Consider the following 115,343-nt stretch of genomic DNA (forward strand, 5'->3'; position numbering starts at 1 on the left):
CACCGAAAGCATGCTTATCAATTAAACTACACGAGGGCTATCCACATATGTCGCCATTTTCTATCAATAAAGAAGGAAGCTCCTCCTGACGTGGAATTCCTCATCAGTAAAGAGCTTCTTCCAATCCGACCTGGACGCAAAGACCCTCGCAAAGTCAAAGTCCAAACCGCTATAAGCTTTCTGTACAGAGTAGCTTAACAAACTAATTATACTATCATTTCGGCAGATGGACATCTGCCTATTTTCTATGCCCTGAAGGTTTAAAAACCATCAAAAAAAGAGAACTGATTACCTTATTCAGGTTCTCAGTTCTCTATTTCTTTTTGTTGTCATCTTATCTTAATGACATTGCCTTATGGGCCCGGCTGTTTTCTTTTAGAGCGGCTGTTTTCTTGTAGGCCTGGCTGTTTTCATGGAATGGGGCAGTGTGCGCATAAGCGATATGTACGAGTCGGACTGAAATGGTGTTTTTTGCACTCAGGCCGACAATTCTATTGGTTTTGCTATCATAATTGATAAAAAATCGCTTTAAGCCTGTGGTATTATGATTTATGAAGTGATTTTTGACGCTGTTTACGATATTGCGTTAATAATGTAAGAGAAAGTTCGGCTTGGATATACATAAAAGTTGTTTTGGGCCGATACCGAGGAAATATGGGATATGATAGATGTGTTTGGAACACTGGGACCAAGTTGCAGAGATGAGCAAGTGCTATCTTCGATGTTTGCAGAAGGAATGACAGGCATCAGAATCAATTTATCGCATGTCATGCTTAAGGACTGCCTTGTGGACTTAAATAAGGTTAAAAGAGCTGCAGCAAAAAGCGGGATTGTTCCCAAAATCCTGATAGATATGCAGGGGCCTGAACTTAGGATCGGGAAGCTGGATGCGCCATTAAGCCTCAATGATGGCGATGAGCTTGTACTTGAGCCTACAGTTCCGGACAAAACGGACACGCATCCAGGCGCTAAGGCAGTAACACTTGATAAAAGAATCCTTGAAGCCCTTGAAGTTACTGATGAAATCCTTCTTGATGACGGAAAGATCGCAGCTATGATAACAGAGATTAGCGCTGATAGATGCATTGCCAAAGCCCGAATCACCAGAGGCGGAATTCTAAATAGCAAAAAGAGCATAGCAATAGTTGGTAAGTCCGTTGACATGCCAGCGCTGACAGACAAAGATATCGAGAACATCGAACTTGCGTGCAAGTCAGGTATCTACGGAGTGATGCAGCCCTTCGTAAGAAGCGCAGACGACCTTAAGATACTGCGAAGCGTCCTTGATGATAACGGCGGAAAAGACATTAAGATCTATGCCAAGATTGAGAATACCAAAGGTGTAGATAACCTCGAGAGCTTTTTTGAAGTAGCCGACGAGATAATCATAGCAAGGGGAGACCTTGGAAATGCTGTTCCGCTTTGGACCCTTCCGGGATTTCAGAAGGACATAGCAGCAAGATGCAGTAAAGCGCACAAGCCTTTCATGGTTGTGACTCAGATGCTCTCATCTATGGAGCACAGCAAGGTTCCGACCAGAGCAGAAGTGAGTGATATCTACAACGCAGTACTGGACGGAGCAGCATCTGTCATGGTGACCGGAGAAACTGCAGTGGGCGAGTATCCGACAGACGTTATCAGATACATGAGAAAGACTGTGGAAGCGGCAGAAGCCGGCAGCAAACAGTGATCACAATTATATAATTAAAAAAATAAGTGAATGTGTATTGACATATGCATTCACTTGTTTTATATTCAACATATGAACAATTATTCATATGTTTAAATGAAACGAAAGGAAATCGATATGTCAATCAGTGATGTAGAACATTGCGATGTAGTGCACAAGCACGCAGATGTGGTGCTGAAGGTCCACAGAGAGATGCCCGATGATGACAAGCTTTATGATCTGGCAGAACTGTTCAAGGTCTTCGGCGACTCCACAAGGATTCGTATTCTCTTTGCCTTGTTTGAAGAAGAGATGTGCGTATGCGATATAGCTGAGAGCCTTAATATGACCCAGTCGGCCATATCCCATCAGCTCAAGATCCTTAAGCAGAGCAAGCTCGTCGGAAACAGAAGAGAAGGCAAACAGATAATATATTTTCTGGCAGATGACCATGTAAGGACCATCATAGACCAGGGTATCAATCATATTGAAGAGTAAATAATGAGCTCTAAGAGGGCAGAAAGGTGGATATTATGAAGAAAACATTTAAGTGTGAGGTAGATTGTGCAAACTGTGCAGCCAAGATGGAGGATGCAGTTAAGAAGATCGAGGGCGTTGTAAGCGCAAGGGTTAATTTCATGACTCAGAAGTTTACATTAGAGGCTGCTGATGACGTTTTTGACAAGGTATTTGATGCTGCTGTTAAGGCATGCAAAAAGGTTGAGCCGGATTGCGAGATCGAGGCTTGATCAATCGTTCCAGAAAGGATGTGATGAGTAATTATGACCAAGAAACAAAAAAAGACCCGTAACAGAATACTGATAGTACTCGCCATGTTCGTGATCCTTTTGGTACTGGATAAACTCGGTATCATGGATCCTCTTCCATGGTTCGTCAAGCTGATAATCTATCTCGTTCCCTATGGAATCATCGGCTACGATGTAGTGAGAAAGGCTATTATCAATATCAGCCACGGACAGGTATTTGACGAGAACTTCCTGATGATGATAGCTACCTTCGGTGCATTCGGAATCGGAGAGTACTCCGAGGCGCTGGCAGTAATGCTCTTTTACCAGGTGGGTGAGCTCTTCCAGAGCTACGCTGTAGGTAAGTCAAGACAGTCCATTACAGACCTCATGAGCATTGCTCCTGAGTATGCAAATATAGTTAATGAGGACGGCTCAACAACTGAGGTAGATCCTGAGGAAGTCAGTGTTGGAGACATTATCCTGGTAAGAGCAGGAGAGAAGATCCCGGTAGACGGAACCGTTGTAGAGGGAGAGTCCTTCCTTGATACGGCAGCTCTTACAGGTGAGTCAGTTCCCAGAAGGGCAGCAGAAGGCGACGCTGTAATAAGCGGATGCGTAAACGGCGAGGGAATCCTTAAGGTAAGAGTAGATAAGGCCTACGAGGATTCAACCGTTGCGAGGATCCTTGACCTTGTTGAGAATGCCAGCAACAAGAAGTCCAGAATGGAGAACTTCATCACAAGGTTTGCAAGATATTACACTCCTGTTGTTACCATCGGAGCAGTACTTCTTGCAGTGATCCCTCCGATCATCGGACAGCTCCCTCTTTCTGACAGTATCAGAAGAGCGTGCATTTTCCTTATTGTTTCATGTCCCTGTGCTCTTGTTATCGCAGTTCCTCTTGGGTTCTTCGGAGGAATCGGAGCATCCTCCAAGAAGGGTGTCCTTGTTAAGGGCAGCAACTTCCTTGAGGCGGCATCCAAGGTTGACACAGTTGTATTTGATAAGACAGGAACCATCACAAAGGGCGAGTTTAAGGTATCTGAGATAGTTCCTTCAACTTCCGGTGATATATCAGAAGATCAGCTTCTGTCCCTGGCAGCTTACGGCGAGATGTATTCAAATCATCCCATCGCAAGATCAATCCTTTCCTGCTACATGGAGAGAAACGACGGCAATAAGCCTGACAGCTCATACATAGATGAGTCCCAGACCAAGGAGATCGCAGGCAATGGTATCAGGACCGTGCTTGATGGAAAAGAGCTTTTGGTGGGCAATGATAAGCTCATCAAAGTTCCGGCTTCCATAGGTCTTTTGGATGAGGCAGCAGGCACAGTCGTATACGTATCTTACGACGGTGTCTATGCCGGAAGCATCGTGATTGCCGATGCTATAAAGGAAGGGGTAAAAGAGGGAATCGCAGCCCTGTACGACCTTGGAGTTAAGAGGGCAGTCATGCTCACCGGCGATAATGAAGCTATAGCAAGACATGTAGCTGATCAGGTTGGCATAAATGATGTCAAGGCAGGACTTCTTCCTGCAGACAAGGTCAGTGCAGTTGAAAAAATGCTCTCAAAAGGCGATAATGGTAACAGGCTTGCGTTTGTAGGCGATGGAATCAACGACGCTCCTGTACTTATGAGAGCAGACGTTGGAATCGCCATGGGATCCATGGGATCTGATGCTGCCATAGAGGCAGCAGACATAGTCATCATGGATGATGATATCAGCAAGATCTCTGCTGTTATGAAGATCGCGCGCAAGACCATAAGGATTGTAAAAGAAAACATAGTCTTTGCACTGGCGGTTAAGCTGATAATCCTAATCCTGGGAGCACTTGGTCTTACAACCATGTGGCTTGCAGTATTCGGAGATGTCGGAGTAGCAGTAATAGCAATACTTAACTCTATGAGGGCGCTTAAGGACTGACTTTTACAAAATGAATCCTTCATGGAGGTAAACATAAATGCCAAGAGCAGAACTTTACGTTGGAGAGCTTCTTATGAAGATGGTCGCCAGGCAGACCGGCGAGATCAGCAAGGTGGATTTTAATCCACAGAAGAAAGCATTTTCAAGCTTCTCCTGCCCTGATGAACAGTTTTTGGAGAGAACTTCTCCGGAAGCTCAGGGCGTAAGCTCTGCTTTTTTTACTGACCTGATCAGGGACCTTCAGGCGGACAGGGAGTGCAGGATGCACAAGTTTATGGCCCTCCGTCATGGCAAGGTCATTGCTGAGTGTGCTTTTGAACCCTTTGATATGGATATGTGGCACGTTACTTATTCCATGTGTAAGTCAATCACTGGAATGGCCATAGGCATACTTATGGGCGATGGCAAGCTCACCCTCGACGACAGGCTCAGCGATATATTCAGCCCAAGACTTGGGCCTTTCAGCATCTTCAGAAAGACCATGACAGTCAGAAACCTTCTCAATATGTCTTCAGGCGTTGACTTTAACGAGATAGGAGCTATCAGCGGCAATGACTGGCGAAAAGGCTTTTTGGATGCGTCTTTTAAATTCGATCCCGGAACGAAATTTGAATACAACAGCATGAACACTTACATGCTCTCTGCCATAGTCACTGAGATCACGGGACAGTCCCTCTTTGACTTCTGTAAAGAGAGATTATTTAACCCCATGGGCATCAAGAGAGTCTTTTGGGAGAGCTGTCCACAGAGCATCACCAAGGGTGGCTGGGGAGCCTTCATGCGAATTGAGGATATGGCTAAGCTTGGCCAACTCTACCTACAGAAAGGTGTATGGAACGGGCAGCAGCTTATCCCTGAGGAGTGGGTAATCGAGTCCACTACCAAGCAGATAGAGACAGGTAGAGAAGATAACCCTTATTACGGCTACCAGCTCTGGATCAATGATGACAGAGAAGGCTGCTTTGCCTATAACGGCATGATGGGCCAGAATGTCTTTGTCTATCCCGATATTGATATGGTCATAGTGACCAATGCAGGTAACAGCGATGTCTTCCAGACCAGTAGTATGGCCATCAAGATCCGTGACAGGATGAAGAATGTCATAGAGGTGTCTGATACGCCCCTTCCTGAAGATTTCAGGTCGCTGACGGAGCTAAAGGCAATCTGCAAGTCCGTGAGCGGGAGAACAGCAGATTTCCCGGTTATCAGTTCAGGAGGCTGGAAGAACAGAACCGTGCGCATGACCACAGGCTCTCCCAGAAACAGGAGCATAAGCTTTTCGGGTAAAAGAACTGACTTCAAATCTGCAGTAAACTCCTATAATATCAGGAATGAGAATCAGCTGATCCTTACATGGCTTAAAAAGCTCGACGGCAAGATTTACGACCTTGAGACCACGGGAATAGGCTTTATGCCGGTGATGATGCAGATAGTGCACAACAATTTCACTGATGGCATGAAGAAGATCGGATTCAGGTTAACAGAGGATAACGCTTTTTACATAGACATCTATGAAGGAGAGGTTATTTACAAGCTTCGCTGCGGCTTTGGAGGCAAAAGATATACCAGTGACATCAACATTCACTGCGAGAACTACAAGGTCTCACTGGATTCGGTATGCACCAGGGATGAGTACAACAGGCTGACCATCAGAAATGAAGTGTATTTTTTGGAGGAGGCCAGCAAGCGAACATTTAATATCTACTTTGAGGATGATGCGGTAGATCGGGTGGACAGAAAGTCTACCTTCATCTATCCGGCAGTTCCCGGCAGAATTGAGATAAGGATGCAGGAATCGCCCGGTGCAGACATGCTCCATGACACGCTAAAGAACTTCTCCATTGAAGGCACAGGCTTTGAGAGCGCCATTATTTCAAGATTTGTAAAGGGCGGTATGAAGGAAGCTGTAATTCATGCAGTGAACAACACCATTGAACCAGTCATAAAGGGAAGGCTCTTTAACCCAGACTTTCCACCATATCTGGAAGAAGCTGTAAATGCTGATACAGTGGATGAGACAGAAGAAACAGATGAGCCAGAAACAGCAGAATTTGCAGATGAAGACACAGATGTTATATCATTAGATGAAACCAACAGAAAGGGGTAATGATTATGGGAAATGCAGTATATGAAAAACTACTTAAATGCAAAGAGGCAGTAAGAAAGGTGACTGATTTTGAGCCTGATGTAGCACTGGTTTTGGGCTCAGGCCTTGGCGGATTTGCAGAGAATATCAAGATAGAGACAGAGATTTCATACAGTGATATACCGGGATTTCCGGTATCAACAGTTCCTGGACATGCAGGAAAGTTCATTTTCGGATACCTTGGAGATAAGAAGATTGTATGCATGAAGGGAAGAATCCACTTTTACGAGGGCTATAATATCAGCGATGTAGTTCTTCCCGCAAGGCTTATGAAGATGCTGGGAGCTAAGATTCTTTTCCTTACAAACGCAGCAGGCGGACTTGGCGAAGGCTTTGGCGCAGGTGATCTTATGCTTATCACAGATCACATCTCAGTCTTTGCACCAAATCCTCTTATCGGACCAAATCTCGATGAGCTCGGACCAAGATTCCCCGATATGTCCAATGTCTACAAGAAAGACCTTCAAGACGTGATAAGAGCCGTTGCAAAAGAGAACGGGATCGATCTCAAAGAAGGCGTGTACTGCCAGTGCACAGGTCCTTCATTTGAGTCACCTGCAGAGATCAAGATGCTGGCTAAGCTCGGCGTTTCAGCAGTTGGTATGAGCACAGTAAACGAGGCGATCGCAGCAAACCACATGGGTATGCGCATTTGCGGAGTTTCCTGCATTTCAAATCTGGCAGCAGGCATTTCAGGTGAGCCTCTTTCACATGAGGAAGTTCAGGAGGCTGCAGATAAGGCAGCACCTCTTTTCACCAAGCTTGTATCTGAGTCCATCAAGAGGTTTGAAGTATGAGAACAAGATTCTATAACGCAAGAATTTTGACAATGGAGCCGGGAAAAGAGATCTTTATCGGCGAAGTCTGGGTAAACGGCGATACTATACAGTTCGTTGGAACAGAAGAAGAGGCACTTAGCTACTGCGAGGAGCACAAGGACTCAATACTTATATGGGACAGAGAGATTGACTGCAAAAAGAATCTCCTTATGCCCGGCTTTAAGAATGCACACACACACTCAGCCATGACTTTGATGAGATCCAAGGCTGATGATCTTCCGCTTTCAGACTGGCTTAACACGCAGATATTCCCCATAGAAGCCAAGATGACGGCAGAAGATATTTATCATCTGTCCAAGATTGCAATCATGGAGTATCTGACCAGCGGAATCACAGCTGTTTTTGAGATGTATCTGACACCATATTCTGTGGCAGATGCTTTCAGAGACTGCGGAATGCGCTGCGTTCAGACCAGCTGTGTCAATAACTTCAGTCAGTCAGTGGAGATGCTCGAGGGGTATTACAACGACCTTAACGGAAGGGATGAATACAACTCGTTTATCCTTGGCCTTCATGCTGAATATACCTGTTCAAAAGAGCTTCTGGAGAAGACAGCAGAGCTGGTTCACAAATACAAAGCTCCTTTCTGGGCACATATTCAGGAGACAGAGTCCGAGACAAAAGAGTGCATCGAGAGATACGGTATGACTCCCATTAAATTCTTTGATTCTCTGGGACTGTTTGATTACGGCGGAGGCGGATATCACGTTGTATGGACCAATGACGAGGATATGGAGATCATGAAGAAGAGAGGTCTTTATGCTGTGACCAATCCGGGCTCCAACACCAAGCTGGCCAGTGGAATTGCGCCTATTTCCAAATACCTTGAAAAGGGTATTCCTGTAGCTATAGGAACAGACGGTCCTGCCAGCAACAACTGCCTTGATATGTTCAGAGAGATGTTCTTAACAACAGGACTTGCCAAGCTTAAAAACATGGATGCTTCCAGCGTTGACGCATCCGAAGTCCTTAAGATGGCAACTGTTAACGGTTCTCACGCTATGGGACTTAATGATTGCGACTATCTTGCAGAGGGTAAGAAGGCTGATATCATCATGCTTGATCTTTACCAGCCCAACATGCAGCCCATCAACAATATCGTCAAGAATATTGTTTACAGCGGAAGTAAGTCAAACGTTAAGCTTACAATGATCGGCGGTATCATCCGCTATGAAAACGGAAACTTCAACATTGGCGCAGAGCCTGCAGACATCTACGCCAAGGCTGAAGAAATCGGAAAGAGGTTATACAGCTGATATGGAAGGATACATGATAATATTCCTGGTGGTTTGCTTTATAGTCATTGCATTTGTGCTGGGGCTTAGGGATAAGTACAATGCCAGGAAATACCTGCTTGGAAAGCTAATAAAGAATTACGGAAATCCCCCTGCCAGGCAGTATAAGGCAGATGACCTTGACCACGTCACAGGATATTTTAAGAATCATCCGGAAGATGCGCAGATTGACGATATCACCTGGAATGATCTTGGAATGGACGGGGTTTATAAGAGGCTTAATTACTGCCTTTCCGCTGCGGGAGAGGAGTATCTTTACTATCTCTTAAGATCCCCGAGACAGGAGGACGACTTTAAGTCCTTTGAAGATCAGGTTACTTTCCTTCAGGAGAATGATGAGGACAGAAGAAAGATACAGACTATCTTCTGGGAGACTGGCAATAACAGCAGATACTCGATATATGATTACATCGACTATCTGGAAAACATATCAGGTACCGGCAATACCAGGCACTTTGTTATGATTGCTCTTATCCTTGCAGCAATCGGCTTTTGCTTTGTAAACTTTGCGCTGGGATTTATAGCACTTGCTATTCTGATGCTGGTACAGATTGTATCATATTTTAGAATAAAGAGTGATATAACTCCTTACCTTGTAACTTACGGATATGTCATGAGGGTGATCAAATCCATTGATAAGTTTTCAGGGATAAGGGCTGAGGTTTTCTCAGAGGATATCAGGGAACTTAACGCTATCTCAAAGGAGTTTTCTTCCTTCAGGGCCGGTTCCTCCATTCTTCTTACATCAGCACAGACGAATTCCAGCGGAAATCCGGTTGATCTTCTCCTGGACTACATCCGTATGGTGACTCATATAGATCTGATCAAGTTCAATCAGATGTACAAGCAGCTCATGGCAAAGAGGGACAGGCTTGATAAGATCCTCGAGATCACAGGAAGAATAGAGGCGGAAGTATCCGTTGCCTGCTTTAGGGCTTCTTTTGAAAACGGATATTCTATTCCTGAATTTACAGGTGACTCTTACGTGGCAAAAGACCTGATCCATCCCCTTATAGATGGGGCAGTTGCCAACACCATAGAGGCAAAGGCAGGAGTTCTTTTAACCGGTTCAAATGCATCCGGCAAGTCCACATTCCTTAAGACCTGTGCCATAAACACTATTCTTGCTCAGTCAATCCATACGGTGCTTGGTACCAGGTACGCGGCTCCGTTTTACAGGATTTATTCATCCATGGCACTTAAGGATGATATCTCCATGGGAGAGAGTTATTACATCGTTGAGATCAAGTCAATTAAGAGGATAGTCGATAAATCCAAGACTCCCGGCAACAAGGTTCTGTGCTTTGTGGATGAGGTCCTTCGCGGAACCAATACTGTCGAGAGAATCGCAGCTTCAACGCAGATTCTTAAGAGCCTTGCGGAGAATGGAGTTCAGTGCTTTGCTGCGACTCACGATATCGAGCTGACAGCTCTTTTAAAAGACATCTATGAGATATATCACTTTGAGGGTGATGTGACGGATAATGACGTCAAATTTGACTATAAGCTCAAAGAAGGCCCGGCTACAACCAGAAACGCCATCATGCTTCTTAAGGTTTTGGGCTATGATGAAAACATCGTAGAAAATGCGCAGAAGATGGCGGATGGATTCCTTGAGTTTGGAAGCTGGGAGCAGAGCACTTGTTGAGGTATTTTCGAAACTAGTGCGAGCCCTGGGTGAACACTTGACGAGGTATTTTCGAGTCTAGTGAGAATCCCTGACATAAACAGAGGTGAACAATGAAAGTAAGTATTTATTCTGACGGATCTGCCAGGGGAAACCCCGACGGACCCGGAGGTTACGGCGTAGTTTTGCGCTATATAGACCCCAAGGGTGAAGTACATGAAAAAGAGATAAGCGCCGGATATGACAAGACCACCAACAACCGAATGGAGCTGATGGGCGCTATCGTGGGGCTTGAGAGCCTTAACAGGCCCTGTGAAGTAGAGATGTATTCAGACTCAAAGTACGTAATCAGCGGCTTTAACGAAGGCTGGTTAAAGAGCTGGGTCAAAAACGGCTGGAAAACAGCAGGGAAAAAGCCTGTTAAGAACGTAGAGCTCTGGCAGAGACTTTTAAAGGCTGTAGAGCCACACAAGGTAAGATGGAACTGGGTAAAGGGACACAACGGACATCCCGAGAATGAAAGGTGCGATACGCTGGCTACTACAGCAGCTGATCAGGATCCGGAGTTTCTTTTACACGACGATGGAGCAGGACTATATTAACTTATTATTAAAAACAGCTTTCTGTTATTTCGTAAACTGCATCAAAAGTGATATACTGAATAAGGACACTTTTCACTTGGTATACGACCTGTTTGTATACCGCTACGCATAAGAATCGGGGGCAATATGAGCGACAAAAAGAGACTTGTGACACGAAGTGATTTTGATGGTTTGGTTTGTGCGATGATCTTAAGGGAGTGTGACCTGATAGAGGATATCAAGTTTGTACACCCCAAGGATGTTCAGGACGGCAAGATTGAGCTTTCGGGTAACGATATCACAACCAATCTGCCTTATGATTCAAGAGTTTTTATGTGCTTTGACCACCATGAGTCTGAGCTTATCAGAAACGCATCCATGAAGGATAACGACAACTGGTTCATAGAAGGCCAGGCTAAGTCAGCAGCCAGGGTGGTTTACAATTATTACAAGAAAGCAGGATATGCACTTGACAGAATATCCGATGAGATCATGACTGCAGTGGATAAGGGTGATTCTGCAGACTTTACGGAAGATGAGATCCTAAATCCCAAGGACTGGGTTCTTATGAACTTCCTTATGGATGCAAGGACAGGTCTTGGAAGATTCCATGACTTCAGGATTTCCAACTATGACCTTATGATGGAGCTCATCAGCTACTGTGTAAATCATGATATCAAGGATGTTTTGGAGCTTCCTGATGTCAAGGAGAGAGTAGACCTTTACAATGAGCAGTCAGAGCTCTTTAAACAGCAGCTAAAAGAGATTTCCCACATGGAGGGAAAGGTTGTTGTGGTAGATCAGAAGGCAGCAGGCGATGTGATCTATGCCGGAAACAGGTTTATGATCTATGCTCTGTATCCTGAGGCAGAAATTTCAGTTCATGTAGCCTGGGGCTTTAAAAAACAGAACACAGCTGTTATGATAGGTAAGTCTATTATCAATAAGGCATCGAACTTCAACATCGGAGATCTTTGTCTTGAGTATGGCGGAGGCGGACATGCAAATGCCGGAACCTGCCAGATAGACAATGACAAGATAGACCAGGTACTGCCGGAGATTATTAAGAAAATTAACGCATGATGAGTAACGAGAATAAAAAAGCTTTAATAGCTATGAGTGGCGGCGTGGATTCTTCCGTAGCCGCTGCTCTTATGTTAAAAAAAGGGTTTGATTGCATGGGATGTACCATGCGCCTTTATGAGAACGATATGATAGGCGAGGACCTTTTTGGAACCTGTTGCAGCTTAAAGGACACCCAGGATGCAAGGGCAGTCTGCGATAAGCTCGGTATAGAGTACAACATATACCACTATGAGGCAGAGTTTACCAAGAATGTCATCGAACCCTTTGTGTGCAGTTATGAGAGGGGCGAGACACCAAACCCATGTATAAGGTGCAATAAGTACCTTAAGTTCGACATCCTCTATGAAAAGGCTAAGGCCCTTGGATACGACAACATCGTAACAGGGCATTACGCAAGGATTGAGGAGAGGGACGGACATTTTTATCTGCTGAAGGCAGTAGATCCAAAAAAGGATCAGAGCTACGTTTTATATGACCTTACAGAAGAGCAGCTCTCACACACGTACTTTCCACTCGGGGAGATGACCAAGGATGAGGCCAGAGAAATTGCTGCCGGGTACGGTTTTGTAAACAAGGATAAAAAAGACTCTCAGGACATCTGCTTTGTTCCTGACGGCGATTATGCAGCCATGATCAAGAGATACAGGAATAAAGAATATCCAAAGGGCGATTTTATCGACCTTCAGGGAAACGTTCTGGGAACTCATGAAGGAATCATAAATTACACCATAGGTCAAAGAAGAGGTCTTGGAATTCCTGCGGACAGAAGGCTTTACGTAAAGCGCCTTGATACTGAGAACAATCGCGTCATCCTTGCAGACGATGAGGATCTGTTCGACAAAGAAGTAATGGTAAGGGAATTTAACTGGATAACAGGGGATGCACCAAGTGAGCCCATAAGATGCCAGGCCAAGATCCGTTACAGACATAAAGAGCAGCCGGCAACGGCAACTATCTTTGCAGATGGAAAGGCAAGGATAGTCTTTGATGAGCCGCAACGAGCCATAACACCGGGACAGAGTGCAGTTTTGTACGATGGGGAGATTGTCCTTGGCGGCGGAATTATAGTCTGAGAGAACCTGACTTCATTAAGGAGGATTATGAAAAAGGATAATGTAGTTTTAATCGGTATGCCAACATCTGGCAAGAGTACCATGGGAGTAATCCTTGCCAAGATCCTTGGCTACAGATTTCTGGATGCGGATATTGTGATCCAGGAAAAAGAGGGCAAAAAGCTCTCAAAGATCATTGAAGAAGAGGGAGTGGACGGTTTTATTGAGATTGAAAACAGGATAAATGCCGGGATCGAGACAGAGAAGACCGTTATTGCCACCGGAGGAAGCGTGGTTTACGGAAAAGAAGCTATGGACCACTACAAGAACATCGGCAAGGTGGTCTATCTGAAGGTTGATATGGATACTCTTACAAAGCGCCTGCACAATGCAAAACAGAGGGGCGTTGTCATGAGAGAGGGTCAGTCCCTTGTATCCCTCTACAATGAGCGAAGCGCTCTGTATGAGAAGTATGCTGATATCACCATCGAGGAAAAAGATTTTACGATGGAAGAAGTCATCGATATCACCCTAGAAGCTCTAAAAGCTCTTCCTTTGTAAGGCTTGGAGCACTAAGTGAACCTGTATTAAGGAGCTGGTCAGCCAGCTCTTTTTTCTTGTTCTGAAGTTCGATTATTCTCTCTTCAATGGTATCTTTCATGATGAGCCTGTAGACGGTCACTACATTCTTTTGCCCTATTCTGTGAGCTCTGTCGGTGGCCTGGTTCTCTACAGCAACATTCCACCAATGGTCGTAATGAAGCACAATATCGGCAGCAGTCAGGTTAAGACCTGTTCCGCCGGCCTTTAATGATATGCAAAATACTGAGGTGTCATCCTCCTGGAAAGCATCTACCAGTTTTATCCTGTCTTCCTTCTTGGTAGAGCCCGTAAGGAGATAGTGGGATATGCCTTCTTTTTTGAACAGCGCAACAAGTCTCTCAAGCATAGAAGTGAACTGAGAGAAGAGCAGTACCTTGTGTCCGCTCTCGGCGGCGCTCTTTATCATCTCTACGCAGAGCTCTGCCTTTGCAGAACCTCCGTCATAATGATCGTAGATAAGACCGGGATCGCAGCATAACTGGCGGAGTCTCGTAAGTTCCGATAAGATCATGATCCTGTCATTTTTGATCTCTGTATCGCTCTTTGTGGAAATCATCATCTTGACCTGCTGAAGGTGAGCCTTGTAGAGCTCCTGCTGACCCTTGGTCATCTGGGTCACGATGTTTTCTTCAAGCTTATCCGGAAGGTCCGTAAGGACATCCTTTTTAAGACGCCTTAGAACAAAAGGCGCGATCATCTTTTTAAGACGCAGCATTGCACCTTCGTCTCCCTCAGCGATTGCGGGGATCTCAAGGATTTCTTTAAATGCCTTGTAGCTAAAAAGATATCCCGGCATACAGAAATCAAATATGCTCCAGAGTTCGCTGAGTCTGTTCTCAATCGGAGTTCCTGTAAGCGCTGCCTTGAAAGAGGCACTTACTGACTTTACAGCTCTTGCAACCTGGGTTGTGGGATTTTTAATGAACTGTGCCTCATCTATTATCATGCACTCAAAGGACAAGTACTTGTACAGCTCAATATCCCTGCGCAGCAGGTCGTAGGAGGTTATTAAAATCTCTGTTTCTTCTTCATCAATTTCAGATGTTACCCTGACTCTGTCGGGCTTTATGCCAACAGCCAGCTCACACTTCAGTTCCGGAGTGAACTTTTTTATCTCGTGCTGCCAGTTGTAGACCAGGGAAGCAGGGCACACAATAAGAGAGCAGCCAAGCTTTTTGCCTGCCTTTTTGGCTTCTTCTTTTAAGGACAGAAGAAGAGTAAGTACCTGGAGCGTCTTTCCAAGACCCATGTCATCTGCCAATATTCCGCCAAAGCAGTTGTCCTTAAGCGTTCTTAGCCACTTATAGCCTTTCTTCTGATAGTCGCGTAGAACATTCTCAAGTTCCTCGGGCACTTCATAATCAGAACTTCCGGGATCCCTGAAGGAGCTGATCAGGTTTTTGAAGGTACCTGCCCTTGATAGCTTAGTGAATTCGTAGTCCGATGATTTCTCAGACAGTTCATTAAGGAAAAGAGCTCTGTACATGGGCACGGAGGCATGACCTTCCAAAATGCTTTTGGAGGTAAGACCAAGACCGTCCTTTACGGAATACATAAGCTCCATGTCCTCACTGGTGAGCTTTAGGATATCTCCGTTTTTGAGGCGGTAGTACTTTCTCCTTCTGTCATATCTGCTAAGGATGTCATCAAGTTCTTTTAGCGTAAGGTCCTCAGGTACCATGGTGAGCTCAAGAAGGTCTGAAACGACAGATACGCCAAGACTTATTCTGGGAGCCTTTCTGATGTTGATGGACTTAATGTTATCTGAGAGATATACATCTCCGAGCCTGTCCAGTTCAGCGAGATCGTCGGATATAAAAGTATAAAGATTATCCTCATCTCCGGGCTTGGGAGATAGTACCAGTTCATTTTTACTTTCGTCTATGGAATCAAAAAATCTTCCTACAGCCTTGATTATCTGGCTCTCCTGCAATAGATTTCGCTTGATATCTTCATCTGTCTTATCTGCATTTTCAAAGACGTTTACCGTTGTTTCCGAGGGCTCGCCTTCCCTGTAGAGGGCTTTGATCTCACAGGTTATTTTATTCTCATCAGGCATGTCGATGTAGAGCCTGAACTTTGGCATGTCGGGAGCATATTTGGCTGGAGAAAAGCCTCCGTAATTTACATTGAAGTACTGTTCTATAACAGGGAAAAGACCTGTCGAAAACAGCGTCAGATCCTTGTTTGATACAAACAGTTCATTCCCTGTTCTTCTTGCTGACAAAAACTTTAGGAAGGGCAGCACAGGCTCTGAAACTTCACTGTCCACTACGTGTAGCTTGTGGCGTCTTTCAAAATAAATGTTTGAGTGGCCCTCAAACATGGTAAATCTGCTGGCTTCAAAGGTTATTCCGTTTTTGTCTGTCTCGATGTTGAGGTCAATGGGCGGAAATACGCGAACGATCTCAAGGAGTCTTTCATCGCTGTATTTTGCCCTGAAGTCAGAGTTTAAGAAGTATACTTCATCCAGTATCTCAAAAAGCTCATCGATCTCATGACCAAAGAGCTCAATCTGTTTACCTCTTCCCTTGGCGTAGGTATAGGAAATTGTGGATGTGGAGCCCGAAGGAATGAGGTTATCCTTGAGCTGCCTCTCTCTGAAATAGGAGATAAGAAAACGGATGATCTTTCTTGATTTTTCCGTGAAGGCCGACAAGTCATGGGTAAATTCCAGGTGTTTTCCATAACTGACGGTATCGCCGTTGTGGATGGCACTAAGGAGCGCCAGGATGTCTTTTAGCACATACTTGTAGCCTGTATCGCCGGAGATGATGTTAAAGCTAAGCTCAAGCTTATCCTTTGTAAGGACCACGTGAGGTTCAAGCTCAACAAAAGATCCCTTCTTGTACAAAAGAGGAGATCTTATTTCCGGTGAGTAGGCCTTTAAGAGGTTCTTTGTCTCAAAGGAGGTATAGTGGAAACTCTCCTTGGCATCAGAAACAAAGCGCCTCCCGGAGCCCGATATAAAGCTGTTTCTTAAGTTGTCGTCATTGTTATTTTGCATTATTCAGATACTTGTCCAAAGTGGTGAGTACATCGGTGAAATACTGCTTGCGTGTAATTTCGTCTGCGTTGAAGATCTCATGCCTCGACTTTTCATAGTGGTGAAAAACGGCGGCGGGTACATTTTCTTTAAAAGCCTCGTAGCCGGCCGGATCGATGAGATGATCGCAACCTGCAGTCATTACGGTTAGCGGAATTTTAATTTTACCTGCATTCTTAATTGCCTTTCTCGATGCCTTCATGCTGGCAACGGCCCAGCCAAAGGAAGCTCCGCAGGTCTGATAGTGCTCATCGGCTCTTCGCATTGAGAGCTGGAATTCAAACCTTGGGGCAGAGATGGCGCTGCTGTTTGTAACTGTTACTGTAGGATCAAAGTGCTTCTGATTAGGCGCAAGCTTTTTGCTCTTACCTGTAAGCTTTGCATAGAGCCCTATAAGAGTAACCAGAATCGCCGGATAGTCTGCTCCCTTCATCTTCATCATGGGAGAGCTGAGGATAGCTGCCTTAAAAGTTTCGGGATGTTCTTCAAGGTAAAGTGCTCCTGTGCATCCGCCCATGGAATGAGCGATCAAAAAGAGCGGAAGATCACCCAAATTGGGCTCTACCACAGCTTTTATAAAGTGATGCAGGTCTTTTACATAGGTTTCATAACTATCGATATATATGACGTCCGGCTCGGGGCACTTGCCCTCTGAATAGCCATGTCCTCGCTGTTCCATGAAAAAGACCTTGTAGCCTGCCCTGTAAAGATACCAGAGATATTCTCTGTACTTTTCGATAAATTCTGCCATTCCGTGAACAACAACGATGCAGGCCTTAGGGTTATCAGGTGTTATGGTAAAATACCGAAGCCTTGTGCCATCAAAGCTCTCGTGGGTACCTGAGACTGCCTCTTTATCAAACCATGCTTTATTTTCATTTTCCATTGCAGAAAGGAAGTCATCCTCTCCGAGAAACTTTATGTCTGTCATTTGTTTGTTCCCTTAGTGAGTGTATTTGCCGGGTTCCACAGTTTGTCATAAGAAATGCCGGTTACTTTTTCGCAGATTTTCTTTTCCATACCGTTTGCTTCTGTATCTATCTGGCCTTTGCGTCTTGCAATCTCTGTCTGGACTACCTTAAACTCTTTTCCTGTAAGAGGGAAGATGTAGCCGACAATAATGAGAAGAGCCATGAGGATCACAGGAACAAATACAAAGATATATACGATGCCCCTTTGGGTCTCGAGGCTCTGTCTTATCTTGTTGTTGGCAAGATAGGAGTCATAGCCTACAGCTGCAAGCAGAAAGCCTATGGTTGCGTTTGACAGACCGGCTGATATCTTTCTTGCAAAGGTTGCCATTCCTGAAACTATGCCGGGTCTTCTGATGGAAGTGATAAGCTCATCGACATCAGCCATGTCAGCCATGATCGAGAAGATACTGGTCAGAGTTGCAGCGTTACCAAGTCCTATGATAGCTGTGAGTATAAGAATCGGAACAAGGGATGCACCTTCCTTGGAAACGAATAAAAGACCAAGTGTTGCGAAAAGCCTCATAGGTGCACCGATAAGGATAGTGGTTCTCTTGGAGGTCACGTTCATCACAGGGCCCCAGATCAGCATTCCAATCAGCTGAGATGCTAAAAGAGTAGCCATAAGAGCTATAAAACATCCGTTATTGTAACCGTTTAAAACGTCGTCACAGTAAATGAGTGCCATTCCTGAAACGATGTCCATACCACACTGTCCGAAGAGATATATGCCGATAAAGAGCCTGAAGGATCTGCTCTTGAATACGCTTATAGCCTGAGGAAAGCTCTCAACAATGCTGGACTTAACAGGTGGCTTTGGATGTTCCCAGGTTCCTGCAAAGGTCACCATGGATGTTGCGAAGAACAGGAATCCGAACAAAAGCGCACAGGTTAAGTACTGTGCCGGATTAGTGTTGTCTTTTATGATGAAGGTCGGAACAAGGCCACAGACAGCGGAACCTATTGTGGACCAGATCATGCGGACATTTGAGAACTTTGCCCTTATGGTATAGTCATCGATCATATCCGGAAGAAGTCCGTTATATGGAACCGATATGATGGTAAAACCAGTGGAGAAAAGGCAGTACATAAACAGATAGAATGCGTACATGGCGCCTGCCGACTTAGTGGGAATTGTGACCCACATCACAACGAAGGTGAGAGCTGATATTATTCCGCCCACCAGAATATAGAATCTCTTTGGACCAAATCTTGACACCGTTCTGTCGGTGATGTTGCCCATGATAGGATCGGTTATGGCATCCCAGATCTTTCCCACAAGTGGGATGGTACCTGCAAGTGCAGCCGGCATACCCAGTGCCTTGATAAGAAAGGCTGTGAAGAAGGTGTTGATGATGACAAATGCACCTCCGCTGTAGAACTCAGCCATACCGTAGAGATTACGACTTAGTAGAGAATAGTTTTCTTTTTTACCCATAATTTGACCCCCTGAAAACAATACATTTTATCCTTATATTTTATCACAAATTATTTATTAAATCTTCTTTACAGTGCCCTGGCGTTGGGGTAGAATAATAACGCACGCTACTAAATTAGATAGTCTGAAATTCATAAGTAGCGTTCTTATCAGGAGGAGATTTATGTCTAGAAAAGCTACCATTACGCAAAAAGAAATAGTGAATGCTGCGTTTAAAATAACCAAGAAAGAGGGCTTTGAGTCAATTACTTCCAGAAAACTTGCTGCTGCAACAGGTTGCTCTACACAGCCTATCTTCAGAGTCTATGAGACCATGGACGAGCTTAAGAAGGACGTTTATGCCAAGACAGCTGAGTTCTATTCCGAGTACTATTCAGAGTTTGCCAAGAACCATGAGGTTCCTTTTGTTGACCTCGGCCTTGCATATATCGGCTTTGCCCAGAAGTATCCACATCTCTTCAAGCTCCTTTTCGTATCAGGCCAGACACCTGACGGCAAGAGCATGTACGATCTTGTAAACGGAACTGATGAGAACGTGGTAAAAGAGATAAACAGAGCCACAGCAGCCGGTGCAAAGAATGCACAGCAGCTCTTTATGCAGATGTGGATATTCATCCACGGTGCAGGATGCATGGCAGTTACAGGAGATTATGACCTCGATGAGGCTACCAGCGTAAACATGCTTGAATCAGTATACAGATCATTTGCACAATAACAGGGCTGTAGGTTTTTGAGGGGTTATGAAGTTCGAAGCAGACGTAGATGTAATTACCAGAATAAATGAATGCTACTCCAGGATGAGCAAGGGCAAAAAGAACATTGCCAGCTATATCTGTGATCACTACGAGCAGGCTGTATTCATGACAGCTGCTGAACTCGGCAAGATCGTAGGGATGAGTGAATCTACCGTTGTAAGATTTGCCATGAGTCTCGGATATGAAGGATATCCCGAGTTTCAGAAGGCGCTTGCTTCCTGGGTGGGAGATAAGTTCGGATCCGTAGAGAAGGTAGGCAGGAGATTTGGCAAGAGTAGTGAAGGCGAGATTCTCCAGGCAATCCTTACATCTGATATTTCAAATATTCAGCACACCATAAATAATATTGATGTTGCTGCCTTTAAGACAGCGGTTGATATTATTCTCAAGGCCAGAACGGTCTATATTGTAGGCCTTCGCAGCTGCGAGCCTCTTGCTGATTTTCTTCACTTCTATCTGAATATGATAAGAGGAAACAACGTTCTGATCAGGACCACCAGCGTCAGTGAGATGTTTGAGCAGATGATCAGGATCGGAGACAGAGACTGCATCATAGGGATCAGCTTCCCGAGATATTCCATGAGAACACTTAAGTGCATGGAGTTTGCCAATGACAGAAACGCCAAGGTCATCACCATTACCGATTCTGTCCACTCACCCATGAACCTGTACTCATCCTGTAATATACTGGCGAAGAGTGAGATGGCTTCAATCGTTGATTCTCTTGTCGCGCCTCTCAGTGTAATAAACGCACTGGTTGTAGCTCTTTGCATGAGAAGACCCAATGAGGTTCAGGCTGACCTTAAGATGCTGGAAGAGACCTGGAACAATTATCAGGTATATCTCAATGACGAGATAGACTTTGCTTCTGACGATCTGGGGATGCACCTGGTAAATACTCCCCTTGGTCGCAAGGATAAGGAATAATATGAAAAAAATAGCAGTGATCGGCTGCGGAGCAGCCGGTATGATGGCGGCGCTAGCTGCTGCGGAGAGCGGCGGAAGCGTCACTATTTTTGAGAAAAATGAAAAGCCCGGAAAAAAGATCTACATAACCGGTAAGGGAAGGTGCAATGTCACCAACGCCTGCGATGTCACAGACTTTTTTGACAATGTCAGAAGAAATCCCAGATTTTTGTACAGCGCAGTCTATAGCTATGATAACAGGGCTGTTATGGACTTTTTTGAGGAAAACGGATGTCATTTGAAGGTGGAGAGAGGTGACAGGGTATTTCCTGTTTCCGATCATTCATCGGATATCATAAGGACTTTATTTAATGCCGTTAAGAAAGCCGGCGTAAGTGTTAAACTTGAAGTTGAGGTGTTCTCCGTAGAAGCTGAGCAAGGCGCTGTAAAGGCAATAACCTACAGCAAAAAGGATGAGCCCATAACAAGAGAAGAGTTTGACAGCGTGATCGTATGTACAGGTGGCCTTTCCTATCCATCAACAGGCTCTACCGGCGACGGATACAGATTTGCCAAAGATCTTGGACACACAGTGGTTCCCACAAGACCATCACTGGTTCCCTTTGAAGTTGAGGAAGACTGGTGCACGGATCTACAGGGTCTCTCTCTTAAAAATGTGGGCCTTAAACTCTTTTTGGAGGATCCTTCAAAAGACAAAGCACCTGCCAAGAAGGTTAAGCCCGTATATGACGGCTTCGGAGAGATGCTCTTTACACATTTCGGTATAAGTGGTCCGCTGGTTCTGACATCGAGCTGCTTCTACGAGAAGGACAAAAAAGGAAGATTTCTTTTGGACCTCAAGCCCGCACTTGATGAAGCTCAGCTTGATAAGCGAATCCTTAGGGACTTCGATGATGCTCCTAACAGACAGTTTAAAAATGCGCTGGGAGGTCTTTTCCCTTCAAAGCTGATACCTGTGATGATCAGACTCTCCGGAATTGATCCGGAAAAGCCTGTAAACAGCATCACCAGAGAGGAGAGGCTCTCCTTTGGAAAACTCATCAAGAACCTTCCGATGACGATTAAGAAGACAAGGGACTTTAATGAGGCTATAATTACAAGAGGTGGTGTAAGTGTAAAAGAAGTTGATCCTTCCACCATGGAATCCAAGCTGGTTTCGGGACTTTTCTTTGCCGGAGAAGTTCTTGATGTAGATACCGTGACGGGAGGCTTTAACCTTCAGGTTGCCTGGTCCACGGGACATCTTGCGGGAATCAGTGCAGTAAATTAAATTCAGGAGATTAAGTACAATGAGCAGAAGTATAGCAATAGACGGACCTGCCGGAGCAGGAAAGAGCACCATTGCCAAGAAGGTTGCCAAGGAACTTGGTTTTATCTATGTGGATACCGGTGCAATGTACAGAGCAATGGCCCTGTATATGATAAATAACGGAATTGATGCAAGTGAGTCCGAGAAGATAAGCGCCACATGCCAAAGCGCAGATATAACCATCAAATATGAGAATGGAATCCAGGTGGTTTATCTTAACGGAGAGAATGTAAACTCTCTTATAAGAACAGAGGCAGTAGGCAACATGGCTTCAGCCAGCAGCGTAAACGGCGATGTAAGGAAAAAGCTCGTTGAGCTTCAGCAAAAGCTTGCTAAGACCACTGACGTTGTTATGGACGGAAGAGATATCGGAACCGTGGTTCTTCCCGGGGCAGATCTTAAGATTTATCTCACAGCAAGCTCTAAGGTAAGAGCTGAGCGCAGATACAAAGAGCTCACAGAAAAGGGCGTAAGCTGTGACTTTGATGCTATCGAGAAGGACATTATCGACAGAGATTACCGCGACATGCACAGGGAGATATCTCCGCTTAAACAGGCTGAAGATGCGGTGCTTTTGGATTCATCCGAGATGACTATTGACGAGGTTAAGGACAGGATACTTGAGCTGTACCATATAGCTGTGGGGTGATGATATGGAAGTAATCGTAGCCGAACATGCAGGTTTTTGCTTTGGAGTTACCAAGGCGGTGGAAACCGTATACGAGCAGATTGGAAAAGAAAATTCGAATATTTATACATACGGTCCGATTATTCACAATGAGACCGTTGTAAGCGACCTTGAGAAAAAGGGCGTTAAGGTAATAGAGAGCGTGGATGAGCTTGAAGGCATAGGCAGTGGCACGGTTGTTATACGTTCCCACGGAGTCACCAAAGAAGTTCATCAAAAGCTTGAGCAGTCGGGACTTAATGTAATTGATGCCACCTGCCCCTTTGTTAAGAGGATCCACAGGATCGTGGAGGAAGAGAGCAAAAAGGGAAAGAGCATCATAGTTGTGGGGAGCGAGAGCCATCCGGAAGTAGAGGGAATTGTAAGCTACGCCACCGGCCCTGTGTACGTTATAGACTCCCCGGAAAAGGCCATGGAATTTGAAGGTGACAAAAAACTCGAGTACACAGTCGTGTCCCAGACTACCTTTAACAAAAACAAATTTCAAGAAACCATTGAAATCTTTAAAAATGTTGGTTACAATATTAATATTGTGAATACAATATGCAATGCCACTGACGAAAGGCAGACAGAAGCTGAGGAAATTGCATCAAGAGCTGACGTCATGATCGTCATAGGAGGCACACACAGTTCCAATTCAAGGAAACTGTACGAGATTTGTGCAAATAAATGCACAAATACATATTTTATTCAGACTTTAGATGATCTTCATCTGGAGATACCCAGATCGGCCAAGCTGATTGGGATTACCGCCGGGGCTTCAACCCCAAAGAACATTATTGAGGAGGTTCAGAAACATGTCAGAACAAACTTTTGAACAGATGCTTAACGAATCGTTCAAAACAATTCACACAGGGGAGGTTGTAGAGGGAACTGTTATTGACGTTAAGCCTGACGAGATAATCCTTAACATTGGTTACAAGTCCGACGGTGTTTTAACAAAGAGCGAATACTCTAACGACAACAGTATTGACCTTACAACAGCCGTTAAGGTTGGCGACACAATGGACGTTAAGGTCCTTAAGACCAACGATGCAGACGGCCAGGTTATTCTTTCATACAAGAGACTTGCCCTTGACAGAGGCAACAAGAGAATTGAGGAAGCATTCAACAACAAGGAAGTTCTTACAGCTAAGGTTGTACAGGTACTTGAGGGTGGACTTACAGTAGTAGTTGATGAAGTTAGAATCTTCATCCCTGCAAGCCTTGTATCAGACAGCTATGAGAAAGATCTTTCCAAGTATCAGGATCAGGAGATCCAGTTCGTTGTAACCGAGTACAATCCTAAGAGAAGAAGATACATCGGTAACAGAAGAATGCTCGTAACAGCTGAGAAGGCAGAAGCAGCTAAGAAGCTCTTCGATACAATCCAGGCCGGCGACATCGTTGACGGTGTAGTTAAGAACGTTACAGACTTTGGTGCATTCATTGATCTCGGCGGAGCAGATGGTCTTCTCCACATCTCAGAGATGAGCTGGGGCCGTGTTGAGTCTCCTAAGAAGGCATTCAAGATCGGCGATACAGTTAAGGTTCTTGTTAAGTCAATCGACGGAAGCAAGATCGCTCTTTCAAGAAAGTTCGATAATGAGAACCCTTGGAAGGATGCTACTGAGAAGTATGCAGTTGGAAACATCGTAAAGGGTAAGGTTGCCAGAATGACAGACTTCGGTGCATTCGTAGAGCTTGAGCCCGGTATCGACGCACTCCTTCATGTATCTCAGATTGCAAAAGAGCACGTTGAGAAGCCTGCAGATGTCCTTAAGGTAGGCCAGGAAGTAGAAGCTAAGATCGTAGACTTCAACGAAGCAGACAAGAAGATCAGCCTTTCAATCAAGGCTATGTTCGCTCCTGAGAAGGAAGAGGAAGCTCCTGCTGAGGAAGAGGGCGATGTAGTATCAGTTGACATCGACAAGGTTATTGCAGAGCAGAACGAAGAGAACTGATCATACTGAAATTATTAAGGAGTGGAATATTATTCCACTCCTTATTTTTATGCAAAAATTGACGAAATTTTATTTATACTTATTTAATTTTACATACAATTCGAACTAATATAAAATTGAAGTAGTGACAACTACTAAATTTTGTTTAGGAGGGTATTGAGCTTTATGGCAGCTGATTACGAGTGGTTCAAGAAAAATGTTTACGATCTGACCAAGATTGACTTAAACGCTTACAAAGAGAAGCAGATGAAGAGAAGAATTGATACTCTGATCGGTAAGTATGAAGTTAACGGTTATGAAGGATTTTTTAATCTGATCAAGAAAGATAGAGAAGCCCTGGATTCCTTTGTTACATATCTGACCATCAATGTATCTGAGTTCTTCAGAAACAAAGAGCAGTGGGAGCTTATGGACAAAGAAATGGTTCCCGAGCTTATGAAGAAGTTCGGCAAGAACTTAAAGATCTGGAGTGCAGCATGCTCAACAGGTGATGAGCCTTATACCATCGTTATGATGCTCTCTAAGCACTTGCCACTTAACCAGATCAACGTATATGCAACTGATCTTGATGCAGTAGTACTTGCCAAGGCTAAGGCAGCTATCTACGACAAGAAGGAAATTGCGGGAGTTCCTGAGGAGTTTAAAAAGAAATACTTCACAGAGACACCCGATGGCAAGATGAAGGTTTCAAGTGAGATCACATCAAGGGTTACCTTTAAACAGGCTGATCTTCTCCGCGATCCTTATCCAAAGGATTGCCACCTGATCGTTTGCAGAAACGTTCTTATCTACTTCACTGAGGAAGCTAAGGACGATATTTTCAGAAAGTACTTTGCAAACCTTAAGCCCGGAGGAATTCTCTTTATAGGAAGTACCGAGCAGATCGTTAACTATAAGGATATCGGATTTGTCAGAAAGAACTCCTTCTACTACGAAAAGCCCATGACATAAGTTTAGAAAACATGATACTTAGACACCTCTTTTGACACAAAGAGGTGTCTTTTTTGTGGTATCATAGATACGTAGGGGATTTAGAAAGTGGGAGAGTATATGAAGAAAACCAGTGAAATAATTGAGGGAATAAGTAGTGATGCTCTTGAGATGCTGCCTGAAATTGTAGGATGCAGCAAAGAGGGCATTCTTTTTATTGACATTGAGACAACAGGTCTTTCACCAAGAAATTCGGACCTTTATATGATAGGTACCGGTTTTTGGGAGAACGGAAAGTGGGTAATAAGGCAGTTCTTTGGCGAGAATGCACGGGAGGAAGAAAAGGTCTTATCAGAGTTTTCGGACTTCTCAAGGTCTTTTACCAAAGTAGTGCACTTCAATGGTGACAGATTTGATATTCCGTTCCTACAGAGTAAGTACGAGGAGCATAAGCTGACAGACCCATTTGGCCGACTTGAGTCCTTTGATCTGTACAAATGGGTAAAGCCTTATAAAAAACAGCTCGGACTTCCTGATTGCAAGCAAAAGACAATTGAGAGGTTCCTTAAGATCGACAGAGAGGATGAGTACGACGGAGGAAAGCTCATCGCCGTATACAAGGATTACGAGGAGAGCAAGAGTTCTGAACTCTTGCAGCTCCTTCTTCTTCATAATTTTGAAGACGTAAAGGGAATGATGAGGATGGCACCCATCCTTCTCTATGGCAGGTTCTTCAAGATGTTCGATAATCTTCCCAAGGTATCGGTAAGGACCGACGAGGAGATAAATGAGCAGGACTACATAACCGAGGAGCTTCCTGTAAAGGCTGTTAAGGTCCAGGCCAATAAGTATAAAGACCTGGACAGAACGGAAAAGATGGAAGTGTTTATGAAGCTTGTGCTTCCGATTGAACTTCCGACATCCATTTCAGGAAATGTAGACGGATGCTTTTTTAAGACATCGGGAAGAGAAGCGACCTTAAGAGTTCCGCTTTATGAGATGGAGCTTAAGTACTTCTATTCGAATTACAAGGATTACTATTATCTGCCACAGGAGGACATGGCGATCCATAAGAGTCTTGCGACCTTTGTTGACAAGGATTTCAGGGAAAAGGCAAAGCCTGAAAACTGCTACACCAAAAAACAGGGACAGTATCTTATGGAGTGGGATCTTGTCTTTGCACCGTTCTTTAAAAGGGATTATGAGGACAAGAGTTTCTTCTTTGACCTGAATGAAAACATGAAGAAGAGCAGGTTTGCGATGAGTCTTTACGCATGCCATGTAATTGCTTATATATTGGGCATTTATTGACAAAAGAATAACTAAAAAAGTTGAGATTAATCATAATTTTTTAGACAAAAGCGAGTATAATAAATAAGTGTATATCATCTCAAATTCTTTGAGATAAGATTTCTAAAATCGGAGGAAGGTAGGAAATGGCAAGAGGTACTTTTACGGGGGGAATCCACCCTTATGAAGGTAAAGAGCTTTCTAAGGACAAACCCATCAAATCAGTAATGCCAAAAGGGGATCTGGTGTATCCTGTATCCCAGCACATTGGCGCACCTGCTAAGCCCGTTGTTGCTGTTGGCGACCATGTTCTTACAGGTCAGATGATTGCCGAGGCCGGTGGTTTTGTTTCTGCACCGATCTTTGCAACCGTATCCGGAACTGTTAAGGCAATTGAACCAAGAAGACTGGCAACCGGTGCTATGTGCAACAGTATCATCGTGGAGAACGATGGTAAGTATGAAGAAGTGGAGTTTAAGCCGGCAAAGCCCTATGAGGAGATGACTCCTCAGGACAAGATCGATGCTGTGAGAGCAGCAGGCGTTGTCGGAATGGGAGGCGCAGGATTCCCAACTGCTGTCAAATTTGCTCCAAAAGAGCCGGACAAGATCGACTATGTCATCGCTAACTGCTCAGAGTGTGAGCCTTATCTTACATCTGACTACAGAAGGATGATCGAGGAGCCCGAGCTTCTTTTAGAGGGTCTTAAGATTGCTGTAAGTATCTTCCCTAATGCAAGAGGTATTCTTGCAATTGAGGATAACAAGCCCGATGCAATCGCCAAATTCAAAGAATTAACTAAAGATGAGGATAAGATAAGCGTAAAAGCTGTTAAGACCAAGTACCCTGAAGGTGCTGAGCGTATGCTTATTTATGCCTGCACAGGAAGAGAGATCAATTCTTCGATGCTTCCCGCTGATGCCGGATGTATCGTTGATAACGTTGATACTCTCTGCGCTGTATGCAGAGCGGTTAAAGAGGGCAGACCTCTCATGGAGAGGATTGTAACCATCACAGGTGATGCTGTTGCAGAGCCCCAGAACTATAAAGTAAGGATTGGAACCAACTATCGCGAACTCTTAGAGGACGCAGGCGGCTTTAAGACTGAGCCTGCCAAGATCATCTCCGGTGGTCCCATGATGGGATTTGCCATCTTTGATCTTGATGTTCCTACCACCAAGACAGCTTCAGCGCTGACCTGCCTTACCAAGGATGAGGTCGCAGCAATGGAGCCTTCAGCATGTATCAACTGCGCGCGCTGCGTAGAAGTATGTCCTGAGCGTCTTGTTCCCAAGAATCTTGCGGATGCGGTAGAACATAACAATGAGAAGGCGTTCCTTGATATGTACGGAATGGAATGCTGCGAGTGCGGATGCTGCTCATATATCTGTCCTGCAAGACGTCAGCTTACTCAGCTGATCAAGGGTATGAGAAAAATCCAGCTCGGCAAGAGAAAGAAGTAAGGGGGACATTTGAATGAGCGATTTAAGAAGAGTGTCATCCAATCCGCATGTTAGAAGTAAGACAACCACATCCAATATCATGATGTGGGTAGTTATAGCACTTCTTCCTACTACCGGCTTTGGTATTTACAACTTCGGACTGAATGCACTTATTATCATTTTGTTATCTGTTGGATCCGCAGTGCTTGCGGAATTCCTATATGAGAAAGCGCTGAAAAAGCCCATCACTATCGGGGACTTTTCAGCTGTTGTAACAGGTCTTTTGCTGGGCCTTAATCTTCCGTCCACTGTGCCGTGGTGGATCCCGATCCTTGGAAGTGCTTTTGCCATCATTATGGTTAAGCAGATATTCGGCGGACTTGGACAGAACTTCATGAACCCGGCTCTTGGCGGAAGGTGTTTCCTTGTTATATCCTTCCCTGCAATAATGACCAACTTCATCACAGATACATACACAGGAGCAACACCTCTTCAGAACCTTAAGAACGGTGTTGAGCCCGTTGTTATGGATATGATCATCGGTAAGACAGCAGGAACCATCGGCGAGACATCAATGCTCTGCATCGTGATCGGTGCCATGATCCTCTTTGCAGTCGGTGTCATTGATTATGTGATTCCATTTACCTATATCATTACATTTTCACTGTTCGTAGTTCTCTTTGGCGGATATGGCTTTAACTTTTCATATCTGGCTGCACACCTTGCAGGTGGCGGTCTTATGCTCGGTGCATTCTTCATGGCAACCGACTATGTAACATGCCCTATCACTCCCAAGGGAAAGGTTATCTACGGTGTGATCTTAGGACTTCTTACAGGTATATTCCGTATACTCGGAGCTAACGCAGAGGGCGTTTCCTTTGCGATCGTTATCTCTAACCTCTTAGTTCCGCTTATTGAGAAGTACACAATTCCGAGAGCCTTCGGTATTAAGAAAACAGCAAAGAAGGAGGCGAAAAAAGCATGAATGATACAAAATCAATGATCAAAAATGCGCTTATCCTTTTTGCTATCACATTAGTTGCCGGCGTTCTTCTTGGCCTTGTATATCAGGTTACAAAAGACCCTATCGCTTACCAGGAGAAGCTTGCACAGGATAAGGCTAATCAGTCGGTATTTGCTTCTGCACAGACCTTTGAGGATGTAGCTCTTGATGAAGCTGCAGCAGCACAGGTTGCAACAGACTTTGCAGGAGTAACAATCGAGAGTGTAAAAGAGGCTAAGGACGCTTCCGGAAACGGTATTGGATATGTTATCCAGGTTAAGTCCAAGGGCTATGGTGATTTCATCACCTATACAGTTGGTATCACAAATGAGTCCTCTATAAACGGTATCTCTATTATCAAGATTGCTGAGACACCCGGACTTGGAATGAATGCTGAGAAAGTTCTTGTTCCACAGTTTGTAGACAAGGCAGCAAGTGCTCTTACAGTTGCCAAGAATGGTCAGGTAACTGATGCAAATTCGCAGATTGAGGCTATCTCAGGTGCCACAATTACATCAAGAGCTGTTACAAATGGTGTAAATGCGGCAGTTTCATATTTTGAAAATGTATTGAAAGGAGGACAGTGATAAGCATGGAAGCAAAAAAGGCGCTTTAGGCTTTAAACAGAACACTCCTGCCGAGAGATTTTTTAACGGACTTGTTGTTGAGAACCCTACACTGGTCCTTATGATTGGTATGTGTCCCACACTGGCTGTTACATCATCAGCCATAAACGGTATTGGTATGGGACTTGCAACTACTTTTGTACTTGCACTCAGTAACGCGGTTATTTCAGCACTTAGGAAGACAATTCCTTCAACAGTCAGAATTCCTTCCTTCATCGTTGTTATAGCTTCCTTCGTAACACTGGTTGAGCTTCTTATGAAAGCTTATGTTCCTGCTCTTAATGCAGCGCTTGGAGTTTATATTCCTCTTATCGTTGTTAACTGTATCATCTTTGGAAGAGCGGAAGCATACGCCAGCAAGAACGGTATTATTCCTGCATTCTTCGATGGGATCGGTATGGGTATCGGATTTACCTGTGCCATCACCTGTATCGGTCTTGTCAGAGAGTTCATCGGTGCCGGAACAGCATTTGATGTTCAGATCCTTGGCGAGGGAACAGTGGTTCCCGGAGCAGTAGGAGCTTTCCTTTCACAGTATCAGCCTGTAAGTATCTTTATCCAGCAGGCCGGAGCATTCTTCGTTCTTGCATTCCTTATTGCTATTATGAACAAGATCAAGATGAACATGGCTGCAAAGGGAAAAGACACATCGAAGTTTGGCCAGGGGTGCTGCTCATCAGCTGAAGAAGCTGCAGCAGACAAGATAATGGCTGACAAAGAAGCTGGAAAGGAGGCTAAAGGATAATGGCAGAATCTATCTTAAGTCTTGTGGGGCTCATGATCACAGCTTCACTTGTTAATAACGTAGTACTTAGCCAGTTCCTCGGACTTTGTCCTTTCCTTGGTGTTTCCAAGAAAACAGACACAGCTCTTGGAATGGGAGCAGCGTGTATTTTCGTAATCACCATGGCTTCACTGGTTTGCAGCATTATCTATAAGTTCATACTTGCACCACTGGATATTTCATACCTTAAGACCATCGTATTCATCCTTGTTATTGCGATGCTCGTTCAGTTTGTTGAGATGATCCTCAAGAAATACGTAGTTTCTTTGTATCAGGCACTTGGTGTATACCTTCCTCTTATTACAACCAACTGCGCAGTTCTCGGTGTGGCACTTAACAACGTAACTGATGGATACACAATCCTTCAGAGTGTGGTTTGCGGATTTGCAACTGCAGTAGGATTCACGATCGCAATCGTTATTCTCGCAGGCCTTCGTGAGAAGATGGAGTACAACGATATTCCTGCTCCTTTCAAGGGAATGCCCCTTGTTCTTCTTACATCAGGACTTATGGCAATAGCGTTTACAGGATTCAGTGCTCTTAAATAAAACAAGGAGATAAGACTATGGTAACAGGAATAATCATAGCAACTTTGGTAGTTGCCGGTGCCGGAATCATAATCGGATTGATCCTGGGCGTGGCAGACCTTAAGCTGCATGTTGATGTAGATGAAAAAGAAGCTGCAATACTTGAAGCTCTTCCGGGCAATAACTGTGGTGGCTGCGGATTTCCGGGATGCTCGGGATGTGCAGCAGCAATAGCCAAGGGAGAAGCAGCAGTTAATCAGTGTCCGGTTGGTGGCGCACCGGTTGCTGAGATAATCTCAGGAATCATGGGCGTTGAGGCCGGTGATTCAACCAAGATGGTTGCATATGTTCACTGTCAGGGTGACTGTGAAAAGGCAAAGAGCCAGTACGAGTACAACGGAGAAGCTGATTGCAGACTTCAGACCCAGCTTCCCGGTGGCGGATCCAAGACTTGTACCTACGGATGCCTTGGCGGCGGAAGCTGCGTATCTGTATGTCAGTTTGATGCCATCCATGTGGTAAACGGTGTAGCAGTAGTTGATAAGGATGAGTGTAAGGCCTGTGGCAAGTGTATAGATATTTGTCCTCGTCATCTTATTGATCTTATTCCGTATGACGCTACCTGCGCTGTATCCTGCAAATCTCAGGACATGGGCAAACTGGTTAACCAGTACTGCGGTATCGGATGTATCGCATGTCACATCTGTGAAAAGAACTGTCCTGCAGGAGCTATAACTGTTGAGAACAATGTAGCTCATATAGACCAGGAGAAGTGTACACATTGCGGAACATGTGTGGAAAAATGTCCTAAGAAGGCTATAAAAGCTCTGTGATATTTGCATTTTTATAAGGATTTTGAAAATTCTTCAAAAATTCTTAATATTATGATGGTTCTTATGATGGGGAGATTCATACAATAAAAGATGATAGTATAATTTGGCGAGGAGTGTTTATGAATCCAAAATCACATAACAACGGTTACAGTAATGGAACCTTTATAGTAAAAATAGAGCACTGTTGCAATGAAACCTGGCAGGGCGAGGTTGTATGGGCTGAAGAGAACAGAAGAGAGAAATTCAGAAGCGCTCTTGAACTGATGAAGCTCATGGATGAAGCCATGAAGATGTCCAAAGGGCAACAGGAAGAAAATCAGCATTTTCATATAGGATGAGATATAATAATAGTATCCCCGCAGAGCTTAGCTCTACGGGGATATATTTAAATTTACGGGGGCACGATCATGAAGAATATAAAGAATCCCAAAGATGTATTTTATATTTCAGTTATCGCACTTGCATTTATTGTCGCAATCATTCTTGTAATCAGGTTCCGCAGTGATATGGCGGACAAACAGTCAGTCGACTATAAGACTCCGGCTCTTGCTCCCAAAGAGGAGAAGGTCATTGTTACCGTAAACGTAGAGACCATTGAAGATGGTCTTGAAAATATGGGCGTTCTTGTAACCCAGGAGTATTACTTCACTCAGGTTGAAACCTATACAAAAGAAAAGAAAATTCTTAATTTGATCAATTCAGAATCCGGATTTACCTATAGCTATGATGGCAAGGTAACAGCAGGAATCGATTTTGGGAAGGTCACCGTCTCGAAGGACGAAGAGACTAAGACACTTACAGTTGAGATTCCCTATTCAGAGCTTGAGTCAACCGACATCGATATGGACAGCTTCAGGATATATTCGGAAAAAGAGTCTTTATGGAATCCCATTAACTTAGAAGATTACAACATGTCCATGGCAGAGTTTGAAGAAACTGCAGAGAGAAAGGCCTTGGATAGCGGAATACTTGAGAGGTCCAACGAGCAGGCAAAAGAGCTTATAAGGAATTTCATTGTAAATATGCCCGGGACTGAAAATTATACTATAGAGTTTGAGCAAAGGAGTAACCCCTATGAGTCTTAAAAAATTTGCGCTTGTGGCAGTAGTTCTTTTGGCAGCCGTAATTTCTTTTACCATAATAGCACCCTGGGCAGCTGATCCTGTAAATCATGCCTCTACTATAGAAAAAACAGAGAATAAGATCAGCGCGGTAATGACTCTTTCAGGTGGAGCAGCAGGTGCATCAGCAACGCTCTCAGTACTTCCAGGAGATTTATGTACGCCTCTTGCAACCGAGCTGGCAGAGCTTGCCAAGTATTTTCTAATAATACTAAGCGCACTGTATCTGGAGAAGTTTCTTATTACCATCTCAGGTTATATCACGTTCTCCGTGCTGATACCTTTGGCACTTATCATTGTTGCGGCTGTGATCATAAGCGGAAATAAGAGATTCTTATCCCTGGCAGGTAAGCTTGCCATTATCGGGGTTATAATTTACCTCATTGTTCCGGCCAGTACGCTGCTCTCTGATAAGATTTATCAAACCCAGGAGGATACTGTGGCTCAGACTATCGAGGAGTATAATAACCTGGATATTTCGGGAGACTCGGACAGCGGAATCATTGGAGAGATAACAACCATTACGACCAACACCATCGACAAGGTGACAAACTTTATTAGCGATCTTACTGAGTCTTTGGCGGTTATGATCGTCACAGCCTGCATAGTTCCTGTGCTTGTGTTTGTCTTACTGGTCTGGATAATGAAAATTATGTTTTATGCGGGAGGAAATGTATAAATATAAACTGAATATAAACAACTCATAAACAAAGACTTAAACAACAAAATACAAGAAGTTTATGATAAGTGCTATGATTACCACCTTGATATTATATGCATACAGAGTTCACAGAATGAACACAATTTAAAGGTAGCGGTGTTTGGTTTGAATGAAAAGTGAGGGATGCATATGAAGAACACAAGGATGGAAAAATTATTAGCACTTGGTTTAAGCGCGACGTTATTACTTCAGCCAATTGCAGTTTTTGCTGAAGATGATTACAACGAACCAATAATGAAAGCAATTGATACCGCAGAAGAGAAGATCGAAGAGGCTCTTCCACCTCAGGAAGAACCGGTAGTTGAAGAACCGGTAGCAGAACCGGCAGAAGAACCGGCAGAAGAAGAGACAGAAAATCCTATAGTAGCACAGGAACCTACAGATACACATCTTCAAAATGCTGAAGGTGCTCTCGAGAGAATCGAAGAAAATATCGAGAACTACAATCAGACATTAGAAGATACAAAAGAAGAAAGACTTGAAGCAAATGCAGCTTATGAGACAGCTGTAGAAACTGCAAGAGAAAGTGAAGAAACATTCGAGCAGAAAGCAGAAGAAGCTATAGCAGCTACATGGCCAACAATAATCGAGACCGGAATTGATGCAGCCACAGCTCATGAGAAAGCTGATCAGGTAGTAGAAATGTCCGAGATAGTATACTTGCATCAGGAAGAAGCAGAAGCAGCAAAAGCTGATGCACAGATACTGGCAAATGAAGCAAAGGCAGCAGCAGAAGATGCAGCAAGAGTTTTAGGCGAATACGAAGATAAACTTGATGCAGCAGAGCAGGCAAAAGAAAAGGCAGATCAGGATTATCAGGCTGCAGGAGAGGCTTACGAAGCAGCAAGGCTTGCAAGACAGGAAGCAGAGATTGAGTATAACAAGCTCCTTAATCAGTATGGACTTAATAACCGGAACTATAATCCTGAAGCACCTAATGATTATTGGTGGAACTATGGTGCATACGGACGTGGTGATGTAAGAACAGCAATCGTTGAAGCAAAGGCAGCTTTAGAAAGCGCCAGCAGCATAGAGGATGATGCTTTTGAAGCATACAGTAGTCTCAAAGAAGAGTATGATGATGCTAAGGATGCATACGATCAGGCAGCAGAGGATGCTCAAAATGCACTCGAAGAAAAAGATGCAGCTTATGAAGCATATGACACAGCGGCTAAGAATCTCAGAGCAGCAGAACTTATAGTAGCAGTAAATACAGCAGAAGCTGTAGAGATGGATATATATAATGACTATATTGATTGGCCGCACTGGGGACAGGCAACATGGTGGGATTTGGCAGAAGCAGACTTCAATCTTGTTAAGGGGCTTGTAAATTACAAACTTTATGACAATGATAACGTTGATGCAGAAGTTTCTTATTCAATAGACAGAGAAACCGGAAATGTTATTGCAACATATACAACAGAAGATGGAGAAGTAACAAGAACATTTGCAGTATCAGCAAAAGATGAAGAGAACATCCACGGAAGAGATGTATCCGGACATTGGCTGGTAGTAAAGGAAATTGTTCCTGAAGAGAGACATCGTGACAAGTATGTCCCGGAGACATATTACACAGATAAGAGAAATAATGGTGAAGAGGTAGAGTTCAATCTTTCAAACTATCAGGATCCTAGCAGATACAAAATAGTTTATGGCAATAATGGAAAGATTACTATCCTGACTAAGTCAGGCCCTGGTGGATGGAAAGAGCACCGTACAGTTTACCAGCATACACGCTACAACAAAGAAGATGAAATCTATTACGAAGATGTAATGAAAGATTTCTACACAGAGGCAGATCATTACAGAGCATTCAATGGTTTCTCAAAAGATGACGCACAGAGCAAATTTGACGAAGCCGATCAGAAGAAGACGGAAATTGATAACGCAATAAATAATCCTATTTATACAGCAGGCGAACCTTCAAAAGATGAAGTTGATGCAGCTGAGAAGGCAGAAAAGGAAGCAAATACAAAGCTGGAAGCAGTAAGTGCAGCATATGAAGCAGTAATTGCAGCAGCTAAAAAGCTTAAAGATCTCCAAAGCGCAGAGAAAGTGTCTTACTCAGCACTTACAGCAGTAAGAAGTTATTACAATATGGCAGTTGGTCAGCTCCGCACAGCAGAAATACTTTACTGGTGGGCAGCACAAAATGCAGGATATGCCCAGGATGAAGCAAACAGGGCACTTGCAGCAATTGAGAACGGATTTGAGTACGAGATTCCTACTCCTACACCGACACCCGGACCTTCAGGCGAGCCTACAGGCGATACAACACCTAGCGACACAACAGATTACATTCCTGTAGCACCTATAGCAGTAACACCCGCTCCTGCAGCACCTGCACCTCAGCAGGCAGTTCTCGGAGCAACAAGAACAAGATCAGGCGCAGCAGCTACAGCAGTAGAGGCAGGAGAAGGTGAAGAAGAGAAAAAGGCAGCTCCGGCAGTAGAGAAGAAGCAGGAAGAGAAGAAAGAAGAGACAAAGCCAGCAGTAGCAATCGAAGAAGAAGAGACAGCTAAGGCAGCAGCTCCTATTGCTACACAGACTCCATTCCCTTGGTGGGTACTTATCATTCTCGCAGCTATTGCAGCACTCTCAGTTGAAGAGTACGTAAGAAGAAGGAACGCTAAGGTCAACTCAGACAGCTCCAAGAAGAACTAATTTATCAGTTAATAATCAAACACTTATTATAAAGAAAGAGGCGGATTCATGAGGATCCGTCTCTTTTTTTGCACCCGGAAAAAATAAAATAAAAAAAATTTAAAAAAGTGCTTGCATTTTATTTTGATTTGTAATAATATAAACAAGTCGCCGCAATACGGACGACTAAAAAATGCCTCGTTGGTCAAGCGGTTAAGACGCTGCCCTCTCACGGCAGAATCAGCGGTTCGATTCCGCTACGAGGTACTGACTGTTTATAACAGCCCAACCCGAGAAGCTAGAATACATAAGTATTCTGGCTTATTTTTTTGCCCGAGATAATTCCCAATTTTATTCACTGATGAGCCTTTATCAGTATTTAGTAAAACTTGATAAAGGGCAGTCTGCCTAAATTGAAGAATGTTCAAAAGCAACAGTGATTTTTGGCTCATATAATGCTTGTAAAATGTGAATCAGACATCATTTTGTGATTGGTGGACAAAATTCAAAGAGAATTAACGATATTGCGCTTGTTTTCGCTGATCTTTCCTGTTTTTTCACTGTCTAAATTTGAAAAATTCTAAAAAGCAACAGGAAAGATGTGCTACAAATCCTGGAACAATTGCTGTATTCTATTTGTTGTCGTATTATGAGAGTGCATAGCAGGCCGGTATTATGATTTGTGACCTGCACCGGCACAGCAAATACATTTCGAAAGATGAAATAAGGACTAAATAAAATGAGAAAAGCACGTACAGAAAAAGAAAACTTAATAAGAGAGAAAATGATTGCTGAACTGTACTCCAACAAGTACAATCAGTTCATTGGCTTTGAGATACTTGAACTTAGCTCAACCTACAGCAAGGCAAGAGTTAAGTGTGACGAGAGACTCCATAACACATACGGAAGTATTCACGGCGGAGCGCTGCTTTCATTTGTTGATGCTATGGCGGGAGCGACGGGAAGCATGAGCGGATATTATGTCACAACCGTATCTGCTAATCTGAATTTTCTTTTACCTGCTGTGAACACAGAGTATATATACTGTGAGTGCATGAAGCTAAAGACCGGTCGGCACATTCTTGTGTTTGATATAAGAGTTACCGATGATGCCGGGAATCTGCTTGATAGCGGAGAATTCTCATTTTATGCAAGTAAAGTTTCTGTTCTTGAGGGGAATTTGAAATTCGGGGATAAGTAATTGTAAGAAAAGGAAAAAGAGGAGAGAGTTATGAAAAGAGTGAACAAGTTATTGATTATGGCCATGACCGGCGCAGCTGTCATTAGTCTTGTTGCATGTTCAAACGGTGATGTGCCAAAAGAGGAAGAAAAAGACCTTTACCAGGCCTTTCTTGATGGAGAAGTATCTGCAACCCGTATCACTGAAGACGGTGGGGAATATACCTTCAAGTACTCAGATCTTCCGCATGATCCGGAGGACTGGGAGTGCTACACAGTAAGTGATGAGAGAGTTGACCTTGACAATGACGGTGAAGAAGAGCTGATCATAAACGGCCCTTACGGCGGAATGTATATCGATGTCAGAGACGACAAGGTATATGTCCTTGCAGAGGGTGAGGGAACAACCGGCGAACTTAGCTACACAAACTATCAGGATGCAGTATATATAGTTCATCGTGATACATCCCACGGCGGAAGGCAGATGTACTGGCTTGATAAATACAACGGTAAGGGCGAAGCCGAAGACTCTTTTACCCTGTCTGCTGAGTACTGGGATAATGAGAATGACCAATATGATGAGAACAGCACCTTCACCTTCCGGGATAAGGCAATCACAATGCAGGAATACGAGGATCTGGTAAAAGAGATCATGGGTAAATAGTAGGGGGAACTAGAAAACCCTTGACGAAATCGCATAAACATGGTATTGTCTACATGTAAATTGTAAGTGGGCTCGAAAAAAGCCCACTTTCTTTATGCCAAGATAACGGAAAGGCGCTGTTATCTTGACGGTCTCAATTAAGAGAGGAAATTACATAATGAAGAAAAGCGAAATTGAAGCAAAGACTGAAGCAATCTTACAGCCTATCTGCGAGAAGTTCGGTGTGAGGATCTATGATGTCGAGTACGTCAAGGAAGCCGGAGAATGGTACCTTAGAGCCTACATCGACAAGGATGGCGGTGTTAACATCAATGACTGCGTTGATGTAAATCATGCGCTCTCTGATGCGCTTGATGCGGATGACTTTATTGAGGAAGCCTACACTTTGGAGGTTTCAAGCCCCGGACTTGGAAGGCAGCTCAAGAAGGACAGGCATTTTGCAAACAGTATTGGTCAGGACGTTGAGCTTAAGCTCTTTAAGCCCAGGGATGGAGTTAAGGAGTTTGCCGGTACACTAAAGGCGTTTGATGACACCACAGTTACCGTAACTATAAATGATGAAGATGAAACTTTTATAAGAAAAGAGATATCAGTTATTAAGCTTGCTCTGGATTTTTAATCCGGACGGAAATGGAGATTACGATGAGTAAAGAATTAATGGATGCCCTTGAGCTACTTGAGAAAGAGAAGAACATCAGCAAGGATTCACTTTTTGATGCTATAGAGAACTCTCTTATCACAGCATGCAAGAACAACTTCGGTAAGGCTGAGAACATCAGAGTAGAAGTTGACAGAGAGAGCTGCGATTTCAAGTGCTACGCTGACAAGGAAGTTGTTGAGACAGCAGATGATGTAATGGATCCCAACCTTGAGATCTCACTTGATGATGCCAAGAAGATTTCAAAGAAGGCCAAGGTTGGAGATATCGTTCCTGTATCTCTCAATTCCAAGGAGTTTGGACGTATCGCTACACAGAACGCCAAGAACGTTATCCTTCAGAAGATTCGTGAGGAAGAGCGTGGCGCTATCTATAATGAGTATTTCGAAAAGGAGCATGACATCGTAACAGGTGTTGTTCAGAGATTCATCGGCAAGAACATCTCTATCAACCTTGGAAGAGCAGATGCTATCCTCAATGAGAATGAGCAGGTTAAGACTGAGGTTTACAGACCTACACAGCGTCTTAGAGTATATGTTCTTGAAGTTAAGAATGGTTCAAAGGGACCAAGGATTCTTGTATCCCGTACACACCCTGATCTTGTAAAGAGACTCTTCGAGCAGGAAGTTGCTGAGATCCAGGACGGTACAGTTGAGATCAAGTCAATCGCAAGAGAGGCAGGAAGCCGTACCAAGATCGCTGTTTATTCCAAGGATCCTAACGTAGATGCTGTAGGAGCATGCGTAGGTGTTAACGGAAGCAGAGTCAACCTTATTGTTGATGAGCTCGGCGGCGAGAAGATCGACGTTATCAACTGGGATGAGAACCCCGGTAACCTCATTCAGAATGCTCTTTCACCTGCAAAGATCGTAGCAGTATTTGCTGATCCTGAAGAGAAGAGCGCTAAGGTTGTTGTTCCTGATTACCAGCTTTCACTTGCCATTGGTAAGGAAGGTCAGAATGCAAGACTTGCAGCAAGACTTACAGGCTACAAGATCGATATCAAGGATGAGACACACGCTAAGGATGCTCCCGGATTCCGTATGGAAGACTACCTCGATGATGAGGATGAGTACGATGAGGAGTATGAGGGCGAGTACGAGGAAGAGTACGAAGAGGCACCTGAAGAGGGCACTGAAGAGTAACTTAAACTCTGGTTGGAGAATACATGCAAAAGAAAATTCCCATGAGAAAATGTGTTGGCTGTGGTGAGATGAAGGAAAAGAAGGATCTGATCAGGGTTCTTAAGACTCCTGAGGATGAGATACTTCTTGATACCACCGGCAGGGCCAATGGCAGAGGAGCATATATATGTAACAATGCCGATTGCCTTAAAAAGGCAGTTAAGAACAAAGGCCTTGAGAGATCACTTAAGTCACATATACCGGCAGAAGTGCTTGAGCGAATGGAAAAGGAGCTTAGCTAAAGTTGGATCCAAATAAGGTTTATTCTTTGCTTGGTCTTTGTATGAGAGCAGGCAAGGTTAAAAGCGGAGAAACAGCCGTAATGGATGCAATCCGCAAAAGAAAGGCTTGTTTGGTCATTGTAGCAGAAGATGCTTCAGATAATACGACCAAACAGTTTAGTGATAAGTGTAAGTATTATAACGTCCCGATAGTTTTCTTTGGAGACATGGAAAAACTGGGACATGCAATTGGTAAGGATGTTCGAACTAGTCTGGCAATAACGGACAAAGGTCTGTCTGAGTCACTTCGGAAGAACTTACTCGAAGAAACAAGTGGAGGAAATGCGAATGGCAAAAATTAAAATATCCGAACTTGCGGGAGAGCTTGGATGCGAGGCAAAAGAGCTGATAGCTTTTTTGCAGGAAAAAGGAATAGAAGCAAAACGCTCTAACAGTTCAATAGAAGAGACAGATGCTGACGTTGCCAGAAAGAATTTTGGTAAGGGACAGGGAAAGAGCGCTGCAGAAGAAGCACCTAAAAAGGCTGCAGAGGCTCCAAAGGCTGTAGAAGCACCTAAGGCTGTAGAAGCTCCCAAGGCAGAAGAGCCTAAGAAAGAACCTGTAAAAGAGGCAGCTCCGGTACCAAAAGCAGGAGAGCAGGCACCTGTCAAGAAAAAGAAGAAGATCATTGTTGTTACCAACAACAATAATTCACAGAGAGGCGGACAGGGCCAGCAGGGTGGAAACGGAAACAGAGACTTCGGAAACAGAAACCGTGACAACAGAAACCAGGGTGGCAACGGACAGGGCCAGAGAAGACCTACATTTGCTCAGGCTCAGAACACATACCGTCCTATCAAGCCTTTAACAGCTCCTTCACAGATGGAGAGCTATAACCAGCCTATCAATAAGTCTGTAGCTCCAAAGCCTGCACCAAAGAAGGAAGCAGCGCCTGTTCAGGAGGCAGCTCCTGCACCTGTTAAGAATACAGCACCTGTTCAGCAGAGTGCACCTGTTCAGCAGGCACCGGCAAGACCTGCGCAGCAGCAGGCTCCTGCAAGACCTGCAGCACCTGCTCAGAATAGAGACAACAGGGATAACAGAGATAGCAGAGACAATAGAGACAACAGAGATAACAGAAATCCTCAGAGAGGCGACAGACCTGCCTTCCAGGGAGGAAGAAACGATAGAAACGACAGAAACGACCGCGGTCAGTCAAACGGCGGTGGTAAGTTTGGTGGCGGAAAAGATAACAGATTCGCCGGCAAGAATGATAACAAGGGTGGTCAGAGAGGCGGCTTTGATGGCGCAGCTGACAGACCTGAGGGCGGACATGACTCAAGACGCCGTCAGAACCAGGAGAAGGATAAGAGAAACAAGAAAGACTTTGCTCTTGAGCAGGAAGAGATGATGCCAAGAAGCAAGAGAGTCGGCAGATTCATCAAGCCTGAAGTTAAGAAGGTGGAGGAACCTGAGGAGCAGATCAAGGTTATCACAATCCCTGAGAAGGTTTCCATCAAGGAACTGGCTGAGAAGATGAAGATGCAGCCTTCAGTTATCATCAAGAAGCTCTTTATGGCAGGTCAGATTTCAACTGTTAATACTGAGCTTAGCTATGAGGATGCTGAGAATATCGCAGCTGATTATGATATCCTCTGCGAGAAGGAAGTTCCTGTAGATGTTATCGAAGAGCTTCTTAAGGAAGAAGACGATGCACCTGAGACACTTAAGAAGAGACCTCCTGTAGTCTGCGTAATGGGTCACGTTGACCACGGTAAAACATCACTTCTTGATGCTATCCGTAAGACATCCGTTACAGACAGAGAGGCAGGCGGAATCACGCAGAGAATCGGTGCTTATACAGTATCTGTAAATGACCAGAAGATCACATTCCTTGATACTCCCGGTCACGAAGCATTCACAGCTATGCGTATGCGTGGTGCTAATTCTACAGATATCGCAGTACTTGTAGTTGCTGCTGATGACGGTGTAATGCCTCAGACAGTTGAGGCTATCAACCATGCTAAGGCTGCAGAGGTTGAGATCATCGTTGCGATCAACAAGATTGATAAGCCAAATGCCAACATCGACCGCGTTAAGCAGGAGATGACAGAGTATGGTCTTGTTTCAACAGATTGGGGCGGAACAACAGAGTTCGTACCTGTTTCAGCTAAGTCAGGTGAAGGTATTGAGGACCTCCTTGAGACCATCATCCTCACAGCTGATATCCTTGAGCTCAAGGCTAACCCTGACAGAGAAGCAAGAGGACTTGTCCTTGAGGCAAGACTTGATAAGGGCCGTGGCCCTGTAGCTAACGTTCTTGTTCAGAAGGGAACACTTCATGTCGGAGATTTCATCTCTGCAGGAGCAAGCTCAGGTAAGGTTAGAGCCATGGTTGACGATAAGGGCAACAAGCTTAAAGAAGCTCGTCCTTCACAGCCTGTTGAGATCCTTGGTCTTTCAGATGTTCCAAATGCCGGTGAGGTATTCCTTGGACATGAGACAGACAAAGAGGCTAAGCAGTACGCAAACACATACCTTCAGCAGCACAAGAAAGACCTTATTGAAGAGACAAAGGCTAAGATGTCACTTGATGATCTTTACTCCAAGATCGAGGAAGGAAGACTTCAGGAACTCAACATCATCATCAAGGCCGATGTACAGGGTAGCGTAGAGGCCCTTAAACAGAGCCTTCTTAAGCTTTCCAATGAGGAAGTTGTTGTTAAGGTTATTCATGGTGGCGTTGGTGCCATCAATGAGTCTGATGTAACCCTTGCTGCAGCATCAAATGCCATCATCATCGGATTTGATGTTCGTCCTGATGCAACAGCTAAGAGCATGGCTGAGCACGAAGGCGTTGAGATCAAGCTTTACAAGGTTATCTATCAGGCAATAGAAGAGATCGAGTATGCTATGAAGGGCATGCTTGCACCTATCTATGAAGAGAGAGTTACAGGACATGCTGAGGTTCGTCAGATCTTCAAGGCATCCAAGGTTGGTAACATCGCCGGTGCATTTGTCAAGGACGGTGTCATCAAGAAGGATTGCAAGGTTCGTATCTACAGAGATGACGATATGATCTTCGAAGGAGATCTCGGATCACTTAAGAGATTCAAGGACGACGTTAAGGAAGTTAAGGAAGGCTTCGAGTGCGGTCTTGTATTTGACGGCTTTGACCAGATCCATGAAGGAGACAGGGTAGAAGCTTATGAGATGGTAGAGGTACCACGTCAGTGATGCCCTTCCACAGAGGAATAAGAAATGCGTAAAAACAGTAATAAAAACAGAAGAATAAACGGTGAAGTCCAGAAGGTTATTTCAGAGGCAATCCGTTACAGCAAGGACCCAAGGATCAGTCCCTTTACATCTGTCATGGATGTAGAGGTTGCTCCTGATCTTAAGACCTGTAAGGTCTGGGTTACTGTAATGGGTAATGAAGAGGACAGAGCAAGAACTCAGGAGGGACTTAAGTCCGCATCCGGTTATATCCGCTCTACTCTTGCAAAAGAGCTTAACATGAGATATACACCTGAGCTCAGATTTATAATGGACGACTCCATTGAGTATGCAATTAACATGTCCAAGAAGATTGATGAAGTAACGGCTAAGGATAACGAGGCAAGACTTGCCCGTGGAGAGAGCCTGGACGAAGATTTGCCGGAAGAAGATCAGGAGGAAGAATGAAGATTGACCAGCTTGTCCAAAGCGCAAAAACAATCGGAATAAGTGGCCACATCAGACCTGATGGTGATTGCATCGGCTCATGCATGGGACTGTATCTTTATATCAAAAAGAACTATCCCAAGATTCGATGCGATGTCTTCCTTGAGACAATTCCACCGGAATACAGATTTATCAAAGATATAGAAGATGTAAGAAGTGATTTTCAGACAGATATTGAAAGCTATGATATATTCTTTGTTCTGGATTGTTCCAAGGACAGGACAGGAGATGCAGAGAAGTATTTTGATGCAGCTGCAAAGACAGTAAATATTGACCATCATGTGAGCAACAAAGGCAGTGGTGACGAGAACTACATAGTACCTACTGCAAGTTCAGCATGTGAGCTTATTTACGATGTTATTGATCCGGACAAAATTGATATTGAAATTGCCAAGTCCCTTTACATGGGAATGGTAACAGATACGGGCGTTTTCAAGTACAACAACACATCGCCCAAGACCATGAAGACTGCAGCAGAGCTGATTTCCTACGGCTTTGACTTTGGTAGCCTTATTGATCATGTCTTTTACGAAAAGACCTATATCCAGAATCAGATTCTTGGAAGAGCCCTTCTTGAGAGCATTATGCTGATGGATGGAAGATGCATAGTATCGGTTGTCTCCAAGCAGACAATGGAATTCTACGGCGTTTCAAGCAATGACCTGGATGGTATTGTAAATCAGCTGCTCCTCACGATCGGAGTTGACTGCGCGATATTTATGTATGAACTTGCACCACTTGAGTACAAGGTAAGCCTTCGCAGTAACGGAGCAGTAAATGTGGCTGAAGTAGCCGAGATGTTCAGCGGCGGCGGACACGTCAGGGCAGCAGGCTGCACTGTCAGCGGAACAAGCCACGACGTTATCAACAACATTACTAAATACATTCACAAACAGCTCTACGGAGTTTGATTGAGACTTATGGATCACAAGGCAAATCGTGAGAGATGTCTTGTGATTTTTGTAAGCGGGTAAAAAATGCAGAACAAATACAACGGACTTATAAATATATACAAGGAGCAGGGCTTTACTTCAAATGATGTAGTGGCTAAGCTCCGCGGAATCCTTAAGCAGAAAAAGATCGGCCACACCGGGACTCTTGATCCTGATGCTGTAGGAGTTTTGGTTGTATGCCTGGGAACAGGGACCAAACTGGTCGAGATGCTCACAGACCACGACAAAGAGTATATTGCCGTGTGCAGACTTGGCGTTACCACAGATACTCAGGATATGTCCGGTCAGGTCCTTGAGACAAATGAAGTAAATGTCACTAGGGAAGAACTTCACGAGGCAGTAAAGGCTTTTGTTGGTGATTACGACCAGATTCCGCCTATGTTTTCCGCAATCAAGCAGAATGGGAAAAAGCTCTATGAGCTTGCGAGGGTAGGCATAGAAGTCGAGAGGAAAGCCCGTAAGATTCACATAGATGCCATTACTATTTTAGATGATTCACTACTTGCGTCCGACCACATTTTTACCATGGAGATCAAATGCTCCAAGGGAACCTATATCAGAACCCTTTGCCATGACATCGGCCAGAGGCTGGGATGTGGCGCAGCGATGCAGCATCTTACAAGAACCCGTGTGGGAGCATTTTCGCTGGACAGTGCAGTTACTCTGTCGCAGGTGGAAGAGCTCAGGGATGCAGGAACTTTAGGAGACATAATTAAATCGCCTGAGTATATTTTCAGGGACCTTGATAAGATCCATGTAAAAGACGCTGCAAGAAAGCTTTTGGAAAACGGAAACAGCTTCAGAAAGGACAACGTCCTCAATGAAGATCCCACCGGCGTTAATGACACTGAATACGAAAAAGAGATGTTTAAGGATGGCAACTCTTTCAGGGTTTATTCTGAGGACGATACCTTCTTTGGCATCTACACATACAATGAAAGAACAAGACTTTTTAACGTGGACAAGTTCTTTTACGAAGCATAATCGAAAGATCATAAGATGGAAATAATTACCGGAACAACCAAGTTTCATATAGACGAGAAAAGTGCCGTGGCTATCGGTAAATTCGACGGAATACACGTGGGTCACAAAAAGCTCCTCAAGTACATTTTGGAGCAGAAAAAAGACGGCTTAAAGAGCGTAGTCTTTACCTTTGATCCATCGCCGGAAGAATTCTTTACCGGGCACAAGGTGCGCCAGCTCTACACCAGGCAGGAAAAGAGAAGAGAGTTTAAAAAGCTGGGGATCGACGTGCTTATTGAGTTTCCTCTTACGGAAACTACAGCAGCTACAGATCCGGAAGACTTTGTAAGAAGGATCCTTGTCGGTCAGCTCTCTGCGGACTACATTGCAGCCGGAACCGATGTGACCTTCGGAGCCGGAGGAAGAGGAGATCAGTACCTATTAAAGAGTCTGGCGGGAGAACTTCTTTACGAGCTTGAACTTATCGATAAGGTAAGGCTTGACGGCGCAGAGGTCAGCTCCACAAGGATCAGGAATGAAGTAGCCGACGGCAACATGGCCATGGCAGAAAGACTCCTTGGCAGTTACTACAGTGTCTGCGGAATTGTCGAGCATGGAAGACATATCGGTCATACGATCGGGATTCCCACAGTCAACATCATTCCGCCTGAAGATAAGCTCCTTCCTCCCTACGGAGTCTATTCCAGCAAGGTTCACCTCGGCGGTAAGGTGTACGACGGAATGACCAATATAGGCAGAAAGCCCACTATATCCGAGCAGGAAAAGGTAGGAGTTGAGACCTACATCTACGACTTTGACGGTGATGCTTACGGGGAGTTTATTGAGGTTGAACTACTGAGATTCGTAAGACCCGAGATGAAGTTTGACAACCTTGATATGCTTAAGGCTCAGATACAGAGTGATCTGGAGAATGCCAGAGCATAAACTGCATGAGTAAAGATAATACTTTACACAAATGACTTTGTGTGATAGTATAAATTGGTTGCAGCTTCATTTCCTGCAACAGTAACAGAAACGACCTTTACTAACGGTCATGGACACTCCAACCGGGCCTTGGTAACAGGCGCATTTCAGGATTAAAGATTTAAAAGGAGAAAAGAAAATGATCACAAAAGAGAAGAAAACTGAAGTTATCAACAAGTTTGCCAGAAAGGCCGGCGACACAGGATCACCTGAGGTTCAGGTAGCTATCCTTACAGAGAGAATTCAGGAGCTCAACGAGCACCTTCAGAAGAACCCTAAGGATCACCACTCAAGAAGAGGTCTTCTTAAGATGGTTGGTCAGAGACGTAGCCTTCTTGGATACCTCAAGAAGAAGGACATCGAAGCTTATCGTAAGCTCATCGCTGATCTTGGTCTCAGAAAGTAATTTTTGAAAGCAAAGGCGGGATAAGGCTGATTAACGTCGGCTTATTCCGCTTTTCTACGTTTATGAGAATTTGCGCTTTTTATGCGCTTTTCTATAGAAGAGTAAACATGTTTTAATGCACACGCACCCGAAGTAGTGCCGGGATTTTGGCACTGGATGAGGGAAGGCGGATGAGCAGAAGGAGAAAAAATGGTAAAAACTTATTCAATGGAACTGGCTGGTCGTACACTTAAGGTTGAGATTGGCAAGGTAGGAAAACAGGCAAACGGATGTGCTTTCATGCAGTATGGAGATACAACAGTTCTCTGCACAGCTACAGCATCAGCTAAGCCAAGAGACGGAATTGATTTCTTCCCACTTTCAGTAGAGTATGGTGAGAAGTTCTACGCAGTTGGTAAATTCCCCGGCGGATACAACAAGAGAGAGGGTAAGCCATCTGAGAACGCTATCCTTACAAGCCGTGTAATCGATCGTCCTATGAGACCTCTTTTCCCTAAGGACTATCGTAACGACGTTACAATCGAGACTATGGTTATGTCAGTAGATCCCCAGTGCAGACCTGAGCTGGTTGCTATGCTGGGCGCATCTGTTTCAGTTTCTATTTCAGATATCCCATTTGATGGCCCTTGCGCTATGACACAGATGGGTATGATCGACGGCGAGCTTATCGTTAACCCTACTCAGGAGCAGTGGAACACCGGTGACCTCAAGCTTACAGTAGCATCTGTAGGACAGAAGGTTATCATGATCGAGGCCGGTGCTAACGAAATCCCTGAGGAGAAGATGAAGGAAGCTATCTACAAGGCTCATGATGTGAACCTTCAGCTTATTGAATTCTTCAAGGGCATCGTAGCTGAGGTTGGTAAGCCTAAGCATGAGTACACAAGCTGTGCTGTTCCTGAAGAGCTCTTTGCTGCAATCAAGGAAGTTGTTCCTCCGGAGGAGATGGAGAAGGCAGTCTTCACAGATGACAAGCAGACAAGAGAAGGCAACATTGCAGAGATCACAGACAGACTTACAGAGAAGTTTGCAGACAACGAAGAGTGGCTTGCAATCCTCGGTGAGGCTATCTACCAGTATGAGAAGAAGACCGTTCGTAAGATGATCCTTAAGGATCACAAGAGACCTGACGGACGTGAGATCAAGCAGATCAGACCTCTTGCAGCAGAAGTTGACCTCATCCCAAGAGTACACGGAAGTGCTATGTTCACTCGTGGACAGACACAGATCTGTGACGTTGTAACTCTTGCACCTCTTTCAGAGGCTCAGAAGGTTGAAGGTCTTGATGCATTTGCTGCAGACAAGAGATATGTACATCAGTACAACTTCCCTGCTTATTCAGTAGGTGAGACAAAGGTTTCAAGAGGACCCGGACGTAGAGAGATCGGTCACGGTGCACTTGCAGAGAGAGCACTTCTTCCTGTTCTTCCAAGCGTTGAGGAGTTCCCTTATGCAATCCGTGCAGTATCAGAGACATTTGAGTCAAACGGATCAACATCAATGGCTTCAACATGTGCTTCCTGCATGTCACTTATGGCTGCCGGTGTTCCAATTAAGAAGATGGTTGCAGGTATTTCCTGCGGTCTTGTAACAGGCGATACAGATGACGATTTTGTAGTTCTTACTGATATCCAGGGTCTTGAGGACTTCTTCGGAGACATGGACTTCAAGGTAACAGGAACAAAAGACGGTATCACAGCTATCCAGATGGATATCAAGATCCACGGTCTTACAAAGCCTATCGTTGAGACAGCTATCGCACAGTGCCGTGAGGCAAGATTCTTCATCATGGATGAGTGCATGAGCAAGGCTATTGCTGCTCCTCGTCCTGAAGTATCTGAGTATGCTCCTAAGATCGTTTCTCTCCAGATCGATCCTGAGAAGATTGGTGATGTTGTTGGACAGAGAGGAAAGACAATCAACGAGATCATTGCAAGAACAGGCGTTAAGATCGACATCACAGATGACGGTAAGGTTTCTGTATGCGGTGAAGATAAGGCTATGATCGAGAAGGCTGTAGAAATGGTTAAGACTATCGTTACAGACTTCGAGAAAGGTCAGGTATTCACAGGTAAGGTTGTAAGCATCAAGGAGTTCGGCGCATTCGTAGAGTTTGCTCCCGGCAAGGAAGGAATGGTTCACATCAGCAAGATCTCCAAGGAGAGAATCGAGCACGTTGAGGACGTTCTCACACTTGGCGACACTGTTAAGGTTGTATGCCTTGGCAAGGATAAAATGGGCAGAATCAGCTTCTCAATTAAAGACTGTGCCCAGTAATTTACTGTATTGACATAATACGGGGCTGCTGAAATCTATGTTTGTCTTCTTGGCACGCTTGCGCTGGTGATATCTGGCAACGGTACTAAGCACCTAAAGGACAGGTGCTTAGTACCGGCCGATATCAACCACCTGCGGCGACAAACATAGATTTCGCAGCCCCTCGTTTTAGGTAATAAGGATATTAAAATGGGTAATTCTAAAGATACGATTAATGAGATAAATAAGCGACGTACATTCGCAATAATTTCGCATCCTGACGCAGGTAAGACTACACTTACAGAGAAGTTTTTGCTTTATGGTGGTGCCATCAATATGGCCGGATCTGTAAAGGGTAAGGCAACAGCAAGACATGCGGTTTCTGACTGGATGGAGATTGAGAAGCAGAGAGGTATTTCTGTAACATCATCAGTACTTCAGTTTAATTTCGAAGGGTGCTGTATCAATATCCTTGATACCCCCGGACACCAGGATTTCTCTGAGGATACCTACAGAACACTGATGGCTGCAGATTCAGCAGTCATGGTAATAGATGCAAGTAAGGGTGTTGAGGCCCAGACAAGAAAGCTCTTTAAAGTCTGTGCCATGAGTCATATTCCGATCTTTACCTTTATCAACAAGCTGGACAGAGATGCAATGGATACCTTTGATCTTCTTGATGATATCGAGAATAACCTCGGTATTGCCACATGTCCCATGAACTGGCCAATTGGTTCAGGTAAGAACTTTAAGGGAATCTATGACAGAAGAGAGAATCACATCGTAACCTTCTCTGAGACCCAGAAGGGTACCAAGGAGGGAAAAGAGACTATCATCGCAATGACAGATAAAGATGCCATTGACAAAGAAGTCGGTCAGGATGCTTTCAGCAAGCTTACCGATGATATCGAGCTCCTTGACGGAGCAGGTGCTGAGTACGATCTTGAGAAGGTAAGAGCGGGTGAACTTACACCTGTATTCTTTGGATCAGCTCTTCAGAATTTTGGCGTAGAGCTCTTTTTACATCACTTCCTTAAGATGGCTACACCACCGACAGGAAGAGTTTCAGCAGACGGCACGAAGATTGACCCTAAGGAGAGTGATTTCACAGCCTTTGTCTTCAAGATTCAGGCTAACATGAACAAGGCTCATAGAGACAGGGTTGCTTTCATGAGAATATGCTCAGGCAGATATGATGCAGACAAGGAAGTTAAGCATGTTCAGAGTGGCAAGGTTATGCGTCTTTCACAGCCTCAGCAGCTTATGGCTGATGAGCGTAAGATCCTCTCAGAGGCTTATGCGGGAGATATCATGGGCGTATTTGATCCGGGTATCTTCTCTATCGGAGATACAGTATGCATGCCTAAGGACAACGTGGTATATGAGGGAATCCCTACCTTTGCTCCCGAGCACTTTGCAAGAGTTCGCCAGGTTGATACCATGAAGCGTAAGCAGTTCGTAAAGGGTATCACACAGATAGCTCAGGAAGGTGCCATCCAGATCTTCCAGGAGTACAACACAGGTCTTGAAGAAATCATTGTTGGTGTTGTTGGTGTCTTGCAGTTTGATGTATTAAAGTTTAGACTTGAGAGTGAGTATAATGTTGAGATCATCCTTGAGAGCCTTCCATACGAGTACATCAGATGGGTGGACAACGAGGATGTAGATATGTCTTCACTTGTTGGAACTTCCGACATGAAGAAGATCAAGGATATGCACGACAGACCACTTCTTCTGTTTATCAACGAGTGGAGTGTCGGTATGACAATGGAGAGAAACAAGGGACTTATTCTTTCCGAGTTCAAGAAAAACTAAGATTTTACTCTGGAGGGGCGCTTTTGAAAAAAGCTGTCATGACAATTAAAAGGGGCATTGCTCTTGTGCTGGTGACGGCAACCTGCGCATTATCTCTGACCGGATGTGAATATGAGAGTTTTGATGACTATCTTAAGGCTCTTGGAATCAAGGATCCGATGGAGTATAGCGATGACATCTTTGAAGCTGCCAGTGTAGAGGATATCTATGTGGCAGAAGAAGATGTTCCGGCGCAGGAAGTTGAGCAGGCGGCAGAAGAGATTTCTTTTGACATAGGAACGCTGGAGAGCTCAGAGCCGGAAGAAGATGCTGCGGCGCTTGAGTTTAGCACAAGCGAGCCGGCAGATATTGCTCTTGAAGCAAAGTACAAGAACGCATCCGAGGCAGATATTGACGAGGACATGAAGGCTGCAAGAGTTGCCATCGGTCTTACGGATGACGGAATTGCCAAGCTCAAGAAGCAGCAGGAAGGTCTTTATGCCTATGAGCATCTCACGGATGCAGGCAAGACCCTCTACGTAGAGATCCTTGCGACTCTCAATTCTCTGTCAAAAGACATAATAGTATCCACCACAAGTGATGATGCGATAGAGATGGTCTTTGACTATGTCATGGCTGATCACCCGGAGATTTTCTACGTAGATGGCTATCAGTACACCAATTATTCGGTTGGTGATACTATAACCAAGATTTCTTTTACCGGTAATTATCTGTATGATGCCACAGAGGTAGCGAAGAGGCAGGCCAAGATCAATGAAGCAGTTCATGCATGTCTTGCCAATGCACCGGCTTCAGAGGATGATTACTACATCATCAAGTATATCTACGAGTATCTGATCGCCAACACCGATTATGATATCGGTGCTGCGGACAATCAGAATATCTGCTCGGTATTTATTAACGGAAAGAGTGTATGCAACGGCTATGCCAAGGCTGCCCAGTACCTGCTTAACAAGATGGGAGTCAGCTGTACACTTGTCACCGGAACAGTTAATACCAAGAACGGAAAAGACATAAGACATGCTTGGAACCTTGTTCTTTGCAACAACACTTATTACTACCTGGATGTGACATGGGGAGATGCTTCCTATCAGACGGTTTCAGGTGAAAGTGCGGATGCAACCAAGCTCCCGGATGTTAATTATGACTATCTCAATGTAACGACTGCCGAGCTTCTCAGAAATCACACTATCTCAGATATTATTCGCATGCCAGTATGCAACAGCATGTCTGACAATTACTATGTCAGAGAGGATGAGTACTTCACATCAGCTGAGCTTGTACTGGTCGGAGATCTCTTTGACCGCAGATACAAGGACGACAGCAGGAATGTGACCATAAAGTGTGCGTCGGATGAGATTTATGATGCGCTCTTTGAGGAGCTTATCACTAACAGAAAAGTGTTTGAATACCTTCAGGGAGATACTTCACAGGTATCATATACCACTTTTGAAGATACCAGAACTATTATATTTTGGCTCTGACCCATGTTTTGGATATTTATGATATAATGAGTGATAAAGGTATTTAAAGTTATAATAAAGCATGCTTGTTTTATCGCAAGTAAATGAGAGGAACTGAAATGGGAAAAGAAATTGCAGAAGTAGGATCAGTTAAGATCGCAGATGATGTTGTGGCCAGAATTGCAGCACTTGCAGCCCTTGAGGTTGATGGTGTTTCAGCTATGGCCGGTAATTATACAAGTGAGAATTTAGAGAAAGTCAGCAGAAAGAACCTTTCAAAAGGGGCCAAGGTCATCGTTGGATCAAGCGACGTGAAGGTTGATCTTGCACTTATGATGTCTTACGGTTTCAATATTCCTGCAACATGTCAGCAGGCACAGACCCGTGTTAAGGCCTCTGTTGAGAATATGACAGGACTTGAAGTAACAGATGTCAACATCAGGATTGCCGGCATCACAATGCCCAAGGCATAAGAAGGACAAATAATGATGAATAGAACAGAACTAAGAGAGCAGGTTTTTGAACTGCTCTTTCGTGTTGAATTCAACTCAATGGAAGATATGTCAGAGCAGGAGGAACTCTTTACCCAGACCTCTGATAAGGAAATAAGTACTAAGGACGCTGATTATATCAGGGATAAGTACGAGAAGATCGCTGAGAAGCTTCCGGAGATTGATGAGGCAATAAATAAAGAGACAACCGGATGGAACACATCAAGAATTGGCAAGGTAGATCTTGCCATCATCAGACTTGCTATCTATGAGATCAAGTATGATGATTCGGTACCTACCGGTGTCGCAATTAACGAAGCTGTTGAGCTGGCCAAGAAATACGGTCAGGATGGCTCACCTGCCTTCGTAAACGGAGTGTTAGCTAAATTTGCGCAGTGAATATACAGTCACACAGGTTAATACATACATAAAAAATATGTTTACACAGGACTTTCTCCTAAAGAGCCTTACGGTCAAGGGAGAGGTCAGTAACTGTAAGTACCATTCATCCGGTCACATATATTTCACTATCAAGGATAATGGTGCTGCTTTAGCCTGCGTGATGTTTTCCTCTGACAGACTAAGAGGTCTATCCTTTGAGATGAAGGAAGGCCAGCAGGTCAAGGTCTCAGGTTCGATAAGTGTATATGAAAGAGATGGTAAATACCAGCTTTATGCAAGGAAAATAGAACTTGACGGAGCTGGAGTTCTTTATGAGAGATATGAAGAGCTAAAGAAGAGACTACAGGAATCCGGTATGTTTGCATCTGAATACAAGCAGCCGATTCCAAAGTACATACGAACTCTCGGTGTTGTGACGGCACCAACAGGGGCTGCTGTGCGCGATATCATCAATGTCGCCACCAGACGTAACCCGCATATCCAGATCATTCTTTATCCTGCCATAGTACAAGGCGAAAAGGCCGCCGAGAGCATAGTAAAGGGCATTCAGACTTTGTCCTGCTCAGAGGCTGATGTCATCATCGTCGGACGTGGCGGAGGTTCTATAGAAGATTTATGGGCATTTAATGAAGAGATTGTCGCTCAGGCAATTTTCGACTGCCCCGTTCCGATCATTTCAGCAGTTGGACATGAAACAGATACTACAATCGCAGACTTTGTCTCTGACAGAAGAGCACCTACGCCTTCCGCAGCAGCAGAGATCGCGGTATTTGAATACGACAGATTCCTTCAGGATCTTGAGGATTACAGGAATACTCTTTTGGCGAGAATGGACAGAAAGCTTGGGCTATTGTCTATCGAGGAAAAGAGATTGTCTCAGGCTCTTAAGCACCTGAGCCCCATGGGCAAGATCAGGGATAAGCTACTTAGGATGGACCAGTATCAGGATTCTCTTAAGATGCTTATGGAAAAGAGACTTAAGGCTGCAAGGCACGAACTGGAAGTGGATATAGAGAGACTCAAAGGTCTTTCACCACTTGACAGACTTAAGACCGGCTACTCCTATGTCGCTGATGATAAGGGGAAAAATGTTCGCAGCACATCGGATGTTGAGATAGGGGATGAACTATCTGTCTATGTAAGTGACGGCCTTATAAAGACAAGCGTCACAGGGACCGGTACGGTGGGATTTTTATCAGGCCGGGAGGACTAATGAGAAAAGGAGCCGCTTATGGCAGCTAAGAAAAAAGAAGAAAACATGACAATCGAGGAAGCATTTGCTGCGATTGACGAGAAGATAAAGGCGCTGGAGAATGAGGATATTTCTCTGGAGGATTCCTTTGCGCAGTACAAGGAAGGAATGGAGCTGCTGAAGTTCTGCCACGAATCCATTGAGAGCGTAGAGCAGAAGGTTAAACAGATCGCCGATGACGGCAGCTTGGAGGATTTTGAGTAATGAGCAGTGTTTCCATTGAGGATGAACTCTTAAAGAGAGCAGCCTATTTTGATGATATACTTGGGAAGTCACTTCCTGCAGAGGAAGGATATGCCTCTACTGTTATAGAGGCCATGAATTACAGCCTTCTGGCAGGAGGAAAGAGACTTCGCCCTGTGATGATGCTTGAAACTTTTAAGCTCTTTGCGGGACAGGATGCTGATGATTCCACCCTAAGACCGTTTATGCTGGCCATGGAGATGATACACACCTATTCCCTTGTGCATGATGATCTCCCTGCCATGGACAATGACGAATACAGAAGAGGCAGAAAGACTACTCATGTGGTCTACGGCCCTGGAATGGCAACTCTTGCAGGAGACGGACTGCTGAACCTTGCATTTGAGACGGCAATTAAGGGCGCTGTCTCAGGAAAAGAGCTTGTCTACTATGACGGTGATACTTCAAACCGCTATCTTGCAGCACTAGAGGTCCTGGGAAGAAAAGCCGGCATCTATGGCATGGTTGGCGGTCAGTGCGCGGATATCTGTGCAGAGAATAACCATGATTATGACGATGAGACAGCTAAGGCTGTGCTTCATTATATAGACGAGAACAAGACAGGAGCTCTCATTGAAAGCAGCCTTATGATAGGTGCAATACTCGGCGGAGCATCAGCCGAGCAGGTTAAGAAAGTTGAGAAGATGGGCAGCAACGTGGGAATAGCTTTCCAGATTCAGGACGACATTCTTGACATTGAAGGTGATGCCAAAGAACTCGGTAAGCCCATAGGTTCTGATATTAAGAATGAAAAGACTACCTATGTCAGCCTTTATGGCATGGAAGAAGCGAGGAAGAAGGTAAAAGAGCTTTCTGATGAGGCTACAGAGATACTAAGGGAATTTGGACAAAAGGACACATTCCTCGAAGGACTCTTTGAATATCTTATTTACAGAAAGAAATAACACGCAGTAATTGGAGTTAATTATGCTTCTTGATCAGATAAATAAGACTGGCGATATAAAGGGTATTGCCCGAGAGGATTACCCTGAACTCGCCCAGGAAATAAGACAGTTTCTCATAGACAAGATTTCAAAGACAGGCGGACATCTCGCCTCTAATCTTGGTGCAGTTGAGCTTACCATGGCTCTTCATATCGCACTGGATCTGCCTGATGATAAGATCATATGGGACGTAGGCCATCAGTCCTACACTCATAAGCTTTTGACCGGAAGGAAAGAGGGCTTTGATACTCTGCGCCAATACGGAGGCATGAGCGGATTTCCAAAGAGATGTGAGTCCGATGCTGACTGTTTTGACACAGGACACAGCTCCACATCTATATCAGCAGGTCTTGGAATGGTCAAGGCAAGAGATCTTAAGGGTGAGGATTATGCTGTAGTATCAGTGATAGGTGACGGATCCTTAACCGGAGGACTTGCTTATGAAGCCCTGAACAACGCTTCAAGGCTTGAGACCAACTATATAATTATCTTAAATGACAATGAGATGTCGATCTCCGAGAGCGTCGGAGGAATGGGCAAATACCTCAATAACGTCCGTACAGCACAAGGGTACCTTAACCTGAAAGAAGATGTGTATGCGCAGCTTCGTACCAGCACCAAGGTCGTAGATTCCATCAGAAGAGCCAAGAACTCTTTTAAACAGCTCTTCGTGCCCGGCATGGTATTTGAGAACCTCGGCATAACATACCTTGGACCTGTAAATGGACATGATACTGCAGGCCTTGTGCGTGCCATCAAGGAAGCCAGAAAGGTCAAGAAGGCCGTTATGATCCATGTGGTGACCAAGAAGGGTAAGGGGTATGAACCTGCTGAGAAGCACCCGGCAAGGTTCCATGGAACAGAGCCTTTCATCGTGGAGAACGGACTTCCAAGAAATCCAAGGACCACTGCCAACTACCAGGATATCTTTTCAACGGTAATGTGCAAGCTCGGTGCCAGGGATGATAAGGTTGTGGCTATTACAGCAGCCATGGCTGACGGTACGGGACTTAAGAGATTCAGAAATATCTATCCCGACAGATTTGTTGATGCGGGAATTGCAGAAGAACACGCAGTTACTTACGCGGCCGGACTTGCTCTCGGAGGCTACAAGCCGGTATTTGCGGTTTATTCATCATTCCTTCAGAGGGCTTACGATCAGATACTTGAGGATGTATGCCTTCAGAATCTTCCTGTAGTCTTTGCGATAGACAGGGCGGGACTGGTTGGAAGTGACGGCGAGACACATCAGGGAATATTTGATCTCTCCTACATGTCATCCATGCCCAATATGCATGTGCTGGCGCCCAAGAATAAATGGGAACTCTCGGATATGCTGAAGTTCGCTGTCAGCTTAAACGCGCCGGTCGCAGTCAGATACCCAAGAGGCAATGCCTACGCCGGACTTGAGGACTTCAGGGCACCTATAGAGATGGGCAAGTGTGAGCCTATCTATGAAGAAAAAGACATCTGCCTTTTAGCGGTGGGAAGTATGGTCAGGATTGCTGAAGAGGTAAGGACAATATTGAAGGACAAGGGTTACAAGTGCTCATTGGTAAATGCGAGATTTGTTAAGCCTATTGATACGGATTACATTCACAGGGCAGCAGCTACCCACAGACTCTTTGTAACAATGGAAGAGAATGTGGCCTCAGGTGGATACGGTGAGAAGGTCAGGAGCTATATCGATGAAAAGAGACTTGATGCAAATGTCCTTTCCATAGCTATACCTGATCAGTTTGTAACCCATGGAAGCGTTGATAAGCTCCTTAAGGAACTTAGAATGGATGCTCAGTCCGTGGCGGATAGAATAGTAGAGGAAGTACAAAGGTAACGAATTTATGGCAAAAGATAAAGAGCGTCTTGACGTTCTTCTGGTAAACAGAGGCCTTGCGCCCTCGCGTGAAAAGGCTAAGGCTCTTATAATGGCCGGCGATGTCTTCGTCAATGGCCAGAGAGAGGATAAGCCCGGAACCACCTTTGAGGAGGCCAGGATAACATCACTCGAAGTTAAGGGTGCTCAGCTGCCTTATGTCAGCAGAGGAGGACTTAAGCTTGAGAAGGCGGTCAAGAATTTCGGGTTCTCGCTTGAAGGCAAGGTGTGCATGGATATTGGCGCATCCACCGGTGGCTTTACAGACTGCATGCTACAGAATGGAGCAGCCAAGGTTTATTCCGTTGACGTGGGACACGGTCAGCTGGACTGGAAGCTTAGAAGCGATGACAGAGTGGTCTGCATGGAAAAGACCAACTTCAGATACATGGTCAGGGATGACATAGATGACGATCTGGATTTTGCATCCTGCGATGTGTCTTTTATCTCACTGACCAAGATCCTGCTTCCTGCAAGAAGACTACTAAAAGACGGAGCAGAGATGGTGTGCCTGATAAAACCCCAGTTTGAAGCCGGAAAAGAGAAGGTCGGCAAAAAGGGCGTTGTAAGGGATCCGGAGGTTCACTCCGAAGTCGTACACAGAATATTTGATTTTATGGGGATTGCGGGCTTTGAAGTTCTTCATCTGGACTTCTCGCCTATAAAAGGGCCTGAGGGCAATATAGAGTATCTGATCCATATCCGCAAGGATGCTTCGAGAAATGCTGAGGTTGAGGGGCTTTCCGAGGCAGACGGAGAAAAGAAACTTGCAGAGATTCAGGCAGATAAGAGCGGTATTTCTTTTGAAGAAGAGAACAATAAGCTCATAGAGGATGCGGTATTAAGGGCAGCAGCAGAGCTTAAGTAGGGGGCTGGCTATGGACAAGTTTTGCATTGTTACTAACAGGGTCAAGGATAAGGACTTAAAGGTTACAAACCACATTAAGAATTATTTGGAAAAACGTGGCAAGACGGTTGTTATCGCGTCGGAGAAAAGCGAGGAGGATGATCCTCTTTTTATCACAAGAAAGCATCTGAGCATCATACCTGAGGATACGGACCTTGTGATCGTTCTCGGTGGTGACGGTACCATGCTACAGGCAGCAAGAAGCGTTGCCTATCAGGATATTCCGCTTGTGGGCGTTAACATGGGAACAATGGGATATCTGGCTGAGGTTGAGGAAGCCGGAGTAGATGACGCTCTTGATCGCATACTTAAGGGGTGGTATGAGATTGAAGACAGGATGATGCTGCGAGGCGCGCTTGAAGGCAAAAAGGACTATTCCCTCAATGACATCATTGTTACAAGATACCAGGGAATCGCAACGATCGGTTACAACATTTTTGTAAATGATCAGTTCCTGTGCAGTTACTATGCAGACGGACTTGTGGTATCTACACCTACAGGTTCCACCGGATATAATATGTCGGCAGGTGGTCCCATTATTGAGCCTTCCGCAAATATGATCCTGGTAACCCCGATTTGTCCGCATACGCTCAATTCCAGGAGCCTTGTCTTTTCCCCGAATACAAAGATTGACGTTGAACTGCTTCCCGGAAGAGACGGAAATCCTATGACAGCCATCAGCAGTTTTGATGGCAGCGGAACTCTCCTTATGCACACAGGAGATAAGATTGAGATTAAGATGTCCAAGAAAACTACTAAGATCCTAAGGCTTAACAAAGTAAGTTTCCTTGACGTCATAAGTAAGAAATTTGAGAAATAAGAAAGGAGTTTGTCATGAAGAAGAACAGACATGACAAGATTATCGAGCTCATTAACAACTATGAAGTAGAGACACAGGAGCAGCTTGCATCACTTCTTAAAGATGCGGGCTATGATGTGACTCAGGCTACGGTTTCCAGGGACATCAGACAGATGAAGCTCACCAAGCAGGTGACACCTGACGGAAGACAAAAGTATGTGTATACCACAGCTGATCCTGAAGTTATGCATGATAAATATGTCAGCGTAATTAAGGCCGGCTATGTGAATATGGACGTTGCAGGAAATCTTCTTGTTATCAGGACGGTTTCAGGTATGGCCATGGCGGTTGCAGCAGCAATAGATGCTCTTGATATGCCTGAGATCATCGGCTGCATTGCAGGTGATGATACAATCTTTGTGGCAATGAAGTCCGAAGAGATAGCCAAAGAGTTAATGGATAAGTATAAGGGCTTTTTAAACAGAGGATAAGATGTTATATAGTTTACACGTTAAGAACCTTGCTCTTATCAAGGAGCAGGAGATCGAGTTTTCCAAGGGCCTTAACATTCTCACCGGTGAGACAGGCGCAGGTAAGTCTGTCGTCATCGGGAGTGTTAACCTGGCTCTGGGAGGAAAGGCAGATGCTTCGCTCATCAGAACCGGCGAGGAGTATGCCCTGGTAGAGCTGGTTTTTGGAGTTGATAATAAGCTCCAGATGCAGCGCCTTAAGGAGATGGATATTCCTGTAGAGGAAGACGGAACCCTTATCCTGCAGCGAAAGATAATGCAGGGAAGAAGTGTTTCAAAGATCGGGGGAGAAAGCGTTTCAGCAAGACAGCTGAAGGATATCTCTAGTATTCTTATCAATATTCACGGTCAGAATGACCATCAGGAGCTTCTCCACAAGAAAAAACATATTGAAATTCTGGATGATTACTGCGAGTCTGAACTGGCAGGTCTTTTTGCTGAGCTCGCAGCTAAGTATTCTCATATGAGAGAGCTGGAAAAAGAGCTTTCTGAGACCGATATTGACGAGAGTGCAAGGATCAGGGAGCAGGAGCTTTTAGAGTATGAAATAGGCGAAATCGAGGATGCAGCTCTGGTAGCCGGAGAAGACGAGGAGCTTGAGAGCAGCTATCGCAAGATGGTAAATGCCCAGAAGATATCGGGGGCGGTTTATCAGACAGCTGCCATGGTAAACTCTGGAGACGGTGAAGAGAGCGCTTCTGATATGGTTGGAAGAGCGGTAAGGGAGCTATCAAGTGTGGTTGCCTATGACGAGGAGCTTGAGGATCTTCTTTCGCAGTTATCTGATATTGAGAATCTTCTCACGGATTTCGGACATTCCATTTCGGATTATATTTCTGACCTGGAGTTTGATGATGAGAAGTTCAGGACAACAGAGGACAGACTCAATACGATAAATCATCTTAAGGACAAGTACGGCGGCAGTATAGAAGCCGTTCTTAAATACATGGAGGAAAAGAGTGAGAGGCTGGATGCTCTAAGTGATCTCGGGGCTCACAGAGATAAGCTCACAAGGGAACTTGGTGAAGAGAAATCGAAAGCTCTTTTACTGTGTAAGAAAATCTCTGATGTCAGGAAGAAGGGGGCTAAGGGGCTCTCTGAGAAACTAAGGGCTGCGCTCATTGACCTTAACTTCCTGGATGTAAGGTTTGAAATTGATGTCAGAAGTGACGAGGAGAAGATAACTTCAAGGGGCTATGATGATGTGGAGTTTATGATCTCCACCAACCCCGGAGAAGCGCTTCGCCCTCTTGATCAGATAGCAAGTGGTGGTGAGCTCTCGCGTATCATGCTGGCTCTTAAGACAGTAGTGGCTGACAAGGATGACATCAGCACTCTGATATTTGATGAGATAGATGCCGGAATCAGTGGTAAGACGGCCTGGAAGGTTTCTCAGAAGCTTGGCGAGTTATCACGTGAACACCAGATAATCTGCATCACACACCTTCCACAGATCGCTGCTATGGCGGATACTCACTTTATGATCGAGAAGGGGCTGGAAGACGGCAGAACCGTCACCGGAATTCACAGCCTTGACGAGGAAGCCGGCATTAAGGAGCTTGCAAGACTTCTTGGTGGCGATACCATCACGGAAGCGGTTATAACCAATGCGCAGGAGATGCGCAAGATGGCTCTTGATACTAAAGAGAGTCACAGATAATGAGGTTTAGAGATGACAATTGACAATGATGATCTTTTGAACAGCATAATGGCTTCTCTTGGGAGAATAGAGACAATCTCTTTGGATGAGATTCCAAATATTGATCTTTATATGGATCAGCTGACTTCTTTTATGGATGAGAGACTGAAAAAGACAACCCGTCATCCCGGAGAGGACAAGATCCTTACCAAGACCATGATCAATAACTATGCCAAGAATGATCTGCTTCCTCCGCCTGTTAAGAAGAAGTATTCCAAGGATCATCTCATTTTGCTTATAGTTATTTACTATCTCAAGAGTATTCTGTCGATCAACGATATCCAGACTCTGATAGAGCCCCTAAAGCGCAGGTTCTATGGGGCAGAGGACAAGCTCGATCTTTCAAGGATATATGAGACTCTGTATCAGCTTCAGGAGGAGTCTTTGGAGCCTGTTAAAGAGGATATCAGCAAGAGATATGAAAGGGCTATGCAGACCTTTGACGATCCGGACATTACTGATGAAGAACAGAAGAAGATGCGTCTTTTTTCATTCATAACTCTCCTTAGCTACGACGTTTATGTCAAAAAGCTGCTCATAGAGAAGATTCTGGACAACATGACAGAAAATGATGATAAGCCGGACAACAAAAAAGAAAAGAAAACCAAGGATAAGAAGTAATGGGAATTTATGATACACTCAATTCGCAGCAGAAGAAAGCAGTGCTGCAAACTGACGGACCGGTGCTTATTCTGGCCGGGGCAGGTAGCGGTAAGACCAGGGTACTGACCCACAGAGTAGCTTACCTGATTGATGAATGCGGGGTTAACCCCTGGAACATAATGGCCATCACCTTCACCAACAAGGCAGCAGGTGAGATGAGGGAAAGAGTAGATAAGATCGTGGGCTTTGGTGCCGAGAGCATCTGGGTTTCCACTTTCCACTCAAGCTGTACCAGAATACTCAGAAGATATGCAGACAAGATAGGCTACAGCAACAATTTCACGATTTATGATACGGATGATTCCAAGGCACTTATGAAGGATGTCTGCAAGAGATTCCAGCTGGAGACTCAGCAGCTCAAGCTCAGAAATATAATGGGCATCATATCCAAGTGCAAGGACAATCTGGTTAGCCCTGAAGAGTATGCTCTTTCAGCGGGTAACGATTATATCAAGACAAGAGTTTCCAAGGCATATACCGAGTACCAGCTGGCGCTTAAGAAGAACAACGCCTTTGATTTTGACGATCTTCTGATGAAGACCGTTGAGCTTTTTAAGAAGAATCCTGACATTCTTGATTCCTACCAGGAGAGATTTAAATACATCATGGTGGATGAGTATCAGGACACCAATAATGCACAGTTTGAGCTCATAAGGCTTCTTGCTGACAAGTACAGAAATCTCTGCGTTGTAGGTGATGACGATCAGAGTATCTACAGATTCAGAGGCGCCAACATCAGGAATATCCTGGACTTTGAGAAGGTATATCCCGATGCTACCGTTATTAAGCTGGAACAGAACTATAGATCAACACAGCAGATACTTGATGCTGCCAATGCAGTTATCAGCAACAACTCAGGGCGTAAGGCTAAGGCTCTTTGGACTGATATCAAGGATGGGGAGAAGGTACACCTGAGGGAGTTTGATACTGCTCAGGAAGAGGCTGAGTATATAGCCTCAGAGATTGGCAAGCTCAAGAGGAATCATAAGCTTTCCTATGATGAGACAGCAGTTCTTTACAGGACCAATGCCCAGTCCAGACTTTTGGAAGAGAGATTCGTTTACGAGGGTATTCCTTACGATATCGTAGGCGGCACAAACTTCTACTCAAGACGTGAGATAAAAGACCTTCTGGCATATCTTAAGACCATTGACAGCGGACTTGACGATATCGCAGTCAAGAGGATAATCAATGTTCCCAAGAGGGGAATAGGAGCAACAACCATAGATAATGTTCAGGCCTATGCTGATGAGAGGCAGATCAGCTTCTTTGAGGCTCTGTGCGAGGCAGACCAGATCATGACTATATCACGCGGAAGCGCTAAGCTTACGGATTTCGTGACCATGATCAGGGCTTTCAGGACCAAGAGTAAGACTTTCTCCCTGGAAGAGCTCCTTAAAGATGTCATTGACGTTGTGGGATATATGGATTATCTTAAGACCCTCGACGATGATGACGACAGCGGAGACAACGACAGAGCAGCCAACGTAGACGAGCTTATATCCAAGATCGCTGCTTATGAGGAAAACGAGGAAGTTGAGCAGCCTACTCTTACGGGATTTCTGGAAGAGGTGGCTCTTGTTGCCGATATAGACAGAATCGGAGAGGACAATGAGAAGGTCCTTCTCATGACACTTCACAGTGCAAAGGGACTGGAGTTTGAGAACGTGTACCTGGCCGGAATGGAAGAGAATGTCTTCCCAAGTTATATGGCGCTTCAGTTTGAGGACTCGGATCCTGAGGGAATTGAAGAGGAGAGAAGACTTGCGTACGTGGGCATAACACGAGCTAAGAAGAATCTTACTCTTACAGCGGCAAGGCGCAGAATGGTAAGGGGCGAGACCCAGTACAACCGTCTCTCAAGGTTTGCTCAGGAGATACCGGATGAGCTGCTTGATCGCAACAAGCCTTTAACAGCAGCTTCCTTCCTGTACGAGGGCGGCGAGACTATTGAGGATGACTTTGACTATTCATCAGGCGATGACTACTTTGATGGCGGATATTCGGGAATCAAGCCTGCTTTTGCAAAGGGACTGGCTAAGAGCGCGTCCAAGAGCTCTTTTGCCAATGGAAAGTCAGAACTGGCAAACACCTATAAATTGAAGGCTAAGCCAAAGCCTAAAGTAACTAAGCCCAGAGCAGTTCCGGACAAGCCATATATAGCCGGCGCAGGTGCGACTCATGCTAAGGGTCAGCTTGCAGGTATTTCCAAGGGAATGCCTATGAAGGCAGAAACTCCCGACTATGTTGTAGGCGACAGAGTATCCCATGTGAAGTACGGAGAGGGCACAGTTACAGGCCTTGAGCAGGGCCCAAGAGACTACAAGGTAACGGTAATGTTTGACGGACCGGGCCAGAAAGTAATGTATGCCGCTTTTGCAAAACTTAAGAAAATATAAGCCCGATACATGTTATAATATTTACATCAAATCAATTTTTAGGAGGGGTTACAAATGGAAGTAAAATCTAAAATCGAAGACTTAATTGAAATGACACGTATTAACGAGCTCCTGGATAAGAGAGAGGCAGCAAATGCCAAGAAGCCTTCCAACGTGATCCTTTGGGCACTGGCAGTACTCGGAGCAATTTCTGCAGTAGCAGTTATTTCATTCCTTGTATATCGCTATATGACTCCCGCGTTTGAAGACGATTATTACGATGATGACTTCGATGATTTCGAAGATGACTTTGAGGACGAGGACTTCATCAGAGAAGGCTAAATTTTATTGTGAAGAAAAAAGATATTATCGAGGGAATTGTAAAGAAAGTAGAATTCCCCAACAAAGGAATAGTTGAAACCTGTGAAGGGAAGGTCATCGTAAAGGGTGTCCTTCCCGATCAAAAAGTATCTGTCCAGATAACAAAGCTTAGGAAGGAAAGGGCAGAGGGAAGAGTAGTGGAGGTCCTTGAGGAGTCTCCCGATGCTCAGGATAGTCCCTGCATACACTTTGGAAAGTGTGGCGGATGCAGCTATCTTACCATGCCCTATGTCAAGGAGCTTGGACTTAAGGAACAGCAGGTCAAGACACTGCTTAAGCATGCCATGGACAGACAGGAAGGCAAGTTTACCTGGGAGGGTATCAAGACCAGCCCGGTTAAGTTTGCGTACAGAAATAAGATGGAGTTCACCTTCGGTGACGACTCCATAGGAGGCCCCCTTTGTCTTGGTATGCACAAGAGGGGCAGTTTTTATGATATCGTAACGGTTTCAGGATGCAGAATCGTTGATGATGACTATAAGGCCATTCTCTCAGCAACTCTGGACTACTTTGCCCCGATGTATGAGAGGAAGGAAATCTCTTTCTATCACAGAATGAAACAGGTGGGTTATCTTAGGCACCTCCTTGTAAGGAAGGCTGTTAAGACCGGAGATATCCTTGTGGACCTTATCACTACATCTCAGGAAGAGCATGATCTGTCAGGCTTTACGGAGACTCTTTTATCTCTTAATCTCACCGGCAGAATTGCAGGAATCCTTCATACCAGGAACGATTCCCTTGCTGATGCGGTAATTGACGAGGGCACAGAGATCCTCTACGGACAGGACTTCTTCTACGAGTACCTGCTGGGACTTAAGTTCAGGATCACTCCGTTCTCATTCTTCCAGACAAATAGTTTGAGCGCTGAAGTGCTTTATACTACGGTAAGAGGATACATCAGAAGTTTATATGATCAGAAGAAGATCAGCCAGGATGAGATCATCTACGACCTGTACTCAGGAACCGGCACTATTGCACAACTCCTTGCTCCTGTTGCAAACAAGGTCATAGGTGTTGAGATTGTGGAAGAGGCTGTCGAAGCAGCCAGAGAGAATGCCAAGTTAAACGGCCTTGACAACTGCGAGTTTATCTGCGGAGATGTCCTTAAGGTCCTTGATGAGATCGAGGACAAGCCAGATTTCATCATCCTTGATCCGCCTCGTGACGGCATAAATCCCAAGGCTCTTCAGAAGATCATCGGCTATGGTGTTCGCTACATGATCTACGTTTCCTGCAAACCCACATCCCTCGCCCGCGACCTCGAGATACTTCAGGACGCCGGATATGAGATGACTAGGGGCGTTGCTGTGGACCAGTTCCCGTGGACAAATCATGTAGAAACTGTCGTTCTCTTGACGAAGGCAAGCGGCAGCGAAGGATGAGTGCTGTGAGCGAGGTTGTTCCGGAGAGATAACATTTATATGATTAATTTGCAGTCCGCCGTTCTTGGCGGACTGCTATAATTCTATTTTTTCTTAGAAATTGGCAGTGGCATTTTCAGTCTATTCACTGCTGATATTTCCAAAAATCAATTTATGGCAAGTTGTAATTTTGAGGTGAATTCTGCTTTTTTCTTGTATTAAGAGTTAAAGAGTGAAGAAATGCTGGAAAACCTGTTGCTTTGAAGAATTTCATTGATTTCAACCGGTGTTTTTAGTTGTAAATCCTGTTGAAAATAGCGATTTTATCAATTCCAACAGATGATTTTAGCTGGAACAACCTGTTGGGAATGATAATAATATCAATTTCAACAGGTACAATTAGATGCATTTACCTGTTGGAAAAAGTAAGTATAGAAAATTCAACAGGGCAGACACTCAAATAAACCCTGTTGATAACCATAAATAACTCAATTACAACAGGAAGAAGCTGAGAAAATACACTGTTGAAATTAAGAGAAATAAGGAAATCAACAGAGTGATATGGATCAAGCATAAGCAAGTAAGTGCATACAAAAAGAATACATTGGAGTGATCAAAAAAATAACATCAAAGAAAAGAAATAGAAATGAACAGAAAGGAACAGTAGGAATTGCAAGGATTAAAAGAATTACTGGTAAAGGAATCAAAACGAATTAAAGAAATCAAAAGAACAGTTGATGAAAGGCTCAAAGATGTTCCGAATGGAACACTTAGAATAACGACGGCAAAGAAACAAGTCCAATATATACAATGTAAACAGGTACAATGTACGGAGACAAGTGATAGACAGGAATTCAAATTGTCCTATATTAAGAAAGATGATCTGCCATTAGCCAAACAGCTTGCTCAAAAATCATATGACCAGAAAGTCAAAAAGCTTGTGGATAGGAGAGAAAAGCAACTTGAAAGGCTGGTCAAAGAGTATAATGATGACGAAATTGTGGCTATCTATAACAGTTTGAATGACAAAAGAAAAAGTCTAATAAAGCCGGTAGAGCCTACTTATGAACAGCGCCTGGCTGAGTGGAAATCAGTCCCATATGTCGGCAAAAGCTTTGAAAATGTTAAAACTGAAATCTACAGCAAGAAGGGCGAGAGAATGCGCTCCAAATCTGAGAAATTTCTTGCGGATATGTTCTATGACATGGGCATTGAGTATAAGTATGAATGCCCATTGTATCTAAAGGGATATGGTATAGTTTATCCCGATTTCACATTGTTAAGCAAAAAGACATTTGAAGAAATATACTGGGAGCATGAAGGAAGAATGGATGATGCTGAGTATGTCGAGAAGGGTATCAGGAAAATCGACCAGTACACAAAGAATAATATCATCCCCGGAAAGCGTCTGATCCTCACATATGAGTCATCAACCTATGCGCTCAATACTACAATTGCAGAGATGCTGATCAGAGAACATTTGCTTTGAAATCAGTGCCTTGAATTTTCGTCAGATAAATGGTAAAGATAAAATACAACAGACAGCGTGGATATATGAAGTAATAAAGGAGAACATCCATGACAAAACTAAACAAGAAGTTTCTTTCAGTGATTATGTCAATTACACTTATATGTGCAACTATCACGGGCTGCGGAAAGGCAAATACTGAAACAGTAGAAAGTGGAGACGCACAAAGTGATGCTTCAGGGCTTCCAATGGATTCATCGGTAATGACCCCATGGATCAACTCAACAATCCTCGGTATGGTCACAGAGGATGTTAATGCTGATCTTAAGGATGATTTTTACCTTAATGTGAATCATGACTGGTTGATGAATGCTAAGTTGCGCCCGGGATATCCAACCGAAATGCCTCTTCTTGACGCCGCCGATATTGTAAAAAACAGATGCATGGATATGCTTACAGATACAAGTCTTACAGGCGAAGATGCAGAAAAAATACAGAATTACTACGAACTATGGCTTGACTGGGAGGGACGAAATGAAACAGGTATCGACCCGATTATCCCATTTGTGCAAAAGGTAAGAAATGTTTCATCTCTTGATGAAATGTCAAAAGTTCTGGTTTCAGAAGAAAACTTCAAATGGGGAGTCAGTCTGGCAACGGTAGACCTTTCGCTGAACAGTGAGAACTCCATTCTCTACGAGGTTCAGATATCTCCTACAGCACTTTCACTGCAGGATTCTGCTGAATACAAAATCCTCACAGAAAATGGAAAACGTAAACAAAAGGCAAACAAAGAAACAGCTGGCTATATGCTTGGCAGAGTTGGTTTTTCCAAAGATGAGATAGACAAAGCTTTGCAGGATATGTATGATTTTGAGGCCAAGCTGGCAGAATATGAAAAGAGTGTTTTGGAAAGAAGTGACCCGACTTATGTAACGGCTTCTGTTAATCCTGTAACCATGAAGGATATTGAGACTCTTTCTCCCAATTATCCCTTAGTAGAGTATATGGAGAATTATGGCTGGTCAAAATCCAAACTTATCAATCTAAGCGAGCCGGAGTGGCTTAAGGGTTTAAATGAGCTTTATACAGAGGAAAATCTGGAGGGCATTAAGGCATATATCCTTGTCCATAGCATCGTAGCTTACATAAGTGTCATTGATGAAGAAGCATATCGCGAGTATCAGAGAATAAGCAATGAGGCTTCAGGTACAACTGAGAGTATGCCGGATACAGAACTTGCTTATTCTGATGCCAGGGAAAAGTTTCCGGGCAGCTTTGGACGCATTTATAAGGAAAAGTATTTAACTGAAGAAATGAAACAGGAGATCACAAAGCTATGCCAGGATGCTATTGACGCTTATGATAATATGTTTGACTCTGTTGACTGGCTTTCAGAAGAAACCAGAAAAGAAGCCAAAAATAAGCTTCATAAGATGAAGATAAATGCTGTCTATCCTGATAAGTGGGACGATGATTCTATCTATGTAGTTAAGTCAAAAGAAGAGGGTGGAACACTTTTGCAGGCGATACTTGATTATGGTGAAGCGTTACGAAAAGATTCCTTAAGTCGCCTCAATACCACAATCGACAGGGATATTTGGATGGTTGACATGCTTGATACAAATGCGTTCTATAATCCAATGGACAACTCCATCAATATAATACCGGGATTCTTCTGTGATGTTACTTATAGAAGTGATATGTCTTTGGAAGAAAAATATGGAGCACTTGGCAGTGTTATAGGCCATGAAATCTCCCATGCTTTTGATACTAACGGTGCTCAGTTTGATGCAGAGGGTAACCTTAATAACTGGTGGACGGACGAAGATTATGCAGCATTTAAAGAAAGAGCTGACAAGCTTGTGGCGTACTACGATAAGGTTGTAGCCTTCGATGATGGCACAGCGTACAAGGGACAGCTTGTACAGACAGAGGCTATAGCAGATATGGCAGGCTTAAAATGCATGCTAATTATGGCCGGCAAAATAGATGGCTTTGACTACGATAAGTTCTTTAGGGCAAATGCACATTTGTGGGCAAGAGTCGGAACAGTTGAATACATGGAGGCGGCTGTACTTTCTGATAAGCATCCGCTTCATTATTTGAGATCCAACGTTACTTTGGCTCAGTTTGATGAATTTGTTGATTGCTATGACATTAAAGAAGGTGACGGTATGTACATGGCACCTGAAGACAGGATTGCAGTATGGTAGAATACTCCAAATACATACTGATTTTTTAATTGCCAGGAGTCATAAAGAGGAGGATAAGTATGAATGCAAGAGAGTACCTGGATATTTTACATGTGGCAGAGAGGTTAAAAGATACACCTCGCCATTGCACAACCACAAACCGTAGAACCGAGAGCGTAGCTGAACACAGCTGGCGAATCTCGCTCATGGCATTTCTTTTAAGGCATGAGTTTCCTGAACTGGATATAGATAAGGTTGTAGATATGTGCCTTATCCATGACCTTGGCGAATGCTTTACCGGTGATATTCCTACTTTCATCAAGACAGATGACGACAGAGAAGTTGAGGATTCTCTTTTAAACAGATGGGTACAGTCCCTGCCGGAAGAATTATCAAAGGATATAGCTGACCTCTATAAGGAAATGGACGCACAGGAAACAAAGGAAGCAAAGCTCTATAAGGCTCTGGATAAGCTGGAAGCTCTTATTCAACATAACGAATCACCTATAGATACCTGGTCAGAGAATGAGTATGAGCTTAACAAGACCTATGCATTTGATACAGTGTCTTTTTCCGAATGGCTCACGGAACTGAGAAAGGCTGTGCTTGACGATACTTTGAAAAAGATTGATGAAGGGAAATGAAACACCATGGAATTGAAGAGGCTATCAAAGCACATATGGTATATGTCCTTTGAAGAGGAAAGAGATCGTCCGAACCTCGGTTATGTCAAAGGTGATAATTACAGCATAGCGATTGATGCAGGCCACTCAGCTGCACATACAAGGCAGTTTTATGATCTTTTGGAAAAAGAGAACCTCCCACTTCCGAGTATGACAGTAATAACCCACTGGCACTGGGATCATACTTTTGGAATGCATGCAGTAAACGGACTGTGTCTTGCTAACGAAAAGACAAATCAGTATCTTGCTACATGGAAAGAAAAGATAGAGACAAACGGTCCCGGTGAATTTCTGTCTATGAATGAAAGCATCAGAAAAGAGTATGAAGGGAATAAGGAAGTAATAGTAGTTAAGGCTGATATGACGTTTTCCGGTGAAATCACGTTTGACCTTGGAGGCTGCACTGTCAAAGTTATGCAGACAGAAGCTCCTCATACAGATGACTCAACAGTGATTTACGTATGTGAGGATAAAGCTCTTTTCCTTGGGGATGCTACCTGCCCACAGTTCCCAAACGGTGCAAAGGATCCGGCTCTTAGCAGAAAACTTGCCGATACGATAAGGGAGATCAATCCTGATATATGCGTGGAAGGTCATTGGGTACCGGTAGAAACCGATGATACACTTGCAGATTTATTAATGCATTGACAACACTCTATGTCCGCGATATCATAGCAAACAATAAACCGATAAGGAGCACTTATGAATCAGCGCTATATGTATAACTACATGGAGATTATGTATAGACATATTCGCTTATAGCTGGATTTATCCACACAGCTGTGAGCCGATAGGTCTTATCTGTCTGTGCGGTTTTTCGTATATGATGATTTATGAAAAGCACAGGGCAGATTGTAATCTTGCTGATGTGCTTTTTTGTTGCATAAGACCGGCAAGAAAATGGATGTTTGCAAAAAGGAGGAACATGAAATGGGACTAGAGGGAAAAGAGCTTGAAGAGTTATATCTGAGACAGTACTCAGGCGCAGGAGAAGAGTATCGTTTGTTTAGTACAAAAGTAAATGAAACAGAGTACAGATTGACCATGCACTACCTCCATAAATTTCTAAAACCCGGTGACAGGATCATAGATATTGGCGCCGGCTGCGGAGTTTACACAAATGCTCTGGCTAATGAAGGTTATTCAATCGATGCGATAGACCTGCATCCGGACAACGTTGCCAGAATGAAAGAACTCTTTAAAGATGCAAATAACATAAACGTGCATCAGGGTAATGCGCTGGATTTGAAAGAGTTTAACGACAACACCTATGACCTGGTACTTGAGCTGGGCCCTGTCTACCATCTTCATAAGACACCGGAGAGAGTAGCAGCGATAAAAGAAGCTGTAAGAGTAGCTAAAAAGGGTGCACCGATATTTGTAGCATTTGTACTTCAGGATGCTCCGCTTATACAGTACATATTCCAGCATGAGAATCCGGCTGAAGAGATAAAGACAATAGGCTACGAAAGGGACACAGCCAGAGTCACAGACAATACCGGTTCATCCATATACCTTGATACTATACCCACAATAGATGAACTGACAGAGCTGGTGCTACAAGAAGTACCTGTCACAAAAGGGCCAAGATTTGCTCAGGATGGACTCTCACATGTCATCCGGGATTCAGTAAACAATATGTCGGAAGCGTCCTATAACGAATGGCTTCAGTACCTGATAGCAACGGCTGAAAGGGCTGATCTGATGGGCTATTCCAACCATGTTGTGCAGGTTTTCATCAAGAAATGACGATGGCTATTTCTTGTGAGCTCCATGGTTATCGGATATAATTGAATAATGGTCCCTAGGGACGGGGGTTAGGGACCATTTTTGAGCCCTAGGGACGGAGTCAGGGGCTCATTTTCGACCGGTATGAAACAAGAGGAGAATTAAAGTATGGCGGGACAGATTACGCACATGGAAGTAGCGTACAAGCTGATAGACAGATTGGGGATTGCTGAGGGGAAGGCGGAGTACATACTCGGCTCGGTGGCGCCTGATTCGGTGCACTTTGACGAGGATTATCTGAGCAAAAAGATTCATTCCCATTTATTCGAGAACTGCGGACCATGGGGAGATACGCAGAACTACGATAACTGGATCATAAATATAAGAGCCTTTTGGAACAAATATGTGGTAAAAGAAAATGATAATATCCGAAAGGCATTCTACATCGGAATAGTCGTGCATTGTCTCACAGACTATTGGAACGATCTCCTGATCTGGCGCGCTCTACAAAAAGAGATGATTCCGCCGATGACCTACGAGGAATTCAAAGAAGCATATTACCCTGAATCAAACAGAATAGACAGATGGCTCTATCAGAACATAGATGACGCCGATGAGATAATGAGACTTCTTGAAGACTCAAAGGCGGAAGATTTCGAGGACTATGTTAAGGCCACGTGCATGACGAAGATGAAAAGACATCTCATAGACGAGCAGTACAATCTTCCTGATCCTATTGATGTGTCCGGACATAAATTCTATAAAGCAGATATGATGCGCAGGTTCGTGGGCGAAGTCCCGAATCGGGTTTTCGACCAGATAAAAGAGTTTGGAGACAGCTCTCCGGTTCAGATGCTGCTTATAAATGATGACTACCTTGGACATGTAGAGACGCTTCGTCATGCTTGCAGAGGAATACTTGTAAGGGATGGAAAAGTTCTTTTGTGCCATGAACCAAAGAGCGGACTCTACATCATCCCCGGCGGTGGAGTGGAAGGTCATGAAAATTACGCTGATTGCTGTGAGCGCGAGATGCTGGAGGAGACCGGATTCAAGACGAGAGCCATAGCAGGATATCTTGATATTGAGGAGCTCTTTGACGTGTGGAGACACATAAATCATTACTACGTATGTGAGCTCATAGAAGATACAGGGGTTCAGCACCTTACGGAAGCAGAGAAACTTGCTGGTTACACCAATGCATGGGTTCCGCTTGAACAGGCGCTGGAGATATTCGGTAAATACGAAGACTACCATGACAAGGATATAGCAATTTACGGGCTTTACAGGCGCGAGCTGACTGCGCTTAATGAGTATGAGAAGTTCATCTCAGGAGGAAAGCGCAATGGATAACAGGTCTTTTGACTCAAAGAGAATAGCGCTTGGTTACGCCAAGCGCCCGTGGCTTCACAAATCTGTGACAGAGCAGCTGCTGCGCGACTGCAATCTTGACGCAGCATATAAATTCAAGAACGGCCTCGACGTCGGCTGTGGAGCTGGTTTATCTACTAAGGCACTTCGTCTTATCTGCGACAAGGTAACCGGAACCGATATTGCGGACTCAATGGTAGAAGTGTGTAGAGATATTTATGGAAAAGACCTTTCGTATTCTTTTTACGCTTCAAAGGCCGAGGAGACAACAGTCCCCGAGAACAAGTACGACATAGTAACCGCCGCAGGCGTTATTAACTGGGTTGATGAGAAAAAGTTCATGGCAAATATGCTAGATGTCATGGAAGATGGTGGCCTACTCGTCATATATGATTTCGGAATAACCGACAGAATGACCGGGAGCGATGCCTACACCACATGGTATCAGAACGAGTATCTAAAGAGATTTCCTAAGCCTTTCAGAAAAGAGAATAAGTGGACTCAGGCGGATCTGCCTGAAGGTTTCACCATGGAGAAGCAGACTGAATATGACATGGAGTATACATTTGACCTTGAATCATTTGTTGATTTCATGCTGATCCAGTCAAATGTGAATGCGCAGATCGAGGGTGGAAATATAACAGCTGATGAGGCCGGAGAATGGATAGAGATGTCTCTTGCGCCAATATTTGAACAAGGTAAAAAGAGCCTTATCTTCCATGGCTACAGCTGGTACATAAGGAAAAACAATCATTAAAACATCACCGAATGGAGAATGAAAATGCCCAAGCAGAACATATTTGACAACGAAACATTCTTTGAAGGTTACAAGAAAATAAGGGAAAAAGAATCCAACGCCAACGACCTCTTTGAAATCCCAACGCTGTTTTCTCTTTTGCCAGATCTGACGGGGAAAAGAGTTCTCGACCTGGGATGCGGATATGGCGAGCACTGCGTCTCTTTTATCAAAAAAGGTGCAGACAGGGTTGTGGGCATTGATATTTCGGAGAAGATGCTGGAAGTTGCAAAGGCCGAAAACAGCGATCCGAAAATCGAATATCGTCTCATGCCAATTGAGGACATTGCCCAAATAACAGAGAAGTTCGACGTCGTCATAAGTTCCCTGGCACTTCACTATGTTGAGGACTTCGAAGGAGTAGTAAGGAACGTGAATTGCCTCCTTACACCCGGCGGCGAATTTATCTTTTCACAGGAGCATCCCTTTAACACCTGCCACAGTACAGGCGAGCGCTGGACCAGAGATGAGAACGGTGAAAAGATACATATCAATCTGAAAAACTATGGTATCGAGAAAGAAAACGAGAGCACCTGGTTTGTAGACGGCATCAAGAAGTATCACAGAATGTTTTCAACCATAGTAAATACGCTGGTAGAGACCGGTTTTTCCATAGAGAAAGTGGTAGAGCCGCTACCTGATGAAGAGCTTCTTAAGAAATTTCCGGAGCATAAAGATCTTTTCCATAAGCCGGATTTTCTGGTCATTAAGGCAAGGAAACATTGAGGATCACCATGAAAAGACTTTTTGAAATTGATTTAAAAGACTATAAGGAATCAGGCAACGTATTTCGAAGACCTTCTGCCAGAGCAATCATCAGAAAGGGCGACAAGATCGCGCTGGTGTACAGCAAGAAGGAGAAGTATTACAAATTCCCGGGCGGCGGAATTCACGATGATGAGGACAAAAGACAAGCTCTCGTCCGAGAGGTCAGAGAGGAAGTCGGAATGGTTGTCATTCCTGAGAGCATCAGGGAATTCGGAAGTGTCCTCCGCAGGCAAAAGAGTGATCGGGGAGAGAACACTATCTTCGAGCAGGAGAACTTTTATTACTTCTGCGATGTAGAAGACGAGCTGGTTGAGCAGGAGCTTGATGATTATGAGAGCGATGCGGAGTTTGTGCTGCGCATAGTAGATCTTGATACTGCAATCGAAGCCAATGACATATATTCCAGCGATGTCTTTTTTAACGAGGTCATGATAAAAAGAGATCTCAGAGTGCTGAGATTATTAAAGGAGTTGTGAAGCTGATTATGGAGATAAGACGAATAGAGGATAACGAAAAAATTGGAGAGTTCATCAACAGGGAGTTCACAGATTATGCTGTGGACTGTGAAGTGGCGCTGAACTTTGAGGAATTTACCTTTGCTGCAGAAGATGATGGAAAGATAGCGGGGGTCATCACGGGACGAGCATATTACAACGAGGTCCATATCGGTGATTTGATAATCGGAAAAGATTACAGAAGAGCCGGTGTCGGCAGCAGGCTTGTGTCGGCAGTTGAGGATGCTTTCAAAGGGAAAGGCTATGAGAAAATCGCCCTCACTACCTTTGGATTTCAGGCACCGGAGTTTTATAAAAAGCTGGGCTATGAGCTTGAGTTTGTGAGAGAGGATAGGGATCCTAAGCTTTGTAAGTATTTTTACCTGAAGAAGATTTGATACTAGGAGAAAAGACCTGATGATTACTCTTGAGACAGACAGGCTGATCCTCAGAGATTACACTGAGAGCGACTTTGATGCCTACTACAAATTAAAAACCGATGATAAGACCATGTACTATATGCAGGATATCAGGCTGGACTTAGAAGATGATGCCAGGGCAGAGTTTGAAGGCGTGCTTGCAGATATGGAGAAGCCTGATAGGGAGTTTTATTTCCTGCACATGGAACTTAAAGACACCCATGAGCAGGTAGGAAGTGTCGGATACACGGTTACAGACAACACTCCGGTTGGCAAGCTTGTTCATCTTGGATACTTTACATATCCGAAGTTCTGGGGCAATGGATATATGTCCGAGGCAGTGCAGAAGGTGCTCGAATTTGCTTTCACTCAGGACAACGTGTACAGAGTAACAACCGGATGCCTGTCTGAGAATATCGGTTCCGAGAGAGTTATGCAAAAAAGTGGACTCATAAAAGAAGCTGAGCACATCGACTATGAGTGGCATGACGACAGAATGAAAACCCGCCTGGAGTACAGGCTTCTTCGCCATGAGTGGGAGAGTATGCATAAATGAAAAAAGTACTTGTACTGGGGTGCTCCGGAAGTGGCAAGAGCACCTTTTCAATTAAACTTCATGAGAAAACAGATCTTCCGCTGTACCATTTGGATAACATATGGTGGAAGGCAGACAGAACTCATATTTCCAGAGACGAGTTTGACGAGAAACTATCTGACCTTGTAAGCCGCGACAGTTGGATCATTGACGGAGATTACAGCAGAACTTATGAAAAGAGAATTGCAGCCTGCGATACAGTCTTTTTCCTGGATTATGGCGAGCAGGTCTGCATGGATGGCATTATAGGCAGAGTAGGACAAGATCGCCCGGATATGCCATGGACAGAGAATAAGCTTGATCCGGAACTGGTGGAGCTGGTTAAGAACTATGAGGAAGAAAACAAGCCGGTGCTTTACGAGCTCTTTTCCAAATATAAGGACAAAAAAGTGATCACATTCCACACTAGAGAAGAGGCAGAAAAATGGATTACAGAAATATGAATACAGACAGAATAAATGAACTTAGAAAAGAATGGGAAGCAGAGGAGAAGATTGCCCACATTCACGGCTGGGATTTTTCTCACATCCATGACAGATACGAAGAGGAGGACGATCTTCCCTGGGATTACAAGAAGATAATTGAGGAGTACCTTGATCCTGACATGAAGCTCATGGATTTTGACACAGGTGGAGGAGAGTTCCTGCTATCGTTGGGACACCCTTACAAGAACACAGCAGCAACAGAGGGCTTTCCGCCAAACGTTGAGCTGTGCAAAGAGACTCTTTTACCCCTCGGGATTGATTTCAAACCTTGCGATAATGAGTCAGACATACCTTTTGCCGACAGCTTTTTTGACATAATGATCAACAGACACGGCAGCTTTGACCCCAAGGAGATACACAGACTTCTTAAGGATGACGGCATATTCATCACTCAGCAGGTGGGAGGCAAGAACGACAGGGAACTGGTGGAGATGGTTCTGCCAGGCACACCTGAGCCCTTCCCGGAGTTAGAGCTTTCTATCCAGAAAAAGAAATTTGAAGAAGCCGGGTTTGAAGTGATCCGAGGCGAAGAAGTGTACAGACCAATCAGATTCTATGACGTGGGCGCATTCGTGTGGTTTGCTCGCATCATAGAGTGGGAGTTCCCCGGATTCTCGGTGGAGAAGTGCTTTGACAGGCTCTTTAAGATGCAGGAAGAAATTGATAAAAACGGCTTTGTGCAGGGAACCATCCACAGATATCTCATTGTAGCGAAAAAGTAAAAATGAGCCCTTGACTCCGTCCCTAGGGATCAAAAATGAGCCCATGACTCCGTCCCTGGGGCTCATTTATGTCATTTCAGTGGGGATTTTGTATAATTGAGAGGAAATGAATTGTTCAAAAAGGCAGCGATGCTATGATTGGTATATAGAATAACGGAGGCGGTTGTGGGAGACTCATCTTTTTATCTTATCGGTTTTGTCATATTGGTTGTAATACTCATTGCCTGTATTGCTGTCCTTGTAAGGAACTACATGAAGCTGATAGCCAGGAACGATGCACTTATGGAAAGCGTCGATAACCTGTGCAAGCTCAATGATAAACTCAGAATGGACAGACATGACTACCTTAACCATCTGCAGATCGTCTATGGTCTGATGGAACTTGAGGAATACGATGAAATGAATTCGTACCTCAGAAAAGTTTACAAGGAGCTGCTAAAGACAGGAAAAGCTGTAAAGACGTCAAAGCCTGCGATAAATGCACTCCTGGCAGCCAAGATGGCAGAGGCGGAAGCACAGGGAATTGAATTTCAGGTCGATGTAAAATCAGATTTGAAAAAACTAGCCATAGAGGACTGGGAGCTGTGCAAGGTTCTCTCCAATCTGATTGACAATGCCATGAAGGCACTTGAAGATTCCACCGGCGAGGAAAAGAAGCTCAGAGTGCAGATCACGGAAACCCCTGAGAGATACATTTTCAGTGTGGATGACAATGGCCCAAAGATCCCCGAAGATATAAGAGATAATATTTTCAAAAGAGGCTTTTCAACCAAGAAAGGCGAAGGCCATGGAATGGGGCTTGCAATCGTATCCGAGATTCTTAGTAAGAACAGTGGAGATATTGAACTTTTGTCAGATGACGAGGAGACAGTATTTACGGTAAGCTTTGGAAAAGGAGAATGATTATGGGAGCAGTTCAGATATTGGGAGTTATAGTCCTGATAATAGGAATACTTCTGATAGGCGTCGAGTTTTATATGCCCGGCTTTGGCTTTCCGGGAATAGCAGGTATCATCTTTACTGCAGCCGGCATCTTTCTGACCGGAAACAGCATGCAGCAAAGAGTGATAGTGGGCGTCATAGCCATTGTCATAATCGCAGTGATGCTCGTGATAAGCATAGTGATATTTGGGTCAAAAAAGATAAAGTCACCCATCAAGCTTGATGAGGATCTGCCCGGCAAGAATCTGTTTATCGATGAAAAGGATATGGAGTATCTTATCGGGAAAAAGGGAGTTGCAATAACGGACCTAAAGCCCTCAGGAAAGGGCGAGTTTGATGGAGTCAAGCTGGATATTCAATCTGCAAATTATTACATAAAAAAAGATTCTGCTCTTGTTATAACAGAAGTAAAAGACAACAGGATAATTGTAGAGGAGGAGAAATAAAATGATGACAACTATTATAATAGCAGCAATTGTAATCATACTTTTAATCGTGTTCTTTGCTGTGATCCCTGTTGGAATGTGGATTTCAGCAGTAGCCAGTGGGGTTAAGATCAGTATCTTTTCCCTGGTAGGAATGAAGCTTAGAAGAGTTAAACCTGTAAAGATTGTAAGTCCGCTCATCAAGGCAACTAAGGCAGGTATAAATGTTACAACCAATCAGCTTGAAGCACATTACCTGGCCGGCGGAAATGTAGACAATGTTGTAAACGCTCTGATAGCAGCAGAGAGAGCAAGCATGAACCTTTCCTTTGAGCAGGCATCGGCTATCGATCTTGCTGGACGTGATGTGTTCGAAGCGGTAACCATGAGCGTTACGCCCAAGGTTATTGAGACACCACAGATTGCAGCAGTTGCAAAAGACGGTATAGAACTTCTTGTTAAGGCTCGTGTAACTGTAAGGACCAATATCGACAGACTTATCGGTGGTGCAGGTGAAGCAACTGTTCTTGCAAGAGTAGGTGAAGGCATTGTAACTACAGTTGGTTCAGCAATCACTCACAGCAGCGTTCTTGAGAATCCCGATGATATCTCAAAGGTTGTACTTGAAAAGGGACTTGATTCCGGCACAGCTTACGAGATCATGTCCATTGATATCGCAGACATCGACATCGGCAGAAACATCGGAGCTAACCTCCAGAGCCTTCAAGCAGAGGCCAACACCAAGATCGCTCAGGCTAAGGCTGAGGAGAGAAGAGCAATGGCTGTAGCTCTTGAACAGGAGATGAAGGCAGAGGTTGTCAAGGCTGAGGCAGAGATTCCAAGAGCAATGGCGGAGGCCTTGAGGTCAGGAAATATCGGAGTGCTTGATTACTACAACCTTAAGAATGTTCAGGCAGATACCAAGATGAAAAACGATATCGGCAACAGCATCGCTGAATATGTCGAGACCAAGAAAGACAAGAAATAATAAACTTTGAAGGGGCGAAGTTATGATAAGAGCAATGATAGTTGAGGATGAAGAACAGATCAGAAATATCCTTAAAAAGATGATTGAGAAAACTTCTGATTGTGAGGTTGTATCCTCATGCGGAAATTTCGCAGCGGCTATCAGCGACTTTATCAAACTTCGCCCCGATGTTGTCTTCATGGATATTGACCTATCCGGTGAGAGCGGTCTTGAATGTGCCAAGGCTATTACCGAAGTCGATCCAAAGGTGAAGATAGTTTTTGCGACAGCCCACAGCGAGTATATGGCCAATGCCTTTGAGATATATGCTTTTGACTATCTCGTCAAACCCTTCGATCTTGAGAGGATAGGCAAGACACTTGGCAGGATAAAGAGTATGACAGCGGAAAAAGACACTGAGGCAAAAGCTGAAGGCTCTTTTGACAAGCTGGTGATTCGCGGAAAGGAAGAGATAAATCTCATTGATACAAAAGACATCTTAATGATCGAGCGGACCGACGGCATAAGCAGGATAGTGACCAGGGATGAGACTTTCCTTACCTCATCATCTCTTTCTTCCATTCAGGAAAAGCTCGACCCCGATAAATTCATGAGGTGCCACAAGTCTTACATAATCAGAGTGGAAGCAGTCAAAAAGCTTGAGGTGTACGGCAGGTGGACATATACGGTAACACTCAAGGGCACGGATGAAACTGCTCTTATGACTTCTGAAAAATATAATGAGATGAAACAGAAGCTGGTATTTTGACAAACTAAAAACACGTTGACTTTAAAGCGCACATTTGTTACTCTGTGTAATGTAATAAAAATCTTGAGGAAAGCGAGGTAATCATAATAATGAGTGCAAACAGAACAGAGATTGTAAATGAATATAGTATGATGACCTCGGTTTATGCCTTCTGATATCTGCAAGGCGTTTATATAGCGTATTTAGACCGTGGCATTTTTGTCGCGGTTTTTTTATTGCGCTTGTCTACAAGGTCTCCATACTATGGCTAATAACTAAAACTGACAACAACATGAATTAGTAAACATAATCAAGGAGACAAAACATTGAATAATTTAATAATCAGAAAAGAAACTACAAGTGATTACTACGATACAGAACTGATGACCATGCGCGCTTTTTGGAACATTCACGGCCCGGGATGCAACGAGCATCTGATGGTGCATAAGCTAAGGGGCGTCGATGAATATCTTCCGGAACTTAGCCGCGTGGCAGAGCTTGATGGCAGGATTGTTGGAGCAATATTTTACTCAAAGGCTAAGGTCGTGGATGGCGATAAAGAACACGAAGTCCTGACCTTCGGACCTTTGGCCGTTGAGCCAACATGTTTTAGCGCAGGGATAGGAGCGGCGCTGTTAAAAGAGACTATTTCTCTTGCCGGGGCAGCAGGATACAAGGGGATCGTGATCTGCGGAGAGCCTCAGTACTATCCAAAGCACGGCTTTAAGACCTGCGACAGCTTTGATATCCATCACCCGGCATTTGGAAACGCAGACGCGTTTATGGCACTTCCTCTTAACGACGGATTTGAAGATATTCACGGATTATTCTACGAAGCACCTGTTTTCGAGGAGTGCGAGGATGAAGAGGAGGTAAAAGAGTTCACGGATAAGTTTCCGTATTACAAGCCTCTTAAGTTTTCCTGCCAGTGGCTTCATAAAGAAAAACTTGGAAGAATATCACAGGTAAGCAAAAACAGCTACATGATAAAATTCTGGGAACAGGAAATCCCTGCAAAGCTAAAGGGCAGTTTTTACGGAGAAGATGCAGATAAGCTTCCGGTAGTTGGCGACTATGTAACATTTCGCTATAACAGACAGGGAGATTCAATGATCCTCTCTGTATGTGAGAGAACGAGCTTCCTCCAAAGACCTGACCAAGCCAAGACGGGAGTTATGCAGTACATGGTTTCCAACGTGGACTACTGCTTTATTGTTACATCTCTTAATGAGGACTATAACTACAACCGCATAGCGAGGTACGCAAGTGTTGCGCTTCAGGGAGGCGCTACTCCTGTTGTGATCCTCACCAAATCAGACCTCTGCAACAATACTGGAAGATATGTGCGCGAGGTTGAGCAGATATCCGATAAAGTCAGAGTCCATGCAATTTCGGCAATCTATGGCATCGGCCTTGAGGAGCTCAGAGAATATCTGATCCCCGGAAATACGATCTGTCTTATGGGCTCATCCGGTGTCGGAAAATCAACGCTTGTCAACACTCTGATAGGGGAGGATATCATGAAGACCTCAGAGATCAGAGAGGATGATGACAAGGGACGCCATACTACAACCATCAGAAGGCTTATCGAGACATCAAACGGTATCTGCTTTATTGACACTCCCGGAATGCGTGAAATAGGCATGGCAAACACCGCTGAAGGTATTGATGATACCTTTTCGGATATTGTAGAATTGGAATGTCAGTGCAAATTCAGTAACTGCAGGCACGAGACAGAGCCCGGATGCGCAATTAAAGCAGCCATCGCAAACGGTGAGCTCTCCCCTGAGAGATATGCGTTGTACAAGAATCTTGGCTCAGAGAATACCAGGAACTATGCCAAGAAAAAAGAGATCTCCAAGTGGGCCAAGGCGTATAAGAAAAACAATAACAGGTATATGTAATGAAATCTTTTATAAGACTTACGGATCACAAAAAAGAAGAACTGCGCAGGATATTTGAGATTGCCAACACCATCGAAAAGTATGAAGGATTCCTTAAAGGGAAGACCATAGTTATGTTCTTTCCGGCATCGAGCATAAGAACCAGAGTGTCTTTTGAAAAAGGAATATACCTTCTCGGTGGCCAGTCCATCTTGTTCGACCCAAAGACACTGGATAAAAAAGAAGAAATAAAGGATGTGTGCGGATATCTGCAGAACTGGGCAGATGCTGTTATAGTGCGCTATCCGGATATTAACATGATTGACAGGATGGCTGATGCAATGTCAGCCCCTGTCATTAATGCCATGACTGATGACAATCATCCCTGCGAGATAATGTCCGATCTCTACTCGCTTTCTGGGATCAGAGAGGATTACCTGAGTGATGAGTATCTGTTTGTCGGCGGCGATGGAAATATCGGAAGAGCCTGGAAAGAGGCATCAGACGCCTTTGGCTTTTCACTGACTCAGAGTGGTCCCGGTAAATACCGGATCCCCGGAGCTTCTTTTGATGAGAGATTGGAGAGTGCAATTGTTGGAAAAGACATTGTCTGCACCGATTCCATTACTGCGAGTATGCTTGAAGATTTTAAGAACTATCAGGTGACAAAAGGCCTGATGGAGAAGGCAAATAATAATGCAATCCTGAATCCCTGTCCACCTTTCTATCGTGGAGAGGAAGTGTCAGCGGATGTGATCGATTCCGATTTCTTTGTGGGATATGAGTTTAAAAAGAACCTGTTGAAAGTTCAGCAGGCAATACTTATATGGAGCATGTTATGAAAATTCTTGTTGTTGGTGGTACCAGATTTTTTGGAATTCCTATGGTCAACGCACTGCTATCTGCCGGCCATGATGTGACAATTGCCACAAGGGGAAATGCCCGGGCAGATTTTGAAGGAGAAGTGAAAAGTGTTGTATTTGACAGAACAGATCCTGAAGCTGTTAAAAGAGCTTTAAGCGGTCTTAAGTATGACGTGATAATTGATAAGATCGCCTACGGCTCCAATGATGTAAAAGCTCTTTTGGAGAATGTATCCTGCGACAGGTATATTCAGATGTCCAGCTGCTCTGTGTATCATGAAGAGCACGCAGGTATCGTAGAAGGGGAGTTTGCAACAAGAAATCACCCCTTAAAATGGCAGGACAGACTTCCCGATTATCCTGAGACCAAGCGAAATGCAGAGCGTGCGGCTCTTGAGTTTATGGATGAAGCTTCATGCACCTTTGTGAGATATCCTGTTGTTCTGGGAGAAAACGACTACACCGGACGACTTCGTTTCTACGTCGATCATATAAGGAACAGAATTCCCATGTATGTTGATGATATGGACAGAGCAATGTCTTTTATCCATGAAAAAGAAGCCGGGGAGTTCATCGCATACCTTGCTGATCATCCATGTGACGGCGCTGTGAACGGATGCTCAAACGGAGTCATAAAGATTTCGGAGATCATTGATTATGCTGAAAAGAAAATCGGTAAGACTGCGATTTTTGATGCTGCCGGCAACGCAGCGCCATACAATGGTCTGACAGATACGCTGAGCTTTAATACTGACAAGGCAAGGAGTATTGGATATACATTTTCAGATTTAGGTGGTTGGATATATGGGCTATTGGATAATTGCAACGCTTGTAGCGTTCTATGTTAAGGGATTATGCGGATTCGCAAATACTCTGGTTTTTACGTCGATTTTAAGTTTTACGGCAGCTAATATAAATATCTCTCCTTTGGAGCTAGTTCTTGGATATCCGACAAACCTGATAATAAGCTGGAAAGAGCGAAAGGCGATAGACCTTAAGATTGTTCTTCCGCTAACGGTCATGGTGATCATCGGAAGCTTTGGAGGAGCTCTTTTCCTGAAGAATGCAGATATCACGCTGATCAAGATAATCTTCGGAGTGTTGGTGATAATTGTGGGCATAGAGATGCTACTCAGAGAATTGTCCCACAAGAAGAAGGAGAGCTCGAAGATACTACTTACGATAATAGGAATTCTGTCAGGCTTTCTGTGCGGACTCTTTGGAGTTGGTGCACTGCTTGGCGCCTACGTTGGCAGGACGACAGATAATATGAAGGCTTTCAAGGCCAACATCTGCACAGTATTTGTGATTGAGAATACCTTCAGGATTATCCTGTATCTCTTTTACGGAATCCTCACTGTTGCTGCCTTGAAAAGAGCCTTGGTGCTTGCACCATTCATGCTTATCGGACTGGTGGCAGGAATGCTCAGCGCCGGAAGGATAAGCGAAAATGTGGTAAAAAAGATTGTGATCATCCTACTGATCGTATCAGGAATCGCACTGATTCTGAACAATATACTTTAAAGAGGTTCATTTTGAACCTCTTATTTTTTGCAAAAAACTGTTGACTCTGACGTTACGTAATAGTCTAAACTATAATTACACGTGAAGGAGATGAAAGCCATGATGACAGTAAATGAAGTAAGTAAACTGACAGGAGTGAGTATACGCACCTTGCAGTATTACGACAAAATAGAACTTCTTAAGCCGGCAGAGTATACCGGAGCCGGATACAGGCTGTATGACGATGCAGCCCTGGAGAAGCTGCAACAGATTTTACTGTTCAGGGAGCTGGAGTTTCCGCTAAAAGACATAAAGGAAATTGTGACCAGATCTGATTTTGACAAGAGGAAAGCACTGGATCAGCAGATTGGGCTCCTGGAACTTAAGAAGGAGCACATCGAGAACCTGATCGATATGTGCAAAGGACTAAAACTGAGAGGAGTGAGAAAATTGGATTTTAAAGCATTTGATATAAGTAAAATTGATGAATACGCAAAAAGAGCAAAAGAGCAGTGGGGAAAGACTCCCGAATTCAAAGAGTTTGAAGAAAAGGATAAGAATCGCACCGATTCTGAAAAGGCAGATATGATGGCTGATTTCATGAAGATATTTGAGGAGTTTGGCGCCATGAAGGACTCAGATCACGCATCCGATAAGGCCCAGGATCAGGTTAAGAAGCTTCAGGACTATATCACCGATCATTTCTACCACTGCACCGATGAGATACTCTTTAGCCTTGGCAAGATGTATGTCGGAGGCGGAGAGTTCACCGACAACATAGACAAGATGGGCGGAGCCGGAACTGCAGAGTTTGTCTATCAGGCAATAAAGGTATATTGTGGCAAGTGATAAATTGTCAGTAAAAATAACCTATAGACAGGAAATTGTATTGACAACGCATAATACGCCCTTTATACTAACAACTAATTATTTCGGAGGAAAGTTCACCATATGACAAATACACGTCTCGTCAACAGAATGGTCTCAGCAATGCTCGTGAATAATTATCAGGAGTTTTGTTCACCATGCGAGATGAGGTAGAACTTTCAGTGTAGAAAGTATTATGTATGATTTAGACCTTATCAAGCACATGTTTGGTAAGGTCTTTTTTTATACAAAAGGAGGGAAATTATGAGAATCGAAGAAGAGACAATCACATTAAAGGACGGAAGAGAACTAACACTAAGATCCCCCGAGGAAAAAGACGCACAGGCAATGCTGGACTACATGATAAAGACTGCAGAGGAAACTCACTTCCTTGTAAGATATCCGGAGGAGATTCAGACAACACCTGATAAAGAAAAAGAGATATTAAACTTCGTGCTTGAAGCAGATGACCGCGTATGGTTCACGGCGTTTGACGGCGAAAGAGCTGTTGGCAACTGCTCAATCTCCCGTAACAGAAATCATATCAAACTAAAGCACAGATGCGATTTAGCAATTGCACTGACTCAGGAGTACACAGGGTGCGGACTTGGCACGATCCTGATGGAAAAGGTAATCGCGAAAGCAAGAGAGATGGGCTTTGAGCAAATTGAGCTGGGAGTATACGAAGACAATGAAAGAGCCCTTGCCCTGTACAGGAAGATTGGATTTAAAGAGACGGGCAAGTTCCTTAGAGCATTCAAGCTCAAAGACGGCACATACTTCGATGAGATAAATATGGTCCTGTTTTTATAAGCAGGTATAAGCAGAGGGAGGACATGAAATGATAATAAAGAATGAGATACCAATACTTGAATATGATGATCACTCAGCAGAAGTTATAACTCCAAACCACGACTGGCCGGATCTTCAGCTTCCGAAGAAGTGCCTGTTTACATTTTTGGGAGACGTGGTTTCAAAATTTGCGCAGGAGCATAATGCAGAAATTGTTGAGAAATTCATCACGGTTTCACATACCGTTGAGATATATGTTCTTCATGAAGAGGGTGAGGATATATGCCTTGTACAGTCTCTGATAGGAGCTCCGGGAGCTGCTTCCCTCATTGACTGCCTCATAAGCTGTGGCTGCGAAAAGATAATTGCCATAGGCTCATGTGGAGTTCTTGCAGATCTTCCCGAGAATGTCTTTATTGTTCCGACAAAAGCTCTCAGGGCTGAAGGCACATCTTATCACTATCTCCCGGCTTCAAGGTATATCGAGCTGGATAAAGAGCCTGTGGCAGCAATTGAGAGGTGTTTTAATAAACATAACCTTCCATTTGTGACCTGTACAACCTGGACTACGGATGCATTTTTCAGAGAGACAAAAGACATGGTAAAATATCGTTTAGAGGAAGGATGCTCTGTAGTTGAGATGGAGTGTGCTTCACTTGCCGCAGTATGCAGAAAGCGCGGAGCAAGCTTTGGCCAGTTCCTCTTTACAGCTGATTCTCTTGCAAATGTTCATGAATATGACGTAAGAGACTTTGGAACAGGTTCTCACGAAAAGGCTTTGCTGCTGGGACTGGACGTACTGAAGGAGTACACAGACTGACAGGAAAGGAACCACCACAAAATGACAATAGAAGACATTAAGCAGGTAACAAGAGAGGCAGGAGATATCTTACTGTCTGCCAAACGCCCAAAGATCATGGAGAAATCAGGACATGCAAACTTCGTCACCGAGACGGATGAGAAGGTCCAGAGGTTTCTGGTTGACAGGTTAAAAGAGCTTCTTCCTGAAGCAGAGTTTCTCGGAGAAGAGGACGGGCAGGACGAGTTCTCAGCCAAGATGGCAAAGGGGTTCTGCTTTGTCATTGATCCGATAGATGGCACTTCCAATTTCATCTATGAATACAGACCTTCAGTAGTATCCATCGGTCTTCTGAAAGACGGAAAGCCCTACATGGCTGTAGTCTACAACCCCTATGATGACATGATGTTCTCAGCCATTGCAGGAGAAGGCGCATACATGAACGGCGAGAGAATAATGTCCTCCGAGGCGCCACTTTCCGAGCAGCTCTCATGCTTTGGCACTGCGCCATATTATGAGGAACTGAGAGATAAGTCTTTTGACATAGCAAAGAAACTCCTTCCGCTGTGCGTAGACCTAAGGAGGTCCGGAACTGCAGCCTGGGATATGTGCTGCGTCGCCATCGGAAGATGCGGACTATACTTTGAACTTAAGATTCAAATCTGGGACTATGCTGCAGCAGCGCTCATCGCCAAGGAAGCCGGATGCAGTGTGACAGACATAGAAGGCAATCCTCTTTCATACACAGGTGCTTCATCGGCGCTTTGCATGAGCAGAGGCGTAAAAGAGATTCCGACTTGCTTTAAGGAGGCTTAAATGATGGATTCAGAGGCAGGAATAAGGCTGAGCAAACACAGCAAGATCGGTATCTTACGGATATTTTTCAGCCGTTTTATACTCATCTTACTGTTTCTTGTGGTGCAGGTCTTTTTATACTTTACACTCTTTGGATGGCTTGAAAAGTTCATTCCTTATTACGCTGTGCTTGAAATCATATTTGCATATGCAATGGTCATTTATCTGTTCAACAATCGAATGGATGCTTCGGCTAAGCTGACATGGCTGGCGGTTATTGCATTGGTTCCCCTTTTTGGCGTTGCACTTTTAGCTTTTACCACATCCAATATCGGCCATCGAAAAACGCGCAAGAGAGTTGAAGAGATGATAAAACTATCTGAAGGCGCAGTCCCTCAGAACAGCGAAGTTATAGAAAAACTAAAGGGTGATCCTTACGGTACAGATGACCTGGTTAAGTATCTGAACAGAAGCGGCGATTTCCCAATCTTTACAAATACTGAAGTTACTTACTTCCCGCTTGGTGAAGACAAATTCAAAGCCCTTTTGGAAGAGCTTGAAAAGGCGGAGAAGTTTATATTCCTCGAATATTTCATTATCGAGGAAGGCTACATGTGGGGACAGATTCTGGAAGTCCTTGCAAGAAAAGCGGCGGAGGGAGTTGATGTCAGGGTCATGTATGACGGAATGTGTGAGATAACACTTCTTCCCCATGATTATCCAAAGCGCCTTAAGACCCTGGGAATTCGGGCCAAGATGTTTGCGCCTATTGCTCCGTTTTTATCATCTCATTACAACAACAGAGATCACAGGAAAATTCTCGTCATTGACGGAAAGGTTGCCTTCAATGGTGGCGTTAACCTGGCAGATGAGTATATAAACCACAAAAAAATGTTTGGGCACTGGAAAGACACTGCAGTTATGCTTAAGGGAGAGGCAGTCAGAAGCTTTACCCTTATGTTCTTGCAGATGTGGAATCTCACAGAGCCTGAGCCTTCATTTGAGCCCAAGTTCCTTGAACCCACAGGCTATCCTGAGACTGAGGGCTTTGTTGTTCCTTATGGCGACTGCCCATTGGATGAAGACAAAGTGGGAGAGACTGTCTACATGGACATCCTAAACAGGGCGACGGATTATGTTTATTTCATGACGCCCTACCTTATTCTGGATGGCGAGCTCCTGACAGCGCTCAAGTACGCGGCTGAGAGAGGCGTGGATGTAAGACTTATTCTGCCGGGAATTCCGGACAAGAAATTTGCCTACGCTCTTGCTAAATCTCACTACAGCGAGCTTACTGACTCCGGCGTTAAGATATATGAGTACACTCCGGGCTTTGTCCATGCCAAGGTATGTGTCAGTGATGGCAAAAGAGCTGTCGTAGGAACCATAAATCTCGACTACAGGAGCCTTTATCATCATTTTGAGTGCGCAACATATCTCTATAAGGTGCCATGTATTGCGGATATTGAAGCCGACTATAATGACGCACTTTCTAAATGCCGCGAGGTAACGAGGGAGACTATAGCTCATGAAAAAATAGCCTACAAGGTTATTGGAGCACTGCTTAAATTTATCGCACCACTGCTGTAGGCGAGCATTCCATCATGGTATAATTATGTATATTAACTTTGGAGGATTTTGAACATGAGTTTGAGCAACATAGAGAGACGAGATCAGGGTCTTGTTTATATTTCCGATGACTCGGTGTTCGAGGAGCAGAAGGTTGCCCGTCGTATCACGCAGCAGCTCAACACAGTGGACAGATCCGATTTTGATTCCATCAGAAAGATCATCACTGAGCTTTTTGGAAAGATCGGAGAGAACTCTTTGGTTAACCCGCCGTTTTACTGTGATTACGGAACGCACATAGAAATCGGCAAGAACTTTTTTGCAAACTATAACTGCACCATGCTGGATGTAGGAATGATCCGCATCGGCGATAATGTGCAGATGGCACCCAATGTAGCCATTTATACGGCCGGTCACCCGGTTCATCCAGCCACCAGAAATACCATGTATGAGTATGGGATTGATGTCACCATCGGCGACAATGTCTGGGTTGGCGGAAACGTTGTTATCTGCCCGGGAGTGACCATCGGCGCCAACTCTGTAATAGGCGCCGGATCTGTGGTTACAAAAGATGTACCGGAGTGGTGCGTGGCAGTAGGAAATCCCGCTCGTGTGATCAGAAAGATAACGGAAGAGGATCGTAACAAGTATTTTGCGGGAAAAGAGATTGATGCAGAGGCCTGGGAGCATATTCAGAGAATCCAGGCTGATGAAAATGATACTGGTAAATATCCAACAGCCTGATATAAGTAAAGGAGACAAGATATGCTGCAGGTCATAATCCTAACTGCTTTATGTGCCGTTTTTGCAACGATATTCTTAAGAGCTGAAATGCATGACAAATATGTATCGGCTGATGTCTGGAAGGGATTTGCGTCTCTCTGCTTTGTGCTGATCGGACTATTGAACAGTCCCGGAGGCAATGTGGCAACACTGCTCATCTATGGCCTTATTCTGGGATTTATAGCTGATATATTGCTAAACTTAAGATTCATCTTCAAGAAGAGAGGGCAGCTGGCATTTCTTATTGGAATCCTCGTTTTCCTGGCCGGACATATTGTGTACCTTATCGCAATCCTTGAGATGTCCACAAACTGGAAGATTTGCATTGCAATAGGACTTGCTTTGGCAGGACTTCTTATCCTGTGGCTTTTCCAGGTCATTTCTGCGAAACTGCCGTTTAAGATTTTTGGTGTGATCTACATCGGAGCTATCATGCTGATGAACGCAGTTGCAGTAGGTAACCTTATCGCTAAGCCATCGGCATTTACAGCGATATTTGCCCTTGGAGCCTTTTTGTTCCTGATCAGCGATATAGTTCTTATCATCAACACCTTCGGAAAGAAGTTCCGTGAGAGTTTTAGAATTTCCAACATTGTCCTGTACTATGCAGGCCAGATCCTTATTGGCGTCAGTCTGATGTTCCTCTAAAAAAGACATTGGAAGATAGACAATATGCGGAAACAGTGATATTCTGGCTAATAGAAAAACTACGAAAGGAGAGCACACAGATGACCTGGAAGACAGTAAACCTTCATCTGATGAAAGGTAACGTTTTAGCTGTTTGCGGGGATAGTGCGCTCTTTTTTAGGTAATAACCGACATAAGTATCTGCAGTCGGAATAAATTAAGAGACATTATCTCCTTATTCTTTTTAATGATCAAAAGACTAAGGAGATTTTTTTATGGATAAGAAAACAGCTAAATCACAAATCAATAAACTACTTGGAATAGACGCCGTAGCAGGCCTTGCCATAGCAGGTGCTGCCTGGGTGGCGCTTCTTGCATCGGGGACCAGAGAAGCACTTGCCTATGACAGCCTTAAAGAAGCCGGAATAGAGAATGAGTATGATAAGTTTGCATCAACAGACCTTATGATCTATCAGATATTTGGCTCTGTAGGAACGCTCCTTGCAGGATTAGCTCTTTTTCTGGGATATAAAAGAGCTAACATGATAGATGCAGTAGTAGGCGCTATCTCTGTACTCATAGCTCTTTCGCTGGTCGATGTAAAGACTGATCTACAAAACGTCAGCAAAGCCTCTGACAGATTTAAAAAGGTAATTTCGGAAAGTGCTTCTTTCATTAGAAATAACAGAAAGGCCAGACTCATAATTCTGTTCAATTCCCTGATAGGTGCAGTGGACATTCTGATACTTTTCTTTTTACAGGCCAAACTCCCACTGATGGGGCTTAGTAATTTCTGGCTAGGACCTGTACTGTTTATCATGGGAATGGGAGCAGCAATAGGAGCTAAAGCGACGGAGTATTTTCCGGAAAAGAGATACAGACAGATTGGAATTATCGCGACAATCGGCGTTATGTTAGCCTTTGCTTCTGTGTTTACGGGGAATATTTATCTTATGATAATAGGCGGTTTTATCGGAGCCTTCTCTGATAATTTCGTCCAGGTTAGGACAGATATTCTGCTGAGCACAATGATCCCGTCAGACCAGAGAGCAACGCTGATGTCAGTAAACTCTTTTGCCTTTTCCATGGTGATGATCGTGCTCTCACCGATATTTGGAATGATATTTGCGTAAGGAAAAATCACCTATCTATGAGTCTGAAAGAGAAAGGATATACGCCAACTGTAACAAAGGACACGATAAGGTAACGAACACTCCTTACAACACCCGCAAGTAGAGTTCCTGATTCAAGGAACTCCTTGTGGAACGGAAGTTTAAGGACTTCATTTAAGATCAGATAAATAGCAACACCACAGAAAATCCTCAGAATACAAATCAGAGGATTTTTTGTATTTTTGAAGTGAACAAATCTCTTTTCAAACTCAAAGGCACCGTAGATTCCGCCCACCAGTCCCAGGCAGGTGAAATAGTCCGTGGTCCTGCAGTAGAAAAGCCCAAGGCATGATATCAGGAATATTACAAGATAAATGAGCCATGTCTTTTCCTCGGGGACTTTGTTCCTTAAGAAGGTGATGAGCCAGATGCAAAAGAAACCTGATAACCATCCCAAAAGAACGTCGGTGGGATAGTGGACTCCTACTACCACTCTTGAAAAGCCTACCAGGAAAATGATGATTCCACAGCTTATGGAAACCCATCTTTTCCGGGCTTTCAGAGCAATAGTGCCGAATGCTATTGCTGAATTGGTTGAATGACCGCTTGGGAAAGACAGGCCCTGTGCTGCTATATCATACAGATCATGCTCTTTATCAAGAGGCCTGTAACACGTTATTGATTCGTGGTCAAAGTAGGGGCGTCTTCTCCAAAATATATTTTTAATAAGCGGATTTATTATGGTTCCGAGAATCATGATAGAACCTATGTGCTCGCCGAATTTCTTGTCATAGCACCAATAGGTAAAAGCTAAAAGAAGTATAAGAAAGAACTCCTCGCCAAGGGCTGAAAATACAGAAATAATGCCGGCTCCTGTGGGACCCAGTACGCTTTGCAGCCATTCCATCAGAGAAATTTCAAAATCAAAATAAAAAGTGTTACCTGTGAGTGTTTCCATCTTTCCCCTCGCAATCCCCAACATACTTAATAAATATTACTACGAAATGGTAACAACGGGCAATTTCTTTGGTAGAATGGATAACATAGGAGTAAGGAGGCAGAAAATATGACTGCTCAGGGCATCAGAGAGAAGCTGTTTGAGCTTCAGGATGAGAAATACAGGGATTTTCAGCAGGGACTCATACCGACAGTGGAGCAGAAGGAGTTTATAGGTATCAGAACCCCTGCGCTCAGAAAGCTGGCAAAAGAGCTGTATAAGGCAGGAGAGCTGGATGAGTTCTTTAATGATCTTCCTCATAAATACTTTGATGAGAATCAGCTCCATGCCTTTGCAATATCTGAGATCAAAGATTTTGATGAGTGCATGAAGGCTTTGGAAACTTTTCTTCCCTTTGTTGATAACTGGGCAACTTCCGACCAGATGTCGCCTAAGGTATTTAAGAAAAATAAGGAAGAGCTCTTTTCCCATATAAAGAAGTGGCTACAGTCTGATCACACTTATACCGTCAGGTTTGGAATCGGAATGCTTATGCAGCATTTCCTTGATGAGGACTTTGATCTGTCATATCCTGAGATGGTTGCAAAGATCCGTTCCGATGAGTACTACATCAACATGATGATTGCCTGGTATTTCGCCACAGCCCTTGCTAAACAGTACGAGAGCATACTTCCATTTATTGAGGAAAAGAGGCTTTCTCCCTGGACTCACAACAAGGCAATACAGAAATCTGTGGAGAGTTATCGCATCACAGATGAGCAAAAGACATATTTACGTAGACTAAAAATTAAAATCTGATATAATAGTATTCTTGGCTTTTTTAAATTTAAATAAGGAGGAAAAAAATAATGGGAGTCAATTCAATCGACGCAGAGGACGATCAGTTTGCATATCGTTATGACACACAGCTTCTTATTGACAGAAGAGACAAAGACCTCGATGAGGATGAGATAGCAGATTACATCACTGAGAATTTTGAGGGAAACAGCCTTATTGCTGCAGGTGATGAGGACCTTGTTAAGATTCATTTCCATACCAATGAGCCCTGGAAGGTTTTGGAGTATTGCAATACTGTTGGAGAGATTTATGACATCGTTGTCGAAGACATGATTCGTCAGTCTTCCGGAAAGCAAGGCTGATACTGGACTTTAACGTGGTGCAGTTATACAGAGTTTCCTTGCTAAATGTGCCCGTATACAGTATAATGGTTTGGTGATTTTTATAGAAATTTAATAATTTGAAAGAGAGTTTACTATATGAAGTGCTCAGAAATGCCATACAACAGAGTTGATATGGATGAGGTAAAAAAGTTTTTTGAACAGCTCATCACAGACAGCAAAAATGCCAAAAGCGGTGAAGAGCAGTTTGAGCTTCATAAAAAATATTATGAGTTCATGGCTGATGTTTGGACAAACATCAAGCTTGGAGTCTTCAGACACAACATCGATACAACAGAGGAGTTCTATTCTAAAGAGAACGACTATATTGATGAGATCACGCCTATGATCTCCAAGTATGCAAACGATTATAATAAGGTACTCTTTGAGTCACCTTACAGACCCTACCTTGAGGAGAAGATCAGCAAGGTAGCATTTAAGAACATAGAGCTTGCCAACAAGTCAATCGATGACAAGATCCTTCCTCTTATGCAGGAAGAGAACGCTCTTATCAGTAAGTATGACAAGCTGATAGCATCTGCCAAGATCATGTTTGACGGAGGAGAGTGCAATATATCACTTCTTCGCAAGTACCTTACCAGTGAGGACAGAGATACCAGAAAGCGTGCCTGGAAGGCTCTTTCCGATTACTTTATGTCAGTGACCGACGAGATCGATGACATCTATGACAAGCTGGTCAAGAACAGAACACAGCAGGCTAAAGAGCTGGGCTATGATAATTACGTAGAACTCGGCTACAACAGAATGAACAGAAACTCTTACAGAAGAGCTGAGGTTGAGAACTTCCGTAAGCAGATCAAAGAGTCTTTTGTTCCCTTTGTATGCAAGATCCAGGAGCAGAGGAAGAAGCAGATCGGCGTAGACGAGCTTAAGTATTACGACAACGATATGTTCTTTAAGAACGGTAATCCTAAGCCCACAGGAACTCCTGAAGAGATCATGAAGGCCGGACAGGAGATGTACAAAGAGCTTTCTCCTGAGACAGCGGAGTTCTTTGATTTCATGATTGAGAACGAGCTCTTCGATGTTCTTGGACGCAAGACCAAGAAGGCCGGCGGATACATGGATTTCCTTCCCAAGTACAAGTCACCCATCATCTTTGCTAATTTCAACGGAACCAGCGGAGATGTGGATGTTATCACCCACGAGTGCGGACATGCATTCCAGGGTTATGTTACAAGAAATGATGAGATAGTTGAGCACAATGACATCACCATGGAGACAGCAGAGATCCACTCCATGTCCATGGAATACTTCACCTACGGATGGATGGACAAGTTCTTCGGTGACAGAGCAGATGACTATTTCACAATGCATCTTCAGGATTCTGTAACTTTCATCCCTTACGGATGTATGGTTGATGAGTTCCAGCACATTGTATATGACAAGCCTGAGATGACTCCCGCAGAGAGGAAGCAGGTTTGGAAAGACCTTGAGAAGACCTACAGACCATGGCTTGACTTTGACGGTGATGAGTTCTTCGGAGAGGGCGGATACTGGCAGAGACAGGGACACATCTTCTGGAATCCTTTCTACTATATTGATTATGTTCTTGCCAGCGTTGTAGCTATGCAGTTCAAGGTATGGATGGACAAGGACTACCAGGATGCCTGGAAGCACTACTTGCAGCTCTGCAAGCTTTCAGCTAAGGACTTCTACGAGCCTATGCTTGATGAAGTCGGACTTAAGAGCCCATTTAAGGACGGAACCATTAAGGAACTGGCAGATGATATGAATGCCAAGATCTTTGGTTAATATGATTTATTTGTCTTTCTATATTTCTATGAGGGGCATTTAAATAAATACAAAAGGAGGAATGTTTATGAAAAACAGAAACAAAGTGTTGTCTGTACTTCTTGCTACATCTCTTGTTCTTGGAACAGCAGCTTGTGGCGCACAGCAGCCCGCATCTGACAATACAGGCGCTGATACACAGCAGGCAACAGAAAACACCGGTGATCAGGCAACTGAAGCCGCTTCTACAGAAGAAGTAGCATCTGGTTCTGACGCACCACTGGTAATCGCATCTGACGATTTTTCAGAGAAATTCAGCGAGTTCTTTGCTGCATCCGTACCGGATCAGCGTGTAGCTGATTTCACATCAGTAGCTCTTCTCGGCAATGACCGTGCAGGTGAGCTCATCTACAACGGTATCGAGGGAGAGACTAAGACTTACAACGGAACTGATTACACCTATCAGGGAATCGCTGATTGTGTTGTAACAGAGAACGCTGACGGAACAGTTGACTATGAGTTCAAGCTTCGTGAGGGCGTTAAGTTCTCAGATGGTGAGGAGCTCACAGCTGATGACGTAATCTTTTCATATTATGTTTACATTGATCCTTCATACGACGGAAGTGCTTCAACATACGCTCTTCCTATCAAAGGTCTTGCAGAGTACAGAAGCGGATCAGATACACTCTTTAACCTTCTTGTTAAGGGCGGAGCTGATAACACAGACTTCACATTTGTAACAGAAGATCAGCAGAAGAAGTTCTTCGAGACAGATCTTCCTGAGGCAGGTGCTAAGTTTGCTCAGTCAATCGCAGACTACTGCACAGCTAAGGGTTATCTTGCAGCTACAGAGGCAGTTGCTAAGGCAGACATCGCTAACGCAATGGCTAACTGGGGCTTTGCTAAGGATAACGAGGACGGAACAATCACAACTGCTGCAACAGGAACAACATTTGATGTTGCAGGCGGACAGGCTCCTACAGCAGAAGATTTCTGGAATGAGATGATGGCATCTTACGAAGGAGATGTTGTTACTCTTTCTGACACAGAGCAGGCTGATTCAGGAATCCTTGATTTCCTTTCAGATGACTACAAGGTTGCTATTGAGACAGGTGATTCTGTAGATCACGTTGAAGGTATTCAGAAGGTTGATGACCACACTGTAAAGATTACTCTTACAGAGGTTGATGCTACAGCTATTTACCAGCTCGCAATCATGGTATCACCTATGCACTACTATGGTGATCCTTCAAAGTATGATTATGACAACAACAAGTTCGGATTTGAGAAGGGTGACCTTTCAAGCGTTCGTGCTAAGACAACAACTCCTATGGGAGCTGGCCCTTACAAGTTCGAGAAGTTCGAGAACAAGATCGTTTACATGACAGCTAACGAGAACTACTGGGAAGGTGTTCCTGTAACTAAGAACCTTCAGTTCAAGGTTACATCAAATGCTGATAAGGAGAGCGGTGTAGTTCAGGGTACAGTTGATATCTCTGATCCTTCAGCTTCTAAGTCAGCTCTTGAGCAGATCGCCGGCGAGAACTCAAACGGTGAGCTCTCAGGTGACAAGCTCACAACAGTTCTTACAGACTACAGAGGATACGGTTACATCGGTATGAACTCTGAGAACGTTTGTGTAGGCGGAGAGAACGGCAGCGAGGCTTCTAAGAACCTTAGAAAGGCTATCGCAACTGTAATTTCAGTTTACCGTGACGTAACAATTGATTCTTACTACGGCGAAGCTGCTTCAGTTATCAACTATCCTATTTCTAACACATCATGGGCAGCTCCTCAGGCTTCAGATCCTGATTACAAGGTAGCATTCTCTGTTGATGTAAACGGAAATGATATCTACACAGCAGGCATGAGCGAGGATGAGAAGTATGCAGCAGCTCTTGAGGCAGCTCTTGGCTACTTCGAGGCAGCAGGTTACACAGTAACAGACGGTAAGCTTACAGCAGCTCCTGAAGGTGCTAAGCTTGGTTACGAAGTAATGATCGGTGGCGGCGGATCAGGTGATCACCCTTCATTCGGTATCCTTACAGCAGCTTCTGAGTCACTTAAGACCATCGGCTTTGATCTTCAGATCAACGACCTTTCAGACACATCCATCCTTTGGAATGCTCTTGAGGCCGGCACAGCAGAGCTCTGGTGTGCAGCTTGGCAGACAACTCTTGATCCTGATATGTTCCAGATCTATCACTCAGAGGGTGGTAGCGCAGGTCATTACAGAATCTACTCAGATGAGCTTGATAAGCTCGTTCTTGAGGCAAGAACTGTAACAGATCAGGCAGTTCGTAAGGCTCTTTACAAAGAGGCTCTTGACTTCGTTGTTGATTTTGCATGTGAGATCCCTGTATATCAGAGACAGGATTGCAACATATTCAGCACAGAGAGAATCAATGTTGACACTATCACACCTGATCAGACAACATACTACACATATCTCAACGAGATTCATAAGATTGCTATGAACTAAGTTTTAGCGGAAAATCCGTAAATTATGCTTTATTTGGTAGCAAATCGCAGTGCACAGCTGTGCACTGCGATTTCTGCGCCAAAAGATTTTGTTTTTCTACTAGATAAGGAGCACCATTACAATGAAGAAGTTTATAATTAGAAGACTGCTTATATCTGTTGTTCTTCTATTCTTTGTATCTATGATCATTTATACAATAATGCGTCTGATGCCTACATCTTACGTGGAGACTCAGGCAATGACCCTTGCCCAGAGACCCGGATCAAAGTCATTTCAGGAGTGGGTTGATCAGCTCAACGCACAGTATGGTCTGGATACCGGCATAGTTCAGGGATACTTCAGATGGCTATCTAAAGCGATTAGACTGGATTTTGGAGATTCCTGGTATTTCAATCAGCCTGTTCTTCAGAAGTTCTCCAGTGTTATCTGGTATTCATTCGGACTCGGACTTGCTGCATTTATTATTGAGATCTTAATTGCTATTCCTGCCGGAATCGTAGCAGCAAGAAAACAGTATTCAATTGCAGACTACGCAATAACAGTTATTGCACTCATCGGTATTTCACTGCCGAGCTTTTTCTTTGCGACAATTTTGAAATATGTCTTTTCCATCAGACTCGGATGGGTTGATCTGTACGGTATCGTAAGCCGTATGCATGAGACTATGTCCGATGCGGGAAAAGTTTTAGATATGGTTAAGCATATGGTACTTCCTACACTTACACTTGTCGTTGTAAGTATCGGATCCCTTATGCGTTATACACGTGCCAACATGCTCGAGGTTCTGAATTCTGATTACATCAGAACAGCAAGAGCAAAAGGTCTTCCTGAGAACAAGGTTATCAATCACCATGCCTTCAGGAACACACTTATTCCTATCGTTACACTTCTCGGTGGATCACTTCCGGGACTCTTTGGTGGTGCTATGATCACTGAGACTCTCTATCAGATCCCCGGAATAGGATATACTTTCTATCAGTGCGTAACTCAGGGAGATATTCCTTTTGTTATGTTCTACATGGTATTTATGGCTGTTCTTATTCTTTTAGGCAACCTCATCGCAGATATCACATATGCTCTTGTTGATCCAAGAGTACGAGTAAATTAAGAAAGGAGGAAGAAGAAATGGCTAACGAAAATATTGAGAAAAAAGATATGAGCCTTGATGATGCAAACAGAGTCAGAGTTCTTTCTCCCGGAATGATGGTCTTTAAGAGATTCATCAGAAACAAGCTCGCTATTGTAGGTATCGTTATTATAGTATTTATGTTCCTGTTCTCATTTGTGGGAGGCCTTTTAAATCCTTATTCACAGAGTCAGGTATTCTATACAACAGAGCAGATCCTTAAGGATTATGCCGGAGCAACAGCTATAGATCAGTATCAGATCTATCAGGTAGATGGAGTAAAGCTTCCATCAGATATTTATTCAAAGACACTTATTGCTGCTTCCACAAACAAGTTCGTATTTGAGACCAGAGACGGTTCACTTTTAGGACTCGGAAATGTAGGAGAGGGCGTATACCGTATCTTCTCTTTGGAAGAAGTAAACATGCTTCTTAAAAAGAATGCTGCTTATGATGAAGCAGTAGCAGCAGGTGAGAACTTCTTTGTTGACAAAGACGGTAAGACTTATGTTTTCCAGGACAATGGTGACCCAATGCCATCTGTTTATGAAGCAACAGAGATGGGCGTAGCTGCCATGAAGTCTTTTACAACCTATGAAAAGGATGCCAAGCTTTCATACGAATTCTACTGCGGCGCTCTGACAGCCGTTGCTGATGGAGAGAAGTCTTTTGAAGCAGACGGCAAGACATATTCCGTTGATGGAGATGTCATTACTGATGGCACTACAGAAGTAGCTCTTGTTTCAGACGTCAACTTCAACGCTGCCAATGCAGGTGTGTTCATCAGCCCTGCATACAAGGAGGCTGCTATGGCTGCTATCGAGGCTGGACAGACTTCCTTCACCTTCGCTGATGAAGACGGAACCGAGATCGAGTACAGGATTGAGAACAAGAACGGACAGTACACCTTCAGAAGATTCCAGGAGACACGAGTTATCGATACATACGCAAGACCTTCAGCTAAGCACTGGGTTGGTACAGACGCTAACGGCATGGACCTTCTTGCAAGACTTATGTACGGTGGACGTATCTCACTTCTTATCGGATTCGTTGTAATCTTCATTGAGGTGTTCATCGGAATGATCATCGGTGGTATCGCAGGCTTCTTCGGAGGCTGGGTAGATAACCTCCTGATGCGTATAGTAGATGTGGTTTACTGTATTCCTACAATGCCTCTTTACCTGATCCTTGGTTCAATCATGGACTACTATCAGGCAAGCGCAACAACACGTATTTACATGCTCTGCGTTATCATGGCTGTTATCGGATGGGTTGGTATTGCCCGTATCGTAAGAGGACAGATCCTCTCTCTTCGTGAGCAGGAGTTCATGGTTGCAGCAGAAGCAACAGGTATCAGTACTTACAGACGTATCTTTAAGCACCTTATTCCAAACGTAGTTCCACAGCTTATCGTATTCGCAAGTATGGGACTTGGTGATGTTATCCTTGCAGAGGCTACACTTTCATTCCTGGGACTTGGTATCAAGTATCCTGCAGCTTCCTGGGGATCAATCATCAACGCGGTTAATGATTCTTACGTTATGAGCAATTATGTATTTGTTTGGCTTCCTGCCGGCGTATTCATCCTGCTTACGGTTCTTGCCTTTAACTTTATAGGTGACGGACTTCGTGATGCGTTTGATCCAAAGATGAAGAGGTGATAAAGATGGCTAAAAAGGATAATTATATTTCTGCCAGGGAGTCGAGAAGGATTTCAAGAGAAAACCGTAAGATCACTGCAGCAATTGAGAAAAAGAGAAACAGAAAAAACATTCCGGAGAGCGAGTATGTTACTCAGATGAAGAATCCGGATAACTGTGTAGAGTTTGATAATGTACACACATATTTCTTTACAGATATAGGAACAGTTAAGGCCGTTGACGGTGTTTCCTTCGAAGTACCAACAGGTAAGACTGTAGGTATCGTTGGTGAGTCAGGATGCGGAAAGAGTGTAACTTCTCTTTCACTTATGCAGCTGGTTCAGCGCCCTTCAGGACAGACTGTCGAGGGTGAGATCAGATTCAACACCGGAGATAAGGCTATTAACGTAGTAAATGCACCTGCATCTTACATGCAGAAGCTCCGTGGTAATTCCATGGGTATGATCTTCCAGGAGCCTATGACCAGCCTTAATCCTGTATTCAGGATCGGCGATCAGGTTGATGAGGTTATTAAGCTTCACAACCCTGATATGAGCGCTGATGATGTTAAGGCAAGAACACTTGAGATGCTTCAGCTTGTTGGTATTGCCAACAAGGAGGGCGTTTACAAAATGTATCCTCATGAGCTTTCAGGTGGTATGAGACAGCGTGTCATGATCGCTATGGCTCTTGCCTGCGATCCTAAGCTTATCATTGCCGATGAGCCTACGACAGCTCTTGATGTTACAATTCAGGCTCAGATCCTTGACCTTCTGCGTGATCTTAAGGACAAGATCAATTCATCTATCATGCTCATCACCCATGACCTTGGCGTTGTAGCTGAGATGGCTGATTTCGTTGTTGTTATGTACGCCGGAAGAGTAGTAGAAAAAGGTACTGCTACAGAGATCTTCAAGGATCCAAGACATCCTTATACCATCGGACTTATGAATTCAAAGCCCGTGGTTGGTAAGCACGTAGATAAGCTCTACAGCATACCCGGTAATGTTCCTAATCCTATTGATATGCCCAATTATTGCTATTTCAAGGATAGATGTGAGATGTGCACAGAAAAGTGTAACGGCGCTTATCCTAAGACTTATAAGGTATCACCTACACATGAGGTTGCCTGCTACAGATGTGAGGAAGGAGGGCTTAACTGATGGAAAATATATTAGAAGTTAAAAACCTCAAGAAATACTTCCCCATAAAGGGCGGCTTCTTTGGAGGCGTTACAGGAGAAGTTAAGGCTGTTGACGATGTTTCTTTTACAATCAAAAAAGGAACAACAATGGGACTCGTTGGAGAGTCAGGCTGTGGTAAGTCAACAACAGGACGTACAATCTTAAGACTTATTGAGAAGACTTCAGGAGATATCATCTTCAACGGTCAGGATATCAGTACGCTTGATAAGAAGCAGCTCCGCGAGCTCAGAACCAAGATGCAGATCATCTTCCAGGATCCGTACTCATCTCTTTCACCAAGACTTCCTATCGGTGAAATCATTGGAGAGGCTGTAAGAGAGCACGGACTTGTACCTGCATCAGAGTATGATGAGTACATCAGCAATATCATGAAGGAGTGCGGACTTCAGGAATACCACAAGGACAGATATCCTCATGAGTTCTCCGGCGGACAGAGACAGCGTATCTGTATCGCAAGAGCCCTTGCTCTTAAGCCTGAGTTTGTTGTATGTGATGAGCCTGTATCAGCGCTTGATGTTTCTATCCAGGCACAGATCATTAACCTTTTAAAGCAGCTTCAGGAAGACAGAGGACTTACATATCTGTTCATTTCGCATGACCTTTCTGTAGTTGAGCACATTTCCGATACTATTGGCGTAATGTATCTTGGAAATCTGGTTGAGACAGGTAATACAGAGGATATCTTTGCAAATCCTCTGCACCCATATACAAAGGCATTGTTCTCTGCAATTCCAATGCCTGATCCTGATATCAAGAAGGACAGAATCCTGCTTCAGGGAGACATTCCTTCACCTGCAAACCCACCTAAGGGCTGCAAGTTCCATACAAGATGTTCTCAGTGTATGGCTAAGTGTAAAGAGGTTGCTCCTACTCCTAAGGATATGGGAAACGGACACGCTGTTTGCTGCCATCTTTACGATGAAAACTGATCATTTTGGAAACTGAATAAGTAATGCATAAAAGGCGGTGAAAATCGCCTTTTTTTGCGGAAAAAAAGCCGTTTTTATGGTAATATAAAAATAGATTATTATGTTAAATTTTATTTTAAGAAAAAGGGGATAATTATGGCAAAAACTATGGCTGAATGGAAAATCGGTGATCCTATGATCAACGAGAATGACTTTTGGCAGGACGAGAACTATGTGGCAGAAGATCCTGAAAAGGAAAAAATGGTTCTTGAGCTGGCAACTCTCATTACTGATCGTATGATCAAAAAGATCACCAAGAAGGTCAACAACAGAGATCCTGAGTACTGGATGCTTGACCGGGTTCTTAACAAGGAGCAGGTAAGATTCTGTCTTAACTTCAAGAAGACACGTGTACCTTATTCAATTCCTGAACTTGCTAAGATGAACAACATGACAGAAGAAGAGTGTACCAAGATGGTTCACGACCTCAGATTTATCGGTATCATCGAGCAGAACAGGGCTAAGACACCTGATAAGCACCTTCAGTATGAGCTTCCTATTTTCGTTCCGGGATCAGCTGAGTTTATGATGATGCAGGATAAGATCACTGATGAGCATCCTGAGATGGCTACATTCTTTAACCTTATGACACAGCTTCCACTTCAGGGAATCACAGAGTCTGTTCCACCAGGAGGAGCCGGTATCGGAATGCACGTTATTCCCGTTGAGAAGGCTATCTCACTTGAGAATCAGTCAGTACCTGTAGAGCATCTGTCACGCTGGATCGACATGTATGACAAGTACGGTATTTCAGAGTGCTCATGTCGTAAGCAGCAGGCTATGCGTGGAGAGGGAAGCGGAGAGATCCGTGGTGATTACTGCATAGGTATGGGAGATATGGCCGAGTACATGGATGATCGTGGAATCGGACACTATATCACCAAGGAAGAAGTTTATGAGATCTTAGAGAGAGCAGAGCGTCACGGCTATGTTCACCAGATCACAAATATCGACGGCGAGGGCAAGATTGTTGCTATCTGTAACTGTGCTCCCGGCGTATGTAACGCTCTTCGTACATCACAGCTCTTTAACACACCTAATATGTCAGCATCAGCTTACAGAGCTCATGTTGAGAAGGAGAAGTGTGTTGCCTGCGGTAAGTGCGTAGAGGTATGTCCTGTCGGCGCTGCTAAGCTCGGCCAGAAGCTTTGCAAGAAGAACGGCACAGAGGTTACTTATCCTAAGAGCGAGCTTCCTGATAACAAGAAGTGGGGACCTCACAAGTGGAACTATAACTATCGTGACGATGCCAAGATCAACTGCTATGACACAGGTACAGCACCTTGTAAGACTGCCTGTCCTGTTCACCTTTCAGTTCAGGGATATATCAAGATGGCTGCTGAGGGCAGATATGAAGATGCTCTTAAGCTCATCAAACAGGACAATCCATTCCCTATGGTTTGTGGTGCTGTCTGCAACAGACGTTGTGAGGACGCATGTACAAGAGGAACCATCGACCAGCCTCTTGCTATCGATGAAATCAAGAAGTTCATCGCTTCTCTCGACCTTAAGGCAGATAAGAGATATGTGCCTCTTTGCGAGAAGCATGACGGCGGTATGTGGGGCGATGAGTACAAGGTAGCAGTAATCGGTGGAGGTCCTGCAGGACTTTCAGCTGCATATTACCTGCGTCTCAACGGCTATCCTGTAACCGTATTTGAGAAAGAGAAAAGAGCCGGCGGAATGCTTATGAACGGTATTCCAAGCTATCGTCTTGAGAAGGATATCATCGAGGCAGAAATCGATGTTATAAAGGAAATGGGCGCTGAGTTTAAGTGCGGCGTAGAAGTAGGAAAAGACATTACAATCGAGCAGCTTCGTGCTGAAGGATATAAGGCATTCTTCATCGCTATCGGTATGCAGGGCGGAAGAATGGCAGGAGTTCCCGGTGAGGATTCCAAAGGAGTTCAGACCGGTGTTGACTTCCTTCGTAACATTAACCAGGATCACTCAATTAAGCTTAATGGTGAGACTGTAGTAATCGGTGGCGGTAACGTTGCTATCGACGTTGCAAGAACTGCTGTAAGAGCAGGTGCAAGCAAGGTTACAATGCTTTGCCTTGAGAGTGAAAAAGAGATGCCGGCTGCTAAGGACGAGGTTGCTGAAGCTAAGGAAGAGGGAATCGAGGTTAAGAATGGCTGGGGACCTAAGGAAGTTCTTTCTGAGAATGGTCATGTAACAGCTGTTGTATTTAAGAGATGTACTTCAGTATTTGACTCAGAGCACAGATTCAGCCCTCAGTATGATGAGAACGACACAATCACAATTCCTTGTGAGAATCTGCTTCTTTCCATCGGACAGTCAGTTCAGTGGGGAGACCTTCTTAAGGGAACAAAGGTTGAACTCAACAGAAACGGCACAGCAAAGGCTGACGCACTCACAAGACAGACAGCAGAGCCTGATATCTTCGTGGGCGGAGATGTATTTACAGGAGCTAAGTTCGCTATTGATGCTATTGCAGGCGGAAGAGAAGGCTACGTATCCATCAACCGTTTCGTTCATAAAGGAAACCGTCTTGACCTTGCCCGTGACAGAAGAGAGTTCATCGAGCTTGATAAAGACGACATTAAGGTTGAGAGCTTTGATAACGCACAGAGACAGATTCCGGGCAAGAAGGCCGGAGTTGCCAAGGATACCTTCGATGACCTCAGACTTACTCTTACAGAGGAGCAGGTTAAGACTGAGGCAGCAAGATGTCTTGGATGTGGTGCTACAACCGTTGATGAGAACCGTTGTATCGGATGCGGACTTTGCACAACCAAGTGTGAATTCGACGCTATCCACCTTACACGTGATATGCCTGCTGCAAGCACAATGTACAGATCTGAGGACAAGCTCAAGGCTGTTGGACCATACGCAGCAAAGAGAGCCGGTAAGATCATTATCAACAAGCTCACAGGCGGCAAGTAATATAGTAATAAAGACAAAAAATATGGGAGTAGGTTTCAAGGAACCTACTCCCATTTATTTGCTTGAATTTCTCAATTATCTGTAGATGATTCTGATGAAGCTGCGGAAGAACTCTCTGTTGCCGATGTGTCTGTTTCAGTTGCAGGAGCTCCTGTACCTGCGATTGAGCTGTCATAGCTCTGAACCGATGTTACATACCAGGTTCCTGTTTCTTCGTTCTTGGAAAGGTTAAGAGCGATGAGATAGGATACCGGCTCGGAAGACTCTATAGCATCTTCATAGATATCTACCGCCAGGAGAATAATGTCGTTATAAGCCTTGGCAATGGCTGCATCCTGTCCCTGTTCCTCTGTGATCTTTAAAAGTTCGTCCTGGCTATTGACGTTGTATTCATCAGTCGCGGCAGTAAATTTAGCCTGCGTATCCTCACTGGTAATAATATCATAGGGAAAACTTGCCTTCATGGTGACGTAAGCAGTAGCAGTTCCGTCATCGTTTAGTGAAACCTCTGTGAGCTGATATTCCTCCATGAGAGTGGAGTACATGGCTCCCAGTTCGTCAAGCTTAGCTACTGTTGTATCATCCAGCTCCGGATTGCCGAGCTTGGAGGTGAGATCCTCTTTCAGATAATTTTTATCGAAAAGAGCTACGAAAGAGCCTGTGGATACCTCTGAAGAAGAGTAATTGTTTATGGCGTTGGTATCGCCGGTCTTAACGGCTTCCATAAAGCCCTCGGCAGCTTCCTTGGCTGCGCTCTTATCGGATGAAGAACAGCCTGTTAAAGCGGATAAAGATAGCAAAATTGCAACAGCTGCTGCAGCTATTTTCTTATTTCTGATCATGATATAACTCCTTAAAACGAATATAGTCTCAAGTGGCTTAGCCACAAATATTACATTTTCTGTAACACCTTGCCTAGTATAGCATATTATAGCTATTTCTCCAACTTTTTTTATTCTTTTAATAATTGACTGGGGTAATCAGTGATAAAATGTATTTAGTGGTCTGAACGTAATTGCAATGATAAATTAACAATTATATAACGCAAGGAGGGTTATCGATGAGAGTACTTTTTGGTGAAGGAATTGTTAAGGAAGTCGAAGAAGTGGAAGTTAAGCCACTTGACTTTGGAGACGGCCAGATTTCCGGAACAGAGATTGATTTTGCTCTTACCAGCGGAGATCATATTAAGTATATTTACAGCCAGAATGTTCCGATTGAGGAATCGGGTTCAAGAGCTATAGATTTCGTCAGAAAGCTGTATGAGGATGGCAAAGCAGACTTTACACATGAGCCTGTAGAAATGCTCTAAAAACAGCCAATAATCGCAAAATAAAAGGTCCTGAGCTTTTTAAGCACAGGACCTTTAATACTGCTGCGTGATTTCCATAAGATTCTCCTATCTGATTATCAGCGCTTTCCAAGACGACCTTGGTTCTTAAGTTCGATTAAAAGATCAAAAACAACCCCCAGTGGCAGACCGGTAATATGAGCTACTTTTTCAGGATCAGGATAATACTCATTCTCGCAATCGTGAAGAATGCAGTCAATTACTTCCATTTTTGCATCACATGTAGCTGTCATACACATTTCTCCTCCTTTCTTAAATTGTAAAAATACTCAGTAGCAGATATTTCCTGCTACTGAGTATTATAACGTAATTATGTATGCCAAGTTAAGGCTTTTGTGTGAAATTTTAGAAAAATTTATGAAATAAAACCCTCTCAGCCCTTTGTCTGCATGTCTTTGAGCTTGTTGGCCTGTTGGAAAATCTGTCCCAGAGTGCCTTTGAAAGCCTCGAATTTTTCAACTGCCCTGTCTGAGGACTCTAAGCCCTGATTGGAAAGAGACGCAACTTCCTGACTGGTGGCGGATAGATTTGAAATACTGTCATTGATCTCTGTAGTAGAAGATGCTATGGATTTCATGCCTTCTCCGATTACCTGGAAGCGATCGAGCATCTCTGTTACGTTGTCATTGATGCTGTCGAAGTTTTCGCCTACGGTTTCGATCATTTCGTTCTGTTCTGATACAGATGCAACAGTGTCATCTATGCTGGCCATGGCTTTCTGTACATCTTCGGTAAGCTCATTGATGATATTTGTGATCTCAGTCGAAGCTGTGTTTGTTTCAGCAGCAAGTTCTCTTACGTCATTGGCAACAACTGCAAAACCTTTACCTGCATCGCCGGCTCTGGCAGCTTCGATACTTGCATTGAGAGCAAGAAGGTTGGTCTGCTTTGAAATTGACATGATGGAGCCGACAATCTTCTGAACTTCTTCCACCTTGTTGATAACAGCCTGAGTGGTTTCAACGGTTACCTGACTGGTTCTTGCAACATCCTGTGACTTATTCTTAAGCTCACTTATTACCTGAACGCCTTCCTGTACAGTTCTCTGAGCATTCTCAGAGGCCTTTGTCATCTCTTTTCTGTTTTGTTCTGTGGCATCTGTTTCTTCCTGGATTTCCTGAACCTTCTGAGCCTGATTGGTTATTGCCTGAGCAGTACTTTCCATGCTGCTGGCGATATCCTGCATGCCTGAATGCTGAGTATCCATGATTTCCTGAAGAGTGCTCATATCTTCCTGGGATTCGTTGAAGAGATCTGTAATGGTATTGGCAATAGCAGCCATAGCATTTCCGGCCTGAAGAGTTTTGTCTGCATTCTCACTTATGACTGCATTGTTTTCGGTATTAAACATGGTCAGAAGTGTAACGGTGCAAAGACATGCGATGAATGCAAGGCCAAGAGTTATGGCAGCCGGCAGTAGAGACTGATCCATAGAACCAGTTGCAATATAAATCTTTACGCAAGTGATTATAAAAGAAAGCGTTATAGCAGCTATTCCATACTTACATAAATTAACGTTCAAATAGATGATGGAGCATATCAGTATCGGAAGGCCGAATGCGAAGTATATAAGATTATCTTCAGCAATAAGAAGGACAAAGTAAAAAATAGTGGAGCCTCCCATTAAAAGAATTGATCCTCTTTTTACTGTAGGGAATTTGAAATTACCAATAGCAGCCATAGCACCACCAATTCCGGCAGCAATAATGATGGCTATTCGTCCGGGGGTTACGCCGGCACTAAACAGCTTGATAATTGTTAATATCAGACCGCTTACAAGAATTACAACACATACATAGAAACTGTTATTGGTGGCTCTTTTGTACTGTTCAGCGTTCATATATTATTCTCCCTTAGTTTTAGATGAATTGACACCACTCTAATTTTAACATGTAAACAGTGAAAATAACGCAAAAGCGTTTATTAAAAATTGATAAAGAAAATCCTCTAATACGCGCATTTATTATATATTCATTTCTTTTTATACTTTTTTAAGAACATATTGTATGCGCTGTATAGTACAATTATTATGTTGTCTAATAAATTGACAATTCAAAGAATTTCCAAACAATTCCATTAAGAAAAGGGGTAAACAGATGAAGAAAATGAGCCTTCGTGCCAAGATGCTGCTTTGTATCCTGCCTATCATGGCTATTGCAATGGTGCTTCTTACATATGTGGCAGCCAATCAGCTGAGCGCATCAATTCAGACAGGAAACACCGACACAATGAATCAGACAGTAATAGCTAACGCTAATATTGTTGATGGCAAGCTCAAGATCATTAAGACATCCTGCGTTGATATCGCACAGATGATATCAACATCCTATCGTTTTGTTACGATGGATAACTACAAGGGTACAATCACTAAGATCATAACCAATAATGACTCGGTACTTGGTTCCGGAATCTGGTTTGAACCATATGTATTTGATGAAAAAGAAATGTACGTAGGTCCATATTGGTATAAAGATGGCGGGCAGATTGTTGAGACCTATGATTACAGTAATGCAGAATACGATTACTTCAATCAGGAATACTATCTGAATGCTAAGGGCCTTTCAGAGGGACAGGCAATAATTACAGATCCATACTATGATCCTACATCAGGTATCGTTATGGCCAGCTGTTCTGCACCAATCTATGACAATGGCACATATGTTGGCTGTGTAACAGTAGATATGTCTCTTGGCGATATTGAAGAGATGGTTGCAAGTATTCAGGTTGGTAAGACCGGAACAGCTATGCTTTTTGATTCAAAGGGAACATACCTTTACTGCCTTGACTCTGCAAAAGTAGAAAATGGTGTAAATGTTACAGCCGATGAAAATCCGAATCTTGCAGCTATGGGTGCAGAGCTTATGGCCAAGGATTCTTCATCACCTCAGATGGGCGCCTTTATGGAAAACGGCAAAAACGTCCTTCTGACATATGTTACTATCCCTGACGTTAATTGGAAGCTTGCACTTCGTATGAATATAGATGAGCTGGAAGAGCCTGTTAAAGCAGCTACAGCTAAGCTTTCTGTAATCTGCGTTATAGCTCTTTTGGTAGGCGCAGCTATCATTTGGGTATTCGTAATGAGTATCTCAAAGAGCATCAACAATGTTAAGGCCTTCGCCGGATCTCTTGCAAACGGAGACTTTACAGTTAATAAGATCAAGAGTAAGAGCGGAGACGAGCTTGGCCAGATGTCCGATTCCCTCAACAACATGTTTGAGAGTAACCGCGATGTTATCAGTAAGATTTCAGATGGATCCGAGCAGGTATCCGAGACATCATCAGGTCTTGCAACCATGGCAAGCGAACTTCAGGATCAGTTCACAAGTATCCAGGGCAATATCTCAGGTGTTAACGATGCTATGATGTCCTCCGGTGCAGCAACCGAGGAGGTTAATGCTTCTGTTGAAGAAGTTAATGCATCCGTTCATCAGCTTGCCGGAGAGACAGAGAAGACCAGCGCTGAGGCTGCAGATATCAAGGCAAGAGCAAGAGATATTGAAAGACAGTCCAAGCAGGCTTATGACAATGCCATCAGCATTGCAGAGCAGAGAGAAGCTGATCTTGCAGAAGCCAATGAAAAGGCTAAGGTTGTTGATCAGATCGGAACTCTTGCAGATACAATCGCTGAGATTGCTGACCAGATCAACCTTCTTTCACTCAATGCAAGTATTGAGGCTGCAAGAGCAGGAGATGCAGGTAAGGGATTTGCGGTAGTTGCTTCCGAGATCAACAAGCTTGCAAGTTCAACATCTGAAGCAGTTGAACAGATCAGAGATACAATCGATGGCGTACAGGAAGCTTTCGGAACACTTTCAAATTCTTCAGGAGAGCTGCTTGAGTTTATTAAAGAGACAGTTACACCTGACTATGATAACTTCGTAAATGTAGCTAAGCAGTATGGAGATGATGCTGATTCCTTCGGCGGTTCTTCAGAGAACATTGCTCAGATGGTTGAGAATATCAGATCTGCAATGGAAGAAGTTTCAAAGGCTATCCAGAATATCGCAGAGTCCACACAGGATACTGCTGATCTCTCCAGCAGAGTAAACGACTCCGTAATGGCAGCTGCAGATGTTGTTTCTAATGTAAACGACATGTCAGGCAAGCAGGAAGAGATCGCCGGAACACTTAAAGAGATTGTTGGTAAGTTCAAACTTAAATAAAGAGCTCCGAATGGAGCAATAAAAAAGCAGTGGGAATGATAACATTCCCGCTGCTTTATTTTTGGGTGTCGCTTTTTTAAAGTGTGTCCTGCCTCTTGATATACTGTGGAGCATCAGCCTCGCCCCTGATATTCTTGGCATGAATGATGTGAGCCCACTTATCTACAATAGCATTTTCAATGTGAACTCCCTCCTCAATCGTGGAGTAGGCCATGATAATGGAGTTCTTGATAACAGCTCCCTTCTTGATGGTTACACTACGTCCGATGATGGAGTTATCTATTGTTCCTTCGATGAGACATCCGTTACTTACAAAGGAATTAGTAACCTTGGCGCTCTCAAAGTACTGTGTAGGACATGCGTCCGTTGTTCTTGTGTAGATAGGCCATTCAGGTCTTAAGAGGTCATGAGCCTTGTCATAGTCAAGAAGCTCCATTGAAGCGTTGAAGTAGTCCTCAAGACTTGTGAGAGTAGCAAAGTAGCCTCTGTGCTGGAATGCTCTGATGTCCATATCCTTGCACTTAAGGTTTACGATATCTGCAAGAGTGTACATGGATGACATCCAGTTAGCTGATTTGACCAGTTCCACAAAAACATCCCTATGCATACAATAGGTATCCATGAAGATATTCTTTGAATTGGCTGTTCCGAGGTTCTTGTCGATGGACTGAACACCCTTTTGCTTGTTAACTGTAACGGTGTGACAGTTCTTGAAGTACTCTCTGGCGTTATCAACCTTGTGGTAAAGGAGAGTAACGTCTGCGCCTGAAGCAACATGTGCATCGAGAAGCTGTCTGAAATCCTGCTTGTAAACCATGTAGCTGGGAGCGATGATAACATAATCCTGGTGCATACGCTGGATGATATCAAGGTTCTCCATATAAGCTGAGATATCGTTGTTGTAAATGGAGCGGGAAGATGAGTTCTGAGAGAAGAGGAGCTGAATCTTACCTCTCTTTGAGTTGATGTTGTAATGTCTTCCGCTTCCTACGTGCTCTGCGATTGATCTCGGCCTTGAACGAACATATACCTGAATACGGTTAATGTCACTGTTACTCATGTTTGAAATAGGGAAGTCTATAACACGAAATCTTCCAAGGAAAGAGAATGCGCCGATGGGGCGGTAATCGTGAAGACCCTCTACATGGATGGAGTTATCTGCGGAGGATACTATACCAAATGCCTTAACTGTCATTACTTTGTACCTCCTTTCACATTTTTAGCGACAAGCTCAATGCTCTCGCTGTTCTTAGAGCCGACTTTGGCTTTCTTGCCAATATGAACATCTTCAGCTACCAGTGCTCTTGTGACCGTTGCACCTTCCTCGATCACTACGCCGGGCATGATGACTGAATCAACTACCTTGGCTCCCTTGCCGATAACTGCTCCCGTAAAGAGAACGGAGTTTGTAACGCTTCCCTCTACTCGAACACCCTGTGTGATGTAAGCTTTCTTGATCTTGGCTTCCTTACCTATGTACTGAGGAAGAGTGGATACATCCTCTGTGTAGATAAGCCATGATGAATCATTGAGGTTGAGCGGATTCTTGGGATCGAGAAGGTCCATGTTTGCTTCCCAGAGGGAGTCGATGGTTCCTACATCCTTCCAATAACCCTTAAACTCGTATGCGAAAAGACCTCTCTTTTCGTTTAACATTCTTGGAATAATGTCTTTTCCGAAGTCATGATCTGAATCGGGATTCTTCATATCCTCAATCAGCATCTTGCGAAGAAGCTTCCAACTGAAGATATAGATACCCATTGATGCGAGATTGCTCTTTGGCTTGGCGGGTTTTTCCTCAAATTCTATGATCCTGCCCTTGCCATCTGTGTTCATGATTCCGAAACGGCTTGCTTCACGCATGGGAACACCGCGGACAGCAATGGTTGCGTCAGCGTGCATCTGCTTGTGATAATCAAGCATCTTGGAATAATTCATCTTGTAAATGTGATCTCCGGAAAGAATGAGAAGATACTCCGGATCGTAGGTATCGATGAAATCGATATTCTGTGAGATTGCATCAGCGGTTCCGCGGAAAACATCAAGGCCCTGATCAGCCTTTTCGCGGGGAGTTAAGACATAAACACCGCTGTCCCTGGTGTCGAGACCCCAACGTCCGTCCTGTGCCACATAACTGTTAAGAAGTACGGACTCATACTGTGTAAGGACACCGACTACATCGATGCCACTGTTTGCACAGTTACTTAAAGGGAAATCAATGATACGATATTTTCCCCCATAGAAAACTGCTGGCTTAGCTA

The 115,343-nt window shown here is 44.1% G+C and carries 108 protein-coding genes and 1 tRNA gene (1 of these 109 running past the window's edge); 100 read left to right on the forward strand and 9 right to left on the reverse strand.

Features of this window, described 5'->3' with window-relative positions; genetic code table 11:
• The first annotated feature begins 661 nt into the window (after nt 1-661).
• From pyk to G632_RS0107145, 12 genes are all read left to right on the forward strand, one after another.
• Entirely contained in the window at nt 662-1,690 is a 1,029-nt protein-coding gene (gene pyk / locus G632_RS0107090) for a pyruvate kinase (protein WP_022768326.1), read from the forward strand.
• 117 nt (nt 1,691-1,807) lie between these two features.
• Nucleotides 1,808-2,167: an ArsR/SmtB family transcription factor gene (locus tag G632_RS0107095; RefSeq protein WP_022768327.1), complete on the forward strand. Its 360-nt coding sequence runs from the start codon at nt 1,808-1,810 to the stop codon at nt 2,165-2,167.
• A 35-nt stretch (nt 2,168-2,202) separates the two neighbouring features.
• Entirely contained in the window at nt 2,203-2,418 is a 216-nt protein-coding gene (locus G632_RS0107100; RefSeq protein ID WP_022768328.1) for a cation transporter, read from the forward strand.
• 33 nt (nt 2,419-2,451) lie between these two features.
• Nucleotides 2,452-4,347: a heavy metal translocating P-type ATPase gene (locus G632_RS0107105; protein WP_022768329.1), complete on the forward strand. Its 1,896-nt coding sequence runs from the start codon at nt 2,452-2,454 to the stop codon at nt 4,345-4,347.
• Between the two features lie 37 nt (nt 4,348-4,384).
• The gene (locus G632_RS21065; protein ID WP_022768330.1) at nt 4,385-6,454 is read left to right on the forward strand and encodes a serine hydrolase domain-containing protein; all 2,070 of its coding nucleotides are present in this window, start codon (nt 4,385-4,387) and stop codon (nt 6,452-6,454) included.
• Between the two features lie 5 nt (nt 6,455-6,459).
• Nucleotides 6,460-7,290 (forward strand): purine-nucleoside phosphorylase, encoded by an 831-nt coding sequence (locus G632_RS0107115; protein WP_022768331.1) that lies wholly within the window; start codon nt 6,460-6,462, stop codon nt 7,288-7,290.
• Nucleotides 7,287-8,588 carry an amidohydrolase gene (locus tag G632_RS0107120; protein ID WP_022768332.1) on the forward strand — a complete coding sequence of 434 codons (1,302 nt, stop codon included), beginning with the start codon at nt 7,287-7,289 and terminating at the stop codon, nt 8,586-8,588. The genes G632_RS0107115 and G632_RS0107120 overlap by 4 nt, the downstream gene beginning before the upstream one ends.
• Complete coding sequence (locus tag G632_RS0107125) at nt 8,503-10,275, forward strand: MutS-related protein (protein ID WP_081647096.1); 1,773 nt, start codon at nt 8,503-8,505, stop codon at nt 10,273-10,275. The genes G632_RS0107120 and G632_RS0107125 overlap by 86 nt, the downstream gene beginning before the upstream one ends.
• Before the next feature lie 92 nt (nt 10,276-10,367).
• Entirely contained in the window at nt 10,368-10,856 is a 489-nt protein-coding gene (rnhA, locus tag G632_RS0107130; RefSeq protein WP_022768334.1) for a ribonuclease HI, read from the forward strand.
• A 126-nt stretch (nt 10,857-10,982) separates the two neighbouring features.
• Nucleotides 10,983-11,918 carry an exopolyphosphatase gene (locus tag G632_RS0107135; protein WP_022768335.1) on the forward strand — a complete coding sequence of 312 codons (936 nt, stop codon included), beginning with the start codon at nt 10,983-10,985 and terminating at the stop codon, nt 11,916-11,918.
• Complete coding sequence (gene mnmA, locus G632_RS0107140) at nt 11,915-12,994, forward strand: tRNA 2-thiouridine(34) synthase MnmA (RefSeq protein ID WP_026512445.1); 1,080 nt, start codon at nt 11,915-11,917, stop codon at nt 12,992-12,994. The genes G632_RS0107135 and mnmA overlap by 4 nt, the downstream gene beginning before the upstream one ends.
• Before the next feature lie 27 nt (nt 12,995-13,021).
• Nucleotides 13,022-13,534 (forward strand): shikimate kinase, encoded by a 513-nt coding sequence (locus G632_RS0107145; protein ID WP_026512446.1) that lies wholly within the window; start codon nt 13,022-13,024, stop codon nt 13,532-13,534.
• On the opposite strand, the gene G632_RS19200 is transcribed toward G632_RS0107145, so the two are convergent.
• The 3 genes from G632_RS19200 to G632_RS0107160 are packed head-to-tail and all read right to left on the reverse strand — an operon-like array spanning nt 13,500 to nt 19,031.
• Nucleotides 13,500-16,583, reverse strand: coding sequence for a DEAD/DEAH box helicase (locus G632_RS19200; RefSeq protein ID WP_022768336.1), 3,084 nt, complete (start codon nt 16,581-16,583; stop codon nt 13,500-13,502). The genes G632_RS0107145 and G632_RS19200 overlap by 35 nt on opposite strands.
• Entirely contained in the window at nt 16,573-17,553 is a 981-nt protein-coding gene (locus tag G632_RS19205) for an alpha/beta fold hydrolase (RefSeq protein WP_022768337.1), read from the reverse strand. Before G632_RS19205 ends, G632_RS19200 begins: the two co-directional genes overlap by 11 nt.
• Nucleotides 17,550-19,031, reverse strand: a complete 1,482-nt coding sequence (locus G632_RS0107160; protein WP_026519595.1) for an MFS transporter — start codon at nt 19,029-19,031, stop codon at nt 17,550-17,552. The genes G632_RS19205 and G632_RS0107160 overlap by 4 nt, the downstream gene beginning before the upstream one ends.
• A 163-nt stretch (nt 19,032-19,194) precedes the next feature.
• Between G632_RS0107160 and G632_RS0107165 the strand changes: the two genes are divergently transcribed.
• From G632_RS0107165 to G632_RS0107550, 77 genes are all read left to right on the forward strand, one after another.
• The gene (locus G632_RS0107165; RefSeq protein WP_022768339.1) at nt 19,195-19,746 is read left to right on the forward strand and encodes a TetR/AcrR family transcriptional regulator; all 552 of its coding nucleotides are present in this window, start codon (nt 19,195-19,197) and stop codon (nt 19,744-19,746) included.
• A 25-nt stretch (nt 19,747-19,771) separates the two neighbouring features.
• On the forward strand, nt 19,772-20,713 hold the full coding sequence (locus G632_RS19210; protein ID WP_022768340.1) for a MurR/RpiR family transcriptional regulator: 942 nt from the start codon (nt 19,772-19,774) through the stop codon (nt 20,711-20,713).
• 1 nt (nt 20,714) lies between these two features.
• Entirely contained in the window at nt 20,715-21,983 is a 1,269-nt protein-coding gene (locus G632_RS0107175) for an NAD(P)/FAD-dependent oxidoreductase (protein ID WP_022768341.1), read from the forward strand.
• A 19-nt stretch (nt 21,984-22,002) separates the two neighbouring features.
• On the forward strand, nt 22,003-22,671 hold the full coding sequence (gene cmk / locus G632_RS0107180; RefSeq protein WP_022768342.1) for a (d)CMP kinase: 669 nt from the start codon (nt 22,003-22,005) through the stop codon (nt 22,669-22,671).
• Between the two features lie 4 nt (nt 22,672-22,675).
• Nucleotides 22,676-23,527: a 4-hydroxy-3-methylbut-2-enyl diphosphate reductase gene (gene ispH, locus G632_RS0107185; RefSeq protein WP_022768343.1), complete on the forward strand. Its 852-nt coding sequence runs from the start codon at nt 22,676-22,678 to the stop codon at nt 23,525-23,527.
• Nucleotides 23,508-24,653: a 30S ribosomal protein S1 gene (gene rpsA / locus G632_RS0107190; RefSeq protein WP_022768344.1), complete on the forward strand. Its 1,146-nt coding sequence runs from the start codon at nt 23,508-23,510 to the stop codon at nt 24,651-24,653. The genes ispH and rpsA overlap by 20 nt, the downstream gene beginning before the upstream one ends.
• 165 nt (nt 24,654-24,818) lie before the next feature.
• Nucleotides 24,819-25,604: a CheR family methyltransferase gene (locus tag G632_RS0107195; protein ID WP_022768345.1), complete on the forward strand. Its 786-nt coding sequence runs from the start codon at nt 24,819-24,821 to the stop codon at nt 25,602-25,604.
• Nucleotides 25,605-25,703: 99 nt separating this feature from the next.
• The gene (locus G632_RS0107200) at nt 25,704-26,894 is read left to right on the forward strand and encodes a ribonuclease H-like domain-containing protein (RefSeq protein WP_026512447.1); all 1,191 of its coding nucleotides are present in this window, start codon (nt 25,704-25,706) and stop codon (nt 26,892-26,894) included.
• Between the two features lie 125 nt (nt 26,895-27,019).
• Nucleotides 27,020-28,336, forward strand: coding sequence for an electron transport complex subunit RsxC (rsxC, locus tag G632_RS0107205; protein ID WP_022768347.1), 1,317 nt, complete (start codon nt 27,020-27,022; stop codon nt 28,334-28,336).
• 13 nt (nt 28,337-28,349) lie between these two features.
• A complete protein-coding gene (locus G632_RS0107210; protein ID WP_022768348.1) occupies nt 28,350-29,300 on the forward strand; it encodes an RnfABCDGE type electron transport complex subunit D in 951 nt (316 codons plus the stop codon).
• Complete coding sequence (locus tag G632_RS0107215) at nt 29,297-29,905, forward strand: RnfABCDGE type electron transport complex subunit G (protein ID WP_022768349.1); 609 nt, start codon at nt 29,297-29,299, stop codon at nt 29,903-29,905. The genes G632_RS0107210 and G632_RS0107215 overlap by 4 nt, the downstream gene beginning before the upstream one ends.
• A 100-nt stretch (nt 29,906-30,005) precedes the next feature.
• On the forward strand, nt 30,006-30,689 hold the full coding sequence (gene rsxE / locus G632_RS19215) for an electron transport complex subunit E (RefSeq protein ID WP_022768350.1): 684 nt from the start codon (nt 30,006-30,008) through the stop codon (nt 30,687-30,689).
• Nucleotides 30,689-31,276 carry an electron transport complex subunit RsxA gene (rsxA, locus tag G632_RS0107225; RefSeq protein WP_022768351.1) on the forward strand — a complete coding sequence of 196 codons (588 nt, stop codon included), beginning with the start codon at nt 30,689-30,691 and terminating at the stop codon, nt 31,274-31,276. The genes rsxE and rsxA overlap by 1 nt, the downstream gene beginning before the upstream one ends.
• 17 nt (nt 31,277-31,293) lie before the next feature.
• A complete protein-coding gene (locus tag G632_RS0107230) occupies nt 31,294-32,088 on the forward strand; it encodes an RnfABCDGE type electron transport complex subunit B (protein WP_022768352.1) in 795 nt (264 codons plus the stop codon).
• Nucleotides 32,089-32,207: 119 nt separating this feature from the next.
• Nucleotides 32,208-32,426: a hypothetical protein gene (locus G632_RS19220; RefSeq protein WP_022768353.1), complete on the forward strand. Its 219-nt coding sequence runs from the start codon at nt 32,208-32,210 to the stop codon at nt 32,424-32,426.
• 69 nt (nt 32,427-32,495) lie between these two features.
• Nucleotides 32,496-33,173 carry a DUF4230 domain-containing protein gene (locus tag G632_RS0107240; RefSeq protein WP_022768354.1) on the forward strand — a complete coding sequence of 226 codons (678 nt, stop codon included), beginning with the start codon at nt 32,496-32,498 and terminating at the stop codon, nt 33,171-33,173.
• On the forward strand, nt 33,163-33,888 hold the full coding sequence (locus tag G632_RS0107245) for a hypothetical protein (protein ID WP_022768355.1): 726 nt from the start codon (nt 33,163-33,165) through the stop codon (nt 33,886-33,888). The genes G632_RS0107240 and G632_RS0107245 overlap by 11 nt, the downstream gene beginning before the upstream one ends.
• Before the next feature lie 171 nt (nt 33,889-34,059).
• Nucleotides 34,060-36,594, forward strand: a complete 2,535-nt coding sequence (locus tag G632_RS0107250; RefSeq protein ID WP_022768356.1) for a hypothetical protein — start codon at nt 34,060-34,062, stop codon at nt 36,592-36,594.
• Between the two features lie 174 nt (nt 36,595-36,768).
• A tRNA-Glu gene (locus tag G632_RS0107255) sits at nt 36,769-36,840 on the forward strand.
• A 472-nt stretch (nt 36,841-37,312) separates the two neighbouring features.
• Nucleotides 37,313-37,774: a PaaI family thioesterase gene (locus G632_RS0107260; RefSeq protein ID WP_022768357.1), complete on the forward strand. Its 462-nt coding sequence runs from the start codon at nt 37,313-37,315 to the stop codon at nt 37,772-37,774.
• Nucleotides 37,775-37,804: 30 nt separating this feature from the next.
• Complete coding sequence (locus tag G632_RS0107265; protein ID WP_022768358.1) at nt 37,805-38,416, forward strand: hypothetical protein; 612 nt, start codon at nt 37,805-37,807, stop codon at nt 38,414-38,416.
• Nucleotides 38,417-38,570: 154 nt separating this feature from the next.
• The gene (gene rimP / locus G632_RS0107270) at nt 38,571-39,035 is read left to right on the forward strand and encodes a ribosome maturation factor RimP (RefSeq protein WP_026512448.1); all 465 of its coding nucleotides are present in this window, start codon (nt 38,571-38,573) and stop codon (nt 39,033-39,035) included.
• A 23-nt stretch (nt 39,036-39,058) separates the two neighbouring features.
• Nucleotides 39,059-40,219 (forward strand): transcription termination factor NusA, encoded by a 1,161-nt coding sequence (gene nusA, locus G632_RS19225; RefSeq protein WP_022768360.1) that lies wholly within the window; start codon nt 39,059-39,061, stop codon nt 40,217-40,219.
• Between the two features lie 23 nt (nt 40,220-40,242).
• Nucleotides 40,243-40,500, forward strand: coding sequence for an RNase P modulator RnpM (gene rnpM / locus G632_RS0107280; protein ID WP_022768361.1), 258 nt, complete (start codon nt 40,243-40,245; stop codon nt 40,498-40,500).
• A 2-nt stretch (nt 40,501-40,502) separates the two neighbouring features.
• A complete protein-coding gene (locus G632_RS0107285; protein WP_026512449.1) occupies nt 40,503-40,841 on the forward strand; it encodes a L7Ae/L30e/S12e/Gadd45 family ribosomal protein in 339 nt (112 codons plus the stop codon).
• A complete protein-coding gene (infB, locus tag G632_RS0107290) occupies nt 40,828-43,716 on the forward strand; it encodes a translation initiation factor IF-2 (protein ID WP_022768362.1) in 2,889 nt (962 codons plus the stop codon). Before G632_RS0107285 ends, infB begins: the two co-directional genes overlap by 14 nt.
• Nucleotides 43,717-43,740: 24 nt before the next feature.
• Nucleotides 43,741-44,163: a 30S ribosome-binding factor RbfA gene (gene rbfA / locus G632_RS0107295; protein WP_022768363.1), complete on the forward strand. Its 423-nt coding sequence runs from the start codon at nt 43,741-43,743 to the stop codon at nt 44,161-44,163.
• A complete protein-coding gene (locus tag G632_RS0107300; protein WP_022768364.1) occupies nt 44,160-45,113 on the forward strand; it encodes a DHH family phosphoesterase in 954 nt (317 codons plus the stop codon). Before rbfA ends, G632_RS0107300 begins: the two co-directional genes overlap by 4 nt.
• Before the next feature lie 66 nt (nt 45,114-45,179).
• On the forward strand, nt 45,180-46,139 hold the full coding sequence (gene truB, locus G632_RS0107305; RefSeq protein ID WP_022768365.1) for a tRNA pseudouridine(55) synthase TruB: 960 nt from the start codon (nt 45,180-45,182) through the stop codon (nt 46,137-46,139).
• 15 nt (nt 46,140-46,154) lie between these two features.
• Entirely contained in the window at nt 46,155-47,063 is a 909-nt protein-coding gene (locus G632_RS0107310; RefSeq protein ID WP_022768366.1) for a bifunctional riboflavin kinase/FAD synthetase, read from the forward strand.
• A gap of 178 nt (nt 47,064-47,241) precedes the next feature.
• Entirely contained in the window at nt 47,242-47,508 is a 267-nt protein-coding gene (gene rpsO / locus G632_RS0107315) for a 30S ribosomal protein S15 (RefSeq protein ID WP_022764670.1), read from the forward strand.
• Between the two features lie 189 nt (nt 47,509-47,697).
• Entirely contained in the window at nt 47,698-49,785 is a 2,088-nt protein-coding gene (locus G632_RS0107320) for a polyribonucleotide nucleotidyltransferase (RefSeq protein ID WP_022768367.1), read from the forward strand.
• 189 nt (nt 49,786-49,974) lie between these two features.
• Nucleotides 49,975-51,579: a peptide chain release factor 3 gene (locus tag G632_RS0107325; protein WP_022768368.1), complete on the forward strand. Its 1,605-nt coding sequence runs from the start codon at nt 49,975-49,977 to the stop codon at nt 51,577-51,579.
• Nucleotides 51,580-51,602: 23 nt separating this feature from the next.
• A complete protein-coding gene (locus G632_RS21070) occupies nt 51,603-53,063 on the forward strand; it encodes a transglutaminase domain-containing protein (protein ID WP_022768369.1) in 1,461 nt (486 codons plus the stop codon).
• Nucleotides 53,064-53,161: 98 nt separating this feature from the next.
• Entirely contained in the window at nt 53,162-53,515 is a 354-nt protein-coding gene (locus tag G632_RS0107335; protein ID WP_022768370.1) for an Asp23/Gls24 family envelope stress response protein, read from the forward strand.
• Nucleotides 53,516-53,530: 15 nt separating this feature from the next.
• Nucleotides 53,531-53,932, forward strand: a complete 402-nt coding sequence (gene nusB / locus G632_RS0107340; protein WP_026512451.1) for a transcription antitermination factor NusB — start codon at nt 53,531-53,533, stop codon at nt 53,930-53,932.
• On the forward strand, nt 53,922-55,148 hold the full coding sequence (xseA, locus tag G632_RS19235) for an exodeoxyribonuclease VII large subunit (RefSeq protein WP_022768372.1): 1,227 nt from the start codon (nt 53,922-53,924) through the stop codon (nt 55,146-55,148). Before nusB ends, xseA begins: the two co-directional genes overlap by 11 nt.
• Before the next feature lie 18 nt (nt 55,149-55,166).
• The gene (gene xseB / locus G632_RS0107350) at nt 55,167-55,391 is read left to right on the forward strand and encodes an exodeoxyribonuclease VII small subunit (protein ID WP_022768373.1); all 225 of its coding nucleotides are present in this window, start codon (nt 55,167-55,169) and stop codon (nt 55,389-55,391) included.
• Nucleotides 55,391-56,335, forward strand: coding sequence for a polyprenyl synthetase family protein (locus tag G632_RS0107355; RefSeq protein WP_022768374.1), 945 nt, complete (start codon nt 55,391-55,393; stop codon nt 56,333-56,335). Before xseB ends, G632_RS0107355 begins: the two co-directional genes overlap by 1 nt.
• 22 nt (nt 56,336-56,357) lie before the next feature.
• Complete coding sequence (gene dxs, locus G632_RS0107360) at nt 56,358-58,208, forward strand: 1-deoxy-D-xylulose-5-phosphate synthase (RefSeq protein ID WP_022768375.1); 1,851 nt, start codon at nt 56,358-56,360, stop codon at nt 58,206-58,208.
• A gap of 7 nt (nt 58,209-58,215) precedes the next feature.
• Nucleotides 58,216-59,115 carry a TlyA family RNA methyltransferase gene (locus G632_RS0107365; RefSeq protein ID WP_022768376.1) on the forward strand — a complete coding sequence of 300 codons (900 nt, stop codon included), beginning with the start codon at nt 58,216-58,218 and terminating at the stop codon, nt 59,113-59,115.
• A 10-nt stretch (nt 59,116-59,125) separates the two neighbouring features.
• Nucleotides 59,126-59,974: an NAD(+)/NADH kinase gene (locus G632_RS0107370; protein WP_022768377.1), complete on the forward strand. Its 849-nt coding sequence runs from the start codon at nt 59,126-59,128 to the stop codon at nt 59,972-59,974.
• A 14-nt stretch (nt 59,975-59,988) separates the two neighbouring features.
• Complete coding sequence (argR, locus tag G632_RS0107375) at nt 59,989-60,444, forward strand: arginine repressor (protein ID WP_022768378.1); 456 nt, start codon at nt 59,989-59,991, stop codon at nt 60,442-60,444.
• A gap of 1 nt (nt 60,445) precedes the next feature.
• Entirely contained in the window at nt 60,446-62,143 is a 1,698-nt protein-coding gene (recN, locus tag G632_RS0107380) for a DNA repair protein RecN (RefSeq protein ID WP_022768379.1), read from the forward strand.
• Between the two features lie 12 nt (nt 62,144-62,155).
• Nucleotides 62,156-62,803 carry a DUF1836 domain-containing protein gene (locus tag G632_RS0107385; protein ID WP_022768380.1) on the forward strand — a complete coding sequence of 216 codons (648 nt, stop codon included), beginning with the start codon at nt 62,156-62,158 and terminating at the stop codon, nt 62,801-62,803.
• On the forward strand, nt 62,803-65,244 hold the full coding sequence (locus G632_RS0107390) for an ATP-dependent helicase (RefSeq protein WP_022768381.1): 2,442 nt from the start codon (nt 62,803-62,805) through the stop codon (nt 65,242-65,244). Before G632_RS0107385 ends, G632_RS0107390 begins: the two co-directional genes overlap by 1 nt.
• Before the next feature lie 54 nt (nt 65,245-65,298).
• Entirely contained in the window at nt 65,299-65,565 is a 267-nt protein-coding gene (locus G632_RS19240) for a hypothetical protein (RefSeq protein WP_022768382.1), read from the forward strand.
• Nucleotides 65,566-65,573: 8 nt separating this feature from the next.
• Entirely contained in the window at nt 65,574-66,986 is a 1,413-nt protein-coding gene (gene rlmD, locus G632_RS0107400) for a 23S rRNA (uracil(1939)-C(5))-methyltransferase RlmD (protein ID WP_022768383.1), read from the forward strand.
• Between the two features lie 838 nt (nt 66,987-67,824).
• On the forward strand, nt 67,825-68,454 hold the full coding sequence (locus G632_RS0107405; protein WP_051154901.1) for a hypothetical protein: 630 nt from the start codon (nt 67,825-67,827) through the stop codon (nt 68,452-68,454).
• 89 nt (nt 68,455-68,543) lie between these two features.
• Nucleotides 68,544-70,649 (forward strand): M13 family metallopeptidase, encoded by a 2,106-nt coding sequence (locus G632_RS0107410; protein WP_022768385.1) that lies wholly within the window; start codon nt 68,544-68,546, stop codon nt 70,647-70,649.
• Between the two features lie 59 nt (nt 70,650-70,708).
• Entirely contained in the window at nt 70,709-71,272 is a 564-nt protein-coding gene (locus G632_RS0107415; protein ID WP_022768386.1) for an HD domain-containing protein, read from the forward strand.
• Nucleotides 71,273-71,278: 6 nt separating this feature from the next.
• Complete coding sequence (locus G632_RS0107420) at nt 71,279-71,959, forward strand: MBL fold metallo-hydrolase (RefSeq protein ID WP_022768387.1); 681 nt, start codon at nt 71,279-71,281, stop codon at nt 71,957-71,959.
• 282 nt (nt 71,960-72,241) lie between these two features.
• Nucleotides 72,242-73,060, forward strand: a complete 819-nt coding sequence (locus tag G632_RS0107425; RefSeq protein ID WP_022768388.1) for a class I SAM-dependent methyltransferase — start codon at nt 72,242-72,244, stop codon at nt 73,058-73,060.
• A 147-nt stretch (nt 73,061-73,207) separates the two neighbouring features.
• Nucleotides 73,208-74,392: an NUDIX domain-containing protein gene (locus G632_RS21955; RefSeq protein WP_022768389.1), complete on the forward strand. Its 1,185-nt coding sequence runs from the start codon at nt 73,208-73,210 to the stop codon at nt 74,390-74,392.
• Nucleotides 74,385-75,167, forward strand: a complete 783-nt coding sequence (locus G632_RS0107435; protein WP_022768390.1) for a class I SAM-dependent methyltransferase — start codon at nt 74,385-74,387, stop codon at nt 75,165-75,167. Before G632_RS21955 ends, G632_RS0107435 begins: the two co-directional genes overlap by 8 nt.
• A 24-nt stretch (nt 75,168-75,191) precedes the next feature.
• Nucleotides 75,192-75,932, forward strand: coding sequence for a class I SAM-dependent methyltransferase (locus G632_RS0107440; RefSeq protein WP_022768391.1), 741 nt, complete (start codon nt 75,192-75,194; stop codon nt 75,930-75,932).
• Nucleotides 75,933-75,940: 8 nt separating this feature from the next.
• Entirely contained in the window at nt 75,941-76,450 is a 510-nt protein-coding gene (locus G632_RS0107445) for an NUDIX hydrolase (protein WP_026512454.1), read from the forward strand.
• An 8-nt stretch (nt 76,451-76,458) separates the two neighbouring features.
• The gene (locus G632_RS0107450; RefSeq protein WP_022768392.1) at nt 76,459-76,866 is read left to right on the forward strand and encodes a GNAT family N-acetyltransferase; all 408 of its coding nucleotides are present in this window, start codon (nt 76,459-76,461) and stop codon (nt 76,864-76,866) included.
• Between the two features lie 19 nt (nt 76,867-76,885).
• A complete protein-coding gene (locus G632_RS19245; RefSeq protein WP_022768393.1) occupies nt 76,886-77,443 on the forward strand; it encodes a GNAT family N-acetyltransferase in 558 nt (185 codons plus the stop codon).
• Nucleotides 77,440-77,925: an adenylate kinase gene (locus tag G632_RS0107460; protein ID WP_022768394.1), complete on the forward strand. Its 486-nt coding sequence runs from the start codon at nt 77,440-77,442 to the stop codon at nt 77,923-77,925. The genes G632_RS19245 and G632_RS0107460 overlap by 4 nt, the downstream gene beginning before the upstream one ends.
• Nucleotides 77,907-78,689 carry a hypothetical protein gene (locus G632_RS0107465; protein ID WP_022768395.1) on the forward strand — a complete coding sequence of 261 codons (783 nt, stop codon included), beginning with the start codon at nt 77,907-77,909 and terminating at the stop codon, nt 78,687-78,689. The genes G632_RS0107460 and G632_RS0107465 overlap by 19 nt, the downstream gene beginning before the upstream one ends.
• Nucleotides 78,690-78,854: 165 nt before the next feature.
• On the forward strand, nt 78,855-79,592 hold the full coding sequence (locus G632_RS19250) for a sensor histidine kinase (protein ID WP_022768396.1): 738 nt from the start codon (nt 78,855-78,857) through the stop codon (nt 79,590-79,592).
• A gap of 2 nt (nt 79,593-79,594) precedes the next feature.
• On the forward strand, nt 79,595-80,077 hold the full coding sequence (locus tag G632_RS0107475; RefSeq protein WP_022768397.1) for an NfeD family protein: 483 nt from the start codon (nt 79,595-79,597) through the stop codon (nt 80,075-80,077).
• A 1-nt stretch (nt 80,078) separates the two neighbouring features.
• Nucleotides 80,079-81,044 carry a flotillin-like protein FloA gene (floA, locus tag G632_RS0107480; RefSeq protein ID WP_022768398.1) on the forward strand — a complete coding sequence of 322 codons (966 nt, stop codon included), beginning with the start codon at nt 80,079-80,081 and terminating at the stop codon, nt 81,042-81,044.
• Nucleotides 81,045-81,066: 22 nt separating this feature from the next.
• On the forward strand, nt 81,067-81,792 hold the full coding sequence (locus G632_RS0107485) for a LytR/AlgR family response regulator transcription factor (RefSeq protein ID WP_022768399.1): 726 nt from the start codon (nt 81,067-81,069) through the stop codon (nt 81,790-81,792).
• A 305-nt stretch (nt 81,793-82,097) separates the two neighbouring features.
• A complete protein-coding gene (rsgA, locus tag G632_RS21075) occupies nt 82,098-83,675 on the forward strand; it encodes a ribosome small subunit-dependent GTPase A (RefSeq protein ID WP_022768400.1) in 1,578 nt (525 codons plus the stop codon).
• On the forward strand, nt 83,675-84,496 hold the full coding sequence (locus G632_RS0107495) for an ornithine carbamoyltransferase (RefSeq protein ID WP_022768401.1): 822 nt from the start codon (nt 83,675-83,677) through the stop codon (nt 84,494-84,496). Before rsgA ends, G632_RS0107495 begins: the two co-directional genes overlap by 1 nt.
• Nucleotides 84,493-85,365, forward strand: a complete 873-nt coding sequence (locus tag G632_RS0107500; protein ID WP_022768402.1) for an NAD-dependent epimerase/dehydratase family protein — start codon at nt 84,493-84,495, stop codon at nt 85,363-85,365. The genes G632_RS0107495 and G632_RS0107500 overlap by 4 nt, the downstream gene beginning before the upstream one ends.
• Nucleotides 85,322-86,041 carry a sulfite exporter TauE/SafE family protein gene (locus G632_RS0107505; protein ID WP_022768403.1) on the forward strand — a complete coding sequence of 240 codons (720 nt, stop codon included), beginning with the start codon at nt 85,322-85,324 and terminating at the stop codon, nt 86,039-86,041. Before G632_RS0107500 ends, G632_RS0107505 begins: the two co-directional genes overlap by 44 nt.
• 99 nt (nt 86,042-86,140) lie before the next feature.
• The gene (locus G632_RS0107510; RefSeq protein WP_022768404.1) at nt 86,141-86,869 is read left to right on the forward strand and encodes a MerR family transcriptional regulator; all 729 of its coding nucleotides are present in this window, start codon (nt 86,141-86,143) and stop codon (nt 86,867-86,869) included.
• A 282-nt stretch (nt 86,870-87,151) separates the two neighbouring features.
• Nucleotides 87,152-87,700 (forward strand): GNAT family N-acetyltransferase, encoded by a 549-nt coding sequence (locus tag G632_RS0107515; protein WP_022768405.1) that lies wholly within the window; start codon nt 87,152-87,154, stop codon nt 87,698-87,700.
• 28 nt (nt 87,701-87,728) lie between these two features.
• Nucleotides 87,729-88,499 carry a nucleoside phosphorylase gene (locus tag G632_RS0107520; RefSeq protein ID WP_022768406.1) on the forward strand — a complete coding sequence of 257 codons (771 nt, stop codon included), beginning with the start codon at nt 87,729-87,731 and terminating at the stop codon, nt 88,497-88,499.
• Nucleotides 88,500-88,520: 21 nt separating this feature from the next.
• Nucleotides 88,521-89,294 (forward strand): inositol monophosphatase family protein, encoded by a 774-nt coding sequence (locus G632_RS0107525; protein WP_022768407.1) that lies wholly within the window; start codon nt 88,521-88,523, stop codon nt 89,292-89,294.
• Nucleotides 89,295-90,863: a cardiolipin synthase gene (gene cls / locus G632_RS0107530; protein WP_022768408.1), complete on the forward strand. Its 1,569-nt coding sequence runs from the start codon at nt 89,295-89,297 to the stop codon at nt 90,861-90,863.
• A 60-nt stretch (nt 90,864-90,923) separates the two neighbouring features.
• Nucleotides 90,924-91,586, forward strand: a complete 663-nt coding sequence (locus tag G632_RS19260) for a sugar O-acetyltransferase (RefSeq protein WP_035782333.1) — start codon at nt 90,924-90,926, stop codon at nt 91,584-91,586.
• Between the two features lie 21 nt (nt 91,587-91,607).
• Nucleotides 91,608-92,273 carry a lysoplasmalogenase gene (locus G632_RS0107540; protein ID WP_022768410.1) on the forward strand — a complete coding sequence of 222 codons (666 nt, stop codon included), beginning with the start codon at nt 91,608-91,610 and terminating at the stop codon, nt 92,271-92,273.
• Between the two features lie 254 nt (nt 92,274-92,527).
• The gene (locus tag G632_RS0107550) at nt 92,528-93,385 is read left to right on the forward strand and encodes a hypothetical protein (RefSeq protein WP_022768411.1); all 858 of its coding nucleotides are present in this window, start codon (nt 92,528-92,530) and stop codon (nt 93,383-93,385) included.
• A gap of 7 nt (nt 93,386-93,392) precedes the next feature.
• Here the strand turns inward: G632_RS0107550 and G632_RS0107555 are convergent, their stop codons facing one another.
• A complete protein-coding gene (locus G632_RS0107555; protein ID WP_022768412.1) occupies nt 93,393-94,322 on the reverse strand; it encodes a phosphatase PAP2 family protein in 930 nt (309 codons plus the stop codon).
• 108 nt (nt 94,323-94,430) lie between these two features.
• Here G632_RS0107555 and G632_RS0107560 point away from each other — a divergent pair, with 108 nt between their 5' ends.
• The 9 genes from G632_RS0107560 to G632_RS0107600 all read left to right on the forward strand — a co-directional run bounded on the left by G632_RS0107560 (nt 94,431) and on the right by G632_RS0107600 (nt 107,565).
• Nucleotides 94,431-95,120 carry a DNA alkylation repair protein gene (locus G632_RS0107560; protein WP_022768413.1) on the forward strand — a complete coding sequence of 230 codons (690 nt, stop codon included), beginning with the start codon at nt 94,431-94,433 and terminating at the stop codon, nt 95,118-95,120.
• 50 nt (nt 95,121-95,170) lie between these two features.
• A complete protein-coding gene (locus tag G632_RS0107565; RefSeq protein WP_022768414.1) occupies nt 95,171-95,461 on the forward strand; it encodes a hypothetical protein in 291 nt (96 codons plus the stop codon).
• A gap of 117 nt (nt 95,462-95,578) precedes the next feature.
• Nucleotides 95,579-97,255: a M3 family oligoendopeptidase gene (locus tag G632_RS0107570; protein ID WP_022768415.1), complete on the forward strand. Its 1,677-nt coding sequence runs from the start codon at nt 95,579-95,581 to the stop codon at nt 97,253-97,255.
• 67 nt (nt 97,256-97,322) lie between these two features.
• Nucleotides 97,323-99,716 (forward strand): ABC transporter substrate-binding protein, encoded by a 2,394-nt coding sequence (locus tag G632_RS0107575; RefSeq protein ID WP_022768416.1) that lies wholly within the window; start codon nt 97,323-97,325, stop codon nt 99,714-99,716.
• A gap of 121 nt (nt 99,717-99,837) precedes the next feature.
• Nucleotides 99,838-100,824, forward strand: coding sequence for an ABC transporter permease (locus G632_RS0107580; protein ID WP_022768417.1), 987 nt, complete (start codon nt 99,838-99,840; stop codon nt 100,822-100,824).
• Nucleotides 100,825-100,841: 17 nt separating this feature from the next.
• A complete protein-coding gene (locus tag G632_RS21720) occupies nt 100,842-102,503 on the forward strand; it encodes an ABC transporter permease (protein ID WP_022768418.1) in 1,662 nt (553 codons plus the stop codon).
• A 5-nt stretch (nt 102,504-102,508) separates the two neighbouring features.
• Nucleotides 102,509-103,645, forward strand: coding sequence for an ABC transporter ATP-binding protein (locus tag G632_RS0107590; protein ID WP_022768419.1), 1,137 nt, complete (start codon nt 102,509-102,511; stop codon nt 103,643-103,645).
• A complete protein-coding gene (locus tag G632_RS19265) occupies nt 103,645-104,616 on the forward strand; it encodes an ABC transporter ATP-binding protein (RefSeq protein WP_022768420.1) in 972 nt (323 codons plus the stop codon). The genes G632_RS0107590 and G632_RS19265 overlap by 1 nt, the downstream gene beginning before the upstream one ends.
• 174 nt (nt 104,617-104,790) lie before the next feature.
• On the forward strand, nt 104,791-107,565 hold the full coding sequence (locus G632_RS0107600) for an FAD-dependent oxidoreductase (protein ID WP_051154912.1): 2,775 nt from the start codon (nt 104,791-104,793) through the stop codon (nt 107,563-107,565).
• A 71-nt stretch (nt 107,566-107,636) separates the two neighbouring features.
• On the opposite strand, the gene G632_RS0107605 is transcribed toward G632_RS0107600, so the two are convergent.
• Entirely contained in the window at nt 107,637-108,407 is a 771-nt protein-coding gene (locus G632_RS0107605; RefSeq protein ID WP_022768422.1) for a hypothetical protein, read from the reverse strand.
• 218 nt (nt 108,408-108,625) lie between these two features.
• On the opposite strand from G632_RS0107605, the gene G632_RS0107610 reads away from it, so the two are divergent.
• Complete coding sequence (locus G632_RS0107610; RefSeq protein WP_022768423.1) at nt 108,626-108,877, forward strand: hypothetical protein; 252 nt, start codon at nt 108,626-108,628, stop codon at nt 108,875-108,877.
• 98 nt (nt 108,878-108,975) lie between these two features.
• Here G632_RS0107610 and G632_RS21960 read toward each other — a convergent pair whose 3' ends face one another.
• Both G632_RS21960 and G632_RS0107620 read right to left on the reverse strand, forming a co-directional pair.
• Nucleotides 108,976-109,149: a hypothetical protein gene (locus G632_RS21960; RefSeq protein WP_022768424.1), complete on the reverse strand. Its 174-nt coding sequence runs from the start codon at nt 109,147-109,149 to the stop codon at nt 108,976-108,978.
• 140 nt (nt 109,150-109,289) lie between these two features.
• Nucleotides 109,290-110,756 carry a methyl-accepting chemotaxis protein gene (locus G632_RS0107620; protein WP_022768425.1) on the reverse strand — a complete coding sequence of 489 codons (1,467 nt, stop codon included), beginning with the start codon at nt 110,754-110,756 and terminating at the stop codon, nt 109,290-109,292.
• A 256-nt stretch (nt 110,757-111,012) separates the two neighbouring features.
• Here G632_RS0107620 and G632_RS0107625 point away from each other — a divergent pair, with 256 nt between their 5' ends.
• On the forward strand, nt 111,013-113,082 hold the full coding sequence (locus tag G632_RS0107625; RefSeq protein ID WP_022768426.1) for a methyl-accepting chemotaxis protein: 2,070 nt from the start codon (nt 111,013-111,015) through the stop codon (nt 113,080-113,082).
• A 76-nt stretch (nt 113,083-113,158) separates the two neighbouring features.
• On the opposite strand, the gene glgD is transcribed toward G632_RS0107625, so the two are convergent.
• Both glgD and G632_RS0107635 read right to left on the reverse strand, forming a co-directional pair.
• A complete protein-coding gene (glgD, locus tag G632_RS0107630; RefSeq protein ID WP_022768427.1) occupies nt 113,159-114,277 on the reverse strand; it encodes a glucose-1-phosphate adenylyltransferase subunit GlgD in 1,119 nt (372 codons plus the stop codon).
• Nucleotides 114,277-115,343, reverse strand: the 3' portion of a protein-coding gene (locus G632_RS0107635; RefSeq protein ID WP_022768428.1) for a glucose-1-phosphate adenylyltransferase. 76 nt of this gene lie beyond the right edge of the window; the window shows 1,067 of its 1,143 coding nt (coding positions 77-1,143); the start codon falls outside the window, past its right edge — the gene reads right to left on this strand; it ends in the stop codon at nt 114,277-114,279. Before G632_RS0107635 ends, glgD begins: the two co-directional genes overlap by 1 nt.

Source organism: Butyrivibrio sp. NC2007, assembly GCF_000421405.1.
Taxonomy (GTDB): Bacteria; Bacillota; Clostridia; order Lachnospirales; family Lachnospiraceae; genus Butyrivibrio.

Bases quoted from the DNA above. Each gene is read 5' to 3' on its own strand.
- pyk (WP_022768326.1), top strand. From the start codon at position 662: ATGATAGATGTGTTTGGAACACTGGGACCAAGTTGCAGAGATGAGCAA.
- G632_RS0107095 (WP_022768327.1), top strand. From the start codon at position 1,808: ATGTCAATCAGTGATGTAGAACATTGCGATGTAGTGCACAAGCACGCA.
- G632_RS0107100 (WP_022768328.1), top strand. From the start codon at position 2,203: ATGAAGAAAACATTTAAGTGTGAGGTAGATTGTGCAAACTGTGCAGCC.
- G632_RS0107105 (WP_022768329.1), top strand. From the start codon at position 2,452: ATGACCAAGAAACAAAAAAAGACCCGTAACAGAATACTGATAGTACTC.
- G632_RS21065 (WP_022768330.1), top strand. From the start codon at position 4,385: ATGCCAAGAGCAGAACTTTACGTTGGAGAGCTTCTTATGAAGATGGTC.
- G632_RS0107115 (WP_022768331.1), top strand. From the start codon at position 6,460: ATGGGAAATGCAGTATATGAAAAACTACTTAAATGCAAAGAGGCAGTA.
- G632_RS0107120 (WP_022768332.1), top strand. From the start codon at position 7,287: ATGAGAACAAGATTCTATAACGCAAGAATTTTGACAATGGAGCCGGGA.
- G632_RS0107125 (WP_081647096.1), top strand. From the start codon at position 8,503: ATGAAAACGGAAACTTCAACATTGGCGCAGAGCCTGCAGACATCTACG.
- rnhA (WP_022768334.1), top strand. From the start codon at position 10,368: ATGAAAGTAAGTATTTATTCTGACGGATCTGCCAGGGGAAACCCCGAC.
- G632_RS0107135 (WP_022768335.1), top strand. From the start codon at position 10,983: ATGAGCGACAAAAAGAGACTTGTGACACGAAGTGATTTTGATGGTTTG.
- mnmA (WP_026512445.1), top strand. From the start codon at position 11,915: ATGATGAGTAACGAGAATAAAAAAGCTTTAATAGCTATGAGTGGCGGC.
- G632_RS0107145 (WP_026512446.1), top strand. From the start codon at position 13,022: ATGAAAAAGGATAATGTAGTTTTAATCGGTATGCCAACATCTGGCAAG.
- G632_RS19200 (WP_022768336.1), bottom strand. From the start codon at position 16,583: ATGCAAAATAACAATGACGACAACTTAAGAAACAGCTTTATATCGGGC.
- G632_RS19205 (WP_022768337.1), bottom strand. From the start codon at position 17,553: ATGACAGACATAAAGTTTCTCGGAGAGGATGACTTCCTTTCTGCAATG.
- G632_RS0107160 (WP_026519595.1), bottom strand. From the start codon at position 19,031: ATGGGTAAAAAAGAAAACTATTCTCTACTAAGTCGTAATCTCTACGGT.
- G632_RS0107165 (WP_022768339.1), top strand. From the start codon at position 19,195: ATGTCTAGAAAAGCTACCATTACGCAAAAAGAAATAGTGAATGCTGCG.
- G632_RS19210 (WP_022768340.1), top strand. From the start codon at position 19,772: ATGAAGTTCGAAGCAGACGTAGATGTAATTACCAGAATAAATGAATGC.
- G632_RS0107175 (WP_022768341.1), top strand. From the start codon at position 20,715: ATGAAAAAAATAGCAGTGATCGGCTGCGGAGCAGCCGGTATGATGGCG.
- cmk (WP_022768342.1), top strand. From the start codon at position 22,003: ATGAGCAGAAGTATAGCAATAGACGGACCTGCCGGAGCAGGAAAGAGC.
- ispH (WP_022768343.1), top strand. From the start codon at position 22,676: ATGGAAGTAATCGTAGCCGAACATGCAGGTTTTTGCTTTGGAGTTACC.
- rpsA (WP_022768344.1), top strand. From the start codon at position 23,508: ATGTCAGAACAAACTTTTGAACAGATGCTTAACGAATCGTTCAAAACA.
- G632_RS0107195 (WP_022768345.1), top strand. From the start codon at position 24,819: ATGGCAGCTGATTACGAGTGGTTCAAGAAAAATGTTTACGATCTGACC.
- G632_RS0107200 (WP_026512447.1), top strand. From the start codon at position 25,704: ATGAAGAAAACCAGTGAAATAATTGAGGGAATAAGTAGTGATGCTCTT.
- rsxC (WP_022768347.1), top strand. From the start codon at position 27,020: ATGGCAAGAGGTACTTTTACGGGGGGAATCCACCCTTATGAAGGTAAA.
- G632_RS0107210 (WP_022768348.1), top strand. From the start codon at position 28,350: ATGAGCGATTTAAGAAGAGTGTCATCCAATCCGCATGTTAGAAGTAAG.
- G632_RS0107215 (WP_022768349.1), top strand. From the start codon at position 29,297: ATGAATGATACAAAATCAATGATCAAAAATGCGCTTATCCTTTTTGCT.
- rsxE (WP_022768350.1), top strand. From the start codon at position 30,006: ATGATTGGTATGTGTCCCACACTGGCTGTTACATCATCAGCCATAAAC.
- rsxA (WP_022768351.1), top strand. From the start codon at position 30,689: ATGGCAGAATCTATCTTAAGTCTTGTGGGGCTCATGATCACAGCTTCA.
- G632_RS0107230 (WP_022768352.1), top strand. From the start codon at position 31,294: ATGGTAACAGGAATAATCATAGCAACTTTGGTAGTTGCCGGTGCCGGA.
- G632_RS19220 (WP_022768353.1), top strand. From the start codon at position 32,208: ATGAATCCAAAATCACATAACAACGGTTACAGTAATGGAACCTTTATA.
- G632_RS0107240 (WP_022768354.1), top strand. From the start codon at position 32,496: ATGAAGAATATAAAGAATCCCAAAGATGTATTTTATATTTCAGTTATC.
- G632_RS0107245 (WP_022768355.1), top strand. From the start codon at position 33,163: ATGAGTCTTAAAAAATTTGCGCTTGTGGCAGTAGTTCTTTTGGCAGCC.
- G632_RS0107250 (WP_022768356.1), top strand. From the start codon at position 34,060: ATGAAGAACACAAGGATGGAAAAATTATTAGCACTTGGTTTAAGCGCG.
- G632_RS0107260 (WP_022768357.1), top strand. From the start codon at position 37,313: ATGAGAAAAGCACGTACAGAAAAAGAAAACTTAATAAGAGAGAAAATG.
- G632_RS0107265 (WP_022768358.1), top strand. From the start codon at position 37,805: ATGAAAAGAGTGAACAAGTTATTGATTATGGCCATGACCGGCGCAGCT.
- nusA (WP_022768360.1), top strand. From the start codon at position 39,059: ATGAGTAAAGAATTAATGGATGCCCTTGAGCTACTTGAGAAAGAGAAG.
- rnpM (WP_022768361.1), top strand. From the start codon at position 40,243: ATGCAAAAGAAAATTCCCATGAGAAAATGTGTTGGCTGTGGTGAGATG.
- infB (WP_022768362.1), top strand. From the start codon at position 40,828: ATGGCAAAAATTAAAATATCCGAACTTGCGGGAGAGCTTGGATGCGAG.
- rbfA (WP_022768363.1), top strand. From the start codon at position 43,741: ATGCGTAAAAACAGTAATAAAAACAGAAGAATAAACGGTGAAGTCCAG.
- G632_RS0107300 (WP_022768364.1), top strand. From the start codon at position 44,160: ATGAAGATTGACCAGCTTGTCCAAAGCGCAAAAACAATCGGAATAAGT.
- truB (WP_022768365.1), top strand. From the start codon at position 45,180: ATGCAGAACAAATACAACGGACTTATAAATATATACAAGGAGCAGGGC.
- G632_RS0107310 (WP_022768366.1), top strand. From the start codon at position 46,155: ATGGAAATAATTACCGGAACAACCAAGTTTCATATAGACGAGAAAAGT.
- rpsO (WP_022764670.1), top strand. From the start codon at position 47,242: ATGATCACAAAAGAGAAGAAAACTGAAGTTATCAACAAGTTTGCCAGA.
- G632_RS0107320 (WP_022768367.1), top strand. From the start codon at position 47,698: ATGGTAAAAACTTATTCAATGGAACTGGCTGGTCGTACACTTAAGGTT.
- G632_RS0107325 (WP_022768368.1), top strand. From the start codon at position 49,975: ATGGGTAATTCTAAAGATACGATTAATGAGATAAATAAGCGACGTACA.
- G632_RS0107335 (WP_022768370.1), top strand. From the start codon at position 53,162: ATGGGAAAAGAAATTGCAGAAGTAGGATCAGTTAAGATCGCAGATGAT.
- nusB (WP_026512451.1), top strand. From the start codon at position 53,531: ATGAATAGAACAGAACTAAGAGAGCAGGTTTTTGAACTGCTCTTTCGT.
- xseB (WP_022768373.1), top strand. From the start codon at position 55,167: ATGGCAGCTAAGAAAAAAGAAGAAAACATGACAATCGAGGAAGCATTT.
- G632_RS0107355 (WP_022768374.1), top strand. From the start codon at position 55,391: ATGAGCAGTGTTTCCATTGAGGATGAACTCTTAAAGAGAGCAGCCTAT.
- dxs (WP_022768375.1), top strand. From the start codon at position 56,358: ATGCTTCTTGATCAGATAAATAAGACTGGCGATATAAAGGGTATTGCC.
- G632_RS0107365 (WP_022768376.1), top strand. From the start codon at position 58,216: ATGGCAAAAGATAAAGAGCGTCTTGACGTTCTTCTGGTAAACAGAGGC.
- G632_RS0107370 (WP_022768377.1), top strand. From the start codon at position 59,126: ATGGACAAGTTTTGCATTGTTACTAACAGGGTCAAGGATAAGGACTTA.
- argR (WP_022768378.1), top strand. From the start codon at position 59,989: ATGAAGAAGAACAGACATGACAAGATTATCGAGCTCATTAACAACTAT.
- recN (WP_022768379.1), top strand. From the start codon at position 60,446: ATGTTATATAGTTTACACGTTAAGAACCTTGCTCTTATCAAGGAGCAG.
- G632_RS0107385 (WP_022768380.1), top strand. From the start codon at position 62,156: ATGACAATTGACAATGATGATCTTTTGAACAGCATAATGGCTTCTCTT.
- G632_RS0107390 (WP_022768381.1), top strand. From the start codon at position 62,803: ATGGGAATTTATGATACACTCAATTCGCAGCAGAAGAAAGCAGTGCTG.
- G632_RS19240 (WP_022768382.1), top strand. From the start codon at position 65,299: ATGGAAGTAAAATCTAAAATCGAAGACTTAATTGAAATGACACGTATT.
- G632_RS0107410 (WP_022768385.1), top strand. From the start codon at position 68,544: ATGACAAAACTAAACAAGAAGTTTCTTTCAGTGATTATGTCAATTACA.
- G632_RS0107415 (WP_022768386.1), top strand. From the start codon at position 70,709: ATGAATGCAAGAGAGTACCTGGATATTTTACATGTGGCAGAGAGGTTA.
- G632_RS0107420 (WP_022768387.1), top strand. From the start codon at position 71,279: ATGGAATTGAAGAGGCTATCAAAGCACATATGGTATATGTCCTTTGAA.
- G632_RS0107425 (WP_022768388.1), top strand. From the start codon at position 72,242: ATGGGACTAGAGGGAAAAGAGCTTGAAGAGTTATATCTGAGACAGTAC.
- G632_RS21955 (WP_022768389.1), top strand. From the start codon at position 73,208: ATGGCGGGACAGATTACGCACATGGAAGTAGCGTACAAGCTGATAGAC.
- G632_RS0107435 (WP_022768390.1), top strand. From the start codon at position 74,385: ATGGATAACAGGTCTTTTGACTCAAAGAGAATAGCGCTTGGTTACGCC.
- G632_RS0107440 (WP_022768391.1), top strand. From the start codon at position 75,192: ATGCCCAAGCAGAACATATTTGACAACGAAACATTCTTTGAAGGTTAC.
- G632_RS0107445 (WP_026512454.1), top strand. From the start codon at position 75,941: ATGAAAAGACTTTTTGAAATTGATTTAAAAGACTATAAGGAATCAGGC.
- G632_RS0107450 (WP_022768392.1), top strand. From the start codon at position 76,459: ATGGAGATAAGACGAATAGAGGATAACGAAAAAATTGGAGAGTTCATC.
- G632_RS19245 (WP_022768393.1), top strand. From the start codon at position 76,886: ATGATTACTCTTGAGACAGACAGGCTGATCCTCAGAGATTACACTGAG.
- G632_RS0107460 (WP_022768394.1), top strand. From the start codon at position 77,440: ATGAAAAAAGTACTTGTACTGGGGTGCTCCGGAAGTGGCAAGAGCACC.
- G632_RS0107465 (WP_022768395.1), top strand. From the start codon at position 77,907: ATGGATTACAGAAATATGAATACAGACAGAATAAATGAACTTAGAAAA.
- G632_RS0107475 (WP_022768397.1), top strand. From the start codon at position 79,595: ATGGGAGCAGTTCAGATATTGGGAGTTATAGTCCTGATAATAGGAATA.
- floA (WP_022768398.1), top strand. From the start codon at position 80,079: ATGATGACAACTATTATAATAGCAGCAATTGTAATCATACTTTTAATC.
- G632_RS0107485 (WP_022768399.1), top strand. From the start codon at position 81,067: ATGATAAGAGCAATGATAGTTGAGGATGAAGAACAGATCAGAAATATC.
- G632_RS0107495 (WP_022768401.1), top strand. From the start codon at position 83,675: ATGAAATCTTTTATAAGACTTACGGATCACAAAAAAGAAGAACTGCGC.
- G632_RS0107500 (WP_022768402.1), top strand. From the start codon at position 84,493: ATGAAAATTCTTGTTGTTGGTGGTACCAGATTTTTTGGAATTCCTATG.
- G632_RS0107505 (WP_022768403.1), top strand. From the start codon at position 85,322: ATGGGCTATTGGATAATTGCAACGCTTGTAGCGTTCTATGTTAAGGGA.
- G632_RS0107510 (WP_022768404.1), top strand. From the start codon at position 86,141: ATGATGACAGTAAATGAAGTAAGTAAACTGACAGGAGTGAGTATACGC.
- G632_RS0107515 (WP_022768405.1), top strand. From the start codon at position 87,152: ATGAGAATCGAAGAAGAGACAATCACATTAAAGGACGGAAGAGAACTA.
- G632_RS0107520 (WP_022768406.1), top strand. From the start codon at position 87,729: ATGATAATAAAGAATGAGATACCAATACTTGAATATGATGATCACTCA.
- G632_RS0107525 (WP_022768407.1), top strand. From the start codon at position 88,521: ATGACAATAGAAGACATTAAGCAGGTAACAAGAGAGGCAGGAGATATC.
- cls (WP_022768408.1), top strand. From the start codon at position 89,295: ATGATGGATTCAGAGGCAGGAATAAGGCTGAGCAAACACAGCAAGATC.
- G632_RS0107540 (WP_022768410.1), top strand. From the start codon at position 91,608: ATGCTGCAGGTCATAATCCTAACTGCTTTATGTGCCGTTTTTGCAACG.
- G632_RS0107550 (WP_022768411.1), top strand. From the start codon at position 92,528: ATGGATAAGAAAACAGCTAAATCACAAATCAATAAACTACTTGGAATA.
- G632_RS0107555 (WP_022768412.1), bottom strand. From the start codon at position 94,322: ATGGAAACACTCACAGGTAACACTTTTTATTTTGATTTTGAAATTTCT.
- G632_RS0107560 (WP_022768413.1), top strand. From the start codon at position 94,431: ATGACTGCTCAGGGCATCAGAGAGAAGCTGTTTGAGCTTCAGGATGAG.
- G632_RS0107565 (WP_022768414.1), top strand. From the start codon at position 95,171: ATGGGAGTCAATTCAATCGACGCAGAGGACGATCAGTTTGCATATCGT.
- G632_RS0107570 (WP_022768415.1), top strand. From the start codon at position 95,579: ATGAAGTGCTCAGAAATGCCATACAACAGAGTTGATATGGATGAGGTA.
- G632_RS0107575 (WP_022768416.1), top strand. From the start codon at position 97,323: ATGAAAAACAGAAACAAAGTGTTGTCTGTACTTCTTGCTACATCTCTT.
- G632_RS0107580 (WP_022768417.1), top strand. From the start codon at position 99,838: ATGAAGAAGTTTATAATTAGAAGACTGCTTATATCTGTTGTTCTTCTA.
- G632_RS21720 (WP_022768418.1), top strand. From the start codon at position 100,842: ATGGCTAACGAAAATATTGAGAAAAAAGATATGAGCCTTGATGATGCA.
- G632_RS0107590 (WP_022768419.1), top strand. From the start codon at position 102,509: ATGGCTAAAAAGGATAATTATATTTCTGCCAGGGAGTCGAGAAGGATT.
- G632_RS19265 (WP_022768420.1), top strand. From the start codon at position 103,645: ATGGAAAATATATTAGAAGTTAAAAACCTCAAGAAATACTTCCCCATA.
- G632_RS0107600 (WP_051154912.1), top strand. From the start codon at position 104,791: ATGATCAACGAGAATGACTTTTGGCAGGACGAGAACTATGTGGCAGAA.
- G632_RS0107605 (WP_022768422.1), bottom strand. From the start codon at position 108,407: ATGATCAGAAATAAGAAAATAGCTGCAGCAGCTGTTGCAATTTTGCTA.
- G632_RS0107610 (WP_022768423.1), top strand. From the start codon at position 108,626: ATGAGAGTACTTTTTGGTGAAGGAATTGTTAAGGAAGTCGAAGAAGTG.
- G632_RS21960 (WP_022768424.1), bottom strand. From the start codon at position 109,149: ATGACAGCTACATGTGATGCAAAAATGGAAGTAATTGACTGCATTCTT.
- G632_RS0107620 (WP_022768425.1), bottom strand. From the start codon at position 110,756: ATGAACGCTGAACAGTACAAAAGAGCCACCAATAACAGTTTCTATGTA.
- G632_RS0107625 (WP_022768426.1), top strand. From the start codon at position 111,013: ATGAAGAAAATGAGCCTTCGTGCCAAGATGCTGCTTTGTATCCTGCCT.
- glgD (WP_022768427.1), bottom strand. From the start codon at position 114,277: ATGACAGTTAAGGCATTTGGTATAGTATCCTCCGCAGATAACTCCATC.